This window comes from Janthinobacterium sp. PLB04 (genome assembly GCF_021165895.1).
Lineage (GTDB): Bacteria > Pseudomonadota > Gammaproteobacteria > Burkholderiales > Burkholderiaceae_D > Janthinobacterium > Janthinobacterium lividum.
Genome location: NZ_CP088968.1, coordinates 2432771 through 2548113 on the forward strand (window position 1 = coordinate 2432771; position 115343 = coordinate 2548113).

Here is a 115343-nt window from a genome sequence, read left to right on the forward strand (position 1 = left end):
ACGACGCATGAAAGCCTGGACGATATCCTGGCCATCTGCTCGTTCGTGCTCAACCCGGACGACATGGTGATCACGCAGGCGCCGCCACTGGCGCCAGGCGAAGCCGATGCGGTCCGCGCGGCGCAGGAAAAAGCCCAGGGCTACGGTTTCTTCGACCCGCTGCCAGGCGCGCCTGGTGCGCAGGGTCAATCCGATCCTGGCTATGGCTTTTTCCAGCCGCTCGAGGATATCCGCGCCGCCGCTGGCGTGCAGAGCGACGCCGAACAGGGCTATGGCTTCTTCCAGCCCCTGGAACAGATTCGCGCCGACGCGGCCAAGGCGGGCAACGCCAGCGCTGCCGCCGCGCCGGCCGTGGCCAGCGCCGTGGCCGAAGCGGAGCAGGAAAAGAAACCGGCCAAGAAAGAGGGCGACAAGGCTGGCGCCGAATCGTCGTCGATCCGCGTCTCGATCGAGAAAGTCGACCAGCTGATCAACCTGGTGGGCGAACTGGTGATCACGCAGGCGATGATCGAGCAGCGCGCCAGCGCGCTCGACCCAATGCTGCATGAAAAGCTGCTCGACAGCGTCAGCCACCTGACGCGCAATACGCGCGACTTGCAGGAAGCGGTGATGTCGATCCGCATGATGCCGATGGATTTCGTCTTTTCGCGCTTCCCGCGCATGGTGCGCGACCTGGCCACGAAACTGGGCAAGAAGGTCGATTTCATCACGAACGGCGCCGCCACGGAACTGGACAAGGGCCTCATCGAGCGCATCGTCGATCCGCTCACGCACCTGGTGCGCAACAGCATCGACCATGGCGTGGAAATGCCCGCCGCCCGCGTGGCAGCCGGCAAGACCGAGGCGGGCCGTTTGTTCCTCTCGGCCAGCCACCAGGGCGGCAACATCATCATCGAAGTGTCCGATGACGGCGCGGGGCTGAACCGCGAGCGCATCCTGGCCAAGGCCGCGCAGCAGGGTCTGGACGTGTCCGAGACGATGAGCGACGCCGACGTGTGGCAGCTGATCTTCGCGCCCGGCTTTTCCACCGCCGAAGCGGTCACCGACGTGTCGGGCCGCGGCGTGGGCATGGATGTCGTCAAGCGCAATATCAGCGCCATGGGCGGCGTCGTCGACATCCGTTCGGCGAAGGGCTTCGGCACGACGATTTCCATCTCGCTGCCGCTGACCCTGGCCATCCTGGACGGCATGTCGATCAGAGTCGGCGACGAAGTGTATATTTTGCCGCTGGGCTTTGTCATCGAATCCCTGCAGCCGGCCGTTGAGGATATCAAGGACATCAGCGGTAAAGGCCAGGTGGTGAAGGTGCGCGGCGAATACCTGCCTTTGATTCCGCTGTACCAGATGTTCGACATCGCGCCGCGCTTTACCAGTCCCTCGGAAGGCATCTGCGTGATCCTCGAGACGGAAGGGCGCAAGGCGGCCCTGTTCGTCGACGACCTGGTGGGGCAGCAGCAAGTCGTGGTGAAAAACCTCGAATCGAATTACCGCAAGGTGGTGGGCATTTCCGGCGCCACCATCCTGGGCGATGGCGGCGTGTCGCTGATTCTCGATGTCGCCGCCCTGATCCGTTCCTCTCGCCAGCTGGCCGACGAGTCCATTTTTTCGTAATACCGATAGATAAAGATAGGAAAACGCACCATGTCAGATACTCAACAAACATCCGGAAGCAATGCGGGCGACGGCAAGGACATCGCCGGCCGTGAATTCCTGGCCTTTACGCTGGGCTCCGAAGAGTACGGCATCGATATCCTGAAGGTCCAGGAAATCCGTGGTTACGAAGCGGTCACCCGCATCGCCAACGCGCCTGAATTCATCAAGGGCGTGATCAACCTGCGCGGCATCATCATCCCCGTGGTCGACATGCGCATCAAGTTCAACCTGGGCACGCCCGTGTACGACCAGTTCACGGTCGTGATCATCCTGAACATCGGCGGCCGCATCGTCGGCATGGTGGTCGACAGCGTTTCCGACGTCACCACCCTGACGCCGGAGCAGGTGAAACCGGCGCCGGAAATGGGCACCGCCTTCTCGACCGACTACATGATCGGCCTGGGCACCATCGACGAGCGCATGCTGATCCTGGTCGACATCGACAAGCTGATGTCGAGCAGCGAGATGGGCCTGATCGACAAGCTGGCGGCGTAAACGGCCGCATGGCAGCAAGGCGGCGCCCGGTGCGCCGCCGTTTTGGCACGCAAAGAATCACTACAGATATGCATGTACCGGCGCGAGCAGAGGCGCGCCGGCAGGCTGCAAGGTCCGTCAGAGACCAGGCCACAACACGGCGCCGTCCGGTTGAACGGGCGCCGTTCACATAAATATTGGAGACTGTAATGAGTTTGCGCGATTTCAAGATAGGCACCCGGCTGGGGATAGGTTTTGGCAGCATCCTCGCCATCCTGGTGGTAGTGATCGTTTCGGCGAATGCACTGAATTACCGTAACAAGGCCCAGTTGCTCACGGGCCTGGAGCTGGCAAGCGAAAAGAATACGCAGGCATCGCTGATGAAAAGCGCGATGCTGGAAACCGGCATCGCCATGCGCAATATCGGCCTGCAGGGCGATGTGGGGCTGATGCAGGCGGAAGAGGGCAAGGTGCGCGAGCAGCGCAAGCTGTACGACGGCGCGCGCGGCAAGCTGTCCAGCCTGGGCCTGTCCGAGGGCGAGAAGGCGCTGCTGGCCAATATCGCCAAGGTCGACGGCGATGTCGATGCGGCCTTCAAGGAAGCGATGGGACAGGTGCTGGCGTTTAACAGCGAGGGCGCGGCGAAGGTGATTGCCACCCGCATCGACCCCTTGAACAAGACGACGCTGGCCGATATCAACAAGCTGCTCGAACTGCAGCACGTGGCGCAGCAAAGCTTCATGGACGACTCGCTGGCGGCCGATGCGCGCCTGATGACGGTATTGTTCATCCTGGGCGGCGCGGCGGTGGCGATCGGCGCCTGGTGCGCCATCTTCATCACGCGCTCGATCACGGTGCCATTGTCCGGCGCCCTGGCGGTGGCGCAGAAGGTCGCTGCCGGCGAGCTGACGTCGCGCGTGGTGGTCGAAGGCAAGGATGAAACGAGCGCCTTGCAGCAGGCGCTCAAGGACATGAACGAGAGCCTGGTGCAGACGGTCAGCGACGTGCGCAATGGGACGGACACCATCACCGTGGCGTCGCGCGAGATCGCCAGCGGCAATGCGGACCTGTCGGCGCGCACGGAAACGCAGGCCAGTTCGCTCGAAGAGACGGCATCGTCGATGGAAGAGCTGACGTCGACCGTGAAACAGAACGCGGACAACGCGCGCCAGGCCAACCAGCTGGCCGTGTCGGCATCGTCGGTGGCGGAGCAGGGCGGCAAGGTGGTGGCGCAAGTGGTCGATACCATGGGTTCAATCAAGGACAGTTCACGCAAGATCGTCGACATTATCGGCGTCATCGACGGCATCGCGTTCCAGACGAATATCCTGGCCTTGAATGCGGCCGTCGAAGCGGCGCGCGCAGGCGAGCAGGGACGCGGCTTTGCGGTGGTGGCGTCGGAAGTGCGCAATCTGGCGCAACGCTCCGCTGGCGCGGCGAAAGAGATCAAGGGCCTGATCGGCGACTCGGTCGACAAGGTCGATGCCGGCAGCCGCCTGGTGGACGAGGCGGGGCAGACCATGGGCCTGATCGTCACGTCGATCCGGCAGGTAGCCGACATCATGGGCGAGATCACGGCGGCAACGCAGGAACAGAGCCACGGCATCGAAGAGGTCAACCAGGCCATTGCGCAGATGGACCAGATGACGCAGCAAAACGCGGCGCTGGTCGAGGAAGCGGCGGCGGCGGCCGAAAGCATGCAGGACCAGGCGCAGAAACTGGCCGACGCCGTCAGCATCTTCAAGCTCGATGGCGAGAGCGCGACGCAGGCAGCCGTGCCCGTACCCGCGCCAGTAGTCAAGGCGGCGGCGCGGCCGGCGCCGAGCGTGGCGGCAACGACACGGCGGTTGGCAACGACGGCGCAAGCCGGCACGCCACCGCCCGCGAAAAAGCTGGCGGCGGCCGGCGGCGACGATTGGGAAGAGTTCTGACGCCAACCCGGTCCCGCTAGTTATACTTGCAAAGGCATTGGTCAGAGTAGTCATAGAGAGGTAAAAACAAAATGCCGCAAACTAAAACGGATTCGGTCAAGGAATTTGATTTCACTGGCAAGGACTTCGAACGGGTCCGCGCCATGATTTACAAGCGGGCCGGCATCGCGCTGGCCGACAGCAAGCAGGAGATGGTCTACAGCCGCCTGGCGCGGCGCCTGCGCGCGACCGGCATTTCCTCGTTCGTCCGTTACCTGGACGACCTGGAAGCTGGCCGCATGGGCGACGAGTGGGAAGCGTTCACGAATGCGCTGACGACCAACCTGACGTCGTTCTTCCGCGAGGCGCATCACTTCCCGCTGCTGGCCGAGCATGTGAAAAAACTGAGCGGGCCGATCACCATCTGGTGTTCGGCCAGTTCCACCGGCGAGGAGCCGTATTCGATCGCCATGACGGTGTGCGAGGCGTTCAATACGCTCACGCCGCCGGTCACCATCATCGCCACGGACATCGACACGAACGTGCTGGCCACGGCCGCCAATGGCGTCTACAACCTGGACCGGCTCGACAAGATGCCGGCCGACCGTGCGCGGCGCTTTTTCTTGCGCGGCAAGGGCGATCGGGAGGGACAGGTGCGGGTGCGCCCGGAACTGCGCCAGATGATCACTTTCAAGCCGCTCAACCTGCTGGCCGACAGCTGGCCATTGACAGGCCAGTTCGACGTCATCTTTTGCCGCAACGTGATGATTTATTTTGACAAGGCGACGCAGCGCAAGATCCTGTCGCGCTTTGTGCCGTTGATGAAGCCGGATGCCCTGCTGTTCGCGGGCCATTCGGAGAATTTCCTGTACGTGTCGGATTCATTGAAGCTGCGCGGTAAAACAGTCTATGAGCTCGATCAGCCTCGGGGCGCCGCGCCCAAGGCATCGTCGCATCGTACATGAGAGTGAAATATGAGCCTGGAATCCAAAGAGCAATTTGCCACTAACGTCTATTACGACAGGACGTTCAATTGTGACGCCGCCAAGATCTTGCCTGGTGAGTATTACTTTACCAACAAGGACATGCTGATCGTCACCGTGCTCGGCTCCTGCGTCTCGGCCTGCATCCGCGACCGCGTCACGGGCCTGGGCGGCATGAACCACTTCATGCTGCCCGATGGCGGCAGCGATCCGAATAGCCCGATTTCCGCATCGATGCGCTATGGCACCTACGCCATGGAAATCCTGATCAACGATTTGCTGAAGGCGGGCGCGCGGCGCGAGAATATGGAAGCGAAAGTGTTCGGCGGCGGCGCCGTGCTGCGCGGCTTCACGGCGATCAACGTGGGTGAGCGCAATGCGGCCTTCGTCATCAATTACCTGAAGGCGGAAAAGATGCGCGTGGTGGCGGAAGACCTGAACGACATCCACCCGCGCAAGGTGTATTTTTTCCCCCGCAGCGGCAAGGTGCTGGTGAAAAAGCTGATGCAGACGCATAACGATACGCTGGTACGCCGCGAACTCGATTACGCCAGCCGTTTGAAAGTTGCGCCGGTGGGCGGCGAGGTCGAACTGTTCTGATAACACCAGAGCAAACCTGCTGCGCGCCGTGCTTTGCGGCCTGCGATGGTTTTGTCCGGTGTACTAATTTAATAAAGAATAAGGGCCGCAAGGCCTGGAAGGATAACTATGAAGATCAAAGTATTGATCGTGGATGATTCGGCGCTGATCCGCAGCGTGATGACGGAAATCGTGAACAGCCAGCCCGACATGGAAGTGGTGGGCGCGGCGCCCGATCCGCTGGTGGCACGCGAGATGATCAAGCAGACCAACCCCGACGTGCTGACCCTCGACGTCGAGATGCCGAAGATGGATGGCCTCGATTTCCTGGAGAAGCTGATGCGCTTGCGTCCGATGCCGGTATTGATGGTGTCGTCGCTGACCGAACGCGGTTCGGAAATCACCATGCGCGCGCTGGAACTGGGCGCCGTCGATTTCGTCACCAAGCCGAAGATTTCCATCCAGAGTGGAATGCGCGAGTACACGGACATGATCGCCGACAAGATCCGCGCCGCCTCGAAGGCGCGCATCCGCGCGCGCACCCTGCCGTCGGCCAGCGACAAGGTGGCTGCACCGCTGCCTGCGCTGCGCAGCCCATTGACGTCGAGCGAAAAGCTGATCATCGTGGGCGCGTCCACAGGCGGCACGGAAGCGATCCGCGAATTTCTCATGCAGATGCCTTCCGATTGCCCCGGCATCCTGATCACGCAGCACATGCCGGAAGGCTTTACGCGCTCGTTTGCGCGCCGCCTCGATTCGCTGTGCAAGATATCGGTGCAGGAAGCGGCAGGCGGCGAACGGGTACTTCCGGGCCACGCCTATATCGCGCCCGGCCATTCGCACCTGACCTTGACGCGCAGCGGCGCCAATTACATGACCAAGATCGACCAGGGCGAGCCGGTGAACCGCCACCGCCCATCGGTCGATGTGCTGTTCCGTTCGGCCGCGCAATCGGCCGGTAAAAATGCCGTTGGCGTGATCCTCACCGGCATGGGCAAGGATGGCGCGCAAGGCATGTTGGAGATGAAGGCCGCAGGAGCGTATAATTTTGCGCAGGATGAAGCCAGTTGCGTGGTGTTCGGCATGCCGCGCGAGGCGATCGCTGTCGGTGCTACGCATGAGGTCGGCGCTTTGACGGCGTTGCCTGGCATGGTGCTGGGACACCTGGCTGCGCATGGCATGCGTGCTTTGCGCGTGTAAGCCACGTTTTATATGATCTGAGGCAAGTTTGTTCGCCTAAAAGCAACGAAAATGCTATCCTACAACTTGCTGCCGTAGTGTCGACCATAATGTCGGCATTCATGTCGATATTATTAACAAACCGCTACAGAAACAACGGAGTTATTCATGGCTGATCCAAAGATGAAATTTTTAGTCGTTGACGATTTTTCGACGATGCGCCGCATTGTCCGGAATCTGTTGAAGGAACTGGGTTATGCCAACGTCGATGAGGCGGAAGACGGCGTGATGGGCCTGGCCAAGCTGCGCGCGGAATCGTACGATTTCGTCGTTTCGGACTGGAACATGCCAAACATGGATGGCCTGACGATGCTGCAGCATATCCGCGCCGATCCGGCACTGGCCAAGCTGCCCGTGCTGATGGTGACCGCCGAAGCGAAAAAAGAAAACATCATCGCCGCCGCGCAAGCTGGCGCCAGCGGTTATGTCGTCAAGCCGTTCACGGCCGCGACCCTCGATGAAAAGCTGAACAAGATTTTCGAGAAGCTGGAAAAAGCCGGCGCTTAATCCAGGTTTGACCGTTATCAAAAAAAACGCTGCCAGTGCGAATTGGCAGCGTTTTTTTTGTCCGCAAAAAACTCAGACCAGGCCGCCATTCGCGCGTAACGTTTGTCCATTCACCCAGCGGCCATCCGGTCCTGCCAGGAAAGCCACGGCGGCGGCGATGTCGTCCGGCGTGCCCAGGCGTTCCAGGGGCGCCATCTTGCCCATGCGCTGTATCGTTTCTTCCGTCTTGCCGTTCAAGAATAGCGCCGTGGCCGTGGGGCCGGGGGCGATGGCATTGACGGTGATGTTCTTGCCGCGTAATTCCTTGGCAAAGATATTCGTCATCGTCTCGATGGCCGCCTTGGTGGCGCCGTAGACGGCATAGCCGGGCAGGGCCAGGCCAATCACGCTGGTGGAGAAGTTGACCACGCTGCCGCCGTGGCGCAAGCGCGTCGCCGCCTGGCGCATGGTGTTGAAGCTGCCCTTGACGTTGATGGCGAACAGGCTGTCGAAGGTGGCATCGTCCGTGTCGGCCAGGGCCGGCAGCATGGGCGGCATGATGCCGGCGTTGTTGACCAGTACGTCGATGCCGCCAAAGGCTGCTTCTGCCGCATCGAACAGCGCGTGCACCTCGCCCGCATCAGCCACGTTGGCCTGGACGGCGATGGCGGCGCCGCCGCCGGCCACGATGGCCGCCACCAGCTCATCCGCCGCATCCTTGCCGCTGGCGTAATTGACGACGACCTGCATGCCGTCGCGTGCCAGGCGGCGGGCGATGGCCGCGCCGATGCCGCGCGAGGCACCTGTGACGATGGCGACCCTGGCGGGGGTGGATGTGGTGTTCATGGCTGCTCTCCTGTCGTGGTGGGAAGCCCGCATGCTATCGCTGCGAGCCAGTGCAGCCATTGTGATCTTTATTGATTCATAGATAAAGATAGTATTGATGGTTTCAGTGTACAAATTTCATTAACAATTGTTTTGGGCTTGCCGGGTAGGGACAGGCAAGATCCCGCCAAGCATAAGTTATTGCGCAAAGGAATGAAATATTTCCTAAAGTTAACTTTACACGTCAAATAATTTGGCCCATGATCGCTGCAGTATTCCACCTCTGTCCCCGACCCCGACAAGAAGGAGCGCACGATGCGCCGAGCACCCGTATTATTTTTTGCCCTGAGCACGGCCCTGTTGGCGGCCTGTGGCGTGAGCCTTGAACAAACCGCCGTTGCGCCTGTCGCGTCTGTCGAAATGCAGGAACCGGCCGCGCCCTTGCCTGTCGAAGCTGATGGCCGGCATGCATATCTGCACCGCGTGGGCGGCCATGATTATGTCAGCCTGAGCCAGAATGGCCCGGAGGGCGGCTTGCCGATACTCACGGGCACGCAGCGCCATGCGCGCGCCATCCGCCTGCTGGCGGCCGATCCGGCCCAGGTCCGGGCCATCCTGCGCAGCCTGAGGCTGCCTGCGCACCAGCGCAAGCTGTGGGCGGGAGAGGAAATCGTGCTCGATGCGGCCAGCTACGACATGTTGCAAGCGGCACGCGGCAGCAACAAGCCGCTGTTTGCGGAACTCAAGCTGGTAGGGATGGAGAAGTAAGAAAAAGCAACGGGGCCGAATGGCCCCGTCGAGGTGACGCTTGGAGATGGCGCTTAAATTTCCAGGTTGTCGATCAGGCGAGTCTGGCCCAGCTTGGCGGCAGCCAGCACCACCAGCGGTTCGCCGGCGGCCAGTTCGGCGGCGTTTGGCGCCTGCAGGTTGGCGCGCTTGCGCACGGCGATGTAGTCCGATTTCCAGCCGCGGCTGTTCAATAGCTGCATGCTGGCCTGTTCCAGTTCAGCGACGGCCAGGTTACCCTTGCGCACTTCCTCGGCGACGAAATTAAGGCCCTTGAACAGTTCCGGCGCTTCCGCCCGCTCGCTTTCCGACAAGTACATATTGCGCGATGATAAGGCCAGGCCATCGTCTGCGCGGTAGGTTTCGGCGGCGATGATTTCCGTCGGCAGCGCGAACTGGCGCGCCATGTTACGGATGATCATCAACTGCTGGTAATCTTTCTTGCCGAATACGGCCACGCGCGGACCCACGCACGAGAACAGCTTGGTGACGACCGTGCACACGCCTTCGAAGAAGCCGGGACGGAATTCGCCTTCCAGGGTATTGCCCAGGTCATCAGGCGGACGCACGCGGTATTCCTGCGGCTCCGGGTACAGTTCCTTTTCCGTGGGCGCGAACAGCACGTACACGCCTTCCTTTTCCAGCTTGGCGATGTCGGCCGCCATGGTGCGCGGATATTTCTCGAAGTCTTCGTTCGGGCCGAATTGCAGGCGGTTCACGAAGATCGAGGCGACGACGGGGTCGCCATGCTTGCGCGCCAGACGCATCAGCGACAGATGGCCTTCGTGCAGGTTGCCCATGGTGGGGACGAACGCCGTGCGCAGCTGTCCGCTGAGCTGGTCGCGCAATTCTTCGATGTCGGAAATAATTTTCATGGATTGCTTTCGCTAAAACCCCGTTGTACGGTGGTCAGTGACAAAGGGAAGGATATCAGGCGGGCGAATACGCCAGCCGGACGTAGATGGGGGCAAACGGTTCTGCCTGCGTGATTTCGATCAGGGTTTCCTTGGCCAGTTCCAGCAGGGCCACGAAGTTGACCACCACCACGGGCACGCCGCCGGCAATGTCGAACAGCTCGCTGAATTCGACGAAGCGCGACGACTGCAAGTGGCGCAGGATGCTCGACATGTGCTCGCGCACGGACAGTTCCTGGCGGCTGATGCGGTGATGCTGGGTCAGCTTGGCGCGTTTCAGCACGTCGAGCCACGCCTGCTGCAAGTCCACCGGTTCCACGTCGGGCCAGGTGGGCGTCAGGCTTTGCTCGATGAAAATCTGCGTGCGCACGAAATCGCGCTCGAACTGCGGGATGGCATTCAGGTCGTAGGCGGCCAGCTTGATCTGCTCGTACTCGAGCAGGCGGCGCACCAGTTCGGCACGGGGGTCGCCGCCATCTTCCTCGACGTCGCTCTTGCGCGAAGGCAAGAGCATGCGCGACTTGATCTCGATCAGCATGGCCGCCATCAGCAAATATTCGGCGGCCAGTTCCAGGTTGCGCACGCGGATCTGGTCGACATATTTCAGATATTGCAGGGTTACCTGCGCCATCGGGATATCGAGAATGTTGAAGTTTTGCTTGCGGATCAGGTAGAGCAGCAAGTCGAGCGGGCCTTCGAAGGCTTCGAGGAAGATTTCCAGCGCGTCCGGCGGAATGTACAAATCCGTCGGCATGCGCATCATCGGCTCGCCATACAGGCGGGCGATGCCCAGCGGGTCGGCGGCGGGCGCCGCGTCCGTTACCTTTGTTGCAGGGTCGCCGCTGCCGTCGCCTTCAGCGACAGGTTGGGGCGACTCGATGACTGCGCCGGCGCCGGGAGCATCGGCTTCCGGCGTGACTGCAGACTCTTCAGGCAACATCGTGCCGGTTCCAGATCTTAGTTCTTGTTCTGGTAAACGTAAGCCTGTTGCTTGACGGCCGACGCCAGCTGGCGTTCCTGCTCATCGATGCTGACGGCCGGCTTGTCCCACAGCAGGGCGCGGCCCGCTTGCTGGCCCGCTTCCATGCCAGGGTTCTTGGCCTTCAGCTCAGCGATGAACAAGGTGTGGTCGGATACGTAGTTGTTGTGTTTTGCAGGCAGTTTCATATTCTCTTCTGAGTGTCTTATCGGTAAGGTCAGCCGGCCGTATTTTACCGCGCCGTGCCGCTTGGCGGGTTGTTGTATCGGCAAGTCCGGGGGCGAAATTGCTAAAAATCAATAACGCAACAAACGGCGCATCACCATCGGCGCCGGTTCGGCGGGGTTGGCGTGCGAATATTCCAGTTCTTCGGCCAGGTCGAATTCGAAGGCCGCATAAAAATCGATCAGCTTGCGCTGGTCGCGCCGCACGGCCAGGCGCAATTCCTCGGCCTGGCACGACAGGCCGTGATGAATGATGGCTTCCAGCAAGTGCTGCGAAACGTGGCTGCCCCGGTAGGCGGGCAGCACGCCCATGCGTGAAATCTTCCAGATGGCGGGGTCGCTGTCGAGCGGCATCCAGCGCAGCGAGCCGGCTGGAATGTCGTCGATCAGCAACAGAAAGCCGCCGCCGTGGCGCAATTGCTCTTCCACCTGCTGGGCCGTCTCGTGGTGTCCACTGGACGAGGCGGCCACCTTGCCGGCCCACGCGGCGCGGGTCAGCTCGGCCATCAGCTGTGCATCGGCATTCGTTGCTTCGCGCACCACGATATTCATCATCGGTCCTTGTGGTGGCTTAGCGGATGCGCATGCCAGGTTCGGCGCCTGGCCACGGGTTCAGGATGTAGATGCCCGGATTCGCCTTTTCGTCGGCGGCGGAGGCGGCCATGACCATGCCTTCCGAAATGCCGAACTTCATCTTGCGCGGCGCCAGGTTGGCCACCAGCACCGTCAGCTTGCCGACCAGCTCTTCCGGCTGGTAAGCCGAGCGGATGCCCGAAAATACATTGCGCAAGCGGCCTTCGCCCGCATCCAGGGTCAGGCGCAGCAGCTTGTCGGAGCCGTCCACCAGTTCGCAGTTGACGATTTTCGCGATGCGCAGGTCGACCTTGAGGAAGTCGTCGATCTTGATTTCGGGCGCCAGATCCTCGATGGCGGAGGCCGGTGTTTCAGCGACCGCTGCGGCGTCGTTCGCGGCGTCGCCAGCCGGTGCGGCAATGGCAGCGGCCGCTTGCGGCGCGTCAAACAGCGCTTCGATCATCTTCGCATCCATGCGCGTCATCAAGTGGCTGTAGGCGCCGATGGTACGGCCCAGCATGCTGTTCGAGACGGCGTCGCCGAACACTTGCGTATCGGCCCAGGTGAATTCGGCGTCGTTGAGGAACGATGCCACGTTCTTCGCCACGCCCGGCAGGACAGGCGACAGCAGGATCGTCAGCTGGCGGAACAGGATCAGGGCCGTGGTGCACACGTCGTGCAGTTCGGCCGTCTTGTCCGCGTCCTTGGCCAGGATCCACGGTTTGTTTTCATCGACATACTGGTTGGTGATGTCGGCGATTTCCATGATCTCGCGCAAGGCCTTGCCGAATTCGCGGTTCTCGAAGTGCGCGGCGATGCTGGCCTGGCGCTCGACGATGACGCCGTTGACGTCCACCGTCAGCGCGCGGTTGATCCAGCTTTGCGCGCCTTCCGACAGCGTGGATGCCAGCTTGCCGTCGAAACGCTTGGCGATGAAGCCGGCGCAGCGGCTGGCGATGTTCACGTATTTGCCGATCAGGTCGCTGTTCACGCGGGCCACGAAGTCGTCGCCGTTGAAGTCCAGGTCTTCCACTTTCGAGTTCAGCTTGAAGGCGATGTAGTAGCGCAGCCATTCCGGGTTCATGCCCAGGTCCAGGTAGCGCAGCGGCGAGATACCCGTGCCGCGCGACTTCGACATCTTTTCGTTGTTGACCGTCAGGAAGCCATGCACATTGACTTTCAGTTTGTCGATCACCGGGTGGCCGGCAAATTTCAGCATGGCGGGCCAGAACAGCAAATGGAAGGAAACGATGTCCTTGCCGATGAAGTGGATTTGTTCCGTGGCCGGGTCGTTCAAGAGGGCGTCAAAATCGAGGCCTTTCTTGTCGCAATAGTTTTTCAGGCTGGCCAGGTAGCCGACGGGCGCGTCCATCCACACATAGAAGAACTTGCCCGGCGCATCGGGAATCGGGATGCCGAAATAGGGTGCATCGCGCGAGATATCCCAGTCGGCCAGCTTTTCGCCCGCTTCTCCCAGCCATTCGCTGACCTTGTTGACCATTTCAGGCTGCAAGCGGCCTGGCGTGTTGAGCCAATCCTTGAGGAATTCGAAGCAGCGCGGGTCGGACAGCTTGAAGAAATACTGTTCCGACGGCTTCATCACGGGTGTCGCATTGGTAAACACGGAGAACGGGTTGACCAGGTCGGTCGGCTGGTAGGCCGCGCCGCACACTTCGCAATTGTCGCCGTACTGGTTCTTGGCGCCGCATTTCGGGCATTCGCCCTTGATGTTGCGGTCGGCCAGGAACATGCCCTTGACCGGATCGAAGAAGCGGTCAACGGTTTTCGTGACGATCAGGCCCGTATCGCGCAGCTTGCGGTAGATCGATTGCGACAGGTCGACGTTTTCCGGCGAATCGGTCGAGTACCAGTTATCGAAGGCGATATGGAAGCCATCGAGGTACTGGGCGCGGCCGGCCGCGATATTGGCGACGAATTGCTGCGGCGTGATGCCTTCCTTTTCGGCGGCGATCATGATGGGCGTGCCATGCGTATCGTCGGCGCCCACAAAGTGCACTTCACGGCCGGCTGCGCCATCGCGTTGCATTCGCTGGAACCGGACCCAGATATCAGCCTGGATGTATTCCATGATGTGGCCAATGTGAAAAGCGGCGTTTGCGTAAGGCAGGGCAGTGGTGACGAACAGCTTGCGAGTCATGATTGATGCACTTTTGGGATGGATAATAGGACATTTTAACAGCGGAAAGGCAATATGAGCAGATGTGGCGCCGGCAAGTGCTGCTTTTGCCGCCATCGCGCCCTGCAAATTTGCGCTAGACTGCGCGTATTGCACATATGTAGTACACACGGAGATTTACATGAGCATCACAGTAGAAGACGTCAAGGCCGCGCTGGCCCAGGTTATTGATCCAAATACACATAAAGATTTCGTTTCCAGTAAAACAGTCAAGAATCTGAAAGTCGATGGCGATGACATTTCGCTCGACATCGAGCTGGGCTACCCGGCGAAAAGCCAGATCGACCTGATCCGCAAATCCGTGCTGGCCGCCCTGCGCGTGCTGCCGGGCGTGGGCAATGTCAGCGTGGGCGTGTCGTCGAAAATCATTTCGCACACGGTGCAGCGCGGCTTGAAGCCGATGAGCAACGTGAAAAATATCATCGCCGTCGCTTCCGGTAAGGGTGGTGTTGGCAAATCGACCACGGCCGTCAACCTGGCCCTGGCCCTGGCGGCCGAAGGCGCCACCGTCGGCGTGCTGGACGCCGATATCTATGGCCCGTCGCAGCCGATGATGCTGGGCATCAGCGGCCAGCCGAAGACCCTCGATGGCAAGAGCATGGAGCCGATGGAAAACCACGGCCTGCAAGTGTCGTCGATCGGCTTCATGATCGATCCGGACGAACCGATGGTGTGGCGCGGCCCGATGGTCACGCAAGCCTTGCAGCAATTGCTGGACCAGACCAACTGGCGCGACCTCGATTACCTGATCGTCGACATGCCGCCGGGCACGGGCGACATTCAGCTGACCCTGTCGCAGAAAGTGCCAGTCACGGGCGCCGTCATCGTCACGACGCCGCAGGACATCGCGCTGCTGGACGCGCGCAAGGGCTTGAAAATGTTCGAGAAGGTCGGCATCCCGATCCTCGGCGTGGTGGAAAACATGAGCACGCACATCTGCTCGAACTGCGGCCATGCGGAAGAAATCTTCGGCGCCGGCGGCGGCGCGAAGATGTGCGCGGACTTCGGTGTGGAATTCCTCGGCGCCTTGCCGTTGACCATGGCGATTCGCCAGCAGACGGATTCGGGCACGCCCACCGTCGTGGCCGAGCCGGAAGGTCCCGTCGCCGTGATCTACAAGCAGATCGCCCGCACCATCGCCATCAAGGTGGCGGAAAAGGCAAAGGACATGACGAGCAAGTTCCCGAGCATCGTCATCAAGAACGATTAAACGTCGGATGTGGCGCTCCCATGCGCCAGTGTCAGCAGGAATATGGTTTCATGCAGTCCGTGTTGTTATTAAACAAGAGGAGACATCATGCAATTGACCACCGTATTCCTGCGCCAAGCCGCAGCCCTAATCGCCGGCAGCCTGCTGGCTGCCAGCGCGTTTGCGCAATCCGTTTCGTTCGTCGAGCCAGTCGATGGCGCGACAGTGACGAGCCCGTTCAAGGTCAAGTTTGCCGTCAGCGGCATGGACGTCAAGCCGGCCGGCGACATGACGGCCAAGACGGGCCACCATCATCTGCTCATCAATATGGGGCCGATGAAGGCGGGCGAAATGATACCCATGGATGACAAGCATTTGCATTTCGGCAAAGGACAGACGGAAACGGACGTCACCTTGCCGCCGGGCCAGTACACCCTGACGATGCAGTTCGCCAACGGCGCGCATCAGTCGTATGGGCCGGAGTTGAGCAAAAGCATCAAGGTGACGGTCAAGTAAGTCCGGCATTTTCATCTGTTTCGGCAAAGGCCGGGTTCCAGCGATGGAGCCCGGCCTTTTTTATGGTATTGCTTTTTGTCATCATTGCGTCATATAGTCGGCGTATGCTGCCCGGTGGCCTAACTTTTGATGAGCGGATATGACGAAACATTTTTCCCTTTCCCGGCAACTGGCGCAGGCGCTGCTGCTGGTGGCTGGCGTGGCGGCGTGCCAGGCGCATGCGGCCAAGGCGGTTCCCAATACCGCGGCGCAGCCGAAGCTGGTGGTGGTGCTGGTGGTGGACGGCTTGCCGCAGGAGCAGGTGACGCGCTACCGCGACCAGTTCGGCCAGGGCGGTTTCCGCCGTCTGCTGGAGCAGGGCGCGTGGTTCAGCGATGCGCACCAGGCGCATGGCATCACGGTCACCGCCATCGGCCACTCGGCCGTGCTGTCGGGTGCCTATCCGTACCAGCATGGCGTGATCGGCAATAACTGGATCGATCCCGTCACGAAAAAATCCGTGTATTGCACCGAAGATGGCAATTTCCATTACATCGGCGAAGACACGCAGCCCGACGACGGCACGGCGCCGACGAAACTGCGCGTGAGCACCCTGGGCGACGAGCTGCGCTATTCCACGGGCGACCAGGCCAAGGTCGTCACCGTGTCGGGCAAGGACCGGGGCGCCATCCTGCTGGCCGGGAAAACGGGCACGGCCTATATGTACATGGAAAAGACGGGCAATTTCGCCAGCAGCACCTATTACATGCAGCAGCATCCGCAATGGGTGCAGCGCTACCAGGCTGCCAAACCGCAGGACCGCTACTATGGCAAGAGCTGGACGCCGCTGCTGGCCGATTCGGCCTATGCGCGGGACGCCCGTGATGATCTTGTGGCGGCCAAGCCGGGCACGCGCAACACCTTCCCGTTCGCCTACTACAGCGACAGCGGCAAGCTCGATGGCGAGTACTACAGCCGCTTGAAGTCCGGCCCCTTCCTCGATGAACTGACCCTGGAATTCGCGCGCGCCGCCATCGATGGCGAGAACCTGGGCCGCAACCCGGCCGGCGTGCCCGATATCCTCGGTGTGAGCCTGTCCGCGCACGATTATGTGAATCACGCCTACGGCCCGGAAAGCAAGATGTCGCACGACCACCTGCAGCGCCTGGACCGCATGCTGGCCGGCTTCTTTGCCGACCTCGATAAAAAAGTCGGCATGGATAATGTGCTGGTGGTGCTGACGGCCGACCATGGCTTTGCCAACGTGCCGGAATTTGCTGAAACGCGCGGCTTCTCGGCCAAGCGCATCGATGGCGCCAAACTGGTCGATGGCTTGAACCGGCACCTGGCGACAAACCTGGGCATCGATAAGCTGGTGACGGCGTCGTCGCTGCCGAATATCTACCTCGATTACGCGCTGGCGGAAAAGAGCGGCGTCAATCGCGCCGCCCTGGAAGACGCGGCGGCTCGCTTCCTGCTGCAGCAGGATGGCCTGGCGCAAGTCTACACGCGCACGCAGATGGAAACGGGAGCCGTCGCCACGCGCATGGACACCCTGATGCGCCGCGCCTGGAACCGCCAGCTGTCGGGCGACCTGATGGTCGTCACAAAGCCGGCCTGGTACTTCGGCAAGGGCAGCGGCGGCACCTCGCATGGCACGCCGTACACCTATGACACCAACGTGCCGCTGATGGTCTTCGGCCCGCGCTGGATCAAGCCGGGCGCGTATGGCCAGTACGCGGAAGTGGTCGACATCGCGCCGACCCTGGCCCATCTGCTGCGCATACGCCAGCCATCGGCGTCGGAAGGGCGGGTGTTGACGGAAGCGGTGCGGTAGGTCGGATTAGCGGCGAAGCCGCGTAATCCGACAACATCGTTGGCCAAGCCGCTTACAGCAGCCAGTCGATCGGCAGCACCGACAGAATCGCCACCCCCATGCGTTTCCACACGCTGGTGCCCGGTTCCGTGTCGTAGCGCGTGGTGGCGCCGCTGGCGTCGCGCGCGAGCCAGTACAGCGCGCCATCGTCGCCAAGCAGCACCTGGTAGGCGCGCTGCGGGATCGTGGTGCGCATGGCTTGCCCCAGCTGGCTGGCCAGCGCGGGGCTGTCGATGACGAGGCCCATTTCCGTGTTCAATTCGATCGAGCGCGGATCGAAATTGAACGAGCCGACAAAGATGCGCCTATCATCGACGGCAAAGGTCTTTGCATGCAGGCTCGATGCGGAGCTGCCGAAGCGGCCCGGCTGTTCGCGCGCATCGCCCCGTTCCCATGAACGGCGCGACTCGTACAGCAGCACGCCCGCTTCCAGCAGCGGCTTTCTCCACTTCGCATAGCCGGCATGCACGGCCGCCACGTCGGTCGCTTCCAGCGCATTCGTCAGGATGCGCACGCCCACGCCTTTTCTTGCCAGGTCGGCAAAGGCTTGCGTGCCCGATTTGCCGGGCACGAAATACGGCGACACCAGGTCCACTTCCTTTTCCGGCACACCCAGCAGGTTTTGCAGGTTGTCCGCCACGCCCGTGCCTGGCCGGGCCTTGTCCAGCACCTTGGCCGGGTCGTCGCTGACCATGCGCGTCTGCGCCCATTCGAAGGGCAGGGTGCGTTCCATCATCTGCTTGACGAAGGGCGAGGTGCGCAGCGCCTGCACGTATTCCTCGGCCGCCTTGGTATCGTCGATGCGGTCCGCTTCGGCGGCGATGGTGGCTGCGTCGCCCTCGACAGGGCTGGTCAGCAGCAGTCTGGCCGGGTAGGCAGAGGCGCTGTTCCAGTAGCGGTCGAAATCCTGCGACACGTCGTCGACGACGGGGCCGATGGCCAGCACGTCAAGGTCGGCAAACAGCACATCGCCGGCCGCGCCAAAATATTCATCGCCCACATTGCGTCCGCCGACGATGGTGGCCTGGTTATCGGCCGTGAACGATTTGTTGTGCATGCGCCGGTTGAGGCGGGAAAAATCCGCGGCAAAGGCCAGTGCGCGCGGCGCGCGGGGAATGAATGGGTTGAACAGACGGATCTCCAGATTCTGCTGCTTGCCCAGCATGCTCAGGGTCTGGTCCAGGCCCGCCGTGTTGTTATCGTCGAGCAGCAGGCGCACGCGCACGCCCCGCTCCGCTGCCTGGCGCAGGGCGTCGAACAGCAGTGTGCCCGTGATGTCCTTGTGCCAGATGTAGTACTGCACGTCCAGGCTGCGCTGGGCGGCGGCGGCCAGCAAGGCGCGCGCGGCAAAGGCGTCGCGCCCATCGACCAGCGGATAAATGCCGGACACGCCCGGATGCTGCGCCGCCATGGGCGCAATGGCCGTGGCCAGCTGGGTATGTGCCGTATCGGTGATGACGCTGGAGGGAGTGCGGCTCTCCAGCGAAGGCAGTGAAGCGCAGCCGGCGAGGACGGCGGACAGCAGCAGGGGCAGCAGCCGGGTGGCGCTGCGGAAGGGAAGTGCTTGGGCGGGCATGGCGGGCTTTCATCGAGTTGCCCCGATGTTAGCAGATGCGCATGCCCGCACGCGGCGCGGTTTTAGAGTTGTTCCAGCGCGATCAGCTCGGCCACCGTCTGGCGGCGGCGGATCAAGCGGGATTGTTCTCCGTCGACCAGGTATTCCGCCGCATGGGGGCGGCTGTTGTAGTTCGACGACATCGACGCGCCATACGCGCCCGCGCCCTCGAACACCACGTAGTCGCCTACCTGTGCTGCCGGCAGCTGCCGGGTTTCCACCACGCCGCCATCGCGCTGGGTAAACACATCGCCCGATTCGCACAGGGGGCCGCCGACGACGGTGGCGCGCTGCGTGTCCAGCGCGCGGCCGTCATGCGCGATCACCGACATTTCATGGTAGCTGCCGTACATGGCCGGGCGCATCAGTTCATTGAAGCCCGTATCGAGCAAGGTGAAGTGATTGCCGCCCATTTGCTTGGTGGCGCGTACTTCGGCCACCAGCAAGCCCGCGTCGGCCACGAGGAAGCGGCCCGGTTCGATTTCCAGGTGCACGCGATGGCCCAGGTGCGCCTCGATCTGCTTGCGCGCCGCATCCCACAGCTGGAAGTAGTGGTCCGTGTCGACGGGCTGCTCGCCTTCGCGGTAGGGCACGGACAGGCCGCCGCCCGTGGAAATGGCTTCGATATCGTGGCCCATGTTTTTGACCAGATCGACCATGGTGCCGCAGACGGTTTCCAGGTGGCTGTAGTCGACGCCCGAGCCGATGTGCATGTGCAGGCCGACCAGGTGCAGGCCATGTGCGCGGATGACGGCCAGCGCCTCCGGCAGCTCTTCATGCCAGATGCCGTGCTTGCTGTTTTCGCCGCCCGTATTGGTCTTGTTGCTGTGGCCATGGCCATAGCCTGGATTGATGCGCAGCCAGACGCGGTGGCCGGGCGACACGGGACCCAGCTGGCGCAGCATGTCGACGGAGCCGCAATTGACTTCGATCTTAGCCGCCGCCACGCGCGCCAGGGTGGCGCGGTCGAACAGGTCGCAGGTGAACACCACGCCGGCGGCGCCGTTGGTTTGCGCCGGCGTAAAGCCTGCCTGCAGCGCGCGCTCGATCTCGCCCAGCGACACGGCGTCCACGTGCACGCCCGCTTCGCGCATCAAGGTCAGCAGATGGATGTTCGAGTTGGCCTTTTGCGCGAAGCGCACGGTGTCGAACTGCGCCAGCTGCGCCACGCGCGCGCGGATGGAGGCCGCGTCATACACCCACAGGGGGGTGCCGTGTTCCTGGGCGAGTTGGGCGAGGGTGGCGTCTGGCACTGGTTTCATGGTGTGGTCTTTGTCATATGATGGGTGGCGTCGGATTACGCGGGCTTTGCCCGCTAATCCGACCTACGATGCTGGCCATGATGCGGGTTTTCTTTGTAAACATAAAATATCTATTTAGGCCTACCTTATTCATTTATGATATGGCTATGACTATCTCCCTGCGCCATATCGAAGTCTTCCGCGCCATCATGACGACGGGCAGCGTGACGGCCGCCGCCGCCATGCTGCATACGTCGCAGCCCACCGTCAGCCGCGAACTGGCGCGCCTCGAGCATTTGACGGGCTTGATCCTGTTCGAGCGCGAGCGGGGACGGCTGCGTCCCACGGCCCAGGCGCTGCAGCTGTTCGAGGAAGTGCAGCGCGCGTATTTCGGCCTCGAGCGCATCGTCAGCACGGCGGCGGCCCTGCGCCAGTTCGACCAGGGACAGTTGTCGATCGCCTGCCTGCCCGTGTTTTCCCAGTCGCTGCTGCCGCAGGCGTGCAAGCGCTTCGTGGCCGATTTTCCCAAGGTGAGCATCAGCATCACGCCGCAGGAGTCGCCGCTGCTGGAAGAGTGGCTGTCGGCGCAGCGCCATGACATCGGCCTGACGGAAGTGGGCAATGCGCCGCCGGGCACGGCGCTCGACACCCTGATGTCCGTCGATGAAGTGTGCGTGCTGCCCGACGGCCATGCGCTCGCCAGCAAGACCGTGCTGCAGCCGGCCGATTTTGCGGGCCAGCCTTTCATCAGCCTGGCCGCCGTCGACCCCTACCGCCAGCAGATCGACGCCATCTTCGCGCAGGCGGGCGTGGAGCGGCGCATGGCGCTCGACACGCACAGCGCCGCCTCCGTGTGCGCGATGGTGCGCGAAGGCGTGGGCCTGGCCATCGTCAATCCGCTCACGGCCCTCGACTATGCGGGGCAGGGCTTGCAGATCCGCCGCTTCGCCGTGTCCCTGCCGTTCACGGTGAATCTCGTGAAACCTTTGCACCGGCCCCTGTCGCAACTTGTCGCCCTGTTCGAGCAGGCGCTGCATGCGCAGGCGGACGAAGTGAAAAGGCGGCTGCTGCAGCTGTGACGGCGCTTGTGGAGCGGCGGCGGTCAACAGAGTAAAATGGCGTTTTACTTATTCAAGCCTGATTACTTCGATGACCACAACCGCTACTCCCGTCCGTACCCGTTTCGCTCCCAGCCCGACCGGCTATCTGCACCTGGGCGGCGCCCGCACCGCTTTGTACAGCTGGGCGTATGCCCGCCACTTCGGCGGCACTTTCGTGCTGCGCATCGAAGACACGGACGTGGAGCGTTCCACGCCGGAAGCCGTGCAAGCCATCATCGAAGGCATGAAGTGGCTGGGCCTGGACCACGACGAGGGCCCGTTCTACCAGATGCAGCGCATGGACCGCTACCGCGAAGTGGTGGCACAGATGCTGGCCGAAGGTACTGCATATCACTGCTACTCGTCGCCGGAAGAAGTCGAAGCGATGCGCGAGCGCATGCGCGCCGCCGGCGAAAAGCCGCGCTACGACGGCACCTGGCGTCCGGAACCGGGCAAAACCCTGCCGGCCGTGCCTGCCGACCGCAAGCCCGTCGTGCGCTTCAAGAATCCGCTCGATGGCGACGTGACGTGGGATGACGTGGTCAAGGGCACGATCACGATTTCGAACCGCGAACTGGACGACCTGGTGATCGCCCGCCCGGACGGCACGCCGACGTACAACTTCTGCGTGGCCGTCGACGATTGGGACATGCAGATCACGCACGTGATCCGCGGCGACGACCATGTCAACAACACCCCGCGCCAGATCAACATCCTGCGCGCCATCGGCGCACCGCTGCCGCTGTACGGCCACCTGCCGATGATCCTCGGTGCGGACGGCGAAAAGCTGTCGAAGCGCCATGGCGCCGTCAGCGTGATGGATTATCCGGCGCAAGGCTTCCTGCCGGAAGCGATGCTGAACTACCTGGCGCGCCTGGGCTGGAGCCATGGCGACGATGAAGTGTTCTCGACCGAGCAGTTCTGCGAGTGGTTCAACCTGAACCATCTGTCGAAATCGGCGGCCCAGTTCAACAATGAAAAACTGGCCTGGTTGAATAACCACTATATCAAGCAGGCCGACAACACGCGTCTGGCCGACCTGGCGCGCCCGCAAATGGCCGCCGCCGGCGCCGTCTTCGAAGGCGCGCCGGACCTGGCGCAAGTGCTGGGCATGATGAAAGAGCGCGCCAACACCGTCAATGAACTGGCTGCCGCCTCGATGCTGTTCTTCCGCGAGCCGCAGCCGGAAGCGGAACTGGTCGCGCAGCACATCACGGATACCATCAAGCCCGTGCTGGCGCAGTTTGCCGAGCGCATCGCCACGGTGGAGTGGAGCAAGGAAGCCGTCGCCGCCATGATCAAGGAAGTGCTGGCCGCCAACACCATCAAGATGCCGCTGCTGGCCATGCCTTTGCGCCTGATCCTGACGGGCCAGTTGCAGACCCCGGCCATCGACCAGGTAGTGGTGATGTTCGGCCGCGACACCGTGCTGGCGCGCCTGGCAAAGTGGTTGTAAGCATCGCGATTAAATCGTCGTAAAAGAGAGTGCGGAAACCGCTCCTATGAAAAGTTGCTCATAGACGAAAAAGGGTATTTGCAGAGTGAAACTTCTTTGCTATACTCTTGTTTCTGCACCAACGGGGGTATAGCTCAGCTGGGAGAGCGCTTGCATGGCATGCAAGAGGTCAGCGGTTCGATCCCGCTTACCTCCACCAGCAGCAAAATCGCAGTCAGGTTTTGTTAGTCGTTGAAGTGGTGCAGTTGTTGTTTGGAAGTTCCGCGGTCCCCATCGTCTAGAGGCCTAGGACATCACCCTTTCACGGTGAGTACAGGGGTTCGAATCCCCTTGGGGACGCCAGGTAGTTGTGGTATAGTGGTGGCAGTTGTTTGTACTGATTGTTGTAAGTTCAGACCCGTAAAAAGCGGAATCTGGATGGAAAGCAAGTAGTGGAACAAAGTCGCCAAGTGCGGCTTTTATTATTTCTGCGCCCGGGGGGGTATAGCTCAGCTGGGAGAGCGCTTGCATGGCATGCAAGAGGTCAGCGGTTCGATCCCGCTTACCTCCACCAACAGCGCAGAAGTAAGGTGGTAAAACTGTAGTGCCGAGGTCCCCATCGTCTAGAGGCCTAGGACATCACCCTTTCACGGTGAGTACAGGGGTTCGAATCCCCTTGGGGACGCCAGTTCAGTCTGGTGTTGTGGTTGTAAAGAAGTAGCAGTGTTTCTGCGCCCGGGGGGTATAGCTCAGCTGGGAGAGCGCTTGCATGGCATGCAAGAGGTCAGCGGTTCGATCCCGCTTACCTCCACCAACAGCGCAGAAATCACATGATAATCAAAGTCGCCTCGAGCGGCTTTTTTTATTTGTGCTGTCGATTTCTTCGCAAGTGGTCGTGGTTAGCTGCCGTCAACCTCCGCCAATAGCATTAAGTCACAAGATATTCAAAGTCGCCTTGAGCGGCTTTTTTTGTGCCTATTGGTTGCATGGATATAACTGACAGTGATTTGCGGAGTGGTTACATTTGGCAGGCGGCTTGATTGCATCAAGCCTGCTGATAAAAAATGGACCATCACAATGAGGAGACAGGATGCACCGCGTATTTGCCAGTTTTTTTCTTGCCGCCGTTATGCACGTTCCCGCGCATGCGGAGGCGCCGCCTGTGGCGAAATTCGATCCCGGTGCGCTGAAGTTGCAAAAGGGCCCGTTCAATGACGTGCTGGTGCTCGGCTCGCCCCATTTGGCGCAATTGCCAAAATCGTTTGATCCGTCTCAATTGAGCTTGCTCAACGAGCGCCTGGCGGACTGGCGGCCGGATGCGATCGCGATCGAGGCGCTTTCCGGTTTGCAGTGTGCTTACCTGCGCGCCTATCCGCAGCGCTATGGCGATACGGTGAAAGCGTATTGCTATGACACTTCCGTCGCGCGGGCCGCCACGGGGCTGGATGTGGTCGCGGCCACGGCGCAGGCGGAGGATTTGCTGGCCGCCTGGCCGGCGGCGCCGTCTGCCGCGCAGCGGCGTACATTGGCCTCCCTGTTCCTGGCTGGTGGCGAGCGCGCATCGGCGCTGGTGCAGTGGCTGCGTCTGCCTGTCGAGGAGCGGCGCGCCGGTGACGGCGTGAGCGAGCCCTTGGCCGCAAACCTCAATTCCCTGCTGATGCAGCGCAACGAGAGCTATCAGATCGCTGCCGTGCTGGCAGCGAAGAGCGGGCACGAGCGGGTGCATGGCATGGATGACCATACGTCCGATATGCCTGTTGACGATGAAAAGGCGTATGCCAAGGCTATCAGGGCGGCCTGGAATAACTCCTTTTCGGCCGAGCGCAAGCGCACCCATGCCGGTTTTGAGGAGCAATTGACGACGCCTGCCGGTGTGCTGGCGATCTATCGCGCCTATAACGGACGCGCCGAGGCGGATCTGGCCTTCCGTGGCGATTTTGGCGCGGCGCTCGAAGAGCCTTCGCCGCAGCGTTACGGCCGCAACTACGTCGCCTCCTGGGAGGTGCGCAACTTGCGCATGGCGTCGAATATCCGCGAAATCATGGCGGCGCGCCCGGGCATGCGCGTGCTGGTCATCGTCGGCGCATCCCACAAGGGCTATCTGGAGGCGTATCTGAACCAGATGCATGATGTGCGCATCACCAGTACGGACGATATCTTGCGCTAAGGAGTGCTTTTGCCGCGCCGGGAGGTTGGCGCGGTTTTTCCTGCATGCCTGGCGCGCTGTTGCTTTGCATATCTTCCTGCCATCATCTTGTTTCCATAGGGAGGGGGATGCAAAAAGGTGGAAAATAAGAAGGCCAGCAGTTGATTTCGTGAATCGCTTCGTGTTAAACTTCGCGCACGCTTTTTTGAGGGGCTAAGCAAAGCCTTCAACGAAGAGTCCGCTGAGAGTAAAGTCAGCACAGGTCCCCATCGTCTAGAGGCCTAGGACATCACCCTTTCACGGTGAGTACAGGGGTTCGAATCCCCTTGGGGACGCCAGGATTTAGTTGTAAAGTAAGAGTGCAGTGCTGAATGGGCCTGACAAGTCAGGCTTTTTTTGTTTCTGCAATATTGCTGCAGTACCGGGTCAGGATGCAAAGTAGTGCATTCAGGACAGATTTCTGTCCCCATCGTCTAGAGGCCTAGGACATCACCCTTTCACGGTGAGTACAGGGGTTCGAATCCCCTTGGGGACGCCAGATTCGCAAGTAGTAACAGGTCGGGATGCAAAGCAGCGCATCCAGGACAGATTTTCTGTCCCCATCGTCTAGAGGCCTAGGACATCACCCTTTCACGGTGAGTACAGGGGTTCGAATCCCCTTGGGGACGCCAGACCGGCTGAATCAGCCAACAAAAAAGCCGCCTGGTAACAGCGCGGCTTTTTTGTTATGGGTCGCCATGCCCACGTTTTTCTCTTTCCGTTCAATATGCCACTTCCTACCGATCGCGCACCATCCCTGGCCATCTTCTGCAAAGTCGTCGACAACTACGGCGATATCGGCATTTGCTGGCGCCTGGCGCGGCAGTTGAGCGGCGAGCATGCCGTGGCCGTCACCCTGTGGGTCGATGATTTGCCGAGTTTCCGGCGCATCTGCCCGGAAATCGACGTGGCGGCCGAAGCGCAGCACGTCTCCGGCGTCACGGTACGCCATTGGCGCGGCCAGGATGGCGCGTTCGTGCCCGGCGACGTGGCCGACATCGTCATCGAATTCTTTGCCTGCGACATTCCGCCCGGCTATATCAGCGCCATGGCGCAGTGCGCGCCGCATCCCGTGTGGCTGAACCTGGAAGGCTTGACCGCGGAAGAGTGGGTCGAGGGCTGCCACGCGCTGACGTCGCCGCGCCACGGCATGATCAAGCATTTCTTCTTTCCCGGCTTCACGAACAAGACGGGCGGCTTGCTGCGCGAAGCGGCGCTGGATGAGAAAAGGCTGGCGTTCCAGGCCGATGCACCCGCCATGGCGGCATTCCTGAGTCAATTCGGCGTGACGGCGGCGGAAATGTCCGCCTTGAAGGTATCACTGTTCTGCTACCCGTCCGCTCCCGTCGCCGAGCTGTTTGCGGTCTGGCAGGCAGGGAACGAGCCTGTAACGTGCCTGGTGCCGGAAGGCGTCGCGATCGATGCCGTTCAGACGTTTATCGGCGACGATGCGGCGGTATCTGGTGCGGCGCGCACGCGCGGCGCGCTCACCGTGCGCGTGCTGCCGTTCGTGCCGCAGGACGATTACGACCGCCTGCTGTGGGCCTGCGACGTCAATTTCGTGCGCGGCGAGGATTCCTTCGTGCGCGCGCAATGGGCCGGCCAGCCGTTTCTCTGGCATATCTATCTGCAGGATGAAAACTTGCATCATGTGAAATTGCGTGCCTTCCTGCAGCGCTATGCGGCCGATGCGGACGGCGCCATCGACAGCCTGGTGCAGGTGGCGCTGGCCTGGAATGGCGCCAGCGCGGACGCCTTGCCGTGGTCGCAGCTGTGGCCCGCATTGCAGGCCGATTTGCCACGCATCAGGGCGCGCGCGCAGGACTGGCACAGGCAGATGCAGGCTAATGGCGATCTGGCAAGTAAGCTGCTGGCGTTCGCTGGCGCGACGAGATAGGCGCTTGCTCAAAATTAAGGTAAAATGCCCGGTTATTTCTAACGTATTTTTAACCGATCAAACGCAAGCTTGCGGTGCTGATGGCGCACAGGCGGCAGATGGTCTTCATGCAACCCACTTTTTACGTACATTCCTATGAAACCCGCAAAAGAAATTCGTGTTGGCAATATCATCATGGTCGACAGCAAGCCAATGATCGTGTTGCGTTCTGATGTCAACGGTTCGAGCCGCACGGGCTTCACCTACAAATGGAAGATGAAAAATCTTCTGACGAACACCCCGATGGAAAACGTGTTCCGCGGCGACGACAAGTTCGACGTTGTTGTTCTGGATAAAAAGCCAGTGACGTATTCGTACTTCGCCGACCCGCTGTTCGTTTTCATGGACACCGAGTACAACCAGTACGAAATCGAAGAAGAAAACCTGGGCGAAGCGCTGAACTACCTGAAAGATGGCATGGAATGCGAAGCCATTTTCTACGACGGCAAAGCGATCTCCGTTGAACTGCCTACGACCATCGCCCGTCAAGTGGTGTATTCGGAGCCAGCGGTCAAGGGCAACACGTCGGGCAACGTCCTGAAAGAAGCCAAGATCGAAAACGCCATCGACGCGCACCGCCACACCGTGCAAGTGCCGCTGTTCGTGGCACAGGACGACGTCATCGAAATCGACACCCGTACCAACGAATACAAGCGTGTCGTACGCAACTGATAGATCGTTGCACTGCGCCGCTCGCATGGCCCGGCATATGCCGGCCTGGCTTGCTCCAGTGCTGGATGATCAAAAAACGCTGCCTTCGGGCAGCGTTTTTTTTGCTTAAAAAATAATTCCCTTCAACAACAATTGTGTTGCAGGGACTGCTATGCTATGGCTAGAACATTATTGCGGTAGAAACATTGAAGTTTCCTGGAGATAGCATGCAGCGCAGTCAGATGTTACGCAGTGGCGCGTCCCGGGGCGTGGCGCGTCCCGTGCTGGCCCGTGCCTCGGCGCCCGCCAGCCCCATGGCCCATCTGCTCGATGCCGGCGTCTTGCCGCAACAGCAAATGATGCAGGCAGGCAAACTCAGCTCCCATGCGCTGACGTCGCAGTACCTGGGGCGCATCCGCTCGCTGTGCAGCATCGGCACGCGGACCTATCCCGGCATTGAAATCAATCCCGATGCGTTGAAAATTGCCCTGGAAATGGACCGCGAGCGGCAGGTCCACAAGGTGCGCGGCCCCTTGCATGGCATTCCCGTCGTCTTGCGCGACAATATCGCCACGGGCGACCGCATGAAGACGCGCACGCAAGCCCCCCTGGCCACGCAGGCCAGCTGCGATTCCTTTGTGGCGGCGCGCTTGCGCGCGGCCGGCGCCGTCATCATCGGCAAAAGCAATTTGCGTCAGTGGGCTGCCGTCAGCGTGCCGCATGCCACTGCCAGCTGGGCCGGGCTGACCATCCTGGCCGTCGACAGCGCCGCGGACGGTTCCATCGTCGCGCCTGCTTCAGACTGCGGCCTGGTCGCCATCAAGCCCACGGGCAGGGCCGCTGGCGGGCAGGGCGGCGAGCCAGCCATGGCCGGGCCGATGGCCCCCAGCGTGCGCGAGGCGGCCTGGCTGCTCGCCGCCCTGACGGGCGAGCGCCTGGCCGATGGCGTGGTGCTCGATGCCGCCGGCTTGCATGGGCGCCGCATCGGCGTGGCGCGCAGCCTGTTCGGCCTGTGCGCGGGGACCGATGCCGTGATCGGGCAGGCGCTGCTGGTACTGCGCGACCAGGGCGCGGAACTGATCGAGATGCCGCCCGCGCCCGGGCCTGGCGGCATCGAAGCATTGCTGGGTTCGCATGGGCTCGATGCGCTGGTGGGGCCTACCTGTCATGGCGCATCGCAGGCGCCGGCGGCCTTGCCGCATATCACGGTGCCGGCCGGCGTGGCCGGGGGCTCGCCGGTCGGCTTGTCCTTCATCGGTCCGGCCCACGGCGACATGCAGCTCATTGCGATGGCCTATGCGTATGAGCAGGCGACTTTGCACCGGCGCACGCCCGCGCTGCCGTCGAGCATCACCCTGGCGCTGCGCCAGCCATGAATTTTCTTTTCGTTTTCTTTCGATAAACTATGCTTGCAATCTTGCTGCTGAGTGCGGCCGTGACCGCCACCCCGACTCCTTTTGACGCCGCGCAATTGTCTGGCAGCTGGTCCGACAGCGTCAATACGAACAGTGTTTGCGAAGAAGCGCGGCACTTTACGCGCATGCAGCTGTCTGACGATCATCAGCGGCTGGCGATCTTTAACGACCGGACGTGGAAAAGCAAGCTGGGTGAAACCAACCGCTTTGCCGCGACGGTGGTGGCGGAAACGGAGCACAGCCTGACTTTACGCTATGACAATGAAACCCGCCTCAATGCCGCTGGCAAGCTGGTGGAATGGCAATTGATCATCGTCGCGCCCGGCGTGTACCGCTGGCGCGAGACGGGCTGGCCGGAAGGCAAGGTCAACGGGGTCGTCGGTATCCGCTGTTCTCCCTGAGACGGTGCGCAAGCATGCCATTCTGCTATGCTGCCGGCATTACATGATGCTTTTAGGAGATTGCATGTCCGCACGTTTGCTCTTACCCCTGTTCCTTGGTGCCGCCGTGGCGCTGGCCACGCTGCCGGCGCACGCGCGTACGCCCAGGCTGTCGCTGATCGAGCAGGCGCAAAGCTGCGACGGCGGCCACACCTGCCCGTATTTCCCCGACGTCTACAAGGCGGACTACGCGTTTCGCAAGGCCTTCAATGTGGGCTTGAAAAAAGCTGGCCTGAAGCGGCAGCGTTGGGTGCCGGATGGCGTGGCCAGCCCGCTCAAGCCCGTCGAGATCGACGGCAAGGCGCGCCTGCTGAGCAGTGTCTGCGAACCGCACAATTGCGGCCACCGCTACTCCATCCTGTACGACCCGGCCGAGCGCAGCATGACGGGCGTGTATATGGGCAGCGATGGCAAGGGCGGCTTGCGCACCGTTTACTTCGGCGAACCCAGCATCGCCGAAGCCGACCTGTTGTTCAAGAACTGATGCACGCGCCACTGCGCATTTCCAGCGAACGCGGCGAGCTGGACGTGGCCATGATCCACCGCTACCTGAGCGAGCAATCGTACTGGAAGCGCGGCGTGGCGATCGAAACGGTGCGCAAGGGGATCGCCAACGCGCTGTGTTTCGGCGGCTATGTGGATGGGCAGCAGGTGGCGTTCGCCAGGGTCATCACCGATTACACGGATTTTGCCTACCTGCGCGACGTGTTTGTGCTGCCGCCATACCAGGGGCGCGGCTATGGCAAGCAGATCGTGGCCGCCGTGCTCGGCGATGCGCGTGTGCGCGATGTCGCCTGGATGCTGGGGACCGATGACGCGCATGGCCTGTATGCCAGCTTTGGTTTTGCGCCGCTGGAGGCGCCACACAAGTACATGCGTCGTCCTGCAGCGTGAGAATTATCAAAACAACCTTTAGGTGTCAAGAGAACTATTAACATTATTGTACGTAATAATGTTGCATTGATAATGACATCATGTCATTATGCGCGCTCTGCAGCTTACGCAGCGGTGCGTTGCTGGTGCTGTGCTTTGCCGTCGCTACCTGGCGGGGCAAAGGTGGTGAGCGGTCCGATTGGTCGTCCCTGGCACGTTTTCTCGTCACTTTAAAGGAATACATCATGAAACAATATGGCGCCGAATTTCTCGGCACGTTCTGGCTGGTCCTGGGCGGTTGCGGCAGCGCCGTGCTGGCCGCCGCCTTTCCCGGCCTCGGCATCGGCTTTGCCGGCGTAGCGCTGGCCTTTGGCCTGACGGTGCTGACCATGGCTTACGCCATCGGCCACATCTCGGGCTGCCACCTGAATCCTGCCGTCTCGATCGGCCTGTGGGCCGGCGGCCGTTTTCCCGCCAATCAACTGTTGCCATACATCATTGCGCAAGTGCTGGGCGCCATCGTGGCCGGCGGCGTGCTGTACGTGATCGCCAGCGGCCAGGCCGGTTTCGATGTCAGCAAGGGCTTTGCCTCGAACGGCTTCGGTGCCCATTCGCCGGGCGGCTATTCGATGCTGTCGGCGCTGGTCATTGAAATCGTGCTGACGATGTTCTTCCTGATCGTCATCCTGGGCGCCACCGACAAGCGCGCGCCGGCTGGCTTCGCCCCGCTGCCGATCGGCCTGGCGCTGACCCTGATCCACCTGATCAGCATTCCCGTCACCAATACCTCCGTCAATCCGGCCCGCAGCACGGGCGTGGCCCTGTACGTGGGCGACTGGGCGACGAGCCAGCTGTGGCTGTTCTGGCTGGCACCGATTATCGGCGCCTTGCTGGGCGCGCTGGCCTACCGCTTGATTGCAGGCGAAAAAGAGTAGGCTTCAACATGTAAAAAAGCAGCCCGCGGGCTGCTTTTTTCATTTAATCGGCGCCGCGCCACTCGCTCAGGTAATGCTGTGGCGTGCGGCCCAGGATGCGGCGGAACATGGCGCTGAAGGCGCTGGGGCTGGCGTAGCCCAGCGCATAGGCGATGGCCGCCACGCCTTCACCCCGGTCCAGGCGGCAGAAGGCCTCGGCCAGGTGGACTTGCTGCAGCCATTGGCGGTAGTGCAAGCCCGTTTCCTTGGGGAATAAACGGATCAGGGTGCGCGCGCTGGCGCCCGCGTCCTGCGCCCAGTCCTCGATGCTGCGCCGGCTGCCGGGCGCGCTCATGATGGCCGAGCAGACGGCCACCAGGCGGCGGTCGCGCGGCCAGGGGATGGCGAGGGGGACGGTATCGGCCCCCGCCAGTTCCGACAGGATCAGGTGCGCCAGCCAGTCACCGCGTCCCGCCAGCGCATATTCGATCGGTTCGGCCAGCAAGGCCAGGATCAGCTCGCGCAACAGGCGGCTCACTTCCAGTACCTTGCAATCGGCGCCATATTGGGCCGCTACCTGCGCATCGATGTACACGGTGCGCATGCTCAGTTCGCTCAAGATGTGAACTTCATGCACGACGCCCACGGGGATCAGCAGGGCGCGTCGCGGCGGCAGGATCCACACGCCGTGTCCGGTGGAGACGCGCATCACGCCTTCCGTCGCATACAGCAGTTGCGCCCGCACATGGCTGTGCGGCGCCGTGTAGTCGCCTGCCACGTATTGCCTGGACATGGCCGTCACGGGGCGCGGCACGTGCTGGTAATCGTGCGAGCTGGTGCTGCGGCTGAACGGCACGCCATCGGGGTGGGTCTGGGCGGGTTGGTGGGTGTACATGTGCGTCGTTGGATTGTCACCTGATTGTCACTTAGTTGTCACTTGGGCGACGATTATTGGAAGTTGTCAGTTCAGTGACCATACTATACTGGCTTCTTTGCCGGGCCGCAGCCGTGCCCGATTATTGCGGATGACACATGCACACAACCACACCTGCCCCAGCACTGGCCAAGCCCGTGCCGGCGGCTCCCTCGCTTCATAGTTCCCAACAACAATCCGGTCTGGCCATGCACATTCTGGGCGCCGTCGCCTTCGTGCATTTGCTCAATGACTTGATCCAGGCATTATTGCCGTCGATTTATCCGATGCTGAAAGCCGAGTTTTCACTCAGTTTTACCCAGGTCGGCCTTATAACCCTGACGTTCCAGTGCACGGCATCGTTGCTGCAACCCTGGATCGGCTTGTACACGGACCGCCGTCCGCTGCCATTCTTGTTGCCCGTTGGCATGTGCTTTACCCTGGCGGGCGTGCTGATGCTGTCCATCGTCTCGACTTTCCCGACCCTGCTGATCGCCTCGGGCCTGATCGGCGTCGGCTCGTCGACCTTCCACCCGGAAGCGTCGCGCGTGGCCCGCATGGCGTCGGGCGGACGCTACGGCTTTGCCCAGTCGCTGTTCCAGGTGGGCGGCAACGTCGGCTCCGCCTTGGGCCCGCTGCTGGCGGCGGCCGTCATCGTGAACCGTGGCCACGGTAATGTCGCCTGGTTCAGCCTGCTCGCCGTGCTGGCCATCGGCGTGTTGTACAAGGTCAGCCACTGGTATAGCGGCCACTTGGCCAGCTTCAAGCCGAAGGCGGGCGGCCATGGACCTAACTTGTCGCGCAACAAGGTGATGGGTGCGCTGGGCGTGCTGGCCCTGTTGGTGTTTTCCAAATACATCTACATGGCCAGCCTGTCGAGCTACTACACGTTTTACCTGATCGACAAGTTCCACCTGTCGCTCGGCGATGCCCAGCTGTACCTGTTCCTGTTCCTCGCCGCCGTGGCGGCCGGCACCTTCATGGGCGGCCCCATCGGCGACCGCATCGGCCGCAAGCGCGTGATCTGGATTTCCATTCTGGGCGCCGCGCCATTTACCCTGCTGCTGCCATATGTCGACCTGTTCTGGACGGCTGTATTGACGGTGATCATCGGTTTCGTGATTTCATCCGCGTTTTCCGCCATCGTCGTCTTCGCGCAGGAACTGGTGCCGGGCAAGGTGGGCATGATCGCGGGGATCTTCTTTGGCCTGATGTTTGGCGTGTCGGGCATCGCGGCCGCGGCAATGGGCCACCTGGCCGACGTGTCGGGCATCGCCTATGTGTATAAAATCTGCTCCTACCTGCCGCTGCTGGGCATATTGACGGTGCTGCTGCCGCATATCGAGCAGGCGAAAAAGTAGGCCAGCGTCGCGGGAGGGCTTGACGGCCCGCCCGCGCGCATGCGATATTCTCTTCATGAACTCTTCCATCCTCCATCCAGTCCTTGCATACCGCGCCGCCGCTGCGCTGTGTCCGTGTACCTGGCTTCGCGAGGATGCGGCCCGGCGCCGTTAAACTTTTTACTCCTCATTCCGATGGCCACAGTGTTGAAAAACCTGTGGCCATTTTCTTTTTCCGCAACGCGCATGAAAGTCCCGTATGACACTTCATTTGTACGACACGTATAGCCGCAGCCTGCGGCCCTTCGAGACCATCGTTCCTGGCCATGCCGGCCTGTACGCGTGCGGCCCCACCGTCTACGATTACGCGCACATCGGCAACCTGCGCACCTATCTGTTCGTCGATGGCTTGCGCCGCGCGCTTGAATTCAACGGCTTGCAGGTGCGCCACGTGATGAATATCACTGACGTGGGCCATCTGACGTCGGATGCGGACAGCGGCGACGACAAGATCGAGGCGCGCAGCGCCCGCAGCGGCAAGTCGGCCTGGGATATCGCCGCCGAATTCACCCACGCGTTCGAGGGCGATCTGCGCGCGCTGAATATCCTGCCGCCCACCGTCTGGTGCCGCGCCACGGACCACATCGCGGAGCAGATCGCATTCATCCTCGACCTGGAAGCGAAGGGCTATACCTACCGCACGGACGACGGCATCTATTTCGACACGACGCGCCAGGACAGCTATGGAAAACTGGCGCGCCTGAACCGCGACGGCCTGCAGGCGGGGAAGAGGGTGGAGCTGGGCGAGAAGCGCGACATCTGCGATTTCGCGCTGTGGAAGTTCAGCGGCGTGCCGGGCCAGCGGCAAATGGAGTGGGACAGCCCCTGGGGCCTGGGTTTCCCTGGCTGGCATATCGAGTGCTCGGCGATGGCGGAAAAACACCTGGGCGCGTATTTCGATATCCATTGCGGCGGTGAAGACCACGTGGCCGTCCACCACAGCAACGAGATCGCGCAAACGGAAGCGCGCCACGGCACGCGCCTGGCCAATTTCTGGCTGCATGGCGCGTTCCTCAAGACCCAGGATGCGAAGATGTCGAAATCCACGGGCGACTTCTTGCGTTTGCAAAGCCTGATGGAGCAGGGCGTCGATCCGCTGGCCTACCGCTACCTGTGCCTGGGCGCCCATTACCGCAGCAGCCTCAATTTCACGGACGATGCGTTGCGTGCCGCCGCCGGCGGCCTGTCGCGCTTGCGCTCTACCGTGCATGGCCTGGGTGCTGCGGAAGGCGAGGCCGATCCTGCATGGCATGAGCGTTTCATGAGCTGCGTCAACGATGACCTGAACTACCCGCGCGCGTTGGCCGTGGCCTGGGAGCTGCTGAAAAGCGAGCTGCCGGACGCCGTCAAAAAGGCCACCATGGCCCGCTTCGATGCGGCCCTGGGGCTCGATCTGCTGGCCTGGCAGCCGGCGCAGGTGGCAGTGCCGCAGCAGGTGCAGGCGTGGATGGCGGAACGGGCCATCGCCCGCGCGCAGCGCCAGTGGGCCGAGGCGGACCGCTTGCGCGACCTGGCGCGCGCGGCCGGTTATGACATCGACGATACGCCGCAGGGGCAACAGGCGCGGCCTTTGTGAAGATGTCCTGCATAATGGCCGCCTGATGAAACTGGAGATGCCGTGAAGCGTCGTTTGCTGCTATTGAGTTGTTGCCTTGCCTTGTCGAACTCCGTCCAGGCGGCCGGCGCCTGCCCCGGCTTTCCCGCGCTGGCCACCTCCGGCGAGGCGCTGCTGGCGCAGGTGCGCGCGCTGCCGCCCGCCGCTGTCGACCGCGAACGGCAGGCGTGTGCGCCAGCGACGGTCATCGATTTCGCCTACAGCGGCGGAGTGCTGTGCAGTTTTGGCGGTGAAGTGGATGCGGCGACGGCCGCCGTCACGCGCCTGGCCGATGGCGGTGAGCTGGTCGAGTACCTGTATCTGTTCCCGTATGCGCCGGCCTCGCATGCGCGTTTGCTGGCGCTGCTGGCCATGCGGTTTGCGCCTGTCGACAAGGCGGCCTGGCCGGCCTTCGTGAAGACCGCAAGGCCAGGCAAGGAAACCACGGCCCTGTTCACACATGACGGTTTTTATATCTCGCTGGGCAAGCCCACCGAAGGCGATCCTGCCGCATGGTATTCGAATGTGATCTTTGAAAAGATGGACAAGCCGGCGCTGGGCGTGCGCAAAGTGTGCCGGGAGGGGAGCGATGGCTGAAGCGGATGCCTTTCCGGCGGCGCTGGCCGGCACTGTGGCGCAGCTGCTGCCCGCGCTGGGCAGCAGCCGGGCACACCCGCCATTTGCCGTGTACCTGAATGGCGAGGCCTTGCTGATCCCGACGCGCACCTATTACGACCGCGAGCGGCTGCTGGCCTGTGCGCGGCTGGCGGGCGACGCGGGCGTGATCGCCCTGTGCCTGGGCACGCGCCACCACGATGGCCATCTGCGCGAAGCGTGTTTAAAACAGCTGTTGCAGCAGGAGCGGGCGTGGACGGTGCCGTTCGTCGTGCACCTGTGCGGTGAATACGTGCTGGAGATCGTCGAGAGAATCGGGGCGGCGCTGCCGGCCTGGAATGCGCAGGCGCTGGCGCGCTACCTGCGGGAGAACCCCGCATATGTGGCCACCCTGGAGCGGCGCAGCATCAGCTACTGGAACTGCTACTACCGCAGGCGCCACCCCGTGTGGCAAGACTATCCGGGACGCAGGACCATGGCGGCCCTGCTTGCATTGCAGCAGCTTACGCCTCGATAAAGCGCATCTTGAAGCTGCGGCCCTTGATGTTGCCGAAGTCGCGGCCCAGGGTATTGCCCGCGTTCAGGCGCTTGAAGGCCGCTTCGGCCACCTTGCGGTCCAGCGCCACGTAGGTCATGAACTCGAACACGTTGATCTTGCCCACCTGTTCCTTGGTGAGGCCAGCGTCGCCAGTCAGCGCGCCCAGCAAGTCGCCCGGGCGCAGCTTGTCCTTCTTGCCGCCCATGATGCACAGGGTGACCATCGGCGCCGGCAGTGCCTCCATCCCGTCATCCTCGGCCAGTTCCTTCAGGTCGTGCCATTCGGCGGCGCTGTTCTGGTACTGCTCGATCAGCTTGACCCATTTTTTCTCGTTCGGCGCGCACAGCGACAGGGCCAGGCCCTTCTTGCTGCCGCGGCCAGTGCGGCCGATGCGGTGGATGTGCACTTCCGTGTCTTTCGAGACGTCGACGTTGATCACGGCGCCCAGGTCGGAAATATCGAGGCCGCGCGCAGCCACGTCGGTGGCGACCAGCACGGAGCAGCTGCGGTTGGCGAACAGCACCAGGATTTCATCGCGCTCGCGCTGTTCCAGTTCGCCGTACAGGGCCAGCGCGGAAAAGCCTTGCTGGCGCAGTTCCTCGGCCAGTTCGCGGCAATGCACCTTGGTATTGCAGAAGGCCAGGGTCGATTCCGGCTTGAAGTGTTTCAACAGCTTGCCGACGGCGCTGTTGCGCTCGTCGAAGCCGATTTCATAGAAGCGCTGCTCGATCTTGTCGTTGTCGTGCTGCGCCTCGACCGTCACTTCCAGCGGATTGACGAGGAACGAGGCCGTGGCGCGGCGGATGTCTTCCGGATACGTGGCCGAGAACAGCAGGGTCTGGCGGCGCGCCGGGCAGGCGCTGACGATGCCGGCGATTTCCTCGTAAAAGCCCATGTCCGTCATGCGGTCCGCTTCATCGAGCACCAGCGTCTGCACGTGATTCAGGTTGATGGTGCCGCGGCCCAGATGGTCGCGCAGGCGGCCCGGCGTGCCGACGACGATATGGGCGCCGTGTTCCAGCGAAGCGATTTGCGGACGCATCGGCGCGCCGCCCGTCAGGGTCAGGATCTTGATGTTGCCAGCCGCGCGGGCCAGGCGGCGCAGCTCATTGGCCACCTGGTCGGCCAGTTCGCGCGTGGGGCACAGCACCAGTCCCTGCACGGCAAACCAGGCCGGATTGAGCTTGTGCAGGATGCCGATGCCGAAGGCGGCGGTCTTGCCGCTGCCCGTCTTGGCCTGGGCGATCAGATCGCGGCCGTCGAGCACCGCCGGCAGGCTTTGCGCCTGGATGGTGGTCATCTCGTGGTAGCCGAGCGAATCGAGGTTGGCCAGGAATGCGGGCGTCAGCGGCAGGCTGGCAAAGGAAGTGGTGGTGTCAGTGGTGGTGTTCATAGGGGCGGAGCCGGTAAAAAGCGGGTGGATGGGCACAGTCTACAGGCGTTCTACGCCCTTGTGCGGATGGTGGTGTGGAAGCTGGCTGCAAACGGCCGCCCGCGTGTGGTATTAATTGTCGGGCGCCCAGATGGGCAAGCCGGTGAGATCCAGGCCGGCGTCGCGCGTCCACACGGGCAGGCCCGTGGCGTCGGTCGGCTCCAGCAATTCGAGCTGCACTTGCTTCAGCGCCACCTTACGCGGGCGCGCGCGGCGCTGTGGCTCCGGCGCCGGCTCTGGCGCATCGTGCGCTGGCGGCGGGCCGAAGCCGGGCAAGTCGATGGTGGCATTGTCTTTTTTATCTCTCATTTGATAACCTCTGTCCCTGGCCTGCGAAGGCCAAGGGGCGGGCAGCATGCTGTCCGCCTATGTCCATACGCTTTAACTTCATCCACAAAACAAAAGCCCGGCTACAGGAGTCGGGCTCATTGTGAATATCATCGGCAGGAAAAGCAGACCTGCGGATTAAAGTGCGGCACGCAGTGTATCACAGGCGTGCCGCATTGTGGGATGCGCTGTTGTTGTGTCAGCGGAAGCTCAGGGCGCCCGTCAAGTCGCCCGGCGGCAGCGCGCCGCGTGACGCAAAGGCGTCATTGCGCACTTTCAGGCCTTCGAGCAGCGGCAAGTCGTGCAGGCGCGTGATCAGGCGCAGGATCGACGTGGTGTCGTAGAAACTGTGGTCGACGGCGCCTTTCTTCGCGTATGGCGAGACGACGATGGCGGGAATGCGCGTGCCAGGACCCCAGCGGTCGCCTTTCGGCGGCGCCACGTGGTCCCACCAGCCGCCGTTTTCATCGAACGTGATCACCACGATCATGTCTTTCCACTGCGGCGACTCCTTCAGATGCTGGATGACGTTGGCCACGTGCTGGTCGCCCGACTCGATGTCCGAATAGCCCGCGTGCAGGTTCAGGTTGCCCTGCGGCTTGTAGAAGGTCACGGCCGGCAGCTTGCCCGCCACGGCGGCGGCGAGGAATTTGTTCGAAATCGGGCTGTCGCCCGTGCCGCCGTCGCGCAGGTGTTCGGCGCGCGCGGCGGTGCCGGGTGCGAACTGCTTGAAGTAGTTCAGCGGCTGGTGGTGGAACTGGAAATTCGGCTTGCTGCCGCCGCCCTTGTGGTCGAGCGCCGCTTGCCAGCCGCCGCCATACCAGGCCCAGCTGACGCCCTTGCGCGACAGCAGGTCGCCGATGGTGTCGTAGGTTTGCGGCGGCAGGGTATTCGCGTCGGCCGGATCGGCGTGCAGCGGGTCGCCGTCGAAGGCGGGGTGGATATAGCTGGGCTGGTATGGCGGCGCCATGGTGTTGACGGCATAGCCGTCCGGCGTGAGGGCGCCGTCGTTGACGTATTTCGGCTTGCCATCGAGCGCGGAGGCGGGGCAGTCGGGCGAGATCGCCAGGCGCACGCCTTGCGGGCCGTCGGACAGCACGGCGATCTTTTTCTTTGCCGCCGTCTCGGCCGCGTTGAAGTATTCGTTGGCCCGGCCCGTGACGAGGAACTGGTGGTTCATGTAGGAGCCGCCGAAGGCCGCCATGAAGAAGTTGTCGCACAGTGTGTACTGTTCGGCGATCTGCCACAGGTTCAGGTTTTTCGACGTTTCGCCGTAATGGCCCATCACCAGGCCGCCGCTGTCGGCCCACGCGGCAAAGCCGTCGTTCTTGCCGCCGTTGATCTGCATCTGGTTGTTATAGAAGCGGTGTACGAGGTCGCGCGTGATGATGCTCTCGGGCAGGGGCTTGCCGGCCGCATCGCTCAATTTGTAGGGGGCGTTCGGCAGGCCGGAAATCTGGTCTTCCTTGATCAGGTAATCGATGCCGCCGATATTTTGCTGGTTCGGCACCAGGCCGCCCCAGATTTTCGGCAGGGTAGCCAGCGGCTTGCCGTCGCGGTCCAGCTGCTGCGCCTGTTCGGCCGTGACGGCGGACAGGGGGGCGCTGGTGCCGGGGAAGTTGGCGAACAGGTTGTTGAAGCTGCGGTTTTCCAGATAGATCACGACCACGTTCTTGACGTGCGCCTTGAGTTTCGCGTCGAGCGAACCTTTGGCGATGGTCTTCCTGGCTGGCGCGGCGTCGGCCAATGCCGGCAGGCTGGCGGCCAGGCCGACTGCGGAAGCAGCCTGGAAAATGCGCCGGCGCGAGGGATTGGCGGGTTGGTCGGCCGGATCGGCTGGCAGGGCGGGGGCGAGGTCCTTCACACATTCTCCTTGGGTGTCTCTGTGGCACGGGCCACGGTGCTGCCCGTGAAGCGGAAAATTGTATCACCGGCCCCTGGATAATGTGAAATATTCGCCCCGCGCCTGCCTGGCCGATTCAGGGCATCAGAACTGGTAGCGTACGCTCAAGGCCACCTTGCGCGCGGGACCATGCATGCCCGAGTACCACCAGTCCGAGACCGACGCCGTGTACTGCTTGTCGAACAGGTTGGCCACGTTGACAGTCGCCGACAGCTTGTCGCTGACGTCGTAGCGCGCCATCAGGCTGGCCACCGAGTACGCCTTCTGTTCCCAGTGCAGGGTGCGCTCGATCTGCCACGCATCGATGTCCGAATACACGCGGCTTTGCCAGTTCATGCCGCCGCCGATGGTCAGGCGATGCAGCTCGCCGGGCAGGCGGTACGTGGTCCACAGTTTCACCAGGTGGCGCGGGAAGGTGGTCTGTATCGCCTTGCCCGTATTGTCTTCCGTCTGGCTGTACGACCACGATGCCGACACGTTCCAGCCTGGCGTAAGGGCGCCCGTCGCTTCCAGGTCCACGCCCTGCGTCCTGGCGCCCTTGATGGTGCGGTTGGCGGGATTGTTCGTGCCCGGCACGGTGTAGCCGGGGTCTGATTCGGACAGGTTGCTCTGGCGGATCTGGTACAGCGCGGCCGAGGTGTTCAGGCGGCCATCGAGCCAGCCGCTCTTGATGCCCGCTTCGTAGGTCTTGCCCGCGCGCGGCGCCAGCAGCTTGCCATAGCGGTCTTGCGCGGCCTGCGGCTGGTAGATGGATGAATAGCTGGCGTAGAGGCTGTGCGTGGCGTCGATGTCGAACACCAGGCCGCCATATGGCGTAAAGACGCGGCTTTCCGATGCCGGGGACTCGCCATAAAATGACACGGCAGGCGCATCCGAGATGTAATTCTCGCTGTAGCGCAGCACCTTGGCGCCGGCGATCAGTTTCAGGCGCTCGGACAGGTTCAGGCGCGTGGCGGCATAGGCGCTGGCCTGGCGGCGCGTGCTGTCGTAGGTGACGAAGGTATCGCCAAACACGGGTGCTGCGATGCGATTCCAGCTGTACAGGTTGACGGGGGTCTGCTGGATGTTCTTGTCGAAGCGGCCATCCGTCGTGCTTTGGAATTCGTTGTAGTCCATGCCCAGTACCAGCTCGTGCTGGCGGCCGAAGGCGCTGAACGGACCGCGCACATTGACGTCCACGCTGTTGACCTTGAGCCGGTAATCGCGGTAGTCGCCGTTCAGCATCAGGCCATCGCCCGTGGCCTGGTCGGGAAAGGCGCTGCTCACGCTCATGTAGACGGCGCGCTCTTCTTGCGACGACTGCACGCGGTTGGCCGAGATTTTCAGCTTCCAGTCGTTTGCCAGCGCGTGTTCCAGGGTGGCGAAGACGTCTGTCGAATTGCTGCCGAAACGGTTCGATTTGGCGGCCGGGCTGAACGAGCGGGGCAGGTCTGTCATTGCGCCATTGCTGTAGAACAGGGGGAAGCCCAGGTACGACAGCGACCCCTTCGAGCGGTTGCGCTGGTGCGTCACGCCGGCCGTCAGTTTCGTGTCGGCGGACAGGTCCGCTTCGATCACGCCATACACCACTTTCTTGTCGCGGCTATAGCCGTCGATGATGCCGTCGCCTTCCTCGTACAGCGTCACCAGGCGGCCGCGCACGGTGCGCGCCTCGTTCAGCGGACCCGCGATGTCGGCCATGGCGCGCCGTTCATCGTAGGAGCCCAGCTCGCCCTCGACGGACGCCTGGAACTGCGCCGTGGGCTTCTTGCGCACCATGTTGATGGCGCCCGAGGCGTCGCCCGCGCCCGTCATCAGGCCCGAGGCGCCGCGCAGCACTTCGATGCGGTCGTACAGCGCCATGTCGGCCAGGCTTTGCGACGGTATCGCATTGAGGCCCAGGTTTTCCGAGTGCGTGTTGACGCCATCGAGCTGGTAATTGGTGATCGCATAGCCGCGCGAGGTAAAGCCGGAGCGTTCGCTGCCCAGCGAGAACAGGGTGATGCCCGGCGTTTGCGCCATGACTTGCGCGATGGTGTTCAGGCCCTGGTCCTGCATGCGCTGCTGCGTGATGACGCTGACCGACTGCGGCGTTTCCCGGATCGACAGGCCCAGTGGCGTGGCCGTGGCGATCGGCAGGGGCGAGACATACGCGCCCGAGCCTTCCGTCGCATCCTGCTGCGCCTTGACGGACACTTCCGGCATCATCGACAGCGCTTCGCCGCCCGCCGCCGCATCGGCCGGACGCAGGACAAAGCTGCCGTTGGCGCTGCGCTCGGCCTTCAGGCCCGTGCCGCGCAGCACGCCGTTCAGGGCGGCCAGCACGTCGTGGCGGCCGCTCAAGCCTGCGGACGTCTTGCCGCGCGTCTGTTCCGGCGTAAAACTGAGGATGACCCTGGACTGGCTGGCGACCTGGCGCAGCGCCGCCGCCAGGTCGCCGGCCGGCACCTGGAAATCCTGGATGTTCTGGCTGGCCGCTGGCGCTGCCGCGCTTTCCTGCGCCATGGCTGGCGCCCGGGCGTTCAGCAGCAGGGCCGAACCGATGAAGACGAGTTGGATGGCATACGCCATGCGCTTGATGCGCGGCTTGGAATGAATGGCAGGAGACATGGTTACCTTGTGGTGTAGTCGTCAAAAAGAACGTTGCCTACACAGGTCACGCGAGAATCGAAAGCGGGTACCTTTTTTTTTCGTTGGCGTCAAAATAAATGTTCAATGCTGCTGGCGCGCCTCTACCTGCACCCAGTAGCGCGTGCGCAGGCGGATATCGACGGGCAGGGAGTCGGGCAGCGACAGCAGCACGGCGTCCAGGTCGGCCAGCGGGAAGACGCCGGAAATGCGCAGGCCGGCGACGGCGTCGTCGCAGCCCAGCAAGCCGTGGCGGTAGCGGCTCAGTTCATGCAGGAAGTCGCGCAGCGGCATGGCGTCGGCCAGCAGCAAGCCCTGGCGCCAGGCCCAGATGTCGGGCGAGACGGCGTGCGCGGGCAAGAGCTGCCGCGCCGTCATGCCGCCGCCCTGGCCTGCACGGATGAGCAGATTGCCATCGCCATGGCGCGGCATCAGCCGGACGGCTCCTTCCTCGACAGACACGAGAGTGCTGCCGCCGGCCTGGCGCACCGAGTAGCGCGTGCCCAGCGCCTGCGCCTGGCCATGCGCGGTTTCGACGAGGAAGGGGCGATAGGGCATGTCCGTTTCGCGGGCGGTGGCGATGAAGACTTCGCCCTGGACCAATAGCAGCAGGCGCTGCGTGCCGCTAAAGCGGATATTCACGGCGCTGCCGCTGTTCAGGTGCAAACGGCTGCCGTCGGGCAGGGCCAGCTCGCGGCGCTCACCCACGCCCGTGGACAGGTCGGCCAGCGCGGCGCGGGCCATGTCGGGTGCATATTCCGAGCGCGCGCCGAACCAGCCCGTAAGGCCGATGGCCGATACCCACGCCAGCAGTTGCAGGCTGTTGCGGCGCGAGATCGGCGAGGCGAGGCGGGAGCGCTGTGTCAGCGCCTTGCGGCTGGCCTGCGCATCGAGTTCGCGCAAGCCGCCGCTGACGCTTTCGATGTGTTTCCACGCCCGCTCATGGTCGGGATGCGCCTGGCGCCACTGCTGCCAGGCCGTTTTTTCCGCCGGCGTGGTTGCGCCGCTCATCAGGGTGGCCAGCCATTCGGCCGCCTGCATGGCGATCGCCAGGTCGATGGGCTGGCCCTGTGCGTAGACGGTGGCGCCGCGCATGTCAGGATGCGGCAAAATCGGGCACGGCAAAAAAGCACAGCAGATTGGCCTTGCTCAGGTATTTTTTGACGGAATGCGTGGTGGTGCCCAGTTCGGCGGCGATCTCGGCATAGGTCATGCCGTCCAGGTGGGCCAGCAGGAAGGCTGCCTTGGCCTTGGCGGAGAGCTGGTCCAGCGCGCGGTCGACCCGTTGCAGCGATTCGAGCAGGATGGACATCGCTTCCGGCGAAGGCGTGCAGGCTTGCGGCTGGTGTAGCAGTGCGTCGAGGTAGGCCCGTTCGAGCTCTTCGCGCCGGCAGTGATTGGCCAGCAGGCGCTTGGCGATGGTGGCCAGGAAAGGGCGCGGCTGCGCGATCCCGGCACTGCTGCGCGCAACGAAGATCTTGATGAAGGTATCCTGCGCCAGGTCGCCCGCCAGCCCCGCATCGTGCAGGCGGCGTTTCAGCCAGTGCAGCAGCCAGGAGTGGTGCTCGGCATACAGGGCCTGGAAATCGGATGGCGGGGAAGGGGCGGACAGCATGCGTACAGTCTGGTTTAATCTAAATGAGAATTGTTCTCATAATAGCGTAGCGGCGCGCACCCGGCAATCAGCAAAACGCGGCGTTGCTGAAATGCGACTGCGTGTCCGGAGCGCGCGCGGCACCGGATTTGCGCTGCCGCACGGCAGATGTAAAAGTTTCCTTGACGCAAGCTTTCATGTGAGAAAATGCGGGCTGTCGATGTGGTGCGGAGCGGAGCGAAAAATGATGTGGATGGTTGGCGGTGCCCTGGTTCTCCTGGTCGCCAGATTCTTATGGTTGGCCTACTTTCACCGGGTCAACGCGATGTCGCGCCAGGCGGAGTTGATGAACTGGCTCGACATCGGCCGGGTGTCGAATGCCGATGGTGGCAAGGATATTCTGTTGGCGAGAAACGAGCGCGGCGCCAGGATCGACTGGCGCACGGGCGAGGTCTGGCTGATGAATCCGAAGGTGGCCGAGCCATTCGCCGATTTCCTCGCCGTCGAGCGCTGGCTGACTTTGCGCGACATGCCGGCGGCGGACAAGCCGGCCGCAGCTGCGCCTGCACCCGCGGAGCCGGAACCGGAAGCGGCGCCGGATGCTGGCCCCGTGCGCGATACCTTGCCGGCCTTCCAGCAAAAGGTCGATGCTTGCCTGGCCAAGGCGGAGGGCGGCCAGGAATTGCTGGAAACGAAGCAGGCTTTCGAGGCGGGCAGCGAGCCTTACCTCGAGGCGTCGACGGAACTGAGCAAGACGGCGCTGGAGCTCGAAGTGTCGCCGGCGATGGTGGCCACGTTTCATATCAGCGCGTTTGCCGCCCTGGCCGAAACGGCGGGAGCCGACAAGCTGGAACGAGTGGCGGCCAGCCTGCACGCGGCGGCCAGGCAGATCAGGGCCAGCGTCACCGCGTAAAGGCGGGACAGGGCAGGCATGAATGAAAAAACCGCTGATCCCTTGCAGGAGTCAGCGGTTTTTATGTATTGGTTGCGGGGACAGGATTTGAACCTGTGACCTTCGGGTTATGAGCCCGACGAGCTGCCAGACTGCTCCACCCCGCAGGCGAATTATATACGAGTTTGCTGCATTGCGAAAGAGCGGATCGATACAGAGGGCATTTGGCTTGCATGAGGTGCATTGACATGCTGTGCCGCAATGGAAAAAGCCGCTGATTCCTTTGCAAGAATCAGCGGCTTTCATATATTGGTTGCGGGGACAGGATTTGAACCTGTGACCTTCGGGTTATGAGCCCGACGAGCTGCCAGACTGCTCCACCCCGCAGGCGAATTATAGCGGGGTTTGCTGCAATGCGCAATGGCCGGGTTTCAGACCCTGGATTACGCCGCCGCCAGGCGCCACAGCGAGGTGATTTCCTTCGAGCGGGCCGCGTGCAGGCTGTCGGTGGCGTCCTGCGCGCGCGGGTGCGTGGGTTTCACGTCCAGGCGGTCGATGACTTTCAAGCCCGCCTGTTCTATCCATTCCAGTAATTGCGCGCGCGGGCGCAGGCCCAGGTGCTCGGCCAGGTCCGATAAAATCAGCCAGCCTTCGCCGTTTGCTTCCAGGTGCCCGGCCAGGCCGGCGAGGAAACCGCGCAGCATGCGGCTGTCCGGATCGTAGACGGCGTATTCGATCGGCGAGCTTGGGCGCGCCGGCAGCCAGGGCGGATTGCACACGATGAGCGGCGCGCGGCCCGCAGGGAACAGGTCGGCTTGCAGCACGTCGACCTTGTCAAGCAAATCGAGGCGGGCCAGGTTTTCGCGCGCGCAGGACAGGGCGCGCGGGTCCTGGTCGGTGGCGACGATGCGTTCAATGCCGCGCTGCGCCAGCACGGCGGCCAGCACGCCCGTGCCGGTGCCGATATCGAAGGCCAGCTTGGCGCGCGCAGGCAGCGGCGCTTCCGCCACCAGGCCCACGTATTCGCCGCGGATGGGCGCGAACACGCCGTAATGCGGGTGGATGCGCTGGCCCAGGGCCGGCAGTTCCACGCCCGTGCGGCGCCATTCGTGCGCGCCGATCAGGCCCAGCAATTCGCGCAGCGAGGCGATAAACGGTTCTTCGCCGCGACCATACGCTTCATTGCACGCCAGTTTCACGTCCGGCGCGCGGCGCAGCGGGATCGTGTAGTCGGCCTCAAAAGGCAGCAGCAGCATGGCCAGGGTACGGGCGCGTTGCGACTGGGCCTGGCGGTGCAAGTGGAAGGCTTCCGTGGCGGACGGTTCGGGTTTCGTCAGCTTGGCGGCCTTGGCCTTCTTGCTCGGTTTGTCGTTCTTGTGGTCGGCGCGCCGCGCCAGCGCCTGCAGCAGCTGGCGCGCGTTCTGGAAGTCGCCGCGCCACAGCATGGCCGTGCCTTCGCAGGCCAGGCGGTAAGCCTGGTCGGCCGTCGTGCGGTCATCGGCGATGACGACGCGCTTGGGCGGCGGCATGCCGCTTTCCGAGCGCCAGCGGGCCGAATGCTCGGCGCCGTTTTCGCTCCAGTGGATCTGCGGATGAACGGTAGGTGAAGAAGTGTCGGACATGGGATTCAATCGATAGAAGGTGGCGCGCGGCATGGTCGCCTGCGCAGGCCGTCTTCCATTATACGTTGCTGACCGTGCCGCTAGCGGTGTCCGTGCCATAGGCGAGTGCCAGCGCGCGGGCGCGCGCCTGCTCTTCCGGCGTGGCATCCACGGCTTTCCTGTCGGCTTTGGCGGTCTCGGCGGCTTGGTCCGGCTGCACCAGCTTGAGCAAGCGCAAGCTCAGGCTGCCTGCCAGGCCGTCATCCTTGCCGTTGCCGCTGGCGCCATCGGATGTGCCCTGGTAGAGATTGCTTTGCAGTTGCTGGCCCAGCAGCTTGAACAGGTCGTGCAGATTGCCGCCGAAGTGCGTGGCGGGCAACTCTTTCGCGGGCAGCTCTGCGTCATCGGCGGAGCCTGCTTCCTCGGCGGCATTCTGCGTTTGCTCAAGGACGCCCGCGCTGATGTTCGATTGATATTGCACTTCCACTTCGAAGTCGAAAGTCTGGCCATCGGCCGTCGTGATCTTGCCCTTGCCGATGAAATGCGCGTTTTCATCGAGGCTGAAGGCGTCCGCGCGGCTGCTGCCGCCGGCGCCCGAGACGCTGGCGCTGCCACTGCTGAAGCTGGAACCGGCCTGCAGGTCGACGGAATCGAAGGCGACCGTGGCACCGTCGCCGAACAGCTGGCGCGTCATGGTGGAGAGGAAATCCTGCGCCACGTCGACGGTGGCGTTGCCCAGCGTGTCCGTGCGCTGCTCCAGTCCCTTGGCCGACAGGTCCAGGCCATTCTTTGACAGCGCCACCACGTCTTGCGCCGTGCGCTGCATCAGGGGCGAAGCGGCCAGGCCCGTGGCGCTGCTGCCCGTGCGGGACGGCTGCTGGCCAGCCAGCGTATTCGAGGCGGGTTGACGGCTGGCAAGGGCGGGGAGCTGGGACATGGTCGGTTCAAATGGGGAGGATAGTCGAATTAACGGCAATATCTTCCCATTCTTTAACCATCAGTGGTGGTGCGACCAGCTACCGTCTGCCGATTCCAGGTAGGACTTGACGGCATCGGCCTGGCCCGTGGCGTGACGCTTGAGTTCGCCGCATGCGCAAATGCCCTGGTACGGCTGGATATGCGAGCAGGCGGAGACTTTTTGCAGGTAGACCTGCATGGATTTGTGACATTTTACGCACTTGAAGGTGAGGCTGCGGGCGGCTTTCATGGGGTTCCTTGAACTGTTGCGGGGCGTAGAGTTCATCTACGCGAAGGCGGCGATTTTAACGCACTCCGGCCATCGTTACACGTTGTTGCATCTGCGCCACGCGCACGTCAACTGAATCCGCACCGTGACGTTGAACGTATATAGGAGGTCGTCTGACCGCCATTGAAGAGGTAGCACCATGGACAAGCATGACAAGGAAAAGCCTGTACAGCCCGCCAAGGAGCTGGTCAGGAAGTGGCTGAAAGCGGAGCTGGAACAGCGCCGGCCCCCGCCCGACCCCGAGCAGATCCGCCGCGAACTGGGCTGGGATATGCTCAGACTGTGCCGGGAGCCGGCCAGCCGCTAGCGACTCAGCGCACCGTCACCACGCTCTTGCCGCCGGACCCAGGCTGCACGAGGATGCGGGTGGCGATGCGCTCCGTCATTTCCTGTACGTGCGAGATGACGCCCACCTTGCGGCCCATCGCTTGCAAGCCGTCGAGCGCATCCATGGCCACGCGCAGGGTTTCCGTGTCCAGGCTGCCGAAGCCCTCGTCGATGAACAGCGATTCCACGCGCACCCGGTTCGAGGACAGCGAGGCCAGGCCCAGCGCCAGGGCCAGCGAGACGAGGAACGCTTCGCCGCCCGACAGCGAGTGCACGGAGCGCAGCTCGCCGCCCATGTCCTGGTCGCGCACCATCAGGCCCAGCGACGGATTGTTCGGGTTGTCGATGCGTTCGAGCTGGTAGCGGCGCGCCAGGTGGTTCAGGTGTGCATTGGCATAGCCCAGCAGCACTTCCAGCGTGAATTGCTGTGCATAGTTGCGGAATTTCTTGCCGTCGGCCGAGCCGATCAATTCATTCAGGCTGGCCCAGCGCCGCTCGATGACGGCTTGCGCCTCGATCTGCGCCAGCATAGCTTGCGCACTGTGGCGCCGCGCGTCGTCCTGCGCGATGGCCAGGCGCAGTCGCGTCGCTTCCTGGTTGGCTGCCTGGCGTTCGGCGCCAAGCGCGTCGAGCGCCGCCTGCAACACGGCCTCGTCCGTTTCCAGCGCTTCCGGCGGCTGCTGCACGTGCGCGGCCAGTTGCTGCCGGCGCTCGGCCAGCACGGAAACGGCCGCCGTGTGGCGGTCGGCGATCATCTGCAGGGCGTCGCGTTCGGCGCGCATGGCGTCCGGCGCGATGGCCAGGCGCGCGCGCAGCTCGTCGAGCGTGGCGGGCGCATTGCCGGAGTGACGCTGCCGGAACTGCTGCAGCCAGTCGTGCAGGGCGGCGGTGGCGCCGCGTTCCTGTTCATGCAGGGCGGCCAGGCGCTGCGACAACTGCACGCATGCTTCATCGAGGCGCGCGCGCTGCTGGCTGGCCGACTGCGCCGCCGTTTGCTGCTGCGCCAGCAGCTCCTTGGCCTGCGCGATGGCGCCAGCCAGGCTGTGTTCCACCTCGGCCACGTTCTGGCCCTGCCATAGCGCGTTGCGCTCCGTTTGCAGTGCCGTGCGCTGTTTGTCGGCGGCGGCAAAGGCGGCGTGGGTCTCCTGCGCCGTGTGCCGTGCCTTGCCGGCGGCCAGCAACGCCGCTTCCAGTCGCGCGGCCAAGGTCGCCAGCGCGTGGCCGCGATTGTCCTGGTCAGCCTGCTGTTTCAGCCATTGCCGGCTTTCCGTCTCGCGCGCCGCACGGAAGTCGGCGGGGCCGGCGCGCCAGTTATCCTTCCAGCCTTCGGCGCCTTCCACGTCGGCAAACGCGGCATCGAGCTGCGCCAGCAAGCCGTCAAGCGCGCTGCGCGACGTTTCCGCCTTGTCCTGGCTGGCCGCCTGCTGCGCCTGCAACTGCGCCAGCCGTGTCTGCGTTTCGGCGACGGCGCTTGTGCAGCGCGCGTGTTCCGCGCCGGCCAGTTCGTGCGTCGCCTGCGCCTGCTCGCGCCGCGCGCTGGCCTGGCGCAGCGCCGCCTCCTGCTGCGCCAGCGCCTGCAGGGCTGCCGCATTGGCCGTCAGTTGCTGCGCGAACCAGTGCGCGCGCTGGTTTTCCGGCGGCAGATGCAGGGTATCGGCATGCGGCTGCCATTGCGCGTGCAGGCTGGCGATGGCGGGCGGCAGGGCCGCCAGTTCGGCATCCGTCTGCGCCTGTTCGCGCGCAGTCGCGGCCAGCGCGGCCCTGTGCGTGGCCAGTTGCTCCAGATTGCCGCGCGCCTGCGCGCGGCAAGCCAGGACTTCATCCTGCAAGCTGGCCAGCATCGCCTGCAAGGCGTCGTCGGCGTGGCTGTACGGGTGTTCCAGCGCGCCGCAGACGGGGCAGGGCTGCTCGTCCTGCAAGGTGGCGCGCAGTTGCTCCACGCTGGCCGCGCATGCCGCTTCCGCCCCCTTCAGGGATTTTTCCGCCTGCGCCAGGCCCGCTTCCAGCGGCGCCGTCCTGGCCCCCTCCATCGCCAGGGCCGCGCTTTCCGCCTGCGCCGCCAGCGACAGTTGCGCCGCCCTCGCTTGTCCGTGCGCCAGATCCTGCTGCTTGCGCGCCAGTTCCGTCCACGTTTTTTCCGCCGCATTCAACTGGCGCGCATGGTCTTCCAGCTGGCCGCGCTGTTGCTGCAGCAGCTGACCATCGATGGCTTGCACGGCGCACTGCGCCTCGCGCCGCTGCGCATCGTGCGCGGCGAGCGTGGCGGCGGCAGCCGTCAACGTGGCCTGTGCCTCCTGGCTCGCGGCGTCTGCCGCGCGCACCAGCTGCGCCGCGTCGGCCGCTCTGACGTCGGCCGCATCGGCTTGCGCGGCAGCCTGGCCGGCCTGGGCGAACAGCTGGTCCGACAATTGCCACGACGTGGCCAGCGCTTGCCAATGCTGGTGCGATGCCAGCCACAGGCGTCCCGTCTCCTGCTCCACCTGCATGGCGTGCTGGTGCTGCTGCAGATCGTGCAAGGTGGCGCGCGCCGTCTCGTTGGCCTGGTCTGCCGCCAGTGCCGCCTCCCTGGCCTGGCGGTGGGCGGGCAAGTGGGCGGCAATGCCGGCATCGAGCGCCTTGGCGGCATCGAGCTGCGGTGCCGCGTCGCGCTGCGCCGCTTCCCTGGCTTGCAAGGCCGCTGCCGCTTGCTGCATGCCGGCAGCCAGTTGCGTTTCGCTGGCCACGGCTTGCGCCGCCTGCGCACGCGCCGTTTCCAGCGCGGCGCCGCTGCTGGCGATGTCGTTCGCCAGGCGCGCCACGTCATCGACGAAGGGGCGCGCCGGCTGCAGCAATTCCCACTGCGCCAGCGCCGTGCGGCGCTCTTCGGCAGCGGCCCGTTCGGCATCCGCGCTATCGAGAGCCTCTTGCGCCGCCGTCGCCTGGCTTTGCAGCTTGTGCGTTTCCTGGTGCCAGCGCTGCTGCAGTTCCAGCACCGCCTTGCGCAAGTCGATGGTGTGCAGGGTGGTCTCGGCCGTGCTGCACAGGGCCTCGGTATCGGTACGTTCTTCCGGCGACAAGGGCCGCTGGTCGGCCAGTTTTTCGCCCAGGCGTTCGAGGACCTGCTTTTCCTTTTTTGCCCGCTCGAAGGCGCGCATGGAAATGTCGGTATAGATGCTGCTGCCCGTCAGGGTTTCCAGCAACTCTCCCCGTTCATTGTCTTCCGTCTTGAGGAAGGTGGAAAACTCGTTTTGCGCCAGCAGCACGGCGCGCGTAAACTGGTCGAACGACAGGCCGATGCGCTTTTCGATCTCTTCCTTGACTTCCGTCTTGGTGCCACCGATGGGCTGCAGCGCTGGCAGCTGGTGCAAGCTCATGGCCGTGGCTTGCAGCGCGCCTTCGGCTTTGGTGCGCGAACGGCGCACGCTCCAGCGCGCGCGGTAGCTTGCGCCATCGTTGCCGACGAAGTCCACTTGCGCGTAGCCGTCCGGCGTGCCGCGCCGCAGCAGGGTGCGGGTATCCTGGGCGTTGACGGTTTCCTTGCCCACGTCGGGCAGGGCGCTGCCCCGGCCCAGCACTTTCAGCAGGCGGGGCGTGGCGTCGTACAGGGCCAAGCACAGGGCATCGAGCAGGGTGCTCTTGCCCGCGCCCGTGGGCCCGCTGATGGCGAACAGGCCGGAAGACGCGAGCGGCTCCCGCTGGAAGTCGACTTCAAATTCGCCGGCCAGCGAGGCCAGGTTCTTGCCGCTGATTTTCAGTATTTTCATGGTTCTTCCGGTGTGCTCAAGCGCCAGGCAGCAGCAGTTCGGCCAGCGCCGACAGTTGTTCGGGCGGCGCGGGCTGGCCGTATTTTTGCAGGTACAGGCGGCGGAAGATATCGTCGGGCTGCAGCTGGCCCAACTGGTCGAGCGTCATGTTCTCGGGCGCGCTGCTGCGCGCGGCGCTCGACGTTTCGATCTTCGCCAGGCGCACGTGCTTGCCGTCGAGCGCCGTTTCGATGCGCGTACGCAGGCCCGGCTCCGGCGCATCGAGGCGCACGCGCACTTCCAGGAAGGGCTGTGCTTCGGCCGGCGCGTCCGGCACGTCGAGGGCGGCCAGCTGTTCCAGCACTTCGGCAATCGGCGCCGGCGTGGCGGGCACGCGCAGCAGCGGCACGGCGCGCGGCACCTCGATGGCGCGTACCTCGCGTAATTGCTCGCCGTCGATATCGAGGCAGAGCACCTGATGGCGGTAATTCACTTCCGCGAAGGACAGGGGAATCGGACTGCCGCAGTAGCGGATGTTATCCTTCCCGCCCACGGCCTGCGCCTTGTGCAAATGGCCCAGCGCCGCATACGCGATGGCGGTATCGAAAATCCCGGACGGCAGCATCTCGGTGCCGCCGATGACGATGCGGCGTTCGGAATCGTTCGACATTTCGCCGCCCACCATATGGCAGTGGCCCATGGCGATGATGGCTTGGCCGGGCTGGCGGCGCGCCAGCGCCAGGTCCGCCAGCTGGCGGTACAGCAGGGCGATGCCACCCAGGTAGGCATCCTGGGTATCGCCGGCCGGCAGTTTCGGCACGTCGCCGGGGCGCAGAAAGGGCACGGCCAGGCACCACGCCTGCACTTGCCCATCGCTGCCGGTGAGCGGCAGCAGCAGGCGTTCCAGGTCGATCTGGCCATCGTCGCCGCGCAGCAAATGGCCGATCACGTGCGTGCCATGCGCGGCCAGCAGGGGGCCGGGCGCTTCCAGGCGGCCGGCCGAATCGTGGTTGCCGGCGACGACGACCAGCTGCAGCGCTGGCAGGCGCGCGCGCGCCTGCTGCAGGAATACATATAGCTGCTTTTGCGAGGCGGCGGAAGGGTTGGCGTTGTCGAACACGTCGCCCGCCACCAGCAGCACGTCGACCTGTTCGGCCACGAGCGTGTCGAGCAGCCAGTCGAGGAAGCGCTGGTGTTCGTAGCCCCGCTCATAATTGTGCAGGGTCTGGCCCAGATGCCAGTCGGAAGTGTGCAGCAGGCGCATGGTGGGGCAAGGGTAGGGAGGACAGGCGCCAATATAGCAGGAATGGCGCCTGTCTCACGCCGTCAGCACGCCTGCGCGATAAGTATTGCGCCCATCCTGTTTCGCCTGATACAGCAGCACGTCGGCCCGCTGCAGCAGCACGGCGGGGGAAATGTCTTCGTCGCGGTAGAAGGCCAGGCCGATGCTGGCGGAAATGCGCACGCTGATGCCATCGAGTTCGAACGGCTGCTGCATGGCGGCGACGATTTTTTCCGCGAGCACGGCCGCGTCGTCGGGCCGGGTGATCTGTTCCATGATGATGGTGAATTCGTCGCCGCCCAGGCGGGCGATGATATCGGTGGCGCGCATGGTCTGCGTCAGGCGCTGGGCGAAGGCGCGCAGCAGGGCGTCGCCGGTGCCGTGGCCATGCGTGTCATTGACGGGCTTGAAGCGGTCGATATCCATGTACATGACAGCCATCAGGTGCTGCTGCTGGCGGCTCGCGTGCATGGCGTCGCTGAGTTTTTGCTGGAAGCCGGCACGGTTCGACAATCCCGTCAGCGCATCGACCTGGGCCAGCTTCAGCAGCCGCTGTTTTTCGCGCTTTTGCACGGTGATATCCTGGCGCATCACGTGAAAACCCACCACCTGCAGCTTGTCTTCGCCGATCTGCGGGATGTAGATCACTTCCATGCAGCGCTCGATGCCTTCCTTGTCGTCTTCTTCCTCGAAGCTCAGGGTTTCGCCCGCCAGCACTCTTTCGATATACGGCGCCACCGTGCGGTAGCGCGCCTCGCCCACGGTGTCGCGCACGCTTTTGCCCAGCGCCTGCCGGCCCGTCAGGCCGAATTCGCGTTCATAGGCGATGTTCAGGAAGCGGTAGACCTGGTCCGCGTCGATGTACGCGATCATGGCCGGCAAGGTGTCGGCGATGGTGCGCAGGCGCGCTTCGCTTTCCAGCAGCGCCACTTCCGATTCGCGCAAGGTGGTGATGTCGTCCAGGGTGCCCACGTAGCCTTCGATCCGGTCGTCGATGAGGATGGGGGCAATTTTGACGGAGACCCAGACCAGCCTGCCGTCGCGCTGCAGGCAGCGCAGGGTGGACTGGAACGGCGCGTGGCTGCGCGTGAGCTGTTCCAGCGCCACGTGCATCAGCGGATAGTCGTCCGGGTGCAGGGCGCTGGTCCAGCCGGCGCCCAGGGCGGCGGCGCGCGGCAAGCCCGTGATCGATTCGAAGGTGCGGTTGACGTAGGTGCAGCGGCGCTGGCGGTCCAGGCGCACCAGCCCGAGCGGCGAGGCGTCGTTGACGGCGGCCAGTTCGGCCTGTTTCTGGCGCAGTTCCAGTTCCTGCTGACGGCGCTGCGAGATATCTTCGGCGATGCACAGGATATGTTCGATCTGCTGGCGCTCGTCGAACACGGGCACGGAGACGGCGCGCAGGTAGCGCAGGCTGCCGTCAGCCAGGCGCAGCGGTTTTTCCGTATGGTCGATGACCCCGCGCTCGGCCAGGATGGCGCGGTCGTCCTCGGCGTCGTGCAGGCCGAAGTCGGGCGGGAAGGCCTGGCAATCGGTCTTGCCGATGACGTCGGCGGCCAGGTGGCCGGTGATATCCTCGGCGGCCTTGTTCCACACTTCCATCTTGCCGAAATTTTCCGGGCGCGCGCTTTTCACGTAGACCAGCACGGGCAGATGGTCGATCAGCGACTGCAGGAAGCTGCGGTTGTCCTGCAGCGCCAGTTCGTCGTGCTTGCGCGCGCTGATGTCGCGCGAGGTGACGGCCACGCCGTCGGCAATCGGCACCACCTGGTGGCGCAGCCAGCGCGTGCCGCCCGAGGCCAGCGGCAGTTCGAATTCATCTTCCAGCGGCTGGCCCGTTTCCATCACCAGCACGAAGCGCTTGAAAAAACGCTCGCCGCGCAGCAGCGGCATCTGCTGCAGCACGCGCTGGCCCAGCAGTTCGGAGCGTGGCTTGCCCAGCATGTCGGCGGCCCGCTCGTTGATGTCGGCGAAAATGAAATCTTCCACCGGCTTGCCCGGCGCGGGGCGCCAGGCTTTCAGCAGCAGCACGGCATCGAGGCTGCCCTGGTGCGCCGCGCGCAGCAAGGCCTGCGTTTCCTTGGCCTGGCGGATGCTGCGGCGCAGGCGCGCGCTCTGGCGCATCAGCAGGGTTGTAAAGCCGGCAATGAGCACGCTGGCGGCAAGCAGCGCGCCGACATACACCAGGCGGCGGTGTTCGAAGCGCGCCAGGGCGACGGCGCGGTTCACGCCCACCACGGCCAGCAACGGGTAGCGCGGCAGCTCGTGGTAGCTGTAGATGCGTGACGTCGCGTCGACGGGCGGCTCGATCAGCAGTTCTTCGGGGGCGTGCTGCGGCGGTCCCGGCATGCGGAAGTCGATGCGGTCGCTGAGGATCAATTGCTCGCCGATGCGCCCCACCGTCAGCCCGCTGTCGCGCGCCACCAGCATCAGCGCGCCCTGTTCATCGAGGTTCAGGCGGTCGTAGTCGTCGACAAAATACGTGGGGTCGACGAGGATGACGATGGCGCCGGCGAAGCGGCCTTGGGCATCGTTCAGGCGGCGCGCCAGGCGGATGGTCCAGCGCTTGCTCTCGGCGTCGAGCATGGGCGTGTCGACCAGGGCCGTGTCGGACGCATTCGCGGCCAGCGCCCTGAAAAATGCCTGCTTGGCCAGGTTTTCCGGCAGATAGGCGTGAGCGCTGTCGACCACATTGCCGTGCGCGTCGATGAGGGCGATCGGCAATTCGAGCTTCGATGGCAGCACGCTGTCGAGCAGGCCCTGGCGGCGCGTGAATTCATTCAGGCGCAGGCCACCGTCCGTTTCCTCGTATTTGAGCTTGAACAGTTGGGTGGCGTGGTCCGTCTGGCGCAGGGTGAAACTGGTATGGTCGGCCAGGGTGCGCGCCAGCGACTGGCTGACGGCCACGGCGTCGCGCACGGCGCTGGCCCGCTCCTGGCCAACCTGGTAAAAGACGGCCGCCCACAGCGCCAGCAGCAAGATGAGCGCGAACAGGGGTACCAGGCTGAGACGGTACAGGCGGCGGGCAAGGCGTTGCAGGGGTCTTGTTATCGCTATCACGGGCGCTTGCAGGCTAGGGTCATGGAAAAGGGAAGGGCGGCGTGGCGCGCATCATAGCCGAAATATGCTGACCTGCGCGCTGCCTGCTGCCCCAGCGTCTGTTCGTAGTCTGTCGCTGGCCTTATTTTGCTTTAAATCAAGTATCTGTGGTGCCGCGCACGCTAAAAAAAGCACGCCGGCGGCGACACGGGCTGGCGGCGTGGCAGAAAAAGTACAATTGCGGCCCCATCCTCATTAAAATGGGCGCTTCTACCTCCCATATCGAAAGTTGTCATGCAGAGTAAAAAGCCCGACGCGGCAAGACTGGACAAGATCGTGGCCGAAGCGCGCCGCGCCGCCGACCAGCGCGAGAGCGGCTACCGCGAGCGCTCGCTGAAGATGTATCCGTGGGTATGCGGCCGCTGCATGCGCGAATTTACGCGCGCCAACGTGCAACAGCTGACGGTGCACCACCGCGACCATAACCACGACAACAATCCGCCGGACGGCAGCAACTGGGAGCTGCTGTGCCTGTATTGCCACGACAATGAGCACTCGCGCTACCTGGAAGCGGACCGTGGCGCCGGCCTGCTGTCGGCCGAGGTGGCGCCCGCCACGCACAATCCGTTTGCCGCGCTCGCTGGCCTGATCAAGAAAAAGGACTGAGCGGGCCGCGCCGCTTCCCCCATGCGCATCTTGCTCACCGAAGACGACCCGCAGCTGGGCCGCGCCACGCAGATCGGCCTGGAACAGGGCGGCTATGCCGTCGACTGGGTCACGAGCGCCGAACACGCGCACACGGCCGTGCGCCTGCATGACTATGGCTGTATTTTGCTCGACCTGGGCTTGCCGGGGCAGGATGGTATGCAGGCGCTGGGCGTGCTGCGTGACAATGGCTACAGCGGCGCCGTGCTGGTCGTCACGGCGCGCGACCAGGTGGGCGAGCGCATCGCCGGGCTCGACGCGGGGGCCGACGACTTCATCGTGAAACCGTTCGACCTCGACGAGCTGGCCGCGCGCATCCGCAGCGCCTGCCGCCGCGCCGCCGGTCGCCTGCGCGAGCACCTCGTGCATGGCGACCTGGTGCTCGATATCGCGGACCGGCAAGTAACGCAAGGGGGATTGCCCGTGACCTTGACGGTGAAGGAATTTCGCATCCTGCAACTGCTGCTGGAGCACGGCGGCCGGGTGCTGAGCCGGGAACAGCTGGAGAAAAACCTGTACAGCTGGGGTGACGAAGTGGAAAGCAATGCCGTGCAAGTGCATATCCACCACCTGCGCAAGAAGCTGGGGCGGGACTTGATACGCACCGTGCATGCGATCGGCTATTGCATTGATAAAGCGCAAGCGGCCTGATGAAAAAACGGGCTACCCGGAGGCAGCCCGTCGGCATCGATGATGCGGCTGGATTAGCGCATCAGAAATCGACGGTGGCCGACAGCCACAGACGGCGGCCGTCCAGGCTGTTGACATAGCGGTTGGCGTAGGTCAGCGTCGGTGCGCGGTAAGGCTGGTAGTCGACGAAGTCCTTGTTGAGCAGGTTGTACACGGCCGCGTTCAGGGTGACGCGCTTGTTCAGCTGGTAGCTGCTGCCCAGGTGCAGCATGGTGTAACCCTTGTAGTCGCCCAGCGCGGCCTTGGCGGCGCGCGTGGAAGCCGAGGTGCCCGGATCGCGGAAGCGCTCGCTGCGGTACTCGGCGCGCAGCCAGCCGTTCCACTCGCGCGAGATATCCCACGACAGGCGCGCATTGACGGCGTGCTTGGGCGTGTCGCTCAGGGGTTTGCCGGCGTTGCTGCCGCTCTTCTGTTCGCTTTCCGTGTACGTGTAGTTGGCGCTGGCCGACAAGGTCTTGCCCAGCGGGAAGCGCGTGTTCAGTTCGACGCCGCGCGTGACGGCCTCATCCACGTTGACCGATTGGCCAAATGCGTCCACGTTGGGCCAGTTGCCGAAGCTGACGCAGCCGGGACGGTTCGGCGAAGGGCGGTAGTCGCAGTTGACGAGGCCCGTGCCCGTCGTGATCTTGTCCTTGAAGGTATTGTTGAACAAAGTGCCGCTGGCGGTCCAGCCGGCCAGGTTGTCGAAATACGCGCCGATTTCCGTCGTCGTGCTCGTTTCCGGCTTCAGGTCCGGGCTGCCGACGAGGGGGATCGTGCCCTGGCCGCCAAAACCGTTGATGCCTGGCGACAGTTGCTCCACGCGCGGCGTCTTGTAGCCCTTGCTGACGCCGCCCTTGACGGTCCAGCTTGGCGCTGCGTTCCACACGGCATAAGCGCGGGGGCTGGTCTGGCCGCCGAAGATGCTGTGATCGTCATAACGGGCGCCGACGGTCAGCGCGACATTCTCCAGCACCTGCCATTCGTCTTCCACGAACAGGGCTTTTTGCGTGAATTCGAATTTCTTTGGCGCCACGCCATCCGTCATTTCCGCTTTCCACCATTGCGCGCCGATGGTAGCCATGTGTTTGCCCAAAGGCATGACCAGCTTGGTATCGAAGACCTGGCTTTCCACTTCCAGCGCGCGGGCGCTGCCGGTCACGGCGCCTGGCGTGCCCGGTGGAATCGTGCGGCCCAGGGTTTCCGTCTTGTTCACCATGTAGCTGCTGTCCAGGGTGCCGAAGCCGAAGCGGCCCGTGTGCGACAGGGTCCACTGGTCGCGCTTGTATTTCTGTTCCGGGCCGTAGCCGCCCTGTACGGTATTGGTGCCGAGCTGGCCCTTCGAATTGTCGTAGGTCTGGCGGCCCGCATCCGCGTCGAGGATGACGGTGTGGTAGCGGTTCGGCGTGAAGGCCAGGCGCGCGCCAAAGTTCTCGATGTCCGAGCGCACGGGGTTGGCGCCCATGCTGGCGGGCACTTGCGCGCCGGCCGCGTTGGGGACGCGGATGTCGGCCGCGTCGCGGCGCTGCTTGCTGCCGCGCAGGGACAGGCCCAGCAGGTCGGTAGCGATGGGGCCGCTCAGGTAGAAGCGACCGCTTTTCACGTTGCCGAAATCGGACTCTTCCTGCAAGGTGTAGTCGGCCGAGACGGAGCCCATCCACTGCTTGCCCACCTTGCGCGTGATGATGTTGATCACGCCGCCCATGGCGTCCGAGCCGTACAGGGTCGACATGGGGCCGCGGATGATTTCGATGCGCTCGATGGCGGCCAGCGGCGGCATGAAGCTCGTCTGCGTGCCGCCGAAGCCGTTCGGCGTGACATTGCCGGCCGCGTTCTGGCGGCGCCCGTCGATCAGCACCAGGGTGTAGTCGCTGGGCATGCCGCGGATGCTGATGTTCATGCCGCCCGTCTTGTCGCCCGCCGCGCCCACGTCGATGCCTTCCACGCTTTCCAGCGCCTGCGTCAGGTTGCCGAAGCGCTCCTTCGACAGCTCCTGGCGCGTCAGCACCGTGATCGAGGCTGGCGCCTGCTTGATATCCTGCTCGAAACCGGAGGCGGAGACCACCACTTCCGGCATGCTGGCAGGCGTGCCCGTCTGGGCGTGAGCCGGCAGGCAGGACAGGGCGGCCAAGGCCAGGGCCAGGGTGGTGGGACGCGGCAGGCGCGCGCTGCGGGTGCTGTTGGACATGCAAACTCCTGATGGTGGATGAGTTATTGGTTTTGCTGGTGCAAGCTAATGGGAATCATTGAGGCAATAAGAATCATTTACAATTGCACCCATGGCTTCCCAAAAAATATTTCGCTCCGGATCTTGCGCAGAAGTTCTTAAGAGATTCTTAACGGCTGGCGGCGGCCTGAAAACCTGGTCGCTGCGGCGCACTTTGTTGGGCGTGCTGCTGGGCCTGACCCTGGCCCTGTGGGTGGGCAGCGCCGCCATCGTGTACGTGGAAGCGCGCCGCGAAAGCCAGGAACTGTTCGACCAGTCGCTGATCGAGACGGGCCACCTGCTGCTGTCGCTGGTGGAAAAGGATGCGCGCCAACACGGCTTGACGGGGCCCATCGACGTGCCGCTGCGCGGCCATCCGAATCCCCATCAGTATTTGCTGTTCAAGGTGCGCGACGCGCAGCAGCGCGTGCTGTACCGTAATGACGCGGCGTCCGATATCGCCCTGTCGCGCAGCGCGCCGGACGGCCTGTCCTGGACCCGCATCGGCGGCCAGCGCTGGCGTCTGTTTTCGTTGTGGGACCCGCAGCGCACCCTGCAGCTGCTGGTGGCCGAGCCGACCAGCCACCGCGACGATATCAGCCGCGGCTTCTTTTACCGCATCGCCGTGTTCGGCCTGCTGCTGGTGGCGCTGGCCACCATCGCCATCTGGTGGAGCATCCACCGCGTGTTTCGCGTGCTGCAGGCGTCCGCCGATGAAGTGTCGGCGCGCACGCCCGATGACCTGGCCGACGTCAGGCTGGCTGGCGCACCCACCGAGCTGCATCCGCTGCTGCTGGAAATTAACCGCCTGTTCGGCAGAGTGCGGCAAAGCCGCGACAACGAGCAGCGCTTCACGGCCGATGCGGCGCACGAATTGCGCACGCCGCTGGCCGCCATCAAGACCAATCTGCAAGTGCTGCAGCGGGCCCGCAGCGAGGCTGAACGCGAGGAATTCATTGCAGCCCTGGGCGTCAGCGTGGAGCGCGCCACGCGCCTCGTCAACCAGTTGCTGGCACTGGCGCAGCTCGACCCGCATTCGGGCGCGGCGGCCGACTTGCGTGCGGGGGACCTGTCCGACCTGCTGGCCGAGCAGGCCGCGCAGTGGCAGGCGCTGGCCGCGACGTACCGGCTGTCGCTGAGCGTGATCATGGCACCGGCGCCCTGCGCGCTGCATGCGGACAGCCTGCAGATGTTGCTGCGCAACCTGGTCGACAATGCGCTGCGCTATACGCCGGCGCCCGGCTGTGTCGTCATCAGCTGCGGCGTGGAAGCGGGGCGCAGCTATTTGCGCGTGGCCGATTCCGGTCCGGGCATCGCCGAGGAACTGCATGCGCGCGCGTTCGAGCGTTTTGTGCGCCTGGGCGGCGGGCAGCTGCCCGGCAGCGGCCTGGGCTTGTCCATCGTGCGCCGCATCGCCGAGCGGCATGGCGCGGACATCATCCTCGGCGCCGGCTTGCAGGGCAGGGGACTGGCGGTGACGGTCGTGTTTCCATGACGGCCCCGCCAGGGCAAGGCGTTTAGGCCGACTTTACAGCGACTTCAGGAACGCCAGCAGCGCGTCGCGGTCCGTCTTCGACAGGTTCTCGAAACGCTGGCGCGCTTTTGTCCCTTCGCCGCCGTGCCACAGGATCGCTTCCGTCAGGCTGCGCGCGCGGCCGTCATGCAGATAGCCAGCCTTGCCGCCACTGCCCATGACTTTTTCCGTGTAGCCTATGCCCCACAGCGGTGCCGTGCGCCACATGCTGCCTTGCGCCTGGCCTTCCGTGAAGGTATCGGCCAGCTCGGGACCCATGTCGTGCAGCAGCAGGTCGGTGTACGGACGGATGGTCTGGTTGCGCAGTTCCGCAAACAAATGTCCCGCGCCCGTCTTCATTTCCACCGTGTGGCAGGCAGCGCAGCGCATGCCCTGGAACAGCTTCGAGCCGGCGGAAACCTGCTGCGGGTCGACCTTGAGCTCCTCGATCGGCGCCACGCCTTTCGGGAAACCGCTGGCGATGCTGCGCTGGGCCGGCACGGCCACCAGGGCCAGGTATTGCGTGATCGATTGCAGGTCCGCTTCCGAGATGCCTGGCTGGGCGCCGCCCGCTGCGCAGGCTGCCGGCCCCGCCATGCAGGCGCGGTTGCGGTACACGGGCGAGGTGACGGCCATGTCCAGCAGCAGCGCGTCGGCGGCCTGGTGGCGCAAGGTGGCTTTCGAGGCCTTCCAGCCGAAGCGGCCCAGGCGCACGGCGCCCGTCTCTGGTTCATATACATAGTTGGGCAGGCCCTTGACGCCGTCGGCATCCGGCGTGCTGCGGGCGCGCGCCAGGATGTCGGCTTCCGGCACGGCTTCCAGCAAGCCCGCGCCGATCATGGGCGGCGCCGCGCGCAGCGAAACGACTTGCGGCACGGGGCCTTCGAAGGCCAGCGTCGGCTTGCGCAGTTCGACTTGCGTGCCGTCGGCCAGGGTGGTCTTGCTCGTCGTGAAACCGCCCACGCTGACGCCGTTGCCCCAGTTTTGCGGCACGCCGGAAGGCGAGACGGCATTCATCTGGATCGCCGTGCCGTATTGCGGGTGCGGCACCTGCTGCCCCGCCGCATTGATGCTGGCGACGCGCACGGCCATCGTGTCGAGGCGCTGGTTCAGGGCCATCGGCGCGGGGCTGCGGCCATTGTTGACGTGGCAGGCGATGCAGGCCGACTGTCCGTAGCGCTGTCCCTGCAGGCCGACGGCGGGCGCGTAACGGTCGTTGCCGCCTTCGTTATGCTCGCCGGTGGTGAAGTTGGTATGCACCAGGCGCCGGCCCTCGACGAAGCGCTGCATGTTCTGCATGCCGATATTGTTGTGCGGCTGCTGGAACATGAACAGGGCGTTGTCCGAGTAGTTATACGACACGGAACCGAGGCCGCCGGAGAGCGTTTCCTCCGGCAGTGGCACGGAATTGAGGCGCGGCTGCACGCCATACCAGGGCCGCAGTCCCGCGCCCACCACATACGTCCATTCGTACGAGTAGTAGCGGATGCCGCCAGCATCGCCTTTCGACGCCATCGAGGCGGTGGTGGAAAACATCGATGGCGACACTTCGATGATGTCGCCCGCCGTCAGCGCGCGCGCCTTGACGTCCGTGCCATTCGGCATGCCGCCGGCATCGAGGCCGCCATGGCCCGGGTACTCCTTGATCAGCAGTGTGCAGGCGCCATTGATGCCGTTGGCGTTCGTCAGCCTGTCGTTGGCCGGGTAGGCCACCGGCTTGCAGACGGGGACATTGCGGTCCACCAGTTCGCCGGGCGACATCCAGCCGTAGCCCGTCACGCCGGGACGGTCGAAGCCGCGGAAGAAAGCCACGCCGCCGGACAGAAAATCGACGGTGGTGTACTGGTTGACGATCAGCGTGGGCTTGGTAACGCCGCGTACCTTGCTGTTGTCGATGATTTCCACGCCCCAGGTGCGGTTCTTGAAGTATTGCGGCACGAACGTGAGGTAATTGCCCGGCCCCTTGTCTTGCGGCAGGCCCGTGACGGGATCGACCGTTTCATTCGGGCCGTAGCCGATTTCATTCCATTCCTCGCCCCGTTCGCGGCCATGGCGCGCCAGGCCGCGCGCGCCGAAGCGCGTCACCAGGGTGCCGTCTGCCAGGGTGAATTGCAGGCTTTCCAGCGGCTGGGCGGCGGCCGGCAGCGGTGTCCAGCCGGTGCCGTTGGCGGGGAATTTCAGGGCCGACGTCGCAGTCGACGGCAGGCTGTTGTCACTGCCCGGCGTCTTGAAGCTCACTTCCAGCAGCGAGTAGCCATACTGCGTGGCGCGCGCCACGCCCTGCAGGCGGATGTAGCGGGCATTGATGCCCAGGTTGAAGAATTCCTCGGTGCCGCCGTGGCCATTCGTCACGTAGCGCACTTGCGACCATTTCTGGCCATCGTCGGAGACCTGCAGCGCGTACTGCTTGCCGTACGCGTTTTCCCACAGCAGCTTCATGTAGCCGACGGGCGTCTTCGCGCCGAAGTCGAACTGGATCCAGGCGCCGTCCTCGAACTTGCTGGCCCAGCGTGTGCCCGTCTTGCCGTCGATCGCCATGGCGGCGGACATGCCGTTGTTTTCCACGGGCGAGGAAGTGGCGGCCACGGGGCGGATATCCACGCCGGGCTGGCCCGGATCGATGGTGACCGGGGGCGGTTCGGTGACGGGTGGCGTCACCGGCGGCAGCACGGGCGTACCCGCAAATGCCTGGATTTCAAAGATGGAGTAGCCGTACTGGCCCGCGCGTTTGACGCCCTGCATGCGCAGGTAGCGGCCTTGCGCGTCGAACCCCGTGATGTCCTCGATGCCGCCCTTGCTGTCGCTGACGTTCTGGATGGTGGTCCAGTGCGTATTGTCGTCCGATACCTGCAGCAGGTAGGCGCTGGCGTGCGCGTTTTCCCAGGCGATATGCACGCGGGTAATGCGCTGCGAGGCGCCGAAATCGAGGGTCAGATATTCGTTGTCCGTAAAGCCGCTGCCCCAGCGCGTGCTGTCGTTGCGGTCGATGGCGGCGCTGGCCGACAGGTCGCCCCGTTCCGCCGAGCTGGCCGTGGCGGCGACGGGCGTCAGCGCCGTTTCCGCCGACGTTTGCGCCAGCAGGCGTTGCGCCGTGGCGGGCGTGGCCGGGTTGTCGCCGCCACCGCCGCCGCACGCGGCCAGCAGCAGGGCCAGGGCCAGCGGCAAGCGCCGCCTGGAAAAGTGGATAAAGCCGGCCGGGTGCTGCCGGGGCCGAAGCAGGGATGTGTGCATGCTATCTTCCTTGTTTTTATTGATTATGCAAGATTGGTCAGACTGGACGTTTCCGCATCCCCGTCGATGGTGTTGCGCATGCTCCACCGTCACGGCAGCGCCTTGCGGCCAGGGGGCGGCAAGGAAGGACATGGCGGGCAAAGATGGGGGGAGTAGTTTTAATTGCCGTATGGCAATAATTTTCTTAAGTTATAGAAGCGCATGAGGCATGTCAAGCGGTCTCGTGGACTTGTCATCAACTGTTCATGTCGCCCGGGTTTTTTGCACTATGCTGGTGCGCAAGATGAATAATAATGGGCGATAGCATGAATAAAATTCAGCAAGAAATGCGTGGCGCGCGACGGGAATGCGGTATCTTCCTGAAATGCCTGCCGACTGCGCGTCCCCTTTTTTGAGGAAGAACTGACCTTGCCGATTCCGCCCGCCATACCGATACTCCCGCCGCTCTCGCTGCCCGCCGCGCGCGCCTTGCACCTGGCCGCGCAGGGCTTGCTGCAGGCGCGCCGCAGGAAAGCCGTCAAGGCCGATGTGCTGGCCGCCGTGCGGCAGATGGGCGTGCTGCAGATCGACACCATCCACGTGGTGGCGCGCAGCCCGTATCTGGTGTTGTGGAGCCGGCTGGGCGACTATCCGCAGCCGTGGCTGGAGCAATTGCTGGCCGAGGGCGCGCTGTTCGAATACTGGGCGCATGAAGCCTGCTTCGTGCCCATCGAAGACTATGGTCTGTACCGCCACCGCATGCTGGACCCGGCCGCCATGGGCTGGAAATACTCCGTCAAATGGATGGCCGAGCAGAGCGAGGCCGTGGCTTCGGTGCTCGAACATATCCGCGCCAACGGCGCCGCGCGCTCCGCCGATTTCGAGCGCACGGATGGCCAGGCGGGCGGCTGGTGGAGCTGGAAGCCGGAAAAGCGCTCGCTCGAAGTGCTGTTTACCTCGGGCGTGCTGATGATCGCCAAGCGCCACAATTTCCAGCGCTATTACGACCTGGCCGAACGCGTTTTGCCGGGCTGGCACGACGGCTTGCTGCCGCCCGAAGAGCAGGTGCGCCGGCGCCTGCTGCTGGCCAGCGTGAAGGCGCTGGGGCTGGCGCGGGCCAGCTGGATCAGCGACTACTTCCGCACGAAGCAATCGCGTGCCAGCCTGGCGCACGACCTGCAGGCGCTGGTGGACGAGGGCGCGCTGCTGCGCTGCACGGTCGATGGCTGGGATGACGCCGTGTACGTGCATGCCGAGCATGGGGACTTGCTGCGCGCTGCGGCCGCGGGCAAGCTGGCGCCCACCCTGACGACGATCCTGTCGCCGTTCGACCCCGTCGTGTGGGACCGGCGCCGCGCGCTGGAATTGTTCGGCTTTGACTACCGGCTCGAATGCTACACGCCCGCTGAAAAACGCCGGTATGGCTACTTCACCCTGCCGATCTTGCGGCGCGGCGCGCTGGTGGGGCGCCTGGACGCCAAGGCGCACCGCGCGCAGGGGCGCTTCGAGATCAAGTCGCTGGCGCTGGAAGAGGGCGTGCGCCTCAGTTCCCGCCTGGTGCAGGACGTGGCTGGCGCCGTGCAGCGGCTGGCGCTCTGGCATGCCTGCCCGCAGGTCGAGATAGCCCAGGCGCAGCCGGCGGCTTTCGGTGTGCAGCTGGCCGAGGCCCTGCACGACGGCGGCGCTGCCGCAAGGCGGGCCGCATGATGCTGCCGCCGGCGCCTGCCCACTTGCTCGACGCGGATGGCGTGCCTTGTTTTGGCCGCTACACAGGACAGCTGGATGCCTTCGACTGGGTGGCGCTGGCGCCGCCGCACGCGCGCGGCGCCCTCTGGCGCCTGTTCCACCACAAGCGCTGGCACTACGTGGCCCTGTCCACGCCCAGTCTGTTCTGCGGCGTGGCCATCGTCGACCTGGGCTGGACCAGCACGGCCTTCGCGTATGCCTTCGACCGCCACAAGGGCAAGATCGTGGCAAGCTTTTCGCAGGACGGCATTCCCGGCCTGTGCGCGTCCGTGGCGCCGCATGCGGGTGCCAGCAGCCGTTTCCGGTTTTTCTCGCAAAAAATCTGCATAGAAGCCCAGCCGCAGCAGCGCTACCGATTGCGGCTCGATTGCGGCCATTTCGGCATCGATGCGGAATTCGGCCCGCCCGTCGCCCCCACCTTGCTGGCCGTGGGGCCCGTGGGCGAGGGCGGCAGCGTGCATGCCACGCAAAAGTCGGGCGGCTTGCCCTTGTGGGGCACGGTGCGTTGCGGCGCCATGGGCTACAGCTTGGACGACGGCGTGGCCAGCTTCGATTATTCGAACGGCTTGCTGGCGCGGGAGACGGAATGGCGCTGGGCCTCGGCGCACAGCCTGGACCTGGGTTTCAACCTGCAGGCAGGCTATTTCGGCGCGCATGAAAACGCACTGTGGCTCGATGGCCAGCTGTATCCGCTGGGCCGCGCGCATTTCGACTTCAATCCCGACAATCCGCTGGCGCCGTGGCATGTATGGACGGACGACGATCTGCTGGACCTGCACTTCAAGCCGGAAGGCGCGCGGCGCGAGGATAAAAACCTGTGGATCGCCGCCAGCCGCTACATCCAGCCGATCGGCACTTTCAGCGGCTGGGTGCGCACCAGCGCGGAGTCTCCCAAGCGGATCGTGGCGCAGCTGGCCGGGGTAACGGAAAGCCACCGCTCGCGCTGGTAGGCGCACTGTTTTTTTGCGAAACGCGCGACAAGGTCAAGTTTTTTTGGCAAGGCATCCTATACACTGGGGCGTTACCAAGTAAGCCATTCCGGCAATCCATGAGGCCAGAACATGAGTATCCGTAATCTCGACAAGCTGTTCAAGCCGGCCTCGGTGGCCCTGATCGGCGCCACGGCGCGCGAGCGCAAACTGGGCGCCATCGCCCTGTACAACCTGCTGGGCGGCGGCTACCAGGGAGAGATCTGGCCCGTCAATCCCAAGTACGACGAGCTGATGGGCCTGAAATGCTACCGCAGGCTGGCACACTTGCCCAAGGCGCCGGACCTGGCCATCATCTGCACGCCGCCCGCCACCATCACGGCACTGATCCGCGAACTGGGCGCGCTGGGCACGCGCGCGGCCATCGTCATGACGTCCGGCCTCGACCCCGTGCGCGAGCAGTCGCTGCGCCTGGCCATGTTGAAGGCGGCCAAGCCGCACCTGCTGCGCATCCTGGGCCCCAACAGCATGGGCCTGCTCGTGCCGAAACTGGGCTTGAACGCCAGCTTCGCCCATGTCGGCGCCACCAGCGGCAAGATCGCCTTCGTGTCGCAGTCGGGCGCGCTGGTGTCGGGCGTGCTCGATTGGGCCAACGCGCACGGCGTGGGCTTTTCCAAGTTCATTTCGCTGGGCGCCAGCTACGATATCGATTTCGGCGACCTGCTCGACTACCTGGCCGGCGACATCGACACGGCCGCCATCCTGCTGTACATGGAAGACATCCAGGCGGCGCGCAAATTCATGTCGGCGGCGCGGGCGGCCGCGCGTAGCAAGCCTGTCATCGTCCTGAAAGCGGGGCGCGAGGCGGAAGGCGCTGCCATGGCGGCCTGGCATACGGGCGCGCTGGCCGGTTCCGACGCCGTGTACGACGCGGCCATCCGCCGCGCCGGCATGCTGCGCGTGTATTCGGCCGAAGAGCTCTTCGACGCCGTGGAAACGCTCACGCATATCCGCTCCCAGCGCGGTGAGCGCCTGGCGATCCTGTGCAATGGCGGCGGCCTGGGCGTGATGGCCACCGATGCGCTGGTGAGCAGCGGCGGCAAGCTGGCAGAGCTGTCGCCCGATACCGTCATCGCGCTGGAAAAGGCGCTGCCACGGGGCTGGTCGCACGACAACCCCGTGGGCTTGCCCGGCGACGCGGCCGTGCAGCGCTATGCCGACGCCATCAAGCCGCTGCTCGACGAGCCGCAGGCGGACGCCTTGCTGCTGCTGCACGCGCCCACGGCCATGGTCTCGTCGATCGACATCGCCGAAGCCGTCACACCGCTGATCAAGGCCACCTCGCGCACGGTGCTGTCGTGCCTGCTGGGCGGCACCACCGTGGCACCTGCGCGCCAGGTGTTCAACCGGGCCGGCATTCCCACCTACGACACGCCGGAAAAAGCCGTGCATGGCTTCATGCAGATCGTGCAGTACCGGCGCAACCAGGAAACCCTGATGCAGGTGCCGGCGCAGCTGCCCATGTCGGCCACGCCGCGCCGCGCGCGCGTGCGCGAAATCGTCGCCGCCGCGCTGGCGGCCGGCCAGACGGTGCTGGGCGAATGCCGCTCGAAAGAGATTTTGGCCGCCTACGGCATTCCCGTCGCCACCACGCGCATGGCGGCCGACGTGGAAGAGGCGCTGGCCGTGGCGGCCGACATCGGCTATCCCGTCGCGCTGAAAATCCACTCGCCCGACATCGCCCACAAATCCGACGTGGGCGGCGTGGCGCTCGACCTGGACACGCCCGACATCCTGCGCACGGCCGCCGCCGCCATGCTCAAGCGCGTGCGCCGCATGCGTCCCGACGCGCTGATCGACGGTTTTACCGTGCAGCAGATGGCGCGCCGGCCGCAGTCGCATGAATTGATCGTCGGCGTCACCACGGACGCCGCCTTCGGCCCCGTGATCCTGGTGGGGCAGGGCGGCATCGCCGTGGAGGTGACGGCCGACCACGCCATCGGCCTGCCGCCGCTGAACATGGTGCTGGCGCGCGACATGCTGGCGCGCACGCGCGTGTCGAAGCTGCTGGCCGGCTACCGCAACCAGCCGCCGGCCGACATCGACGCCATCTGCTACACCCTGATCCAGGTGGCCGAACTGGTGGCCGACATCGGCGAGCTGGCCGAACTCGACATCAACCCGCTGGTGGCCGACGCGGATGGCGTGATCGCCCTCGATGCGCGCATCCGCCTGCAACCGGGCCAGCAGCGCGACCGCCTGGCCATCCGCCCGTATCCGCAGGAGCTGGAAGAGCAGGTGACGTGGATGGATCAATCCATCCTGCTGCGCCCCATCCGCCCCGAGGACGCGCCGCAGCACATGGACCTGTTCCACGCGCTGGACCCGGACGATGTGCGCCTGCGCTTCTTTACGTCCATGCGCGAGCTGCCCGTGTCGCAGCTGGCGCGCCTGACGCAGATCGATTACGACCGCGCCATGGCCTTCATCGCCACGCACACGGGACCGGACGGCAAGCCGGAAACCCTGGGCGTGGTGCGCGCCGTGGCCGACCCGGACAATATCCATGCCGATTTCGCCATCGCCGTGCGCTCGGCCCTGAAGGGCAAGGGACTGGGACACATCCTGTTTGAAAAGCTCGTCGACTACTTCCGCAGCCGGGGCACGGAAGCGCTGGTGGGCGAGGCGATGGCGCGCAACAAGGGCATGCAGCGGCTGGTGAAAAGCTTTGGCGGCGAAGTCACGCCGTCGGAAGAGCCTGGCGTCGTCAATCTGCATATCGGCCTGCGCGCGCCGTAAAAGAAAGCGCGGCTGGCCAGCCGCGGGTTTGTGCAGGATCAAACCCGTCCCTGTCGGTAGTCTTTACACTTTCACTTCCAGGATGACATATCCAGCGCGTTTTCGGGAGTGAGTGCATGCTTACTGCAACATATATATTGGTTTCCCTGTCGGTGGAACAGGCCAGCATCCGCATGAGTTTGTTGGCTTTTCAGAAATGCATGCATGTGCAGCTGCGCCACCAGAGACAGCTCAGCCTGGCGCAACTGCAGTACGCGGGCGACTGGCTGGACCGGCTGTACCAGGGGGGCTACTGGCGTAAGGTGGAGATGTATCTGATCCCCGCCATCCGCCAGGCCGCGCCGCATGCCGATGGTTTGTTGAATGAAATCAACGGTTTGAACCACGCGGCGCTGGAAAGCATCAATGTCGTGCAGCAGCGTGCGGGCGCCGCCATCGACCATTCCGAATTGCAGGCCGAGCAGCTGTGCGCCGCCATCGACGCCTTTTGCGCAGCCTTGCTGCAGCGCCTGGAAAAAGAAGAGCGCGAACTGTTCGCCCTGGCGCGCAAGGTCATCGTCGGCGAAGCGTGGTTTGCCATCGCCTACCAGTTCCTCGCCCACGATGCGCGCGCGCAGGAGGCGCGCCGTGGCAGGGCGCAAGTGCTGCCCTTTGTTTTGCCAGCGCCTTTGCCAGCCCCCTTGCCGGCAGCCGGCGACGGCGCTGAAACGGCAGCGGATGGCGCACAGTCCGCGCCGGCCGTACCACCACCGCCGCTGCGCGCGCAGGCTTGAACGGGTAGCGAGCGCACACCCCGCCGGGCGGCGTCCGCAGGAGGGGCGTTTTTGTGATGCTGACTGGCGCGCCGCCATAGGGGAAAATCCAGGGAAAAGATTCGCTTTATTCATTTGATAACTTGTTCAGCCCTGTCCGATGCAATACCCCGGGCTTTGTTATGATGGTGGTTTTGATCCACGCGAAACCCGTCATGTTCGAATTTCTCTTCAAGCGTTCTGCCAGCAAGACTGCCGTCCCCGATCCTGTCGTGGCAGAACAGGCCGCCGCCTCGGCGCAGAGCGCATCGCGCCGCGCCGAACAGGTTGCGCGTGCCCATGCCGTGGCCGGCGACGAAGCCGCCGCCTTAGAATTCATCCTGTCCAGCGAATTTGCCGATGCCCGATTGATCGCGGCCGAACACGTCCATGCCTTGCCCCTGCTGGAAAAAGTCCACCAGGCCATGCGCAACACGGACCGCCGCGTGGCCAAGCTGATGCAGGGTCGCATCGACCTGATCCGCCACCAGGCCGCCGAGACGCAGCGCGCCCAGGCCAGCATCGACACGGCCCAGCGCCTGTTGAACGATGACAAGCTGAGCCCGAACCAGGTAGCCGAGCTGGATCGCCAATGGCAAGTCATCAAGGCCACGCCGGAACTGGCGACCGCCTTCACCGGCGCACGCGCCGCCCTGGCCGCCCGCCTGGAAGCGCAAGTGGTACTGCAGCGCGCCGTGATCGATGCCGTCGCCGCCGCGCGCGCGCTGGCCAGCAATGGCCAGTCCGCCGGCGACTTGGCGCAGGCGCTGGCCCGCCTGGATGCGGAACATGCGCAGCATGCGCAATCGCCCGAGCGCGCTTCCTTGCCGAAACACCTGGAAAGCGATTTCAGCCAGGCGCGCGAACAGGCGCAATCCGCCTTGCAAGCCCTGCAGCAGCACCAGGCCGTGTTCGATGCGCGCCAGGCCGCGCTGGCCGAATGGCAGGCGCAGGATGCCGCCACGCTCGACGTGGATACCCTGAAGCGTGCGTGGCAAGCCCTGCCGCGCCTGCCCGAGTCGCCCTTGTCCGACAGCTTGCAGCAGCAATTTGCGGCCGTGCTGGCCAGCGCGCCGGCGCCCGTGCAGGCAACGCCAGAGGCCGCAGCGGCCCATGCCGACCCAGCGCCGCGCAAGCCGCGCCAGGAACACGCGCCCGTGTCGAAAGAAGCGACGGAGCAATTCTTTAAAGTACTCGACGCCATGGAAGCGGCCCTGCAGGATGGGCTATTGCACGTGGCTTCCGAGCATGACAAGACCTTGCGCGATAGCAAGCACGGCCGGCTGACGCCTGCGCAGGCGGACCGCCTGGCCCATGTGCGCGGTGAGTTCAAGCGCCTGGCCGACTGGGCGCGCTGGGGCGGCAACGTCTCGCGCGAGGAGCTGGTCAAAGCGGGCGAGGAATTGCCGGCGCAAGAACTCCCAATGGCCGAGCTGGCCAAGAAAGTGGGCAGCCTGCGCGAGCGCTGGAAGTCGCTCGACACCCTGTCCGGCCCGGCGCCCAAGTCCCTGTGGGAACGTTTTGACGCGGCCTGCAGCCTCGCGTACGCGCCGGCGGCCCAGCATTTCAAGCAATTGGCCGAAGAGCGCCACGGCAATGCGGCCAAAGCCCAGGAACTGATCGCGGAAACGGCGGCCCTGGCGGCTGAAGAGAGTACCGACTGGAAACACGTCGCCTCCGCCTCGCAGCGCCTGCGCCAGGCGTGGACGCGCCTGGGCACCATCGACCGCAAGGAAAAGAAACGCCTGGATACGGAATTTGGCGCCGCGCTGGATGCCCTGTCGAAGCCGCTCGATACGCAGCGCCAGATCGAGACGGCGCGCCGCGAACAATTGATCGTCGAAGTGGGCTTGCTCAAGCCATCGGAGCGCAACACGGTCGACATGCTGAAAGCCTTGCAGGATAAATGGCAGGAACTGGCAAAAGCCCTGCCGCTGGAACGCCGCGCGGAACAGGCGCTGTGGCAGCGTTTCCGCGCCGCCTGCGACGATATCTTCGCCAAGCGCAAGGAAACGGCCCACGCGGCCGACCACGAGCGCCGCGAACACCTGCATGCGCGCGAAGCGCTGTGCGCCGCGCTGGAAACGGCCGTCGTGCCGGAGGGCGACGACAAGTCCCGCACGGCCTTCATCAATCACTTGCTGCGCGACACGCGCGCCGCCTGGAACGCTACCGGTCCCGTGCCGCGCGCCAGCGAAGCGAAGATCGAGCAGCGCTACCACGCGGCCGTGGCTGGCGTGCAAGCGCAAGCGGACGCCATCGCCGAGCGCGCCGGTGCGGCGCAGGCCAACGCCTTGCGCGACAAGCTGCGCCTGGTGCAGGCGCTGGAAGCTACGCTGGCCGAGGGAGATGCCGGCGCCGATGCTGCCGCCTGGACCGAACGCTGGAGCGCCTTGCCGCCGCTCGACACGCAATACGAACGCAGCCTGCAGCAGCGCTTTGCCGCCGCCCAGGCCGCGCTGGGCGAGGGCGCCGCCGCCTACGTGCGGCAATTGCAGGCCAACGAGGCCCGCTTGCTCGAGGAAGTCTTGCGCCTGGAAATCGTCGCCGGTGTCGACAGCGGCGCCGAATTTGCCCGCGACCGCCTGAAGATGCAGGTGGAAGTGCTGCAATCGTCGCTGAAATCGGGCCAGAAGCCGCTCACGCAAGTGTCGCAGCTGATGCAGCTGTGTGCGATTCCCGCCGCCACCGATGCGCGCACGGCCAGCCGCATCGAAACCCTGCTGCGCCGTATCGGAGGGCATGCCAAATGAGTACCAGTGTCCGCGTCCAGCACGCCGATTTTGACTTGAGTCAAGAAATCGCACAATTGCGTGCAGGCAACCCCAAGGTGGGTGCCGTCGTCGGCTTTGTCGGCACGGTGCGCGACATGAACGAGGGACTGGACGTGGCCGCCATGGAGCTCGAGCATTATCCGGGCATGACGGAGAAATCCATCGAGGCCATCGTCGAGCAGGCGCGCGGCCGCTGGCCCTTGTCCGGTGCGCTGGTGATCCACCGCGTGGGCCCCTTGCTGCCGCAGGAGCAGATCGTGCTGGTGGCGGTCTCGTCCGCCCACCGGGGCGAGGCCTTTGCCGCCTGCGAGTTCATCATCGACTACCTGAAGACGGAAGCGCCGTTCTGGAAGAAGGAAGACACGCCCGAAGGGGCGCGCTGGGTCGATGCGCGCGATAGCGACGAGACGGCGCTGGACAAGTGGACGGTAAAAGCAAGCACCATTTGAATCGTATCTGTCGCGCACGCTAGCATTTGCCCAAATGCAGCGGTTTTCTGCTTTGTGTATGCTTGAAAAGTACTGCCTCACCCCAATTTGGTTAACAACTAATTAACCGGGAGCGCTTTTCATGCGACAAGACAAACTCACTACCAAATTACAGGAAGCCCTGGCCGATGCGCAAAGCTTGGCCGTGGGCAACGACAACCCTTATATCGAACCAGTCCACCTGCTGACGGCCCTGTTGAACCAGGACGACGGCGGCGCCCGCTCGCTCTTGCAGCGGGCTGGCGTCAACGTGGGCGGCCTGTCCAAGGCCCTGGGCGCCTCGATCGAACGCTTGCCGAAGGTATCGGGCACGGGCGGCGACGTGCAGGTCAGCCGCGAATTCGTGGCCTTGCTGAATCTGGCCGACAAGGAATCGCAAAAGGCTGGCGACCAGTTCGTGTCCAGCGAAATGGTCTTGCTGGCCATGACGGATGACAAGTCCGACTGCGGCAAGCTGGCGCGCGAAAACGGCCTGACCCGCAAGGCCCTGGAAGCGGCCATCGAGGCCGTGCGCGGCGGCAACAAGGTCGACTCGCAAGAGGCCGAAGGCCAGCGCGAAGCCCTGAAAAAATACACGCTGGACCTGACGGAGCGGGCACGCAAGGGCAAGCTCGACCCTGTCATCGGCCGCGACGATGAAATCCGCCGCACCATCCAGATCCTGCAGCGCCGCAGCAAGAACAACCCCGTGCTGATCGGCGAACCGGGCGTGGGCAAGACGGCCATCGTCGAAGGCCTGGCGCAGCGCATCGTCAACGGCGAAGTGCCGGAATCGCTGAAAGGCAAGCGCGTACTGTCGCTGGACATGGCTGCCTTGCTGGCCGGTGCGAAATTCCGCGGTGAATTCGAGGAACGCCTGAAATCCGTGCTGAAGGAACTGGCCATGGATGAAGGGCAAACCATCGTCTTCATCGACGAGATGCACACCATGGTGGGCGCGGGCAAGGCCGAGGGCGCGATGGACGCCGGCAATATGCTGAAACCGGCGCTGGCGCGCGGCGAGCTGCACTGCGTGGGCGCGACCACCCTCGACGAGTACCGCAAGTACATCGAGAAGGATGCGGCGCTGGAACGCCGCTTCCAGAAAGTGCTCATCGACGAGCCGACCGTGGAAGCGACGATCGCCATCCTGCGCGGCTTGCAGGACAAATACGCGCTGCATCACAAGGTGGAAATCACGGACGCGGCCATCATCGCCGCGGCGGAATTGTCGCACCGCTACATCACGGACCGCTTCCTGCCCGACAAAGCGATCGACTTGATCGATGAAGCGGCGGCGAAGATCAAGATCGAGATCGACTCGAAGCCGGAAGTGATGGACAAGCTGGAACGCCGTTTGATCCAGCTGAAGATCGAGCGTGAAGCCGTCAAGAAGGAAAAGGACGAAGCATCGTTGCGCCGCCTGGGCCTGATCGAGGAAGAGATCGTCAAGCTGCAGCGCGAATACAACGACTTCGAGGAAATCCTGAAGGCGGAAAAAGCCGTGGTGCAAGGCAGCACGCACATCAAGGAAGAGATCGAGCAAGTCAAGCTGCAGATGGAGCAGGCCACGCGCGAGAGCAACTGGCAGAAAGTGTCGGAGCTGCAATACGGCAAGCTGCCGCAGCTGGAAGCCCAGCTCAAGCAGGCTGACAGCGGCATCCCGAAACTCGATCCCGACCAGCCGAAGCTGCTGCGCACGGAAGTGGGCGCCGAGGAAATCGCCGAAGTGGTGTCGCGCGCGACGGGCATTCCCGTGTCGCGCATGATGCAGGGCGAGCGCGACAAGCTGCTGCACATCGAAGAGAAGCTGCATGAGCGCGTCGTGGGCCAGGATGAGGCGATCACGGCCGTGGCTGACGCCATCCGCCGTTCGCGCGCCGGCCTCTCCGACCCGAACCGTCCGTATGGTTCCTTCATGTTCCTGGGGCCGACGGGCGTGGGCAAGACCGAGCTGAGCAAGGCGCTGGCGACCTTCCTGTTCGATACGGAAGAATCGATGATCCGCATCGACATGAGCGAGTTCATGGAGAAGCATTCCGTGGCCCGCTTGATCGGCGCGCCGCCCGGCTACGTGGGCTACGACGAGGGCGGCTACCTGACGGAAGCCGTGCGCCGCAAGCCGTACAGCGTGATCCTGCTCGACGAGGTGGAAAAGGCGCATGCCGACGTCTTCAACGTGCTGCTGCAAGTGCTCGACGATGGGCGCATGACGGATGGCCAGGGGCGCACGGTGGACTTCAAGAATACCGTCATCATCATGACCTCGAACCTGGGTTCGCATAAGATCCAGGCCATGGAAAGCGATGATCCCGGTGTCGTGAAGCTGGCCGTGATGGCCGAGGTACGCTCGCACTTCCGTCCCGAGTTCGTCAACCGTATCGACGAAATCGTCGTGTTCCACGGCCTCGACGAGAAAAACATCGGCGCGATCGCGAAGATCCAGCTGAAGATCCTCGAAGAGCGTCTGGCGCGCATGGACATGCAGCTGAGTCTGACGGACGCGGCCTTGCAGCAGATCGCCGAAGCGGGCTACGACCCGGTATATGGCGCCCGTCCGCTGAAGCGGGCGATCCAGCAGCAGATCGAAAATCCGCTGTCGAAGCTGATCCTGGAAGGCAAGTTTGGCCCGAAAGACGAGATTCGCATCGACGCCCAGAACGGCAACCTGGTGTTTACGGGGGCGCAAGTGGGGCTGGACAAGGTGTAATGTTGACCCCCGCGGCGAAAGGCTGGGGTCGGACCCTGAGGGTCCGACCCCGGTCTTTGCTTTTGGGTTGAATCTTAGCAGGGCGCGATCAGGCTAGACCTGATCGCGCCCTTCTTGCTATCATCGGCACTATTTTCTGACTAATTCCGGAGGCGGTACGATGGCAAACACATGGCAAGCAGGGCGGCGCATTGGAGTGGGATTGACCTTGGCGGCAGCCGTGCTGGCATTGCCTGCGCACGCCCAGGAAGAAAAAGTCCTGAACATCTATAACTGGTCGGACTATATCGGCGACGATACGATCAAGAATTTTGAGAAGGAAACGGGCATCAAGGTACGCTACGACGTTTTCGACAATAACGAAATCCTCAATGCAAAACTGGTGGCGGGCAAGTCCGGCTACGACATCGTCGTGCCGACGGCCCAGTGGGCGCGCCTGCAGATCGATGCGGGCTTGCTGCGTAAACTCGACAAGAGCAAGCTGACGAACCTGGGCAACCTGGACCCGAACCTGCAGGCCAAGCTGTCGAAGATCGACCCGAACAACGATTACCTGGTCGACTGGCTGTGGGGCTACACGACGGTGGGCATCAACGTCAACAAGGTCAAGGCCGCGCTGGGCGGCATGCCCATGCCGGACAACGCCTGGGACCTGATCTTCGACCCGAAATACGCGGCGAAGCTGAAGTCCTGCGGCGTGTCCTTCCTCGACTCGCCGTCTGAAGTGCTGCCGGCCGCCCTGCAATACCTGGGCAAGCCCGCCTATTCGAAAGCGGCCGCCGATTACCAGGAAGCGGGCAAGGTGCTGCAGGCCATCCGCCCCTACGTGACCCTGTTCAGCTCGTCCGGCTACATCAATGACATGGCCAACGGCTCCGTCTGCGTGGCGCTGGGCTGGTCGGGCGACATCAATATCGCACGCCAGCGCGCCATCGATGCGAAGAACGGCAATGTGATCCAGGTGCTGGTGCCGAAGACGGCCGCCCTGATGTTCGACACCATGGCCATCCCGGCCGACGCGCCGCATCCGACCAACGCGCACCTGTTCATCAACTACATTTTGCGCCCGCAAGTGCATGCCAGCCTGAGCAACAAGGTGTTTTACGCGAATCCGAATCCGGCCAGCATCAAGTATGTACGCAAGGATATCGGCGAGAACAAGGCCATCTTCCTGTCGGACGCCGACAAGCAGCGCATGGCCGCACCGGAAGCGACCACGGCCGATATCCGCCGCTTGATGACGCGTATCTACACGAAGTTCAAGACAGGAGTGTAAAACGGGAGTGTAAAAACAAGGATGGCGCGAGGGACGGGCCTGTAGGCCGTCGCTGGCGCCATGCGATATTGCCGAGGTGAACACTACTCGTGGTAGCGGTCCATCAGCTTGTGGTGACTGCCGCGCATTTCTTCGATCAGTTCAAAGGCGACGAAGCCGATGATGGCGGCGAAGATGGCGATGAAGAGAAAAACGAGGAAGGTTAACATGGTCTTTCAGCCGCCGTTGGACGGCTGTCCGCTGGGTTGCTCAATGTGCCAGAGCAGCGCTCCAACACGTAGTTGACGCAATTAAACTCTAGCAGATCGGCAGCGCTTTACAAGGCTGCCGAGTTGTAATTCCTGCTAGTATTTGTCCCAGCGCACTTTTTGCGCATTTCCTTCATTTCACTACCAGGTCATGCGCCATCACGGCTTTTAAATAGACGCTGATCGGATCGCCCGGTTCGCGCTGGGAAAACCACCATGCGCTGGCCTTGCGCAGTTCCCATTCCTGTTCTTCTCCCGTCAGCAGCAGGGCGGCCGCCTGGCCCAGGGTGGGCTGGTGGCCGACGATGAGCACGGTTTCCTTGCCGCCGGGCCAGTTGGCCGCCTTGAGGATATCTTCCGCCTCGGCGCCGGGCGCCAGTTCCGGCATCAGCTTGAACTTGCGGCCCAGCGCTTCGGCCGTTTGCAGGGTGCGCAGGGCGGGGCTGACGAGGATGCGGCAGTTTTCCGGCAATTGCGAAGCGAGCCATTCGCCCATGCGGCGCGCCTGTTTCTGCCCTTTGACGGTCAGGGCGCGTTCGAGATCGGGAACGCCCGGCTCGGCTTCTGCGTGTCGCCACAAGATGAGATCCATGTTGTGCTCCTCTGTGTTGAAATTGCCTATTCGCCGACCTCCGCGCCCGGCGTGCCCAGTGTGTGCATCAGGTATTGCTGGGCGCTGAACGGCGTTTGCTTGCCGCGTGGCTTGCGGCGCGCATAGTGGCCCGTCGGCTCCAGTTCCCATGCATTTGTATTATCCTTCAAATATGGATTCAGGCCCTCGGCGATCACGCGCCGCTTCAGCGCCCGGTCCAGCACGGGGAAGGCCACTTCCACGCGGCGGAACAGGTTGCGGCTCATCCAGTCGGCGCTGGCCAGGTAGACATCGTGCGCCAGGTCGTTGCGGAAGTAGTAGATGCGGCTGTGTTCGAGGAAGCGGCCGATCACGGAGCGCACCTTGATGTTTTCCGACAGGCCAGGCACGCCCGGCTTCAGGGTGCAGGCGCCGCGCACGATCAGGTCGATCTTCACGCCATCGGTCGAGGCCGCATACAGGGCGCGGATCACGGATTCGTCGACCAGTGCGTTGACTTTCACGATGATGCGCCCGCGCCGGCCCGAACGGGCAATCTTCGCCTCGTTGCGGATCGCCTTGATGATCTCGCTTTGCAGGCCGAACGGCGCCAGCCACAAATGGTTCAGATTGTGCGGCTTGGTCAGGCTGGTCAGGTGGATGAAGACTTCGTTCACTTCCACGGCCAGGTCCTGGTTCGCCGTCAGTAAACCAAAATCCGTGTACAGCTTGGTGGTGGTGGGGTGGTAGTTGCCCGTGCCCAGGTGGGCGTAGAAGCGCAAGGAGCCTTCTTCGCGCCGGATGACGAGCGCCACCTTGGCATGGGTCTTCAGTCCCACGACGCCGTACACGACTTGCGCGCCGGCCTGTTCCAGCTTGTCGGCCCAGTTGATATTGGCTTCTTCGTCGAAGCGCGCCATCAATTCCACGATGACGGTCACCTCCTTGCCCATCTTCGCCGCCGTAATCAGCGACTCCATCAGGTCCGAATTCATGCCCGTGCGGTAGATCGTCTGCTTGATGGCCACGACGGAGGGATCGTAGGCGGCGCTGCGGATGAAGTCGATCACCGTCTGGAACGACTGGTAGGGGTGGTGCAGCAGGATGTCGTGCTTGGTCAGCGCGGCAAAGATGTCGTTGCCGATGGCTTTATGGGCCAGGCCGGGGAAAAACGGCGGAAAGCGCAGCTCCGGCTGCTTGACGTGGTCGATCATTTCCGACAGGCGCACCAGGTTCACGGGGCCGTTGACGCGGTAGAGGCGGCTTTGATCCAGGCTGAACTGGTCGAGCAGGAATTGCGACAATTCTGGTGGGCAATTGCGCGCCACCTCCAGGCGCACGGAGGTGCCGAACTGGCGCCCCACCAGCTCGCCCTTCAGGGCCTGGCGCAGATTCTTGACTTCGTCCTCATCGACCCACAGGTCGCTGTCGCGCGTGACGCGGAATTGCGAATAGGCGATCACTTCGCGCCCGGCGAACAGGTCCGAGATATGCGCGTGGATAACGGACGATAATAAACAGAAAGACACGCCATCGCCGGAAATCTCGTCCGGCAGCTTGATGACGCGTGGCAAGACGCGGGGCGCCTTGACGATGGCGATCGCCGTGCCGCGGCCGAACGCATCCTTGCCGCTCAGCGAGACGATGAAATTGAGACTTTTATTGACCACTTGCGGGAATGGGTGGGCCGGGTCGAGGCCGATCGGCGTCAGCAGGGGGCGCACTTCACGGTCGAAGTATTGCTTGACCCACGCGCGCTGCGCCTCGTTGCGGTCGCTGTCGCGCAGCAAATGCACACCCGCTTCGCGCAGGGCCGGCAAGACGTCGTTATTCAATATCTCGTACTGGCGTTCCACCAGCGCATGGCATTCCTTGCCGATACGCTCCAGGTTGGCAGCCAGGGCAGGGTGGCCCGCCAGCGAACCGCCGATGCTGCCTGCCGCCAGCAGGCTGGCCACGCGCACCTCGAAGAACTCATCCATGTTACTGCTGACGATGCACAGGTAGCGCAGGCGCTCGAGCAGCGGAATGTTCGGATCTTCCGCCTGGGCCATCACGCGCCGGTTGAAAGTCAGTTGCGACAGCTCGCGGTCAAGCAGGATGCCCGATTTGGTCACTTCCGTGTGCAGTTCAGGTTTCATATTCTTTTGTCTTTGCAGATAGTTAATTCTAGCCGTATTTCATCATGTATGACGCGTTGTGAGTGTAATCATGAAATATGACGTAAGCGTGACATAAGCTGTCATAAAGCGTCGCCCGCGCTGTCATTTTTCACGCCGAAAATGGCATTTCCCCGGGCGTAGCCAATTATTTCAGGAATTTTTACCCATGTCATAAAGCTGTCATATTCGCTTGCTAGACTGCGCAGCATTCAACCGGGACTTTGAGCCCTAACAACCCTGAGGACTTGATATGCAAATGAAGCAAATGTTCAAATTTATCGTCGTGGGTGCTTCGGCAGCGATGGCATTTTCTTCCGCTTCCGTCATGGCGGCAGATATGACAGGTGCTGGCGCAACCTTCCCGTACCCGATCTACGCCAAATGGGCTGAGACGTACAAAGCCAACACCGGCAACGGCCTGAACTACCAGTCCGTCGGTTCCGGCGCTGGCATCAAGCAAATCAAGGCCAAGACTGTTGAATTCGGCGCCTCGGACATGCCTTTGAAGGCAGAAGAGCTGGAAGAAGCGGGCCTGATGCAGTTCCCGGCCATCATGGGCGGCGTGGTCACCATCGTCAACCTGGACGGCGTGACCCCAGGCCAGCTGAAAATGACGGGTAAAGTCGTTGGCGACATCTACCTGGGCAAGATCACCAAGTGGAGCGCTCCTGAAATCGCCGCGCTGAACAGTGGCGTCAAGCTGCCGGACACGGAAATCACCGTGGTGCACCGCGCCGACGGTTCGGGCACCTCGTTCCTGTTCACCGACTTCCTGTCGAAAACCAACCCGGAATTCAAATCGAAAATCGGCGCTGGCTCGGCTGTGAAATGGGCCGTGGGCGTGGGCGGCAAGGGTAACGAAGGCGTCGCCGCCAACGTACAGCGTATCAAGGGTTCGATCGGCTACGTCGAGTGGGCTTACGCCAAGAAAAACAAGATGTCGCACACCCAGCTGCAAAACAAGGACGGCAACTTCCTGCAACCTGACGACGAAAACTTCAAGGCAGCAGCCGCTTCGGCACCTTGGACGCAAACCCCAGGCTTCGGCGTGGTCCTGACCGACCAGGCTGGCAAGAACAGCTGGCCTATCACCGGCGTGTCGTTCATCCTGATGCACAAAGTCCAGGCTGACGCAGGCAAGGCCAAAGAAGTCCTGAAATTCTTCGACTGGGCCTACAAGAACGGCGGCCCAGCTGCCGTCGAACTGGACTACGTGCCGATGCCGGCATCGGTCGTGAAACTGGTGCAAGAGTCGTGGAAAGCCAACCTGAAAGATGCATCGGGCAAGTCGATCTACTAATCCGCTAGTCCGCATGCCTAACTAAGTACCCATCCTTGCCCCTCGCCAGCAGCACGGCGGGGCAGGGAGTTAGCCAGGACCGCCCGCAAGCCCTTGCAGACGGTCCTGGCTAAAGAAGCAACAATAAAACAAGAGTTCAAAATAGCGACACCGGCAGTACCACCCACATCTGGCACAATATGAGCGCACAATCTACCTCCTCCACGATCCCCATGCCAGGCGGCACCATGACCGATTCCATCAGTCACGCGCAAATGCTTTCCACCATGCGCAAGCAGCGCTTCCAGGATTTCATGTTCCACAAGGTGACGATGCTGTTCGCCCTGTCGGTGCTGATCGTCCTGGTCGGCATCATCATTTCGCTGATCATGGAATCGATACCGGCCTTCAAGACCTTCGGCCTGCATTTCATCGTGTCCGCGGAATGGGACCCCGTCAATGACCAGTACGGCGCCCTGATCCCCATCATCGGCACCCTGGTGACCTCGGTTATCGCCTTGCTGATCGCCTTTCCCGTCAGCTTCGGCATTGCCCTGTTCCTCACTGAAATCTGCCCGGCCTGGCTGCGCCGCCCGCTGGGCACGGCTGTCGAATTGCTGGCCGGCGTGCCATCGATCATCTACGGCATCTGGGGCCTGTTCGTGTTTGCGCCCCTGTTTGCCGACCACGTCCAGCCCATCCTGAAAGCCACCCTCGGCAACGTGCCCGTCATCGGCCAGCTGTTCAGCGGCCCCATGATGGGCATCGGCTTGCTGACGGCCGGCCTGGTGCTGGCCATCATGATCATCCCCTTCATCGCTTCCGTGATGCGCGACGTGTTCGAGATCGTCCCTGCCGTGCTGAAGGAATCCGCATACGGCCTGGGCTGCACGCGCTGGGAAGTCGTACGCAAGATCGTCTTGCCATACACCAAGACCGGCGTCGTCGGCGGCGTCATGCTGGGCCTGGGCCGCGCACTGGGCGAGACCATGGCCGTCACCTTCGTCATCGGCAACGCGAATAAACTGTCGTGGTCGCTGTTTGCCGCCGGTAACAGCATCACCTCCTTGCTGGCCAATGAATTCGGCGAAGCGCAATCCGAGCTGCACGTGGCCTCGCTGTTCTCGCTGGCCCTGATCCTGTTTGTCATCACCTTTATCGTCTTATCCGCCGCCAAGCTGATGCTGGCTGGCATGTCCCGCAAGGAAGGCACGAAATGAGCCAAGTAAGCACTCTCGACGTTCCGGTCAAGCCGGCCATGAACCCTGTCTACCGCAAGCGCCTGCTGATGCACCGCATCGGCATCGCCCTGTCGGTGGCCGCCATGGCCCTGGGCCTGGCCGTGCTCGTGTGGATCCTGTTCACCCTGGTGATCAAGGGTTTCGGCGCCTTGTCCGTCGACCTGTTCACGCAAACGACGCCGGCTCCCGGCAGCGAAGGCGGCGGCCTGATCAATGCCATCGTCGGCAGCGCCCTGATGGTGGGCCTGGCCACCGTCGTCAGCACCCCGATCGGCATCCTGGCCGGCATCTACCTGGCCGAATACGGCGAAGAAAACAAGCTGGCGCAAGTGACGCGTTTTGTGACGGACATCATGCTGTCGGCGCCATCGATCGTCATCGGCCTGTTCGTGTATGCGCTGTATGTGGCCCACGTCAAACACTTTTCCGGCTATGCGGGCGCCATCGCGCTGTCCCTGATCGCCGTGCCGGTGGTCGTGCGCACGACGGACAATATGCTGCGTCTGGTGCCGAACAGCCTGCTGGAAGCCGCGTTTGCCCTCGGCGCGCCGCGCTGGAAGGTCGCTACCCTGGTGCGCTTGCGCGCCGTCAAGGCCGGCGTCATCACCGGCGTGCTGCTGGCATTGGCCCGCATCGCCGGCGAAACGGCGCCGCTGCTGTTCACGGCCCTGAATAACCAGTTCCAAAGCTTCAACATGAATGCACCGATGGCCAACTTGCCGTCCGTCATCGCATCGTTTGCGATGAGCCCGTACGACAACTGGCGCTCGCTGGCCTGGGGCGGCGCACTGCTGATCACCTTCAGCGTGCTGGCCTTGAATATCCTGTCGCGCACCGTGTTCAGCCAAAAAGTCCCTAATTAAACAGATACCGAGCGAAGCGAACCCATATGAATACGCAAATGAATCCAGCACAAGACCTGGCACCAAAGAAAAAGACCATCGAGATTTCGGGCCTGAACTTTTTTTACGGCAAAACGCAAAGCTTGCATAACGTCAACCTGGACATCCACGAAAAGAAGGTCACGGCCTTCATCGGCCCGTCCGGTTGCGGCAAGTCGACCCTGCTGCGCACCCTGAACCGCATGTACGACCTGTACCCGGGCCAGCGCGCGGAAGGCTCGATCCTGTACCGCGGCCGCAACGTGCTCGACGCCGACCAGGACGTCAACATGCTGCGCGCCAAGGTTGGCATGGTGTTCCAGAAGCCGACACCGTTCCCCATGTCCGTCTACGACAACATCGCCTTCGGCGTGCGCCTGTATGAAGACCTGTCGAAGGGCGAGATGGACGAGCGCGTCGAGTGGGCCCTGAAAAAGGCTGCGCTGTGGGGCGAAGTCAAGGATAAGCTGAGCAAGAGCGGCCTGTCGCTGTCGGGCGGCCAGCAGCAGCGTTTGTGCATCGCGCGCGGCGTGGCCGTGAAACCGGACGTCTTGCTGCTCGATGAGCCGACCTCGGCGCTGGACCCGATCTCGACCTCGAAAGTGGAAGAGCTGATCAGCGAACTGAAACAGGATTACACGATCGCCATCGTGACGCACAATATGCAGCAGGCGGCGCGCTGCTCCGACTACACGGCCTATATGTACCTGGGCGAGCTGGTGGAATTCGGCGAAACGGACCAGATCTTCATGAATCCGGCCCGCAAGGAAACGCAGGATTACATCACGGGCCGCTTCGGCTGATCCATCCCGCATAGCGACTACAAGACAACTGAATACGGAGAGACAGCATGATAGGCGAACATTCATCCAAGCAATACGACAACGAACTCGAAGCGATCCGCTCGAAAGTGCTCCTGATGGGCGGCATCGTTGAAACCCAGTTCCTCGACGCGATGACGTGCTTTCGCATCGGCAATCCGGAGCGGGCCGACCGCGTGATGCGCGAAGACGACGTCGTCAACCAGCTGGAAGTGTCGTTGGACGACGCCTGCAGCCACCTGATCGTGCGCCGCCAGCCGGCCGCCAACGATTTGCGCACCATCATGGCCACCATCAAGGTGATTACCGACCTCGAGCGAGTAGGCGACGAAGCGACGAAAATCGCCCGCGTGGCGAAGAATCTGCACAAGCGCGGCAACGGCGTCGTCAACCATTACGAGATGGTGCGCGGCATCGCCAACACGGCCACCGACATGCTGCACGACGCGCTGGACGCATTCGCGCGCAACGATGGCAAGCAGGCCTTACAATTAATTGCACAAGATGCCATCATCGACCATGAGTTTCGGTCTATCATGCGCAACTTGATCACCTTTATGATGGAAGACCCGCGCACGATTTCGGCGGCGCTCGATACCCTGTGGGTGGCCAAGGCCATCGAACGGATCGGCGACCATGCGAAAAACATCGCCGAATACGTGATTTACGTGGTTGAAGGCAAGGACATCCGCCACACCAAGGTGGCTGCTCCCGCCATTTCCGAGGAGCTCCCTGAGTAAGCTTTATGGCATCTGATAAAACCACGGTATTGATTGTTGAAGATGAGCCGGCCATCGTTGAACTGGTGACCTATTCGCTGCGCGAATCCGGCTGGAATTGCTGTTCTGTACAAAATGTCGCCGATGCCTGGGAATTCATCCAGCACCGCACGCCGCATCTGATCCTGCTGGACTGGATGCTGCCGGACCAGACGGGCTTGCGCCTGCTGTCGCGCATCCGCGCCGACCGCAATTTCGCCGCCATCCCCGTCATCATGCTCACCGCCAAGAGCATGGAAGAAGACAAGCTGGCCGGCTTGAACAGCGGGGCCGACGATTACGTCACCAAGCCGTTCTCGCCGCGCGAGCTGCTGGCCCGTGCCAAGGCGCTGTTGCGACGCAAGAGCCCGGAACACGCGCAGGCGCCCATGCGCGCCGGCAACGTGGCACTGGACCCCGTCAGCTGCACGGTGATGATGGATGAACAGAAGATCGATATCGGCCATGCCGAATACAAGCTGCTGAAATTCCTGCTGGCCCATCCGGAGCGCGTGTTTTCGCGCAGCCAGCTGCTCGACAAGGTGTGGGGCGACCATGTGGTGATCGAGGAACGCACGGTCGATGTCCACGTATTGCGCTTGCGCAAAGCCTTGAAGGAGGCGGAAAGCCTGATCAAGACGGTGCGCAGCGTCGGCTACATGTTGTCTGAAAAGTAAAGCTGGCCTCTATGAATCCGAAATTGCTGTTCTGGGTACCGGCCGCCTTGCGCATGGTGCTGGCGCTGCTGGGCGTAGCCGTCGTCTGGTATCTGTTTGGCGCCACGTATGCGCTGGGCATCGCCTTCGTGCTGATGGCCATGATGGTGTTCGTGCAGCTGTCGTATCTGTTCCAGCTGAGTAATTGGCTGGACAATCCGCAAAGCGCCAAGCTGCCCGACGGCTGGGGCGCCTGGACCAGCATCTTCGCGCGCCTGTACCGCATGCGCCGCGACGACGAGAAAAACCAGGCCGAGTTGACGGAATGGCTGGCGCGTTTCCGCCAGGCCATGCACCTGTTGCCGGACGGCGTCGTCATCATGGATGACGTGCTGTTCCTCGAATGGTGCAACCCGGCCGCCGAGAAGCACCTGGGTCTCACGCACGAGCGCGACAAGGGCATGCGCGTGACGAACCTGATCCGCAGTCCGGAGTTCATGGATTACATCATCCTGGGCCGCTACGACCAGCCGCTGACGATCACCTTCCGCAACCGCAAGCTGATCGTGCAGATCATTCCGTTCGAAAACCGCCGCCAGATCCTCGTCACGCACGACGTGACGGAGACGGAACGCATCGAAATGATGCGCCGCGATTTCATCGCCAACGCGTCGCACGAACTGCGCACGCCGCTGACGGTCATCGTCGGCTTCCTGGAAATCGCTTCCGCCGAGCTGGACCTGGACGCCGCCACGCGCGCCGCCCACCTCAAGCTGATGACGGAGCAGGGCCACCGCATGCAGCATCTGATCGAGGACATGCTGACCCTGTCGCGCCTGGAATCGGTCGATTACCCGCTGCGCCCCGAGCCCGTGGATATCAAAAAGCTCATGCAGCAAGTCTTGCGCGACGCCAAGGGCTTGTCGGCGGGCAAGCATGAAGTGACCATGGAATGCAACGGTCCCGATGTGCTGGGCAGCTACGACGAGCTGTACAGCGCGTTTGGCAACCTGGCTTCGAACGCCGTGCGCTACACGCCGGCCGGCGGCACCATCACCCTGCGCTGGCAGGATGGCCCGGCCGGACCGCAATTCATCGCGCAAGATACGGGCATCGGCATCAGCCAGGAACACATTTCGCGTCTGACGGAACGTTTCTACCGCGTCGACAAGAGCCGTTCGCGCGAAACCCAGGGCACGGGCCTGGGCCTGGCCATCGTCAAGCACGTGCTGCTGCGTCATGGCGGCACCTTGGCCATCCAGTCCGTGGCCGACAAGGGCAGCAGCTTTATCGTCAGCATGCCCAAATCCGTCGTCACGCCGCTGCAGGGCGAGCTGCTGGTCAAGTAGGCCGGGGGAGGGGAGCATCCCCTCCCCCGTTACCCGTGCGACTAGTGCAAGGATGGCATAAGTCGTTACAATCAGGCCATGACTTTAATCAACGCCTCTTTTCGCCACGCCGGCGCGCAGCAACTGGCCCAGTCGCTGCGGGCCGCGCGCCAGGATACTCTTTCCCTGTTCGATTGTTACGTCACGGCCGGACTGGACGTGGTGGCCGGCTTGCCCCGGCATCCGCGCCTCACGCCACCCTTGTGGCAACTCGCGCACATCGCCTGGTTTGCCGAGTGGTTCATCCTGCGCGAAGCCGCTTCCAGCCATCCGGCCGACGCCATTTATAACTCCCTGCTGACGCGCGGCGACGACTTGTTCGACGCCAACATGGTGGAGCATCGCGCGCGCTGGAAGCTGGAATTGCCCAGCCCGGGCGCCGTGAAAACGTATTGCCACGAGGTGCTCGACAGGGTCTTGGATAAACTCTCGCGCGAAGCCAATGTCGACAGCGCTCTGGCGCCGTACCGGCTGGCGCTGGCGCATGAAGACTTGTGCGGCGAGGAAATGCTGGCCGGCTTGCAATGGATGGGCCTGGAAGCACCGGAATCCCTGTCGGCCAGCCCGGCCTTGCCGCCGGGTGCGGGCGAGATCGCTTTTCCTGGCGGCACCATTGAACTGGGCTCGCCGCGCGGCGCCGGGTTTGCCTTCGACAATGAATCGCCGCCCTACAGTTGCTACGTGGCGCCGTTTTCCATCGATGCCTGCGCCGTATCCAACGCCCAGTTTGCCGATTTTGTCGCCGATGGCGGCTACCAGAACCGCCAGTTCTGGAGCGCGGCCGGCAGCGCCTGGCTGATGCAGCAGGAGCGCTCGTCGCCCCTGTACTGGCTGCGCGAAGCAACGCAGTGGCGCACCATGCGTTTCGGCCAGCGCACGACCTTGCCGCCGAACGAAGCCGTGCGCCACATCAACCTGTATGAGGCGCAGGCGTATTGCGCCTGGGCGGGGCGCCGCCTGGCGACCGAGGCGGAATGGGAGTATGCTGCGCTGTCCGGCCATCCGCGTTTCCATTGGGGCCAGGTGTGGGAGTGGACGGCGACGCCGTTCGAGCCATATCCGGGCTTTGCGGTGGATGCCTGGCGCGAATATTCCGCGCCATATTTCATGCAGCACCAGGTGCTGCGCGGCGCCGCCTTCGCCACGCCGCCGCGGCTGCATTCGGCCCGCATGCGCGCCTTCCACGCGCCCGAACGGGGCGACATCTTTGCCGGCCTGCGCACCTGCGCCTGGTAGCGCGCCGAGAACAGACATCATTTCAGGATACCCTTGAGTACAGATAACGCCCCGCAGTTCATTCCCAAACGCATCACGCCCACGCCGGAGCAGGTCGCCATCCAGACGGCGCAAAAGAAAGTGGTGTTGATCGACGCCAATGCCGGCGCGGCCAAGACGACGACCCTGGCCCTGCGTCTGGCCGAAGCGCTGCACCGGGGCCGCGCGCCCGAGCGCATGCTGGCCCTCGTGTTTACGGAGGCGGCGCGCGTGGCCCTGCGTCAGCGGCTGCTGGAAGTGGGTGTGCCGCTGGGCGTCGTCAAGCGCCTGACCGTCGACACTTTCGATGCCTTTGCCGCCAAGGTGCTGCGGCAGCTGGAAAACATGCAGGTGGCATCCATGCGCAGCGATGAAGAGTTGCGCCCGGTGGCCTGGGAAGCGCTGGAAGTGGTATCGGAGAAATACGCTCACCGCTACCCGCTGGAAATCAACACGACGAACGGGGCGATCGCCGAATTCTTGAAACTGCAATTGCGCACCAAGGCGCGCCTGGATTTTCAGAATCCTGACTTCGAGAGCAACTCCCTGGACGACAATCTGGAAATGCTGGGCATGTCGCGCACGCATTATCTGTGGCTGCGCGAATATGAAGGCTTGCGCGGCGCCGACACGGGCGACATCCAGTTCCGCGCGCCATTCGACGCCACCTACGACCTCGTGCGCATGCTCGACGGCGACGAGCCGCTGCGCCAGCAATTGCCGGCCTATCAGATCATCGTGGCCGATGAGTTGCACGATCTGAACGAAGCGTCGTTCCGCCTGCTGACCATGCTGATACGCCGCGGTAACGCGTTTTTCTGCGGCGCCGGCGACAAGGATCAAGTCATCTATACGTGGTCGGGCGCCGACCACCGCTTCCTGCGCCAGCGCTTCGAGCAGGAATTTCCCACCTTGCAGCGCCTGCCGTTGACGGCCTCCTACCGCTACGGCCCGCAATTGGCGCACGCCGTGGGCGTGCTGAAAAACAAGGCCAGCGTGTCGGCCCTGTCGCGCGCCACGCACATCGAAGTGCTGCAATACGAGCATGCGCAACCGCAGGCTTGCAGCGCCCAGCTGATCGCCGCGCTCGAACACGCGCATGCGGGCACGACGGCCATTTTGCTGCGCGACCGCGACCAGGCCATCCGCGTGGAAACGGCACTGTTCCAGAGTGGCATCGCGTATGGCCTGGTGGACATGAACAGCTATCTGCTGAGCCTGGAAGTGCTGATGCTGCGCGGCATGGTCGCCATCGCCCGCAAGGATTTACATACGATTAAGAGCGGCCCGCGCCGCGGCGAGATCCTCGAAGCCCTGGTGGCGTTCGCGGAAATCCCGTTTACGCGCGGTGAGCTCCAGCAAGCCAAGGCCGATGTGGCCAACTATCCCGACTTGCTGGAGGGCTTCTTGACGAACCAGCTGGCCAAGTCGCAGAACCAGGACAAGGCGGCGCTGACCCTGGCCGCCGTCGATTACCTGCGCGCGCTGCCCCCCGACGCCTTGGCGGGCGACGCCCTGCAGCACATCTTTGGCCTGATGCAGCTGGAACAGACGGCGCGCCGCATCTACGTCGACCCGGCCCAGGCGCGGGTCGTCGCCCGTTCCCTGCATGGTTTTATTGCCGTGTGCCGCGAAGCGGGCGTGGCGCTGGGCGGTTTTGCCGGCTGGCTGGGCGAGATGGAAGAAGCCGTGACGGTCTCGACCGGCAAGGCCAAACTCGTCATCGCCTGCATCGACCAGATCAAGGGCCTCGAATACAACCACGTCATCTTGCCCTACCTGGCCGTCGACGAATTCCCGCGCAGCAAGACCGATCCGCTGGAAGAGGAAAACCGCTTCTATGTGGCCGCCACCCGCGCGCGCGACAGGCTCACCCTGCTGACGCCGGAAGACCCCGCCTATCAGAGCCGCTACATCGCCGCCCTGCAGCTCAAGCAGAAGATTGTTGCGCCGAAGTCATAGATCTTTTGCTGTGTGGCTGCTTTTTGCGAAGGCGGAAACGGCGCATACTTTGTCGGACTGATCACAATCGATCTGAACTTACAAAGGAGGAACGACGCCTAACAAAACCGTAGCGAGCGGCGATGATTTGTGGCTAAGAAGCGCAACCGTGCTAGAGCACGGTGAGCATCGCAGGCCGCAAAGCGCGACGCGCAGTAGGTTTTGTTTGGCGTCCACGGCATGAAAGTGTTTTTGACAGGCGCAGCGGGTTTTATCGGTAGTTCCATCGCGGCGGGCCTCGTGCGCGCCGGCCATCAGGTGACGGGCCTCGTGCGCAAACCCGAGCAGGTGGCCGAGCTGGCCAGCATCGGCGTGCACGGTATCGTCGGCACATTGAACGACCGCGCATTGCTCATCGAGCAGGCGAAGGCGGCCGATGCCGTCATCAATGCGGCCAGCAGCGACCACCGCGCTGCCGTCGAAGCGATCCTCGAAGCGCTGGCCGGCACGAACAAAGTGTTCCTGCATACAAGCGGCTCGTCCATCGTGGGCGACGCGTCGGGCGGCGAGGGCACGGAACAGATATATTACGAAGACAAGCTGCCGGCGCCGACGGCAGACAAGGCGGCCCGCGTCGCCATCGATGACCTGATACTGGCCAGCGCAAGCCAGGGCGTGCGCGCCAGCGTGCTGTGCAACACCCTGATCTACGGCCACGGCGCCTTGCCGCGCGACAGCGTGCAACTGCCCCGTTTGCTGAAACAGGCGCGCAAGAGCGGCATCGTGCGCCATGTGGGGCCGGGCCGCAACATCTGGTCCAACGTGCATATCGACGATGTCGTCAGCCTGTATTTGCTGGCGCTGGAAAAGTCGCCTGCCGGCACGTTTTACTTTGTCGAATCGGGCGAAGCAGCTTTCCATGACATGACGGCCGCCATCGCTCACGCGCTGGACCTGGGGCCCGCGCAGGATTGGCCGTTGCCCGAGGCGATAGCCGAATGGGGTTATGAGATGGCTTCCTACGGCCTTGGCTCCAACAGCCGCGTGCGCGGCAAGCGGGCGCGCAAGCTGCTGGGCTGGCAGCCGCAGGGCCCGTCCGTGCTGGCATGGATCAAGAACGACATGCTGCATCCGCCGCACGCCATCGCTGTTTGATGTAGCTCAGCAAAACCCCATCAGTGTGCGCTAGCGAACGGTGCTGTATGGCGATCGGGAGTATGATGGCTCTGCTTGGTTGAGACGCACTGCCGTGAAGTTGGCGGCATGTTCGATCTTCCAGCAGGTCAGCCGGTCGCCTCAAGGATCGGCACCAGATTTCTGTTCGCGTTGGCGCCCTGCGCCACGCGGCTGTGCACTGCAACTCCAGGTCGCGGTGTGTACTGCGAACCCCTTCAAGGCCGGCCTAGCCGGTCTTTTTTTTGCCTGTTGTTTCCGCCGCTGCGCCATTCACCGCCACCTGTCCGCCATTCGCCGAAGCGGTGTTTTCCCATCACCGAAATCCGCGTATCTTTACGATCAACCAACTTCAAGGGGTGACCGTGAAACCTGAACCAGCTTATTGCCGCCGTACCCAGCTGCTGTGGGGCGTGCTACTGATCGCCATCGGTGCCATCATCATGCTGGACCGGCTCGATGTGATCTATCTCCACGATTATTATTCACTATGGCATTATTGGCCGGTGATACTGGTCGTCTTCGGCTTGAACAAGCTGCTCACGCCCGTGTCCGCCAAACAGGTGCTGAGTGGCCTGTGGCTGATCTTTTTCGCCGCGTGGTGGTATGTGTCGTATGAAGAACTGTGGAACCTGAGTTTTTATAACAGCTGGCCCGCCTTGCTGATCGCCTGGGGCGTGGGCCTCGTGCTGGAGCCGCTGTTGAACAAACATTTTATTGCCTACCGGGAGTCCGAGCATGAAAAATAAACCGCCGCTGCACTCGCCATCGCAGATCGTGCTGGGCGTCATCGTCATCGGCCTGGGGCTGCTGTTCCTGCTCGATAACCTTGGTTTCATCAATGTGCGCTACACCTTCCGCTTCTGGCCCACGGCGCTGATCGTGTTTGGCCTGCTGAAACTGTCGCAAAGCCGCAGCGCGAACGGCTATCTGGTGGGCGGCATGCTGGTGCTGCTGGGCGTGGCCTGGACCCTCAAGCACATGGGCATCTTCTACATGAACTGGGACTTGCTGTGGCCCTTGCTGATCATCGGCCTGGGTGTGGCCGTGGTGTCGAAGTCCCTGCCCGGCGCGCAGCAGCGCCAGCGCCGCCGGCGCTTTGCCGCGCAGCAAGACGGTACCGCGGCGCCTGACTCGTTCGGCCAGGCCAGGAATGGCGCCGTGTCGCTCGACAAGGACGCGGCAGCATCCGGCGCCAGCGGGCAGGCGGACGATGACAGCATCATCGAAGTGACGGCCATCCTCGGCGGCTATGTGCGGCGCGTGTCGTCGCAGCGCTTCAAGGGCGGCGATATCAATGTCATCATGGCCGGCTGCGAGATCGACTTGCGTCAGGCGTCGATCGAAGGCGAAGCCGTGCTCAACGTATTTGCCCTGTGCGGCGGCGTCACCATCAAGATTCCGCCCGACTGGAGCGTCGTGCTGCAGGGCACGCCCATCCTCGGCGGCTTCGAAGAAAAGACCATCGTGCCGCCGAACCAGGCGAAGCGCCTGTACGTGACGGGCTACGCCATCATGGGCGGCCTGGAAATCCGCAACTAGGCGCGCATGTCGGGGCCCCTGTCGAAGCGGCGCGGCGCCGTGGTGGTTTTCCTGGTCTGCATCGCGCTGGGCCTGGCCCTGGCCTTTATCCTGGCCAGGGTGGCTCACGCGCCCTGGCTCAATGCCGTCGTGCTGGTGGTGCCCGCCACGCTCGTGTATGCGATCGGTTCGGGCTTTTCCGCGTTTTACCTGTGCCGTGCCTACCCCTTGCATGCGCGCCATCCGCTCGCCATCGCCGGCGTGATGGGCGTGGCGGCCCTGTTCGCGGGCTTGCTGTGGGCCACCTTGCTGCAATTTTTGAACAGCGTCAGCCTGTTGCTGGAGCTGCGCTGGCTGGGCGTGAACCTGACGCAATCGCTGCTGGCCCTGTTCTTCGGCCTGGGCGTGCTGCTGTATTGCCTGGCTGCCGCCGTGCATTATCTCTTGCTGGAATTTGTGCGCGCCAGGATGGCCGAGCAGCGGGGACTCGAAGCGCAACTGACGGCGCAGGAAGCGCAATTGCGCATGCTGCGCACGCAGATCGACCCGCATTTCCTGTTCAACAGCCTGAACTCCATCAGCGCCTTGACGTCTATCAATGCGGCGGGCGCGCGCCAGATGACGGTGCAGCTGGCCAGCTTCTTTCGCCAGAGCCTGAGCCTGGAAGCGCACAAGCACATTACCGTGGAACAGGAACTGGTGCTGATCCGCCATTTCCTGGCCATCGAGCAAGTGCGCTTCGGCGAACGCCTGCAAGTGGCGGAAGCCATCGATGCCGCCGCGCTGGCGTGTCTGCTGCCCCCCATGCTGATACAGCCGCTGGTGGAAAATGCCGTCAAGCATGGTATCTGCGGCTTGACGGAGGGCGGCCTGATCGCCATCGAGGCCAGGCGCATGGGCAGCCTGTTGCAGATCGCCGTGCGCAACCCGGTTGATGCGGATCAAGGGCCAGAGCGCGGCAATGGCGTTGGCCTGGAGAATGTGCGCCAGCGCCTGGCCGGCGCGTATGGCCACGAGGCCAGCGTGTACTGGGGCCGGCGCGATGGCCATTTCGAAGTGATGATTTCCATGCCGGCGCAGACCGGCGACACGGAGGAAGCATGATGCAGGCAAGAATGCGGGTGGCCATCGTCGATGATGAATTGCTGGCGCGCAGCGTGTTGCGAGAATACCTGGCACGCCATGACGATATCGACATCGTCGCCGAGTGCGCCAACGGCTTCGAAGCAGTCAAGGCCATCGCGGACCTGGAACCGGAACTGGTGTTTCTCGACATCCAGATGCCGCGCCTGGACGGCTTCGAAGTGGCGGAACTGATCGGCGCGAAGACAAAGCTGATCTTTGTCACGGCCTACGACCAGTACGCCTTGAAAGCGTTCGAATGCCACGCCCTGGACTATCTGCTGAAGCCGTTCAGCGAACAGCGCTTCGACCAGGCGCTGGCCCATGCGCGCGCCAACCGCAGCACGCCCGAGACGGTGCTGACGCTGGCGCGCGAGGCGGCCACGCGGGCCGCCCCGCTGGACCGCGTGCTGATACGCGACGGCGCCAAGGTCCACGTGATCGCCAGCGCGCGCATCGACTACATCGAGGCGCAGGATGACTACATCAGCATCCGTTCCGAAGGCAAATCCTACCTGAAAAGCCAGCGGCTGTCGGAGCTGGAAACCCAGCTCGATCCCGCCAAGTTCCTGCGCGTGCACAGGTCGTACCTGCTCAATATCGACGGTATCCGCCGCATCGAGGCGGCCACCAAGGACAGCCATGTGGCCATCCTGCGCGACGATACGAGGATACCCGTGAGCAAGGCGGGGTATCAGAAACTCAGGTTACTGGTGGGCTAGCATGTTTTGTGGCGGAGATACTTAATCATTTAAGCATGATATCATCTGGAGGTGATTGTGAATGCGCCGAGGACATGGTCGATCACGTTTCACGATGATTTCGACGCGGAATTCGATGCTTTGCCGATAGATGTTCAGGATGAATTGCTGGCGAGTGCCGATGCGCTATCGAAGCTGGGTCCGGCTGCCGGACGGCCTCATGTCGGGACGTTGAAGAATCCTGAACACCCGAACATGAAAGAGCTGCGGTTCAAGGCCAACAACGGGGCAGAGGTGTGGCGCGCGGTCTTTGCTTTCGATACGAGGCGAGAGGCGGTCATTCTGGTTGCGGCAGCCAAGCAGGGTGTCGATGAGGCCAGGTTTTACAGGGATTTGTTATCCAAGGCCAATGCACGCTACGAGCAACACCTCAAAAAACTGGATGCGGCGAAAGCAAGGCAGGACAAAGGCAGCAGGTGATTTTAGGAACAGGAGTTTGCCATGGGAAGAAATCTGAACGACGTCATCCACAGTTTGCCGGCCGAGCGGCAGGCAAAAATTGCGGCTTTGTCCCAGGAAAAGATGCAAGAAATGATAGCGCACGCCGCCACGCTGACGGATTTCCGCAAGGCAGTGGGCAAGACCCAGGCGGAGGTTGCCAGGGAACTCGGAATTCAACAGCATGCCGTTTCGCAACTGGAAAAGCGTACCGATACCTATGTATCGACCTTGCGCCGGTTTCTGCAATCGCTGGGCATGACATTGGAACTATCGGTCGTTGCGCAAAACGGCGTTCGTATCGAACTGCAGAACTTTCTGCGCAGCCAGGAAGTTGATGCCGATGTCGATGACAGCGGACTTCCTGCGTCTGCGACCCCTCCAGGAAAACGGAAAGCCGGCGTGTCGCGCAAGCGGGCTGGCAATACCTGAAGAGATTATTCACCGGCCAGTTGCACATCCCACCACGTGGGTAGCAGCTGGCGGATTTCCGGCCGGGAAAAACGGTCGTCGATCAGGTAGACGACCCCCTTGTCCGACTGCGTGCGGATCACCCGGCCGGCCGCCTGCACCACCTTTTGCATGCCGGGGTACAGATATGTATAGTCGTAGCCGGCGCCAAAGATGTCGCCCATGCGCTGGCGGATCTGTTCGTTGACGGGATTGATCTGCGGCAAACCGAGGGTGGCGATGAAGGCGCCGATCAGGCGCGCGCCCGGTAAGTCGATGCCTTCGCCGAAGGCGCCGCCGAGCACGGCAAAGCCGATGCCGCGCGTATCCAGGCCGAAGCGGCCCAGAAATTGCGCACGCGCCCCGTCATCCATGCGGCGCGGCTGCTGCCAGATGGGCACGTCCGGGTAATGCTGGGCGAATAGCTGGGCCGTCTTTTCCATGTAATCAAAACTGCTGAAGAAGGCCAGGTAGTTGCCTGGCGTTTCCGCATACTGGCGTGCCATCAGCTGGGCGATGGGCAGCAGCGAGGCGGCGCGGTGCTGGTAGCGCGTGGAAATGGTGTCGGCCACGCGCACGGACAGTTGTTCCGCCTGGAACGGCGATTCCACGTCGACCCAGGCCGTGTCGGTTGGCATGCCCAGGGTGTCGCTGTAGTAATTCCACGGACTCAGGGTGGCGGAAAACAGGGCCGTGCTGTGGCTCGCCGCGAAGCGCTCCTTGAGAAACGGTGCGGGAACGATATTGCGGATGCAGACAGTGGTACCCGTGTCCGTCTTGCTGACGTCGAACAGCGAATGCTCGCCAAAGCTCTCCGCCAGGCGGTTGATCAGCAGCACGTCGAAATAAAAGCGCTGCAAATCTTCGTCCAGCGCCGCCGCGTGGTCGGCCAGGTAGTCGCCGATGGCCGTGGCCACGCCTTGCAGGGCGCCAAAGAATTTGTCCGGCAAGGCCGCATGCACGTGGTAGTCGCCATCCTGCTCCTTCAACAAGGCCGTCCACTGGCGCGAGAGGCGGTCCAGCGGCTTTTTCAAGGCGTCGGGCGCGAACTTGCGCAGCATTTTCAGGTTGATCTGCGCCAGCTCGGCCGAATACATGCTGCGCGCGCGCGACACCATATTGTGCGCTTCGTCGACCAGCACATTGACTTTCCAGTCGTGGGCCAAAGTCATGCCGTACAGCATGGCGCTGAGGTCGAAGTAATAATTGTAGTCGCCGATGACGACGTCGCTCCAGCGTGCCAGCTCCATGCCCAGGTAGTACGGGCAAATACCCTGCTGCAAGGCGATGGCGCGCACGGCTTCCTTGTCGAGGATCAAGCCGCTGGCCAGCGCGACCTCGCGCGCCAGCGGCAGGCGGTCGTAAAAACCCTTGGCCAGCGGACATGATTCGCCGTGACAGGCTTTGTCCGGATGTTCGCAGGCGCTGCTCTTGGCGCTCAGTTCCAGCACGCGCAGCGGCAGCAGGGGCGCGCTGTCCTTCAGGATGGCGCAGGCGTCGAGCGCCATTTGCCGCCCCGGCACCTTGGCGGCCAGGAAAAACAGTTTATCCAGGCCATGCGCGGCCGTTGCCTTCAACATGGGAAACAGGCTGCCCACCGTCTTGCCGATACCGGTCGGCGCCTGCGCCAGCAAGCCGCAGCCACGGCTGCTGGCCTTGTACATTGCCTCGGCCAGCTGGCGCTGGCCCGGGCGAAAGTCCGCATGGGGAAAGGCCATGGCCGTGAGCTGCGCGTCGCGGCTGGCGCGGTGTGCCATTTCCTGCTCGGCCCAGTCGAGGAAGAGGGCGCAATGCTGTTCGAAGAACAGACGCAGCGCCTCGGCCGTGCATTCCTCGTGCATGACGGTTTCCTTCTGGCTCACGATATCGAAATACACGAGCGCCACGCGCAGCATGGGCAGGTTCAGTTGCTGGCACAGCAGATGGCCGTAGATGCGCGCCTGCGCCCAGTGCAGCTGGCGGTGGTTGGCAGGCATCTTGTCGAGCTCGCCCCGGTAGGTCTTGATTTCTTCCAGCTGGCGGCGCGCCGGGTCGTAGCCATCGGCGCGGCCCCGCACGTGCAGGGGGCCGAAGTCGCCGGACAGGCTGATTTCGCGCTGGTAATCGTCGTCGCGCCGGCTCGTCACGGTGGCGTGGCCGGCCATGCCTTCCTGCGCCGTGGGCGAGGGCGTGAAACGCAAGTCCAGGTCGCCCACCTTGGCCGTGAATTCGCACAGGGCGCGCACGGCGATCGTGTACCTCCTGGCGCTCATGCGGCCACCTGCCATTGCAGGTAGCACACGCTGACGGGCATGGCGTGCTCGGCGCAATACGCGATCCAGCGCAGCTGGTTGTCTTGCAGGCGGTCGCCCGGACCCTTGACTTCGATCATGCGGTAGCGCTGTTCGGCCGGCCAGAACTGGATCAGGTCGGGAAAGCCGCTGCGGTTGCTTTTGATGTCGAGCAAGATGCGCTCGAATGCCTTCTTCAGATGCGCTGCCGGAATGCAGGCCAGCGCCAGGTCCAGCAAGCCGTCGTCCAGCACGTCCCAGCTGACGAAGGGCGAGACGATGCCGTGCTTGGCGGCAAGCGTGGCCCGGATGGTGGCGTGGTAACTGCCGTCGTCCAGCTGCGCCAGGCAGGCGGCAAAGTCGCTGCTGCGGCGCTGGTAAAAATCGGCGCTGTGCAAGTCGGCTGGCCCACGGTGGAACGGGTGGAAGAAGGCGCCCGGCATGGCCTTGAAGATGGCGGGCCAGCACAGCAGGCCGAACAGTGAGTTGATCAGGGTGTTTTCCACGTAATACACGGGCGCGCCGTCCTGCATCAGGTGTTGCTGCACCACTCCTTCCACGTAGCACGCTTGTTCCGGGCAGGGCAGCCGCAGGTCGATGCGCTCCACGGCTGCTGCTGCATTGGCCGCCTGCTTCGCATGGCCCAGCTTGCGCCGCAAACGGGGGGCCATGCGCAGCAGCAATTGCTGTTCCGCTTCGCTTTCCGGCGCGGCCAGGGCGATCAGCAGGCGTTCGTAGGCCGCTTGCGGCTGTTCATCTTTTTCCAGGACGCGGATGGCGCGGCCACGCGCGCCCGGATAGCGGCAATCGGCATAGGCACGGTAGGCGGCCGGCCAGTCCTGGCATTTCTCCAGGTGCTGGGCTATCTGGAAGCGCAGCTTGTCGCGGCGGCTGGCCAGCCAGGTATTGTCCTCGGGTAATGGCAGCGCAGCCAGTTCCTGCAGCACCTCGTCGGCTGGCGCGCTGTCGTTGTAGCGCTCGCGGCACTGGTGCAGCACTTCATAGTGCTCGATATCCTGGCGCGTGCGAAAGCCCCTCGACTGTGGCGAGAATTCCACCTTTTCATATTGATACACACCGAGGTCGGACAGCACGAATTCCGACCAGTCCTGGTGATAGTTGCCAAAGTAAATCAGGCGCAGGCGGTCGCACAGCGTTTGAAGTCCGATGCGGTACAGCACGTCAGTGCAGGCCGGATGCCAGGCGGAGAACGGTTGACTTTCCGCATGCAGTACGCGCAAGGCGTCCAGTTGTTCCGCCTTGCGCGCCGCCTTCAGGGGCGCGTCGAGGCGGAAGGCCTGGGCGATTTCCGCTTTCAGCAGCAAGTCGAACAGTTCATCGAGCGCAATGACGGGATCGGCCTCGACCCAGCCTGTCTCCAGCAAGGGCAGGGCGGCCGCGCGCGTATCGCCGATTTCCGGGTAATTGAGCTTGCTGGCGCGAAATAGACAGCCCTTGCGCATGACGAGGCGCACGAACAGGGCGCGCGACGGCTGCGGCAGTGCGCCGAATGCGGCGATGAACTGCGTTTCTTCAGCACTCAGCAGATCGGCGTAGCGCGCGCTGATCCAGTTCAGCACGTCCTGGAAATTATCCAGATAGTACAGGGGATTTTCCAGGACTCTCAACATGGGGATGGCAATAGGGCAAGGTGATGGATTTTACTGTGTTTATATACAGTTTAAACCTTCAGCCGCCGCTTGCCCAGCGATTTTATGTTCAGTCAGCCCCGCTGTAGGCAAAACAGCTGTCGAACTTTTCGTAGGGAATCAGTTCGGCGCGCAGGCTGGCCAGTTCGATATTGCTCAGCAAGCCTCGGTGCGTTTCCGTGCGCCCCTTCGGCAGCTCCACCTCGTAATCGATGATGTCCCTGGCCAGCAGCGTTTGCAGCACCTCGGCTTGCCGCGCCGTCAGGTAGCGTGCGTGGGTGCCCAGGGTTTTTGCCAGTTGATCCTTGAATTCCTCGTCGCCGACATCGTTGTACGTATCCTGGTCGGCCATGCTGTTCAACAACATGTGAAAGATGAAGTCCTGCAGGTTCTTCGCCAGGTACTGGGCTTCATCCTGGTCGTGCCACAGCAGCACGATGGGCATCTCGCCATCTTGCTGGCCGGACGCGAAAAAGCAGTAGTGGTCGCCCGCGCCCGTTTGCGCGAACGGGATGAACTGGAAGGCGGGATCGATCTGCCGGCAATCGTCCGCGTCCAGCAAGCTTTCCACTTCCGCGGCAACGGCCTGGATGTTGAGCAATTCGAAATCGTCCGCATGCAGCAGCAGGGTGGGGCGGTCCGTCAACGTGGGATAGACCAGCTTGTACCAATCGGGGCCATATTCACCCACGGCCAGCATGCCGTCGCTTTCCAGCTGCCGGTACAGTGAAGGGTAGGTGAAGCCGTGTTGCCGTTCAATTTCTGACAGTGTCATGTTTGCCCTGTTAAACGTGAATCATGGGGCAATGATAGCCGAGGCGATGGCGCGCACGGTTTACGCCATGGCGGCAACGCTTGGCATAATTAATAAACATTTTAGTTTACTTATGTGACGTGCTCACGTAGTCTTGCCAAACAATATCCATCGAGCCCGCATGAAAAACATCATCCTGATTTCCGCCGCCTGTTTGCTGGCGCTGCTGTCGACCATCGGCGCCTCGCTGCCGTATCCGATCCTGCCGCCCCTGTTTGCGGCCGAAGCGCCGAATGCCTTCAATAATTTTCTCGGCTTGCCGTCCAAATTGCTGTTCGGCCTGGCGCTGACCATCAACCCGCTGGGATTGCTGATCGGTTCGGCCTTGCTGGGACCGCTTTCCGACCGCTATGGCCGCCGTCCCTTGTTGATGCGTACGGCCGTGGGTGCCGCCATCGGCCATGCCATCACGGCCTGGGCGCTGGTGATCCAGTCCTACCCGCTGTTCATCGTCGCCCGTTTCATCACCGGTTTGCTGGAGGGAAACGGCGCCGTGGCGCGCGCCATGCTGGCCGACCAGTTGACGGGACCGCTGCGCCTGCGTGCCATGTCGTGGCTGAATGGCGCGTTTTACCTGGGCTGGCTGGTGGGCCCGATCCTGGCGGGGGCGACCCTGCATTGGGGCGTGACGGTGCCGTTCTGGATCGCCGCCGCCGCCCTGATGCTTGTCGCCGTGCTGGTGGCCGTGGGCTTGCCGCGCGAAACGCCGTCGTTGCTGACGACGTCGTGGTGGCAAGTGGCGCGCGACCGCCATTCGCTGAACCTGCTGCGCCATGAGGAGCTGCGCACCCTGTTCATCGTGCAGCTGGCGCTGACCTGCGGCGTGGCCAGCTTCTACGAGTTCTATCCGTTGTGGCTGGTCGAGACGGCGAATTACCATGCACAGGAGATTGCCTGGGTGAATGTGGGCCTGTGCGGCACGATGACGGTCACGTCCTTGCTGGCGGGCGGGCCCAGCCGCCATGCGCCGCTGCTGCGGGCCAGCTGGTATGCCTGCGGCGTGGCGTTGGCCGTAGGAATCTTGGCACTGGGTAATATCTGGGTGGGCATCGCTGCCATCGTGCTGTTCGGCATTCCGAATGCCTTGTACAACACGGTGATCCAGGGCTGGTGCGCCGAACGCTTCAGCGCGCACGGGCAGGGCGCCGTGATGGGCTTGCTGGCCACCACCTTTTGCATCGCCAACATCGTCGTGGCCCTCAGCGGCTCCGTGCTGACCCTGATCGACACGCGGCTGATCCTCGTCGCGGGCGCCTTGTCCGCCGCCTGGGCCGCGTGGCGCATGGCGGCCTGGCGCCGCCAGTTGGCCGGCGTGGGCGACACGCAAGCCGTGGCATGAGCGCGAGCATGAATACGTCGGAGCAGATCCTGTTCCTGCTGAAGATGCGCGGGCCGCAGACGGCGCAGCAACTGGCGGCCTTGCTCGATATCACGTCCATGGGCGCGCGGCGCCAGCTGGAAGCGGCGCTGGAACGTGGCCTGGTGGCTTTCGAGGACGTGGCCGACGACAAGGTGGGGCGCCCGTCGCGGCGCTGGACGCTGACGCGGGAGGGCCATGCGCGCTTTCCTGACCGCCATGCCGACCTGACCCTGGAATTGATAGCGCAGGTGAAAAGCCTGTTCGGCGACGAGGGCCTGGATAAACTGATCGGCGCGCGCGAGCGCAGCAGCGAAGCCGCCTACGGCAAGCTGGTCGACCCGCAGCTTGCGCTGGCGCAACGAGTGGACAGCCTGGCGCGGGCGCGCGATGGCGAGGGGTACATGGCCCATGCGGAACCGCAGGACGATGGCAGTGTCTTGCTGGTGGAAAACCATTGTCCGATTTGCGCGGCCGCCACGGCATGCCAGAATTTCTGCCGCTCGGAGCTGGCCATCTTTCAGCGGGTACTGGGGGGCGATTGCACGGTGGAGCGCAGCGAATATCTGCTGGAGGGGGGGAGGCGCTGCGTGTACCGGATCATACCTATCGGAGTCTGAGGAGTCAGGCCCCGATAGTTGTAGGTCGGATTACGCGCGGCCTTGCCGCGCTAATCCGACCTACATCACTTACTTCTTGGCAGCCTTCGGCTTGGCGGCAGGCGCTGCCTTTTCAGCCCCGGCGGTGGCGCCGCTCGTCGCCTTTTCCGTTGCCTGCGCCACTTGCGCGCTGGCCTTGGCGATCTGCTCTTCCACCGTTTTCACGGCCTGTTTCGTGGCCTTGGTCACCTGCTCGTAGCCGAGGAAGGCATTGTCGATGGCGGCCTTGACGATGGCGACAGCATTTTCCGAACCGGGCGGCACGTTTTTCGTGACGTCGTAGATCAGGGCGCTCAGATTGCTTTTCGCTTCAGCCACGTGGGCTTCGGCGGCCGTGGTGAATTCCGTGTGGATTTCCTTGATGATGTCGTCGAGTTGCTGTTTATACGCTTTTGCGCCGGCCACGCCCGGTTGCAGCTGGGCGGCGGCGGCGGCCATGGCGGCCTTCGGATCCTTGGCCTGGCTGATTTCCTTGCTGGCGGCAAGGCCATCCTCGATGCCGGACTTGGCGGTGGCCATGTTCAGCGCCAATACCTGTTCCACGCCTTGCACGGCCTTGGAGGTGAGGGTGTTGAAGGTCATCAGCTGGAATTCAAACAGGGCCTTGGTGGCCGATGCGAATTGTTCGGGATTCGTAAACATGTGGTCTCCTCGGTTTGAATAGATACGTTCTTATCGTTCCATACTCTTTCGACGCCGCAATGCCATCGCTTGATCTCAAGCCGGTGCCCCGTGTGGTCATGGCCCCATTATTTAACAAGCGCCGGTTTTTCGCAACGGCTATCTTTGTACGGTCCCGAGGCCAGTTCCCAGCCAAATCCCAGGGGCGACTGGGCGCACGACAGGGTGCCGTCGATCTTGCTGCGCCATTTGTACCAGGGGGCAGGGCCGGCCGAGGCCCACGCGCAGGCGGCCAGCAGGGCCGTGGCGATCAGGTATTTCATAGTTGCTCCGAAAGAAAAGCCTGCCGGCATTGTAGCGCGCCTGCCGTTCAGGGAGCGGGCGATTGCGGCGCCGTGGCGGGCAGCTGCAGGGTGAAGGTGGTGCCGCTGCCGGCACCGGTGTTGCTGGTGGCGTCGATATGGCCGCCCAGCACGCCCGTGACGATGTTGTGCGCCACATGCAGGCCCAGGCCAGAGCCGCCGGAACCGAGCTTGGTGGTGAAGAATGGGTCGTAGACGTGCGCCAGGTCGTCGGCGGCGATGCCCACGCCCGTGTCGGCGATGGACAGGGTGATCGTCTGCCCATCGTCGCTGCCGCGCGCCGTGATGGCGATGTTGCCGCCGCTGCGGCCCTCGAAGGCATGGCGCAGGCAATTTTCCAGCAGGTTGCTCAGCACCTGGCCCAGCGGGCCCGGATAGCTGTCCATGGCCAGACCGTCCGGAACGTCCTGCGTCAGGCTCAGGCCGGCGGCCTTGAGCGGCGTGGACATGGGCAGCATCAGTTCGGCGACGAACTGGCGCAGCAGGAAGTGGCGGCGCTGCGAACTGGCGCGGTCGACGGCGATCTGCTTGAAGCTCGAGACCAGGTCGGCGGCGCGCTGCAGGTTGCGCAGCATGATGGCGTCCGCCTCGCTGGCCTGGGTCAGGTAGGCGCCCAGTTCGGAGCGGCGCAGGCCGTCGAGAAAGCTGGCCTGGATTTCGCGCGTGCGTTCGGCCATGGTGGTGGCCACCACCAGGCCGTTGCCGATCGGCGTATTGAGTTCATGCGCGATGCCGGCCACCAGCGCGCCGAGCGCGGCCAGCTTGTCGCGGCGCACCAGTTCTTCCTGCGTGATGGACAGGTTTTCCAGCGCGGCGGCCAGTTCGAGGTTCGTTTGCTCCGAGTGTTCCTTGGCCTGCGTCAAGGCCGCCGTGCGTTCGGCCACCAGCTCTTCCAGGTGGGCGCGGTGGCGCTGCAGCTCGCGTTCGTGGCGCATGCGGCCGATGGCGATGCCGGCCAGGTCGGTCGCCGTGTCGATCAGTTCCAGGTCGCGCGCGTCGGGCTGGCGCACTTCGCGGTAGTACATGGCGAAGGAGCCGAGCACGGCACCATCCTGGCCGAAGATGGGGCGCGACCAGCAGGCGCGCAAGCCGAACGGCGCGGCCAGCTCGCGGTAGGGCGCCCACAGCGGATCGCGCATGATGTCGGTGACCACCACCGGTTCGCGCAGGAACATGGCCGTGCCGCAAGAGCCCACGCCAGGGCCGATGGCCACGCCTTCGAGCAGGGCCATGTATTCGGGCGGCAGGCTGGGACCGGCCGCGCTGTGCATGTGGATGCCGTCATCGTCGAGCAGCATGATGGAGCAGAGCACACCGCGCGACTGGCCTTCGATCAGCAGCAGCAACTGGTTCAGGGTGGGGATCAGGGGCGCACCCTTGGCGACCATTTCCAGCAGTGTGCTCTGGCCCGCGCGCATGGCTTCGGCCAGATTGCGTTCGGTCAAGTCGATGATGCGCGCATGCACGAGCTGGCGGCCCGGCACGGACAGGCGCATCAAGCGGATTTCGCAGGCGATCGGGTGGCTGTCGCGGTGGCAGCAGCTGGCGCGGAAGACGACGATCTTGCCTTGCAAGGTATCGCGGATCTTTTCTTCCAGCAATTGCGGCGAGGCGCTGCCATCGCTCTGATGCCTTGGGAACAGGGGCTCCATGCCGCCTTGCAGCAGCTCGGCCAGCGGCATGCCGAACAGTTCTTCGGCCAGGTGGTTGGCGTCGATCAGCAGGCGGTTGTCGATATCGAACAGCAGCACGGCGTCGGGCGAACCGGCCAGGATGGAGTGGTAATTGACTTCCAGCGTTTGCGGATGCAGGGGGCGCGGTGGCGTGGCGGGAGCGGCGAAGGGGCGGGCGGCTGGCGCCTCGGCCTTGTGCAGCGCCAGTTCCATGAGGATTTTTTCCGCCACATCGCGCGCATTGAAGGGCATCTTGATGTAGTCGCTGGCGCCGGCGCCCACGCTGCGGCCCTGTTCCTCGGCGCTGGGAGTGGCCGACATCAGCAGCAGGGGCACGCCGTGGCGTCCGCCCGCATTGCGCAGGCGCATGCAGGTGGCGCCGATATTTGTGCCCGCCAGCGCCGCGTCGAGCAGGATCAGATCCGTGCCGCCGGCCGCCAGTTCCACGCCTTCGTCGATATCGCCCGCCAGTCCCGTGCCCAGGTTATGCCGGTCCAGCACATACAGCAGTTCGCGCACATCATTCGGCGAATTGCTGACCAGCAGCACATTGGCCCGGTCGGTGATGGAGGAAATCAACTGGTTCATGGTGTCGCGCCCTTACGCGGTTCATGGGCCTAGTATTACATCAAGGCAAGTAGGAGTAAACGATAATTCTTGATGACCAAAAGCAATCTGTTCAAGCCGCTTTTTGCGCTGCCGGCGCCGCTTCCAGGGCCGCGCGCGCCTGTTCGATGCGCGGGTAATTATCCTCGATCCAGTCGACCAGCACGGCCAGGCGCTCGGCCGCCTCGCGTCCCAGCGGCGTCAGGCTGTATTCCACCTTGGGCGGTATCACCAGATACGCCTGGCGCAGCACGAAACCGTCGCCCGCCAGCGCTTCCAGGGTTTGCGCCAGCATTTTTTCGCTCACGCCGCCCACTTCGCGGCGCAGTTCGCTGAAGCGCCGCGTGCCGCTCAGCAGCAGTACCAGCACCAGCACGGCCCAGCGGCTGGTCAGGTGGCTGAGCACGGCGCGCGACGGGCAGGCCGCCGCCAGCAGGTGCGCCCCCTGGTTTTGGCGGGCGAGGGCGGTGCGCAGGCTGGCGCCAGGAGTGTCTGTGGACATGATAGTTGGACCTGTAAATGTAGATTTCATTCATACTTACCAAAAGGTACGTACTTACAATAAGTAAGCAATAGTCCTATTATAGGGTTTTACCACCTACGTACCAAGGAGAAATCATGATCGTCATCACCGGCGCCACAGGCAATCTGGGCCAGCACGTCATCGCCAGCCTGCTCACATCCATCCCCGCAGCCAATATCATCGCCGCCGTGCGCAACCCGGCCAAGGCCGCCGGCCTGGCCGCCCAAGGCGTGCAAGTGCGCCAGGCCGATTACAACGATGGCGCCAGTCTCGATGCGGCATTCAAGGGTGCAACGAAGATCCTGCTGATTTCGTCGAGCGAAGTGGGCCAGCGCGCGCAGCAGCACCAGAACGTCATCGATGCGGCCAAGCGGGCCGGCGTGGCCTTGCTGGCCTACACCAGCGTCTTGCGTGCCGATACGTCGCCGCTGGGCCTGGCCGCCGAGCACGTGATCACGGAAGCGGCCATCCGCGCATCCGGTCTGCCGTACACTTTCCTGCGCAACGGCTGGTACCTGGAAAACCATACGGAACACCTGGCGCCCGTGCTCGAGCATGGCGTCGTGCTGGGCGCGGCGCAAAACGGCCGCTTCTCGTCCGCCGCGCGTCTTGACTACGCGGCGGCGGCCGCCGCCGTGCTGACGGCGCCCCAGCCGCAAGCCATCTATGAACTGGCTGGCGACGACGGCTTTACCCTGGCCGAGTACGCGGCCGAAGTGGCGCGCCAGTCGGGCAAGGCGATTGCGTACAAGGATATGCCGCAGGCGGACTTCAAGGCGGCGCTGGTGAGCGTGGGTGTGCCGGAAGGGTTTGCCGACCTGCTGGCCGACTCCGATGCGGGCGCGGCCAAGGGGGGCCTGGAAGACAATGGCAAGCAATTGAGCGCGCTGATTGGCCGTCCGACGACGAGCCTGTTTAACGCCGTGAAGGCGGCGCTGGCCAAATAAGGGAAAGGGCCGCGGCAGCGCGGCATCTTGAAATGAAAAAAGCCGCAAACTCGTGAAAGTTTGCGGCTTTTTTGCGAATTAGGTAATGGTGCCCACGAAGGGACTCGAACCCCTACACCCGAAGGCACATGGACCTGAACCATGCGCGTCTACCAATTCCGCCACGTGGGCACTGATGCTGCTTGTTGCTGTATCTCACTACTGTACTGCGGACTACAACGACAACAACTCGTTGCTGGTGGTGCCCACGAAGGGACTCGAACCCCTACACCCGAAGGCACATGGACCTGAACCATGCGCGTCTACCAATTCCGCCACGTGGGCATTGTGCTGCTTGTTACTACTATCTGCTACTTTACTGCGGATCACAACAATCGACAACTTGTTGCTGGTGGTGCCCACGAAGGGACTCGAACCCCTACACCCGAAGGCACATGGACCTGAACCATGCGCGTCTACCAATTCCGCCACGTGGGCATTGTTACTGCTTGCTGCTTGTCGCTGCATGTTCTGCAGCGAGGACAAAATCATAAGGGCTGGCGTGCATTCGGTCAATCAACATTTTGCACTTTTCTTCAAGAAACATGTTTTTTCGCCTGAAAACGGCTGTTCCCTATGAAAAAAGGTTAAATCTGCCTCTTTTTTCAGCGATTTCCCGCAGCTTGCTGTCGGTGGGCGTGCCGTGCTGCCTGGTTGTCGCAGCGTGGCCAGCTGGCGGGAGGGGAGGGAGTTTTCGTCGCGGAAATGAAAAAAGCCGCAAACTCGTGAAAGTTTGCGGCTTTTTTGCGAATTAGGTAATGGTGCCCACGAAGGGACTCGAACCCCTACACCCGAAGGCACATGGACCTGAACCATGCGCGTCTACCAATTCCGCCACGTGGGCACTGATGCTGCTCTATTACTTGTCGCAAAATAACTTCGCAACAATTCTGCTATTATAACGGCTTGAAGAGTTTTGCGCCAGATGAGCTTTCGCTCCATACTGCACATCAACCCTGTACCGCTTTCCTGCAACTGCATTCCCGTGAAGGTTTGTCGCTGCAAGAGACCGAGATTATAGAGCAATATTTGCCGAAGTCAAATGCATTGCGCAGCTTTTCTCCTTTTTTTCATCGGCGGGGCACTTGTTCGGTTTCCGCTACGCTGTCCGTTAGGCAAACCAAGGCGTCCTCCGGTACACTACCGGACATCACCGTGTCAATATTGACGGTGATGTCATCGGTCTTTGTCTTCCGTTTGATCACTGTCAATAACAACTATAGAAATACTTTTGAGCCAAAATACCCACACCATCCCCAGCCGGGAGGACATTCTCGGCATATTCCGCAGCGTCAACGCGCCTCTCGACCCGCAGTCTCTCGGGAAAACGCTGCAAGTGCATGCCGATTCCATGGATGTCCTGGTCCGTCGCCTGAAGGCGATGGAGCGCGACGGCCAGCTCAAGTCTGACGCCAGCGGTGTTTTCAGCCTGGCCGACCAGAGCGCGCTTGTCGCCGGTCGCGTTACCAGCCACCGTGACGGCTTCGGCTTTGTCATTCCCGACGACGCCAGCGCCGACCTGTTCCTGCCTGAGAAAGAAATGCAGAAAGTGCTGCATGGCGACAAGGTCATGGCCCGCATCGTCGGCACGGACCGCCGCGGCCGCCCGGAAGGCACGATCGTGGAAGTCACCTACCGCGCCAATACCCATGTCATCGGCCGCCTGATCCAGGAAAACGGTACCTGGGTCGTGGCGCCGGAAGACCAGCGCATCGGCCAGGACATCCTGGTGACCGGTTCGGTGGGCAAGGCGAAGGCCGGCCAGATCGTCAGCGTCGAGCTGACCGAGCAACCGATGCGCTTCAAGCAGCCTGTCGGCAAGATCGTCGAAGTGCTGGGCGCGCTCGATGATCCCGGCATGGAAATCGAGATTGCCGTGCGTAAATTCAACGTGCCGCACGTCTTTTCCGCCGCCGCCCTCAAGCAAGCTGAAAAGCTGCCCTTCGAAGTGCGCGCCGCCGACCTGAAAGACCGTGTCGACCTGCGCGACGTGCCTTTGGTCACCATCGATGGCGAGGACGCGCGCGATTTCGACGATGCCGTGTATTGCGAACCCGTCAAGATTGGCCGCGCCAACTGCTTCCGCCTGATCGTGGCGATTGCCGACGTCAGCCATTACGTGAAGCCGAACGACGCGCTCGATGCCGATGCGCTCGAACGCAGCACGTCCGTCTACTTCCCGCGCCGCGTGATCCCGATGCTGCCGGAAAAACTGTCGAATGGCCTGTGTTCGCTGAACCCGGCCGTCGACCGTTTGACCCTCGTCTGCGACGCCGTCGTCAGCGACAAGGGCGAATTGAAGGCTTACCAGTTCTACCCGGCCGTGATCCATTCGGCCGCGCGCCTCACGTATGACGAAGTCGCCGCCGTGCTGGGCAACACCAAGGGACCCGAAGCAGCACGCCGCGCGGACATCCTGCCGCACCTGCAAAACCTGGAAGCCGTCTACCGCGCCTTGCTGAAAGCACGCACGGAGCGGGGCGCCATCGACTTCGAGACGACGGAAACGTATATCGTCTGCAATAGCGCCGGCAAGATCGAAAAGATCATCCCCCGCACGCGCAACGAAGCGCACAAGATCATCGAAGAGTGCATGCTGGCGGCCAACGTCTGCGCGGCGGATCTGTTGCTGCGCAACAAGCATCCCGGCACCTACCGCATCCACGCCAGCCCGACCAAGGAAAAGCTCACGCAAGTGCGCACCTTCCTCAAGCAGGTGGGCCTGAACCTGACGGGCGGCGACACGCCATCGGCATCCGATTACCAGACCCTGATGCAGCAGATCAAGGCGCGTCCCGACGCGGCCCTGTTGCAAACGATGCTGCTGCGCTCGATGCAGCAAGCTGTCTACAGCCCGGACAATATCGGCCACTTCGGCCTGGCGTACGAGGCATATGCCCACTTCACCAGCCCGATCCGCCGCTATCCCGACCTGCTGACGCACCGCGCCATCAAGGCCATTTTGCAAGGCAAGAAATACGAGCCGAAGCTGTCCGAGAAGACCGTGCTGAACACGAACGTGTCGAACGCCACGCGCAAGCAGCAAGCGAAGGACAAGGCCGACGGCAAGCCGAAGAAGACGGACCTGACGATCTGGGATGCGCTGGGCGTGCATTGCTCGGCCAACGAACGCCGCGCCGACGAAGCGTCGCGCGACGTGGAAGCCTGGCTGAAGTGCTACTTCATGCAAGACAAATTGGGCGAAGAGTTCACCGGCACCATCACCGGCGTGACCACCTTCGGCGTCTTCGTGCAATTGGACACCCTGTTTGTCGAAGGCCTGGTGCACGTCACCGAGCTGGGCACCGACTACTTCCAGTATGACGATGCGCGCCATGAATTGCGCGGCGAACGCACGGGCAAGCGCTACCAGCTGACCGACCGTTTGACGGTGCAAGTGGCGCGTGTCGACCTGGAAACGCGCAAGATCGACCTGCGTTTGGTTACCGATGCGGAACTGGCGGGCGAAGATGCGCCAGCCAAGCCGAACGGCGCCGGCAAGCGCAAGGGCGAAAAGAAATCCATGGTCAAGCCCGGTCCTGCGACCGAGCAGCGCCATGAGATCAAGGCCAGCGTCAACAACGGCGGCAAGGCCGGCAAGGGTTCCGGCGGCCGTTCCAATGGCGCCAAGGCGCAAGCCAAGCCTGCAGCCAAGGCGGCGCTGAAGGAAGCCCCGAAGGCCGCCGAACCTAAGCGCAGCAAGAAACCAGCCGCGGCACCCGCTGCGGCGGCACCACGTGCAGCAAAAACTGTATCAAAATCAAGCAAGAACAAGCGATAAAAGAAACGATAACAAATGAAGAATAAAATGATTTTCGGCTTCCACGCCGTCACCTCGCGTCTGCGTCATGAAGCGTCGTCCGTGGAAGAAATTTTCGTCGATGCCAGCCGCGTCGACGGCCGCATGAAGGACATGATCGCCGCCGCCAAGGCTGCCAACGTGCGCGTCATGCCTGTCGACTCGTCGCGTCTGGACAAGATCGTCGGCACGCGCCGCCACCAGGGCGTGATCGCGTTTGCCTCGCAACTGTCGCTGGCGCGCAATCTCGATGAACTGCTGGACGCCATCGACGGCCCGCCGCTGCTGTTGATTCTCGACGGCATCACCGACCCGCACAACCTGGGCGCCTGCCTGCGCGTGGCCGACGGCGTCGGCGCACATGCCGTGATCGTGCCGAAGGACCGCGCCGTGGGCTTGAACGCCACGGCCGCCAAGGTCGCCAGCGGCGCCGCCGAAACCGTCCCGTACATCACCGTGACGAACCTGGCGCGCACCATGCGCGAACTGAAAGAGCGGGGCATCTGGCTGATCGGCACGTCCGACGACGGCGAAAAAGGCTTGTACGAAGCCGATTTCACGGGCCCGACGGCCCTCGTCATGGGGTCCGAAGGCGAAGGCATGCGCCGTTTGACGCGCGACACCTGCGACATCCTCGTCAGCATCCCGATGTTCGGCTCCGTCGAGAGTCTGAACGTGTCGGTCGCTTCCGGCGTCTGTCTCTACGAAGCCCGCCGCCAGCGCATCGCGAAAGAAGGCTAAAAATTTTGTAGCGCTTCTTTGATATGCCGCCGCCCTTGAGGCGGCGGTTGTTTATCTGCCTCCCCGGCAGCACGCCGCCGAATACGCTACCATTTGCGTTCCACCTTATTCATTGTCATTATGTTCCACCACCTGCGCGAAGATATCAACAGCATCATTGAACGTGACCCTGCCGCCCGCAATGGCTGGGAGGTGCTGACCTGTTATCCTGGCCTGCACGCCATCGTCATGCATGGCTGGGCGCACTGGTGCTGGACGCGGCACCTGAAGTGGGTAGGTCGCTTCATTTCATATATCGCCCGCATCATCACGGGCATCGAGATCCACCCGGGCGCCGTCATCGGCCGGCGCGTCTTCATCGACCATGGCTTCGGCGTGGTGATCGGCGAGACGGCCGTCGTCGGCGACGACTGCACCATCTACCAGGGCGTGACCCTGGGCGGCACCTCGCTGCACAGTGGCGCCAAGCGCCATCCGACGCTGGAGCGGGGCGTCATCGTCGGCGCAGGCGCGCAGGTGCTGGGCAGTTTCACGGTGGGCGAGTACGCCAAGGTGGGTTCGAACGCCGTGCTGCTGAAACCCGTGCCGTCCGGCGCCACGGCCGTCGGCAATCCCGCGCACATCGTGCAAAAGGATGTCAGCGCCCTGCGCGAGGGCAGCACGGCCCATTTGTTCGCCGCATATGGCGTGACGCCCAACGGCGACGATCCGCTGTCGAAAGCCCTGCAAGGCTTGATCACGCATGCCGTGGCACAGGAACAGCGCATCGAAACCATCCTCGCCACCCTGAAGGCGGCGGGCATCTGCTGCCAGGGCGTGCCCGAGTGTGATAAATTCGATTCCGAGCAAATGAACAAGCTGGTTGATTAAGGATACAGGCATGACTACAGACGCAAACGCAGCAGAAAAAAGCAGCGACAATCCCAATCTGCTCGACCCCTTCGAGATCCGCGTGCTGGCCGTGCTGGCCGAAAAGGAAGCGCTGACGCCGGACAGCTATCCGCTGTCGCTGAATGCCTTGACGAACGGCTGCAACCAGCTGTCCAGCCGCGACCCCGTCATGGCCCTGTCCGAAGAAACCGTCTACGACGTGCTGCAGCGTTTGATGCAGCGCAAGTTCGTCAACGGCATCACGCAGGCGGGCGCGCGGGTCGCGAAGTACGAACACCGCATGCGCATCAAGTGGTCGCTGGAACAGGACAAGCTGGCCATCCTGACGATATTGATGCTGCGCGGCTTGCAGACGGCGGGCGAGATCCGCAGCCGCAGCGGCCGCGTGCATGAATTCAAGTCCGTGGCGGAAGTGGAAGCCGGCCTGCAATTCTTGATCGACAAATACCCGCCGCTGGTGGCCAAGCTGGCCGTCGCGCCCGGCGCCAAGGAACCGCGCTACGGCCATCTGCTGGGCGGCGAAGAGGCGCTGGCGCAGATCGAGACGGCGGCAGGTTTTGCGGGCGCCGTCAGCGCGCCGCAGCAGGGCAGCAGGGTGGCCCAGCTGGAACAGGAAGTGCTGCAATTGCGCAGCGACTTCGATGGCCTGGCGGCGCAGTTCGAGGCGTTCCGCAAGCAGTTCGAATAATTTGCCGGGCACGCGCCTATTGGGCTTGCGGGTCGAAATAGGCGGTCCAGGTCAGGCTGGAAGCGGCAAGGCTTTGCGCCTTGCCAAATTGCGCCATGGCCTTGCGCGGTTTTGCCAGTCCCGCCAGGGCCACCCCCAGGTTGTAATGGGTATGGCTGTCCGTCGAACCGAGCTTGAGCGCCGTTTCCAGTACGTTGACGGCGTCCCTGTACTTGCCCTGGTCGCACAGCACGGCGCCCAGGCAAGTGATCAGGGCCGTGTCTTGCCGGGCCGCTTGCAAGGCGCTGCGCAACACGGCCTCGGCTGCCGCCATGTGCGCCTCCCATTGCCCGGCATCGCCTTCGGCCAGCTGGATATGCGCCCTGCTTGCGGCGATGGCATCCATTGTCGCCTTAGCCAGGCCAGGCGGCGGAATTGCTTCCGGTTTCATAATCGACGCTGGCGGTAAAATCCCAGTCATCGGTGTCACGCCCTGTCTTCCCGGACCAGGCCTCGGGAGCGACGCTCAACAGTTCTTCCAGCCACTCGTCCGTTTGATCGGGCATCAGCGTGGGGTCGGCCAGCACGCTGTCATACGTGGCCTTGCCCGAGCCGACGACGAAACAGCGCGCATACAGGAAACCGTCATCCGACTTTCCTGAGTTGCCGGCATGGTCCGCAAATACCTTGCCATCGAGCTGGTACAGTGCCTGCGCCAGGCACTCTTCGAAGCCCTTGATGTCCTTGACCGGCAACTCGGCGAGCGCTTCGGTCAATGGTTCCACCGCGGCATCGGCGTCGCCGTCTTCCAGGGCTTCACGGTCGATTTGCTCTATCAGCTGCCAAAATTTTTCTTCGTTCATTGTTTATTCCAGGTAAATAGTCTATCGATACTGAAAGAGAGCAGGCATGCAATGCCCTTGGCGCGATGCGTCCCGTCTGTGCATCTTGAGCTTGTTTAGAATATCATCTTGCCCGAATGCCAAGCGCACAGTTTCCCCAAGTAACTCTTTGTAATCAACACCGCAAACAATTCGACCAAGCGTCCT

96 protein-coding genes and 14 tRNA genes (1 of these 110 cut by a window edge) are annotated in these 115343 nt (G+C 63.2%); 69 read left to right on the forward strand and 41 right to left on the reverse strand.

Annotated elements, in window-relative coordinates:
* From cheA to cheY, 7 genes are all read left to right on the forward strand, one after another.
* Positions 1-1611 carry the 3' portion of a chemotaxis protein CheA gene (gene cheA, locus LSO07_RS10785; protein WP_151093854.1) on the forward strand. It extends 591 nt beyond the left edge of the window, so the window shows 1611 of its 2202 coding nt (coding positions 592-2202); its start codon lies off the left edge, out of view; it ends in the stop codon at positions 1609-1611.
* A gap of 30 nt (positions 1612-1641) precedes the next feature.
* Positions 1642-2148, forward strand: a complete 507-nt coding sequence (locus tag LSO07_RS10790) for a chemotaxis protein CheW (RefSeq protein ID WP_034758356.1) — start codon at positions 1642-1644, stop codon at positions 2146-2148.
* 188 nt (positions 2149-2336) lie between these two features.
* Positions 2337-4058, forward strand: a complete 1722-nt coding sequence (locus LSO07_RS10795) for a methyl-accepting chemotaxis protein (protein ID WP_151093856.1) — start codon at positions 2337-2339, stop codon at positions 4056-4058.
* 71 nt (positions 4059-4129) lie between these two features.
* Positions 4130-5002 carry a CheR family methyltransferase gene (locus LSO07_RS10800; RefSeq protein WP_034778025.1) on the forward strand — a complete coding sequence of 291 codons (873 nt, stop codon included), beginning with the start codon at positions 4130-4132 and terminating at the stop codon, positions 5000-5002.
* Between the two features lie 9 nt (positions 5003-5011).
* A complete protein-coding gene (cheD, locus tag LSO07_RS10805) occupies positions 5012-5620 on the forward strand; it encodes a chemoreceptor glutamine deamidase CheD (RefSeq protein ID WP_034758343.1) in 609 nt (202 codons plus the stop codon).
* Between the two features lie 108 nt (positions 5621-5728).
* Positions 5729-6799, forward strand: a complete 1071-nt coding sequence (locus tag LSO07_RS10810) for a protein-glutamate methylesterase/protein-glutamine glutaminase (RefSeq protein WP_034778028.1) — start codon at positions 5729-5731, stop codon at positions 6797-6799.
* Between the two features lie 147 nt (positions 6800-6946).
* Positions 6947-7345 carry a chemotaxis response regulator CheY gene (cheY, locus tag LSO07_RS10815; RefSeq protein WP_010396677.1) on the forward strand — a complete coding sequence of 133 codons (399 nt, stop codon included), beginning with the start codon at positions 6947-6949 and terminating at the stop codon, positions 7343-7345.
* Positions 7346-7417: 72 nt separating this feature from the next.
* On the opposite strand, the gene LSO07_RS10820 is transcribed toward cheY, so the two are convergent.
* Positions 7418-8170: an SDR family oxidoreductase gene (locus LSO07_RS10820; protein WP_191909620.1), complete on the reverse strand. Its 753-nt coding sequence runs from the start codon at positions 8168-8170 to the stop codon at positions 7418-7420.
* A gap of 294 nt (positions 8171-8464) precedes the next feature.
* On the opposite strand from LSO07_RS10820, the gene LSO07_RS10825 reads away from it, so the two are divergent.
* Positions 8465-8917, forward strand: a complete 453-nt coding sequence (locus LSO07_RS10825) for a hypothetical protein (RefSeq protein WP_139144204.1) — start codon at positions 8465-8467, stop codon at positions 8915-8917.
* Between the two features lie 53 nt (positions 8918-8970).
* Here the strand turns inward: LSO07_RS10825 and panC are convergent, their stop codons facing one another.
* The 5 genes from panC to metG all read right to left on the reverse strand — a co-directional run bounded on the left by panC (position 8971) and on the right by metG (position 13783).
* Complete coding sequence (gene panC, locus LSO07_RS10830; protein ID WP_034778037.1) at positions 8971-9810, reverse strand: pantoate--beta-alanine ligase; 840 nt, start codon at positions 9808-9810, stop codon at positions 8971-8973.
* A gap of 55 nt (positions 9811-9865) precedes the next feature.
* Positions 9866-10789 carry a segregation and condensation protein A gene (locus tag LSO07_RS10835; protein WP_034778039.1) on the reverse strand — a complete coding sequence of 308 codons (924 nt, stop codon included), beginning with the start codon at positions 10787-10789 and terminating at the stop codon, positions 9866-9868.
* Positions 10790-10806: 17 nt separating this feature from the next.
* The gene (locus LSO07_RS10840) at positions 10807-11016 is read right to left on the reverse strand and encodes a DUF3460 family protein (RefSeq protein ID WP_034778041.1); all 210 of its coding nucleotides are present in this window, start codon (positions 11014-11016) and stop codon (positions 10807-10809) included.
* A 108-nt stretch (positions 11017-11124) separates the two neighbouring features.
* Positions 11125-11604 (reverse strand): GNAT family N-acetyltransferase, encoded by a 480-nt coding sequence (locus tag LSO07_RS10845; RefSeq protein WP_034778216.1) that lies wholly within the window; start codon positions 11602-11604, stop codon positions 11125-11127.
* Between the two features lie 19 nt (positions 11605-11623).
* Positions 11624-13783, reverse strand: a complete 2160-nt coding sequence (gene metG, locus LSO07_RS10850) for a methionine--tRNA ligase (RefSeq protein ID WP_099393082.1) — start codon at positions 13781-13783, stop codon at positions 11624-11626.
* A 160-nt stretch (positions 13784-13943) separates the two neighbouring features.
* On the opposite strand from metG, the gene apbC reads away from it, so the two are divergent.
* The 3 genes from apbC (at position 13944) to LSO07_RS10865 (ending at position 17343) form a co-directional block, all read left to right on the forward strand.
* Positions 13944-15032 (forward strand): iron-sulfur cluster carrier protein ApbC, encoded by a 1089-nt coding sequence (gene apbC, locus LSO07_RS10855; RefSeq protein WP_151093860.1) that lies wholly within the window; start codon positions 13944-13946, stop codon positions 15030-15032.
* Between the two features lie 87 nt (positions 15033-15119).
* Complete coding sequence (locus LSO07_RS10860) at positions 15120-15527, forward strand: DUF4399 domain-containing protein (RefSeq protein WP_151093862.1); 408 nt, start codon at positions 15120-15122, stop codon at positions 15525-15527.
* A gap of 139 nt (positions 15528-15666) precedes the next feature.
* Positions 15667-17343 (forward strand): alkaline phosphatase family protein, encoded by a 1677-nt coding sequence (locus tag LSO07_RS10865; RefSeq protein WP_151093864.1) that lies wholly within the window; start codon positions 15667-15669, stop codon positions 17341-17343.
* A 52-nt stretch (positions 17344-17395) separates the two neighbouring features.
* On the opposite strand, the gene LSO07_RS10870 is transcribed toward LSO07_RS10865, so the two are convergent.
* The gene (locus LSO07_RS10870; protein WP_151093866.1) at positions 17396-18958 is read right to left on the reverse strand and encodes a phospholipase D family protein; all 1563 of its coding nucleotides are present in this window, start codon (positions 18956-18958) and stop codon (positions 17396-17398) included.
* 62 nt (positions 18959-19020) lie between these two features.
* The gene (lysA, locus tag LSO07_RS10875) at positions 19021-20259 is read right to left on the reverse strand and encodes a diaminopimelate decarboxylase (protein WP_151093868.1); all 1239 of its coding nucleotides are present in this window, start codon (positions 20257-20259) and stop codon (positions 19021-19023) included.
* 146 nt (positions 20260-20405) lie between these two features.
* Here lysA and LSO07_RS10880 point away from each other — a divergent pair, with 146 nt between their 5' ends.
* The 18 genes from LSO07_RS10880 to aqpZ all read left to right on the forward strand — a co-directional run bounded on the left by LSO07_RS10880 (position 20406) and on the right by aqpZ (position 31208).
* A complete protein-coding gene (locus LSO07_RS10880) occupies positions 20406-21317 on the forward strand; it encodes a LysR family transcriptional regulator (protein ID WP_034778051.1) in 912 nt (303 codons plus the stop codon).
* Between the two features lie 70 nt (positions 21318-21387).
* Positions 21388-22794, forward strand: a complete 1407-nt coding sequence (gltX, locus tag LSO07_RS10885) for a glutamate--tRNA ligase (protein WP_151093870.1) — start codon at positions 21388-21390, stop codon at positions 22792-22794.
* A 123-nt stretch (positions 22795-22917) separates the two neighbouring features.
* Positions 22918-22993 (forward strand) — tRNA-Ala (locus LSO07_RS10890).
* A 67-nt stretch (positions 22994-23060) separates the two neighbouring features.
* Positions 23061-23136 (forward strand) — tRNA-Glu (locus LSO07_RS10895).
* Between the two features lie 135 nt (positions 23137-23271).
* A tRNA-Ala gene (locus LSO07_RS10900) sits at positions 23272-23347 on the forward strand.
* Between the two features lie 38 nt (positions 23348-23385).
* Positions 23386-23461 (forward strand) — tRNA-Glu (locus LSO07_RS10905).
* 50 nt (positions 23462-23511) lie between these two features.
* Positions 23512-23587: transfer RNA gene (locus LSO07_RS10910), tRNA-Ala, on the forward strand.
* Between the two features lie 276 nt (positions 23588-23863).
* Positions 23864-24940, forward strand: coding sequence for a DUF5694 domain-containing protein (locus LSO07_RS10915; RefSeq protein WP_151093872.1), 1077 nt, complete (start codon positions 23864-23866; stop codon positions 24938-24940).
* A 241-nt stretch (positions 24941-25181) separates the two neighbouring features.
* Positions 25182-25257: transfer RNA gene (locus LSO07_RS10920), tRNA-Glu, on the forward strand.
* Between the two features lie 124 nt (positions 25258-25381).
* A tRNA-Glu gene (locus LSO07_RS10925) sits at positions 25382-25457 on the forward strand.
* A 57-nt stretch (positions 25458-25514) separates the two neighbouring features.
* A tRNA-Glu gene (locus LSO07_RS10930) sits at positions 25515-25590 on the forward strand.
* 95 nt (positions 25591-25685) lie between these two features.
* Entirely contained in the window at positions 25686-26855 is a 1170-nt protein-coding gene (gene earP, locus LSO07_RS10935; RefSeq protein WP_151093874.1) for an elongation factor P maturation arginine rhamnosyltransferase EarP, read from the forward strand.
* Between the two features lie 135 nt (positions 26856-26990).
* Complete coding sequence (locus tag LSO07_RS10940) at positions 26991-27566, forward strand: elongation factor P (protein WP_034758247.1); 576 nt, start codon at positions 26991-26993, stop codon at positions 27564-27566.
* A 206-nt stretch (positions 27567-27772) separates the two neighbouring features.
* Entirely contained in the window at positions 27773-28921 is a 1149-nt protein-coding gene (locus LSO07_RS10945; protein ID WP_225317247.1) for an amidase family protein, read from the forward strand.
* Between the two features lie 29 nt (positions 28922-28950).
* The gene (locus tag LSO07_RS10950) at positions 28951-29361 is read left to right on the forward strand and encodes a hypothetical protein (protein ID WP_151093876.1); all 411 of its coding nucleotides are present in this window, start codon (positions 28951-28953) and stop codon (positions 29359-29361) included.
* Positions 29362-29425: 64 nt separating this feature from the next.
* Positions 29426-29884: an Ivy family c-type lysozyme inhibitor gene (locus tag LSO07_RS10955; RefSeq protein ID WP_191909621.1), complete on the forward strand. Its 459-nt coding sequence runs from the start codon at positions 29426-29428 to the stop codon at positions 29882-29884.
* On the forward strand, positions 29884-30294 hold the full coding sequence (locus LSO07_RS10960; protein ID WP_034778067.1) for a GNAT family N-acetyltransferase: 411 nt from the start codon (positions 29884-29886) through the stop codon (positions 30292-30294). The genes LSO07_RS10955 and LSO07_RS10960 overlap by 1 nt, the downstream gene beginning before the upstream one ends.
* A 224-nt stretch (positions 30295-30518) precedes the next feature.
* Positions 30519-31208: an aquaporin Z gene (gene aqpZ / locus LSO07_RS10965; RefSeq protein ID WP_034778070.1), complete on the forward strand. Its 690-nt coding sequence runs from the start codon at positions 30519-30521 to the stop codon at positions 31206-31208.
* Positions 31209-31251: 43 nt separating this feature from the next.
* Here the strand turns inward: aqpZ and LSO07_RS10970 are convergent, their stop codons facing one another.
* Entirely contained in the window at positions 31252-32082 is an 831-nt protein-coding gene (locus LSO07_RS10970; RefSeq protein WP_070253440.1) for an AraC family transcriptional regulator, read from the reverse strand.
* 137 nt (positions 32083-32219) lie between these two features.
* Between LSO07_RS10970 and LSO07_RS10975 the strand changes: the two genes are divergently transcribed.
* From LSO07_RS10975 to LSO07_RS10990, 4 genes are all read left to right on the forward strand, one after another.
* A complete protein-coding gene (locus LSO07_RS10975; protein WP_080753177.1) occupies positions 32220-33461 on the forward strand; it encodes an MFS transporter in 1242 nt (413 codons plus the stop codon).
* Between the two features lie 238 nt (positions 33462-33699).
* Positions 33700-35076, forward strand: a complete 1377-nt coding sequence (cysS, locus tag LSO07_RS10980) for a cysteine--tRNA ligase (RefSeq protein ID WP_151093880.1) — start codon at positions 33700-33702, stop codon at positions 35074-35076.
* A gap of 42 nt (positions 35077-35118) precedes the next feature.
* Entirely contained in the window at positions 35119-35691 is a 573-nt protein-coding gene (locus LSO07_RS10985) for a hypothetical protein (RefSeq protein WP_151093882.1), read from the forward strand.
* Positions 35684-36226 (forward strand): hypothetical protein, encoded by a 543-nt coding sequence (locus tag LSO07_RS10990; RefSeq protein WP_151093884.1) that lies wholly within the window; start codon positions 35684-35686, stop codon positions 36224-36226. Before LSO07_RS10985 ends, LSO07_RS10990 begins: the two co-directional genes overlap by 8 nt.
* On the opposite strand, the gene dbpA is transcribed toward LSO07_RS10990, so the two are convergent.
* From dbpA to LSO07_RS11020, 6 genes are all read right to left on the reverse strand, one after another.
* Positions 36213-37640: an ATP-dependent RNA helicase DbpA gene (gene dbpA / locus LSO07_RS10995; RefSeq protein ID WP_070253445.1), complete on the reverse strand. Its 1428-nt coding sequence runs from the start codon at positions 37638-37640 to the stop codon at positions 36213-36215. The two genes, LSO07_RS10990 and dbpA, sit on opposite strands and share 14 nt — an antisense overlap.
* 111 nt (positions 37641-37751) lie before the next feature.
* The gene (locus LSO07_RS11000; protein WP_034778081.1) at positions 37752-37988 is read right to left on the reverse strand and encodes a hypothetical protein; all 237 of its coding nucleotides are present in this window, start codon (positions 37986-37988) and stop codon (positions 37752-37754) included.
* Positions 37989-38205: 217 nt separating this feature from the next.
* Complete coding sequence (locus LSO07_RS11005) at positions 38206-39870, reverse strand: acid phosphatase (RefSeq protein ID WP_151093886.1); 1665 nt, start codon at positions 39868-39870, stop codon at positions 38206-38208.
* A gap of 123 nt (positions 39871-39993) precedes the next feature.
* Complete coding sequence (locus tag LSO07_RS11010; RefSeq protein WP_151093888.1) at positions 39994-42498, reverse strand: TonB-dependent siderophore receptor; 2505 nt, start codon at positions 42496-42498, stop codon at positions 39994-39996.
* 102 nt (positions 42499-42600) lie between these two features.
* On the reverse strand, positions 42601-43611 hold the full coding sequence (locus LSO07_RS11015) for a FecR domain-containing protein (protein WP_151093890.1): 1011 nt from the start codon (positions 43609-43611) through the stop codon (positions 42601-42603).
* A 1-nt stretch (position 43612) separates the two neighbouring features.
* Positions 43613-44131, reverse strand: coding sequence for a sigma-70 family RNA polymerase sigma factor (locus LSO07_RS11020; protein ID WP_034778088.1), 519 nt, complete (start codon positions 44129-44131; stop codon positions 43613-43615).
* A 325-nt stretch (positions 44132-44456) separates the two neighbouring features.
* On the opposite strand from LSO07_RS11020, the gene LSO07_RS11025 reads away from it, so the two are divergent.
* Positions 44457-45023: a hypothetical protein gene (locus tag LSO07_RS11025; protein WP_070280460.1), complete on the forward strand. Its 567-nt coding sequence runs from the start codon at positions 44457-44459 to the stop codon at positions 45021-45023.
* Positions 45024-45092: 69 nt separating this feature from the next.
* On the opposite strand, the gene LSO07_RS11030 is transcribed toward LSO07_RS11025, so the two are convergent.
* The 5 genes from LSO07_RS11030 to LSO07_RS11050 all read right to left on the reverse strand — a co-directional run bounded on the left by LSO07_RS11030 (position 45093) and on the right by LSO07_RS11050 (position 47810).
* Positions 45093-45169: transfer RNA gene (locus tag LSO07_RS11030), tRNA-Met, on the reverse strand.
* A 143-nt stretch (positions 45170-45312) separates the two neighbouring features.
* Positions 45313-45389 (reverse strand) — tRNA-Met (locus LSO07_RS11035).
* 56 nt (positions 45390-45445) lie between these two features.
* A complete protein-coding gene (locus tag LSO07_RS11040) occupies positions 45446-46624 on the reverse strand; it encodes a methyltransferase (protein ID WP_151093892.1) in 1179 nt (392 codons plus the stop codon).
* Positions 46625-46682: 58 nt separating this feature from the next.
* Positions 46683-47540, reverse strand: a complete 858-nt coding sequence (locus LSO07_RS11045) for a hypothetical protein (protein ID WP_151093894.1) — start codon at positions 47538-47540, stop codon at positions 46683-46685.
* 60 nt (positions 47541-47600) lie between these two features.
* Positions 47601-47810, reverse strand: a complete 210-nt coding sequence (locus LSO07_RS11050; RefSeq protein WP_034755039.1) for a hypothetical protein — start codon at positions 47808-47810, stop codon at positions 47601-47603.
* A 178-nt stretch (positions 47811-47988) separates the two neighbouring features.
* Here LSO07_RS11050 and LSO07_RS11055 point away from each other — a divergent pair, with 178 nt between their 5' ends.
* Positions 47989-48156 carry a hypothetical protein gene (locus LSO07_RS11055; RefSeq protein ID WP_162835746.1) on the forward strand — a complete coding sequence of 56 codons (168 nt, stop codon included), beginning with the start codon at positions 47989-47991 and terminating at the stop codon, positions 48154-48156.
* A 4-nt stretch (positions 48157-48160) separates the two neighbouring features.
* Here the strand turns inward: LSO07_RS11055 and LSO07_RS11060 are convergent, their stop codons facing one another.
* From LSO07_RS11060 to LSO07_RS11070, 3 genes are read right to left on the reverse strand one after another with little or no spacing between them, the layout of a single operon-like run.
* Positions 48161-51919 carry an AAA family ATPase gene (locus tag LSO07_RS11060; protein WP_151093896.1) on the reverse strand — a complete coding sequence of 1253 codons (3759 nt, stop codon included), beginning with the start codon at positions 51917-51919 and terminating at the stop codon, positions 48161-48163.
* A 16-nt stretch (positions 51920-51935) separates the two neighbouring features.
* Complete coding sequence (locus LSO07_RS11065) at positions 51936-53162, reverse strand: exonuclease SbcCD subunit D C-terminal domain-containing protein (RefSeq protein WP_151093898.1); 1227 nt, start codon at positions 53160-53162, stop codon at positions 51936-51938.
* Positions 53163-53216: 54 nt separating this feature from the next.
* Positions 53217-56237, reverse strand: coding sequence for a PAS domain-containing protein (locus LSO07_RS11070; protein ID WP_225317248.1), 3021 nt, complete (start codon positions 56235-56237; stop codon positions 53217-53219).
* A 273-nt stretch (positions 56238-56510) separates the two neighbouring features.
* On the opposite strand from LSO07_RS11070, the gene LSO07_RS11075 reads away from it, so the two are divergent.
* Positions 56511-56882, forward strand: coding sequence for a YajD family HNH nuclease (locus tag LSO07_RS11075; protein ID WP_034755042.1), 372 nt, complete (start codon positions 56511-56513; stop codon positions 56880-56882).
* 21 nt (positions 56883-56903) lie between these two features.
* Positions 56904-57572, forward strand: a complete 669-nt coding sequence (locus LSO07_RS11080) for a response regulator (RefSeq protein ID WP_151093900.1) — start codon at positions 56904-56906, stop codon at positions 57570-57572.
* A 61-nt stretch (positions 57573-57633) separates the two neighbouring features.
* On the opposite strand, the gene LSO07_RS11085 is transcribed toward LSO07_RS11080, so the two are convergent.
* A complete protein-coding gene (locus LSO07_RS11085; RefSeq protein WP_151093902.1) occupies positions 57634-59778 on the reverse strand; it encodes a TonB-dependent receptor domain-containing protein in 2145 nt (714 codons plus the stop codon).
* A 202-nt stretch (positions 59779-59980) separates the two neighbouring features.
* Here LSO07_RS11085 and LSO07_RS11090 point away from each other — a divergent pair, with 202 nt between their 5' ends.
* Positions 59981-61291, forward strand: a complete 1311-nt coding sequence (locus LSO07_RS11090) for a sensor histidine kinase (protein WP_225317273.1) — start codon at positions 59981-59983, stop codon at positions 61289-61291.
* A 33-nt stretch (positions 61292-61324) separates the two neighbouring features.
* Here LSO07_RS11090 and LSO07_RS11095 read toward each other — a convergent pair whose 3' ends face one another.
* The gene (locus LSO07_RS11095; RefSeq protein ID WP_151093904.1) at positions 61325-64540 is read right to left on the reverse strand and encodes a di-heme oxidoredictase family protein; all 3216 of its coding nucleotides are present in this window, start codon (positions 64538-64540) and stop codon (positions 61325-61327) included.
* Between the two features lie 408 nt (positions 64541-64948).
* On the opposite strand from LSO07_RS11095, the gene LSO07_RS11100 reads away from it, so the two are divergent.
* The 8 genes from LSO07_RS11100 (at position 64949) to LSO07_RS11135 (ending at position 78011) form a co-directional block, all read left to right on the forward strand.
* Positions 64949-66226: a winged helix-turn-helix domain-containing protein gene (locus tag LSO07_RS11100; RefSeq protein ID WP_225317249.1), complete on the forward strand. Its 1278-nt coding sequence runs from the start codon at positions 64949-64951 to the stop codon at positions 66224-66226.
* Complete coding sequence (locus LSO07_RS11105) at positions 66223-67215, forward strand: DUF2804 domain-containing protein (RefSeq protein ID WP_151093906.1); 993 nt, start codon at positions 66223-66225, stop codon at positions 67213-67215. The genes LSO07_RS11100 and LSO07_RS11105 overlap by 4 nt, the downstream gene beginning before the upstream one ends.
* A gap of 111 nt (positions 67216-67326) precedes the next feature.
* Entirely contained in the window at positions 67327-69993 is a 2667-nt protein-coding gene (locus LSO07_RS11110) for a bifunctional acetate--CoA ligase family protein/GNAT family N-acetyltransferase (RefSeq protein WP_176375159.1), read from the forward strand.
* 116 nt (positions 69994-70109) lie between these two features.
* Positions 70110-70766 carry a hypothetical protein gene (locus LSO07_RS11115; RefSeq protein WP_151093908.1) on the forward strand — a complete coding sequence of 219 codons (657 nt, stop codon included), beginning with the start codon at positions 70110-70112 and terminating at the stop codon, positions 70764-70766.
* 194 nt (positions 70767-70960) lie between these two features.
* Entirely contained in the window at positions 70961-73537 is a 2577-nt protein-coding gene (locus tag LSO07_RS11120; protein ID WP_151093910.1) for a DUF349 domain-containing protein, read from the forward strand.
* Positions 73534-74007, forward strand: a complete 474-nt coding sequence (gene moaE, locus LSO07_RS11125; RefSeq protein ID WP_034778112.1) for a molybdopterin synthase catalytic subunit MoaE — start codon at positions 73534-73536, stop codon at positions 74005-74007. The genes LSO07_RS11120 and moaE overlap by 4 nt, the downstream gene beginning before the upstream one ends.
* A 121-nt stretch (positions 74008-74128) precedes the next feature.
* Positions 74129-76735, forward strand: a complete 2607-nt coding sequence (clpB, locus tag LSO07_RS11130) for an ATP-dependent chaperone ClpB (protein WP_151093912.1) — start codon at positions 74129-74131, stop codon at positions 76733-76735.
* Positions 76736-76895: 160 nt separating this feature from the next.
* Positions 76896-78011 (forward strand): polyamine ABC transporter substrate-binding protein, encoded by a 1116-nt coding sequence (locus LSO07_RS11135; protein ID WP_034778116.1) that lies wholly within the window; start codon positions 76896-76898, stop codon positions 78009-78011.
* A gap of 83 nt (positions 78012-78094) precedes the next feature.
* Here LSO07_RS11135 and LSO07_RS28350 read toward each other — a convergent pair whose 3' ends face one another.
* The 3 genes from LSO07_RS28350 to ppk1 form a co-directional block, all read right to left on the reverse strand.
* Positions 78095-78220 carry a hypothetical protein gene (locus tag LSO07_RS28350; RefSeq protein ID WP_254926692.1) on the reverse strand — a complete coding sequence of 42 codons (126 nt, stop codon included), beginning with the start codon at positions 78218-78220 and terminating at the stop codon, positions 78095-78097.
* Between the two features lie 172 nt (positions 78221-78392).
* A complete protein-coding gene (gene sixA, locus LSO07_RS11140) occupies positions 78393-78851 on the reverse strand; it encodes a phosphohistidine phosphatase SixA (RefSeq protein ID WP_070254143.1) in 459 nt (152 codons plus the stop codon).
* 26 nt (positions 78852-78877) lie between these two features.
* On the reverse strand, positions 78878-80971 hold the full coding sequence (gene ppk1, locus LSO07_RS11145; RefSeq protein WP_034778120.1) for a polyphosphate kinase 1: 2094 nt from the start codon (positions 80969-80971) through the stop codon (positions 78878-78880).
* Between the two features lie 271 nt (positions 80972-81242).
* Between ppk1 and pstS the strand changes: the two genes are divergently transcribed.
* From pstS to LSO07_RS11225, 16 genes are all read left to right on the forward strand, one after another.
* The gene (gene pstS / locus LSO07_RS11150; protein ID WP_034778123.1) at positions 81243-82292 is read left to right on the forward strand and encodes a phosphate ABC transporter substrate-binding protein PstS; all 1050 of its coding nucleotides are present in this window, start codon (positions 81243-81245) and stop codon (positions 82290-82292) included.
* 227 nt (positions 82293-82519) lie between these two features.
* Positions 82520-83491 (forward strand): phosphate ABC transporter permease subunit PstC, encoded by a 972-nt coding sequence (pstC, locus tag LSO07_RS11155; protein ID WP_225240714.1) that lies wholly within the window; start codon positions 82520-82522, stop codon positions 83489-83491.
* Entirely contained in the window at positions 83488-84375 is an 888-nt protein-coding gene (pstA, locus tag LSO07_RS11160) for a phosphate ABC transporter permease PstA (protein WP_099387220.1), read from the forward strand. Before pstC ends, pstA begins: the two co-directional genes overlap by 4 nt.
* 38 nt (positions 84376-84413) lie before the next feature.
* On the forward strand, positions 84414-85196 hold the full coding sequence (pstB, locus tag LSO07_RS11165; protein WP_010396817.1) for a phosphate ABC transporter ATP-binding protein PstB: 783 nt from the start codon (positions 84414-84416) through the stop codon (positions 85194-85196).
* A 47-nt stretch (positions 85197-85243) separates the two neighbouring features.
* On the forward strand, positions 85244-85954 hold the full coding sequence (gene phoU, locus LSO07_RS11170; protein WP_034778131.1) for a phosphate signaling complex protein PhoU: 711 nt from the start codon (positions 85244-85246) through the stop codon (positions 85952-85954).
* Between the two features lie 5 nt (positions 85955-85959).
* Entirely contained in the window at positions 85960-86649 is a 690-nt protein-coding gene (locus LSO07_RS11175; RefSeq protein WP_034755074.1) for a response regulator, read from the forward strand.
* 11 nt (positions 86650-86660) lie between these two features.
* Complete coding sequence (gene phoR / locus LSO07_RS11180) at positions 86661-87977, forward strand: phosphate regulon sensor histidine kinase PhoR (RefSeq protein ID WP_034778134.1); 1317 nt, start codon at positions 86661-86663, stop codon at positions 87975-87977.
* A 78-nt stretch (positions 87978-88055) separates the two neighbouring features.
* A complete protein-coding gene (senA, locus tag LSO07_RS11185) occupies positions 88056-89252 on the forward strand; it encodes a selenoneine synthase SenA (protein WP_231773005.1) in 1197 nt (398 codons plus the stop codon).
* Between the two features lie 33 nt (positions 89253-89285).
* On the forward strand, positions 89286-91232 hold the full coding sequence (locus tag LSO07_RS11190) for a UvrD-helicase domain-containing protein (RefSeq protein ID WP_151094177.1): 1947 nt from the start codon (positions 89286-89288) through the stop codon (positions 91230-91232).
* A gap of 219 nt (positions 91233-91451) precedes the next feature.
* Positions 91452-92366, forward strand: coding sequence for an NAD-dependent epimerase/dehydratase family protein (locus tag LSO07_RS11195; RefSeq protein ID WP_151094178.1), 915 nt, complete (start codon positions 91452-91454; stop codon positions 92364-92366).
* 383 nt (positions 92367-92749) lie between these two features.
* Positions 92750-93133 (forward strand): LiaF transmembrane domain-containing protein, encoded by a 384-nt coding sequence (locus LSO07_RS11200; RefSeq protein ID WP_225317274.1) that lies wholly within the window; start codon positions 92750-92752, stop codon positions 93131-93133.
* Positions 93123-93926: a LiaI-LiaF-like domain-containing protein gene (locus tag LSO07_RS11205; protein WP_151094181.1), complete on the forward strand. Its 804-nt coding sequence runs from the start codon at positions 93123-93125 to the stop codon at positions 93924-93926. Before LSO07_RS11200 ends, LSO07_RS11205 begins: the two co-directional genes overlap by 11 nt.
* Before the next feature lie 6 nt (positions 93927-93932).
* Positions 93933-95009, forward strand: coding sequence for a sensor histidine kinase (locus tag LSO07_RS11210; RefSeq protein ID WP_151094183.1), 1077 nt, complete (start codon positions 93933-93935; stop codon positions 95007-95009).
* Positions 95010-95020: 11 nt separating this feature from the next.
* A complete protein-coding gene (locus LSO07_RS11215) occupies positions 95021-95749 on the forward strand; it encodes a LytR/AlgR family response regulator transcription factor (protein WP_070254140.1) in 729 nt (242 codons plus the stop codon).
* A 57-nt stretch (positions 95750-95806) separates the two neighbouring features.
* A complete protein-coding gene (locus LSO07_RS11220; protein ID WP_070254139.1) occupies positions 95807-96208 on the forward strand; it encodes a type II toxin-antitoxin system RelE/ParE family toxin in 402 nt (133 codons plus the stop codon).
* A 21-nt stretch (positions 96209-96229) separates the two neighbouring features.
* Positions 96230-96658 carry an XRE family transcriptional regulator gene (locus LSO07_RS11225; protein ID WP_151094185.1) on the forward strand — a complete coding sequence of 143 codons (429 nt, stop codon included), beginning with the start codon at positions 96230-96232 and terminating at the stop codon, positions 96656-96658.
* A gap of 5 nt (positions 96659-96663) precedes the next feature.
* Here the strand turns inward: LSO07_RS11225 and LSO07_RS11230 are convergent, their stop codons facing one another.
* The 3 genes from LSO07_RS11230 to LSO07_RS11240 form a co-directional block, all read right to left on the reverse strand.
* Entirely contained in the window at positions 96664-98928 is a 2265-nt protein-coding gene (locus LSO07_RS11230) for an ATP-dependent DNA helicase (RefSeq protein ID WP_151094187.1), read from the reverse strand.
* Positions 98925-100577, reverse strand: coding sequence for a VRR-NUC domain-containing protein (locus LSO07_RS11235; protein WP_151094189.1), 1653 nt, complete (start codon positions 100575-100577; stop codon positions 98925-98927). The genes LSO07_RS11230 and LSO07_RS11235 overlap by 4 nt, the downstream gene beginning before the upstream one ends.
* Positions 100578-100665: 88 nt before the next feature.
* Positions 100666-101370, reverse strand: a complete 705-nt coding sequence (locus tag LSO07_RS11240; RefSeq protein ID WP_151094191.1) for an SMI1/KNR4 family protein — start codon at positions 101368-101370, stop codon at positions 100666-100668.
* A gap of 160 nt (positions 101371-101530) precedes the next feature.
* Between LSO07_RS11240 and LSO07_RS11245 the strand changes: the two genes are divergently transcribed.
* Positions 101531-102748: an MFS transporter gene (locus LSO07_RS11245; protein WP_034778162.1), complete on the forward strand. Its 1218-nt coding sequence runs from the start codon at positions 101531-101533 to the stop codon at positions 102746-102748.
* Positions 102749-102756: 8 nt separating this feature from the next.
* Positions 102757-103386 (forward strand): helix-turn-helix transcriptional regulator, encoded by a 630-nt coding sequence (locus tag LSO07_RS11250; protein WP_151094193.1) that lies wholly within the window; start codon positions 102757-102759, stop codon positions 103384-103386.
* Between the two features lie 69 nt (positions 103387-103455).
* On the opposite strand, the gene phaP is transcribed toward LSO07_RS11250, so the two are convergent.
* The 4 genes from phaP to LSO07_RS11270 all read right to left on the reverse strand — a co-directional run bounded on the left by phaP (position 103456) and on the right by LSO07_RS11270 (position 107189).
* Positions 103456-104067: a TIGR01841 family phasin gene (phaP, locus tag LSO07_RS11255; protein ID WP_151094195.1), complete on the reverse strand. Its 612-nt coding sequence runs from the start codon at positions 104065-104067 to the stop codon at positions 103456-103458.
* Between the two features lie 107 nt (positions 104068-104174).
* Positions 104175-104369 (reverse strand): hypothetical protein, encoded by a 195-nt coding sequence (locus LSO07_RS11260; protein ID WP_151094197.1) that lies wholly within the window; start codon positions 104367-104369, stop codon positions 104175-104177.
* A gap of 47 nt (positions 104370-104416) precedes the next feature.
* On the reverse strand, positions 104417-106669 hold the full coding sequence (locus LSO07_RS11265; RefSeq protein ID WP_034778171.1) for an ATP-binding protein: 2253 nt from the start codon (positions 106667-106669) through the stop codon (positions 104417-104419).
* A 91-nt stretch (positions 106670-106760) separates the two neighbouring features.
* Positions 106761-107189, reverse strand: a complete 429-nt coding sequence (locus LSO07_RS11270) for a winged helix-turn-helix transcriptional regulator (RefSeq protein ID WP_034778174.1) — start codon at positions 107187-107189, stop codon at positions 106761-106763.
* Positions 107190-107305: 116 nt separating this feature from the next.
* On the opposite strand from LSO07_RS11270, the gene LSO07_RS11275 reads away from it, so the two are divergent.
* Positions 107306-108157 (forward strand): SDR family oxidoreductase, encoded by an 852-nt coding sequence (locus LSO07_RS11275; RefSeq protein ID WP_151094199.1) that lies wholly within the window; start codon positions 107306-107308, stop codon positions 108155-108157.
* An 86-nt stretch (positions 108158-108243) separates the two neighbouring features.
* Here the strand turns inward: LSO07_RS11275 and LSO07_RS11280 are convergent.
* The 4 genes from LSO07_RS11280 to LSO07_RS11295 form a co-directional block, all read right to left on the reverse strand.
* Positions 108244-108328, reverse strand: a tRNA-Leu gene (locus LSO07_RS11280).
* A gap of 68 nt (positions 108329-108396) precedes the next feature.
* A tRNA-Leu gene (locus tag LSO07_RS11285) sits at positions 108397-108481 on the reverse strand.
* 68 nt (positions 108482-108549) lie between these two features.
* Positions 108550-108634: transfer RNA gene (locus tag LSO07_RS11290), tRNA-Leu, on the reverse strand.
* 321 nt (positions 108635-108955) lie between these two features.
* Positions 108956-109040, reverse strand: a tRNA-Leu gene (locus tag LSO07_RS11295).
* Positions 109041-109427: 387 nt separating this feature from the next.
* Here LSO07_RS11295 and rnr point away from each other — a divergent pair.
* The 4 genes from rnr (at position 109428) to LSO07_RS11315 (ending at position 114315) form a co-directional block, all read left to right on the forward strand.
* Positions 109428-111977 (forward strand): ribonuclease R, encoded by a 2550-nt coding sequence (gene rnr, locus LSO07_RS11300; RefSeq protein WP_034784001.1) that lies wholly within the window; start codon positions 109428-109430, stop codon positions 111975-111977.
* A gap of 15 nt (positions 111978-111992) precedes the next feature.
* Positions 111993-112736 (forward strand): 23S rRNA (guanosine(2251)-2'-O)-methyltransferase RlmB, encoded by a 744-nt coding sequence (gene rlmB, locus LSO07_RS11305; protein ID WP_034784003.1) that lies wholly within the window; start codon positions 111993-111995, stop codon positions 112734-112736.
* A gap of 120 nt (positions 112737-112856) precedes the next feature.
* Positions 112857-113606 (forward strand): serine O-acetyltransferase, encoded by a 750-nt coding sequence (gene cysE / locus LSO07_RS11310; RefSeq protein WP_070280435.1) that lies wholly within the window; start codon positions 112857-112859, stop codon positions 113604-113606.
* Between the two features lie 10 nt (positions 113607-113616).
* Positions 113617-114315 carry a YceH family protein gene (locus LSO07_RS11315; RefSeq protein WP_070260269.1) on the forward strand — a complete coding sequence of 233 codons (699 nt, stop codon included), beginning with the start codon at positions 113617-113619 and terminating at the stop codon, positions 114313-114315.
* Between the two features lie 16 nt (positions 114316-114331).
* Here LSO07_RS11315 and LSO07_RS11320 read toward each other — a convergent pair whose 3' ends face one another.
* A complete protein-coding gene (locus LSO07_RS11320; RefSeq protein WP_151094201.1) occupies positions 114332-114700 on the reverse strand; it encodes a tetratricopeptide repeat protein in 369 nt (122 codons plus the stop codon).
* Positions 114701-114707: 7 nt separating this feature from the next.
* Positions 114708-115157 carry a DUF4240 domain-containing protein gene (locus tag LSO07_RS11325; protein WP_151094203.1) on the reverse strand — a complete coding sequence of 150 codons (450 nt, stop codon included), beginning with the start codon at positions 115155-115157 and terminating at the stop codon, positions 114708-114710.
* Positions 115158-115343 lie beyond the last annotated feature (186 nt).

Bases quoted from the DNA above. Each gene is read 5' to 3' on its own strand.
- LSO07_RS10790 (WP_034758356.1), top strand. From the start codon at position 1,642: ATGTCAGATACTCAACAAACATCCGGAAGCAATGCGGGCGACGGCAAG.
- LSO07_RS10795 (WP_151093856.1), top strand. From the start codon at position 2,337: ATGAGTTTGCGCGATTTCAAGATAGGCACCCGGCTGGGGATAGGTTTT.
- LSO07_RS10800 (WP_034778025.1), top strand. From the start codon at position 4,130: ATGCCGCAAACTAAAACGGATTCGGTCAAGGAATTTGATTTCACTGGC.
- cheD (WP_034758343.1), top strand. From the start codon at position 5,012: ATGAGCCTGGAATCCAAAGAGCAATTTGCCACTAACGTCTATTACGAC.
- LSO07_RS10810 (WP_034778028.1), top strand. From the start codon at position 5,729: ATGAAGATCAAAGTATTGATCGTGGATGATTCGGCGCTGATCCGCAGC.
- cheY (WP_010396677.1), top strand. From the start codon at position 6,947: ATGGCTGATCCAAAGATGAAATTTTTAGTCGTTGACGATTTTTCGACG.
- LSO07_RS10820 (WP_191909620.1), bottom strand. From the start codon at position 8,170: ATGAACACCACATCCACCCCCGCCAGGGTCGCCATCGTCACAGGTGCC.
- LSO07_RS10825 (WP_139144204.1), top strand. From the start codon at position 8,465: ATGCGCCGAGCACCCGTATTATTTTTTGCCCTGAGCACGGCCCTGTTG.
- panC (WP_034778037.1), bottom strand. From the start codon at position 9,810: ATGAAAATTATTTCCGACATCGAAGAATTGCGCGACCAGCTCAGCGGA.
- LSO07_RS10835 (WP_034778039.1), bottom strand. From the start codon at position 10,789: ATGTTGCCTGAAGAGTCTGCAGTCACGCCGGAAGCCGATGCTCCCGGC.
- LSO07_RS10840 (WP_034778041.1), bottom strand. From the start codon at position 11,016: ATGAAACTGCCTGCAAAACACAACAACTACGTATCCGACCACACCTTG.
- LSO07_RS10845 (WP_034778216.1), bottom strand. From the start codon at position 11,604: ATGAATATCGTGGTGCGCGAAGCAACGAATGCCGATGCACAGCTGATG.
- metG (WP_099393082.1), bottom strand. From the start codon at position 13,783: ATGACTCGCAAGCTGTTCGTCACCACTGCCCTGCCTTACGCAAACGCC.
- apbC (WP_151093860.1), top strand. From the start codon at position 13,944: ATGAGCATCACAGTAGAAGACGTCAAGGCCGCGCTGGCCCAGGTTATT.
- LSO07_RS10860 (WP_151093862.1), top strand. From the start codon at position 15,120: ATGCAATTGACCACCGTATTCCTGCGCCAAGCCGCAGCCCTAATCGCC.
- LSO07_RS10865 (WP_151093864.1), top strand. From the start codon at position 15,667: ATGACGAAACATTTTTCCCTTTCCCGGCAACTGGCGCAGGCGCTGCTG.
- LSO07_RS10870 (WP_151093866.1), bottom strand. From the start codon at position 18,958: ATGCCCGCCCAAGCACTTCCCTTCCGCAGCGCCACCCGGCTGCTGCCC.
- lysA (WP_151093868.1), bottom strand. From the start codon at position 20,259: ATGAAACCAGTGCCAGACGCCACCCTCGCCCAACTCGCCCAGGAACAC.
- LSO07_RS10880 (WP_034778051.1), top strand. From the start codon at position 20,406: ATGACTATCTCCCTGCGCCATATCGAAGTCTTCCGCGCCATCATGACG.
- gltX (WP_151093870.1), top strand. From the start codon at position 21,388: ATGACCACAACCGCTACTCCCGTCCGTACCCGTTTCGCTCCCAGCCCG.
- LSO07_RS10915 (WP_151093872.1), top strand. From the start codon at position 23,864: ATGCACCGCGTATTTGCCAGTTTTTTTCTTGCCGCCGTTATGCACGTT.
- earP (WP_151093874.1), top strand. From the start codon at position 25,686: ATGCCACTTCCTACCGATCGCGCACCATCCCTGGCCATCTTCTGCAAA.
- LSO07_RS10940 (WP_034758247.1), top strand. From the start codon at position 26,991: ATGAAACCCGCAAAAGAAATTCGTGTTGGCAATATCATCATGGTCGAC.
- LSO07_RS10945 (WP_225317247.1), top strand. From the start codon at position 27,773: ATGCAGCGCAGTCAGATGTTACGCAGTGGCGCGTCCCGGGGCGTGGCG.
- LSO07_RS10950 (WP_151093876.1), top strand. From the start codon at position 28,951: ATGCTTGCAATCTTGCTGCTGAGTGCGGCCGTGACCGCCACCCCGACT.
- LSO07_RS10955 (WP_191909621.1), top strand. From the start codon at position 29,426: ATGTCCGCACGTTTGCTCTTACCCCTGTTCCTTGGTGCCGCCGTGGCG.
- LSO07_RS10960 (WP_034778067.1), top strand. From the start codon at position 29,884: ATGCACGCGCCACTGCGCATTTCCAGCGAACGCGGCGAGCTGGACGTG.
- aqpZ (WP_034778070.1), top strand. From the start codon at position 30,519: ATGAAACAATATGGCGCCGAATTTCTCGGCACGTTCTGGCTGGTCCTG.
- LSO07_RS10970 (WP_070253440.1), bottom strand. From the start codon at position 32,082: ATGTACACCCACCAACCCGCCCAGACCCACCCCGATGGCGTGCCGTTC.
- LSO07_RS10975 (WP_080753177.1), top strand. From the start codon at position 32,220: ATGCACACAACCACACCTGCCCCAGCACTGGCCAAGCCCGTGCCGGCG.
- cysS (WP_151093880.1), top strand. From the start codon at position 33,700: ATGACACTTCATTTGTACGACACGTATAGCCGCAGCCTGCGGCCCTTC.
- LSO07_RS10990 (WP_151093884.1), top strand. From the start codon at position 35,684: ATGGCTGAAGCGGATGCCTTTCCGGCGGCGCTGGCCGGCACTGTGGCG.
- dbpA (WP_070253445.1), bottom strand. From the start codon at position 37,640: ATGAACACCACCACTGACACCACCACTTCCTTTGCCAGCCTGCCGCTG.
- LSO07_RS11000 (WP_034778081.1), bottom strand. From the start codon at position 37,988: ATGAGAGATAAAAAAGACAATGCCACCATCGACTTGCCCGGCTTCGGC.
- LSO07_RS11010 (WP_151093888.1), bottom strand. From the start codon at position 42,498: ATGTCTCCTGCCATTCATTCCAAGCCGCGCATCAAGCGCATGGCGTAT.
- LSO07_RS11015 (WP_151093890.1), bottom strand. From the start codon at position 43,611: ATGCGCGGCGCCACCGTCTACGCACAGGGCCAGCCCATCGACCTGGCG.
- LSO07_RS11020 (WP_034778088.1), bottom strand. From the start codon at position 44,131: ATGCTGTCCGCCCCTTCCCCGCCATCCGATTTCCAGGCCCTGTATGCC.
- LSO07_RS11025 (WP_070280460.1), top strand. From the start codon at position 44,457: ATGAACTGGCTCGACATCGGCCGGGTGTCGAATGCCGATGGTGGCAAG.
- LSO07_RS11040 (WP_151093892.1), bottom strand. From the start codon at position 46,624: ATGTCCGACACTTCTTCACCTACCGTTCATCCGCAGATCCACTGGAGC.
- LSO07_RS11045 (WP_151093894.1), bottom strand. From the start codon at position 47,540: ATGTCCCAGCTCCCCGCCCTTGCCAGCCGTCAACCCGCCTCGAATACG.
- LSO07_RS11050 (WP_034755039.1), bottom strand. From the start codon at position 47,810: ATGAAAGCCGCCCGCAGCCTCACCTTCAAGTGCGTAAAATGTCACAAA.
- LSO07_RS11055 (WP_162835746.1), top strand. From the start codon at position 47,989: ATGGACAAGCATGACAAGGAAAAGCCTGTACAGCCCGCCAAGGAGCTG.
- LSO07_RS11060 (WP_151093896.1), bottom strand. From the start codon at position 51,919: ATGAAAATACTGAAAATCAGCGGCAAGAACCTGGCCTCGCTGGCCGGC.
- LSO07_RS11065 (WP_151093898.1), bottom strand. From the start codon at position 53,162: ATGCGCCTGCTGCACACTTCCGACTGGCATCTGGGCCAGACCCTGCAC.
- LSO07_RS11075 (WP_034755042.1), top strand. From the start codon at position 56,511: ATGCAGAGTAAAAAGCCCGACGCGGCAAGACTGGACAAGATCGTGGCC.
- LSO07_RS11080 (WP_151093900.1), top strand. From the start codon at position 56,904: ATGCGCATCTTGCTCACCGAAGACGACCCGCAGCTGGGCCGCGCCACG.
- LSO07_RS11085 (WP_151093902.1), bottom strand. From the start codon at position 59,778: ATGTCCAACAGCACCCGCAGCGCGCGCCTGCCGCGTCCCACCACCCTG.
- LSO07_RS11095 (WP_151093904.1), bottom strand. From the start codon at position 64,540: ATGCACACATCCCTGCTTCGGCCCCGGCAGCACCCGGCCGGCTTTATC.
- LSO07_RS11105 (WP_151093906.1), top strand. From the start codon at position 66,223: ATGATGCTGCCGCCGGCGCCTGCCCACTTGCTCGACGCGGATGGCGTG.
- LSO07_RS11110 (WP_176375159.1), top strand. From the start codon at position 67,327: ATGAGTATCCGTAATCTCGACAAGCTGTTCAAGCCGGCCTCGGTGGCC.
- LSO07_RS11115 (WP_151093908.1), top strand. From the start codon at position 70,110: ATGCTTACTGCAACATATATATTGGTTTCCCTGTCGGTGGAACAGGCC.
- LSO07_RS11120 (WP_151093910.1), top strand. From the start codon at position 70,961: ATGTTCGAATTTCTCTTCAAGCGTTCTGCCAGCAAGACTGCCGTCCCC.
- moaE (WP_034778112.1), top strand. From the start codon at position 73,534: ATGAGTACCAGTGTCCGCGTCCAGCACGCCGATTTTGACTTGAGTCAA.
- clpB (WP_151093912.1), top strand. From the start codon at position 74,129: ATGCGACAAGACAAACTCACTACCAAATTACAGGAAGCCCTGGCCGAT.
- LSO07_RS11135 (WP_034778116.1), top strand. From the start codon at position 76,896: ATGGCAAACACATGGCAAGCAGGGCGGCGCATTGGAGTGGGATTGACC.
- LSO07_RS28350 (WP_254926692.1), bottom strand. From the start codon at position 78,220: ATGTTAACCTTCCTCGTTTTTCTCTTCATCGCCATCTTCGCCGCCATC.
- sixA (WP_070254143.1), bottom strand. From the start codon at position 78,851: ATGGATCTCATCTTGTGGCGACACGCAGAAGCCGAGCCGGGCGTTCCC.
- ppk1 (WP_034778120.1), bottom strand. From the start codon at position 80,971: ATGAAACCTGAACTGCACACGGAAGTGACCAAATCGGGCATCCTGCTT.
- pstS (WP_034778123.1), top strand. From the start codon at position 81,243: ATGCAAATGAAGCAAATGTTCAAATTTATCGTCGTGGGTGCTTCGGCA.
- pstC (WP_225240714.1), top strand. From the start codon at position 82,520: ATGACCGATTCCATCAGTCACGCGCAAATGCTTTCCACCATGCGCAAG.
- pstA (WP_099387220.1), top strand. From the start codon at position 83,488: ATGAGCCAAGTAAGCACTCTCGACGTTCCGGTCAAGCCGGCCATGAAC.
- pstB (WP_010396817.1), top strand. From the start codon at position 84,414: ATGAATCCAGCACAAGACCTGGCACCAAAGAAAAAGACCATCGAGATT.
- phoU (WP_034778131.1), top strand. From the start codon at position 85,244: ATGATAGGCGAACATTCATCCAAGCAATACGACAACGAACTCGAAGCG.
- LSO07_RS11175 (WP_034755074.1), top strand. From the start codon at position 85,960: ATGGCATCTGATAAAACCACGGTATTGATTGTTGAAGATGAGCCGGCC.
- phoR (WP_034778134.1), top strand. From the start codon at position 86,661: ATGAATCCGAAATTGCTGTTCTGGGTACCGGCCGCCTTGCGCATGGTG.
- senA (WP_231773005.1), top strand. From the start codon at position 88,056: ATGACTTTAATCAACGCCTCTTTTCGCCACGCCGGCGCGCAGCAACTG.
- LSO07_RS11195 (WP_151094178.1), top strand. From the start codon at position 91,452: ATGAAAGTGTTTTTGACAGGCGCAGCGGGTTTTATCGGTAGTTCCATC.
- LSO07_RS11205 (WP_151094181.1), top strand. From the start codon at position 93,123: ATGAAAAATAAACCGCCGCTGCACTCGCCATCGCAGATCGTGCTGGGC.
- LSO07_RS11210 (WP_151094183.1), top strand. From the start codon at position 93,933: ATGTCGGGGCCCCTGTCGAAGCGGCGCGGCGCCGTGGTGGTTTTCCTG.
- LSO07_RS11215 (WP_070254140.1), top strand. From the start codon at position 95,021: ATGCGGGTGGCCATCGTCGATGATGAATTGCTGGCGCGCAGCGTGTTG.
- LSO07_RS11225 (WP_151094185.1), top strand. From the start codon at position 96,230: ATGGGAAGAAATCTGAACGACGTCATCCACAGTTTGCCGGCCGAGCGG.
- LSO07_RS11230 (WP_151094187.1), bottom strand. From the start codon at position 98,928: ATGAGCGCCAGGAGGTACACGATCGCCGTGCGCGCCCTGTGCGAATTC.
- LSO07_RS11235 (WP_151094189.1), bottom strand. From the start codon at position 100,577: ATGTTGAGAGTCCTGGAAAATCCCCTGTACTATCTGGATAATTTCCAG.
- LSO07_RS11240 (WP_151094191.1), bottom strand. From the start codon at position 101,370: ATGACACTGTCAGAAATTGAACGGCAACACGGCTTCACCTACCCTTCA.
- LSO07_RS11245 (WP_034778162.1), top strand. From the start codon at position 101,531: ATGAAAAACATCATCCTGATTTCCGCCGCCTGTTTGCTGGCGCTGCTG.
- LSO07_RS11250 (WP_151094193.1), top strand. From the start codon at position 102,757: ATGAATACGTCGGAGCAGATCCTGTTCCTGCTGAAGATGCGCGGGCCG.
- phaP (WP_151094195.1), bottom strand. From the start codon at position 104,067: ATGTTTACGAATCCCGAACAATTCGCATCGGCCACCAAGGCCCTGTTT.
- LSO07_RS11260 (WP_151094197.1), bottom strand. From the start codon at position 104,369: ATGAAATACCTGATCGCCACGGCCCTGCTGGCCGCCTGCGCGTGGGCC.
- LSO07_RS11265 (WP_034778171.1), bottom strand. From the start codon at position 106,669: ATGAACCAGTTGATTTCCTCCATCACCGACCGGGCCAATGTGCTGCTG.
- LSO07_RS11270 (WP_034778174.1), bottom strand. From the start codon at position 107,189: ATGTCCACAGACACTCCTGGCGCCAGCCTGCGCACCGCCCTCGCCCGC.
- LSO07_RS11275 (WP_151094199.1), top strand. From the start codon at position 107,306: ATGATCGTCATCACCGGCGCCACAGGCAATCTGGGCCAGCACGTCATC.
- rlmB (WP_034784003.1), top strand. From the start codon at position 111,993: ATGAAGAATAAAATGATTTTCGGCTTCCACGCCGTCACCTCGCGTCTG.
- cysE (WP_070280435.1), top strand. From the start codon at position 112,857: ATGTTCCACCACCTGCGCGAAGATATCAACAGCATCATTGAACGTGAC.
- LSO07_RS11315 (WP_070260269.1), top strand. From the start codon at position 113,617: ATGACTACAGACGCAAACGCAGCAGAAAAAAGCAGCGACAATCCCAAT.
- LSO07_RS11320 (WP_151094201.1), bottom strand. From the start codon at position 114,700: ATGGATGCCATCGCCGCAAGCAGGGCGCATATCCAGCTGGCCGAAGGC.
- LSO07_RS11325 (WP_151094203.1), bottom strand. From the start codon at position 115,157: ATGAACGAAGAAAAATTTTGGCAGCTGATAGAGCAAATCGACCGTGAA.